The 114,115-nt window shown below is 58.6% G+C and carries 106 protein-coding genes, 3 tRNA genes and 1 other RNA gene (2 of these 110 running past the window's edge); 61 read left to right on the top strand and 49 right to left on the bottom strand.

Features of this window, described 5'->3' with window-relative positions; translation table 11 throughout:
* Positions 1-273 carry the final stretch of a PQQ-dependent sugar dehydrogenase gene (locus tag DT594_RS10175; protein ID WP_149332553.1) on the top strand. 828 nt of this gene lie to the left of the window's left edge, so only the last 273 of its 1,101 coding nucleotides appear in the window; its start codon lies off the left edge, out of view; its stop codon occupies positions 271-273.
* 24 nt (positions 274-297) lie between these two features.
* Here the strand turns inward: DT594_RS10175 and DT594_RS10170 are convergent, their stop codons facing one another.
* From DT594_RS10170 to DT594_RS10160, 3 genes are all read right to left on the bottom strand, one after another.
* A complete protein-coding gene (locus DT594_RS10170) occupies positions 298-2,133 on the bottom strand; it encodes a diguanylate cyclase (protein ID WP_149332552.1) in 1,836 nt (611 codons plus the stop codon).
* Entirely contained in the window at positions 2,123-3,940 is a 1,818-nt protein-coding gene (locus tag DT594_RS10165; protein WP_178091497.1) for a diguanylate cyclase, read from the bottom strand. The genes DT594_RS10170 and DT594_RS10165 overlap by 11 nt, the downstream gene beginning before the upstream one ends.
* Positions 3,941-4,168: 228 nt before the next feature.
* Positions 4,169-5,230, bottom strand: a complete 1,062-nt coding sequence (locus DT594_RS10160) for a helix-turn-helix domain-containing protein (RefSeq protein WP_149332550.1) — start codon at positions 5,228-5,230, stop codon at positions 4,169-4,171.
* Positions 5,231-5,368: 138 nt separating this feature from the next.
* Between DT594_RS10160 and DT594_RS10155 the strand changes: the two genes are divergently transcribed.
* Positions 5,369-6,577 (top strand): alkane 1-monooxygenase, encoded by a 1,209-nt coding sequence (locus DT594_RS10155; protein ID WP_149332549.1) that lies wholly within the window; start codon positions 5,369-5,371, stop codon positions 6,575-6,577.
* Positions 6,574-6,750 carry a rubredoxin gene (locus tag DT594_RS10150; protein ID WP_149332548.1) on the top strand — a complete coding sequence of 59 codons (177 nt, stop codon included), beginning with the start codon at positions 6,574-6,576 and terminating at the stop codon, positions 6,748-6,750. The genes DT594_RS10155 and DT594_RS10150 overlap by 4 nt, the downstream gene beginning before the upstream one ends.
* Here the strand turns inward: DT594_RS10150 and DT594_RS10145 are convergent.
* The 4 genes from DT594_RS10145 to DT594_RS10130 all read right to left on the bottom strand — a co-directional run bounded on the left by DT594_RS10145 (position 6,747) and on the right by DT594_RS10130 (position 12,226).
* Entirely contained in the window at positions 6,747-8,711 is a 1,965-nt protein-coding gene (locus tag DT594_RS10145) for an SLC13 family permease (RefSeq protein ID WP_149332547.1), read from the bottom strand. The genes DT594_RS10150 and DT594_RS10145 overlap by 4 nt on opposite strands.
* Positions 8,712-8,752: 41 nt before the next feature.
* Positions 8,753-10,132 carry an ATP-dependent RNA helicase DbpA gene (dbpA, locus tag DT594_RS10140; protein WP_149332546.1) on the bottom strand — a complete coding sequence of 460 codons (1,380 nt, stop codon included), beginning with the start codon at positions 10,130-10,132 and terminating at the stop codon, positions 8,753-8,755.
* Between the two features lie 93 nt (positions 10,133-10,225).
* On the bottom strand, positions 10,226-11,185 hold the full coding sequence (locus DT594_RS10135; protein WP_149332545.1) for a sensor domain-containing diguanylate cyclase: 960 nt from the start codon (positions 11,183-11,185) through the stop codon (positions 10,226-10,228).
* 36 nt (positions 11,186-11,221) lie between these two features.
* The gene (locus tag DT594_RS10130) at positions 11,222-12,226 is read right to left on the bottom strand and encodes a response regulator (RefSeq protein ID WP_149332544.1); all 1,005 of its coding nucleotides are present in this window, start codon (positions 12,224-12,226) and stop codon (positions 11,222-11,224) included.
* A gap of 268 nt (positions 12,227-12,494) precedes the next feature.
* Here DT594_RS10130 and DT594_RS10125 point away from each other — a divergent pair, with 268 nt between their 5' ends.
* A complete protein-coding gene (locus tag DT594_RS10125) occupies positions 12,495-13,550 on the top strand; it encodes a GGDEF domain-containing protein (RefSeq protein ID WP_149332543.1) in 1,056 nt (351 codons plus the stop codon).
* 123 nt (positions 13,551-13,673) lie between these two features.
* On the top strand, positions 13,674-14,795 hold the full coding sequence (gene ald, locus DT594_RS10120; protein ID WP_149332542.1) for an alanine dehydrogenase: 1,122 nt from the start codon (positions 13,674-13,676) through the stop codon (positions 14,793-14,795).
* On the opposite strand, the gene DT594_RS10115 is transcribed toward ald, so the two are convergent.
* On the bottom strand, positions 14,759-15,685 hold the full coding sequence (locus DT594_RS10115) for an acyltransferase (RefSeq protein WP_149332541.1): 927 nt from the start codon (positions 15,683-15,685) through the stop codon (positions 14,759-14,761). The genes ald and DT594_RS10115 overlap by 37 nt on opposite strands.
* A 194-nt stretch (positions 15,686-15,879) precedes the next feature.
* Here DT594_RS10115 and lnt point away from each other — a divergent pair, with 194 nt between their 5' ends.
* Positions 15,880-17,490: an apolipoprotein N-acyltransferase gene (gene lnt, locus DT594_RS10110; RefSeq protein WP_149332540.1), complete on the top strand. Its 1,611-nt coding sequence runs from the start codon at positions 15,880-15,882 to the stop codon at positions 17,488-17,490.
* A 45-nt stretch (positions 17,491-17,535) separates the two neighbouring features.
* Here lnt and DT594_RS10105 read toward each other — a convergent pair whose 3' ends face one another.
* Both DT594_RS10105 and DT594_RS10100 read right to left on the bottom strand, forming a co-directional pair.
* Positions 17,536-18,756, bottom strand: a complete 1,221-nt coding sequence (locus DT594_RS10105; protein ID WP_149332539.1) for a BaiN/RdsA family NAD(P)/FAD-dependent oxidoreductase — start codon at positions 18,754-18,756, stop codon at positions 17,536-17,538.
* A 30-nt stretch (positions 18,757-18,786) separates the two neighbouring features.
* Positions 18,787-19,308, bottom strand: coding sequence for an RNA methyltransferase (locus DT594_RS10100; RefSeq protein WP_149332538.1), 522 nt, complete (start codon positions 19,306-19,308; stop codon positions 18,787-18,789).
* A 116-nt stretch (positions 19,309-19,424) separates the two neighbouring features.
* Here DT594_RS10100 and DT594_RS10095 point away from each other — a divergent pair, with 116 nt between their 5' ends.
* Together DT594_RS10095 and DT594_RS10090 are read left to right on the top strand one after the other, a co-directional pair.
* On the top strand, positions 19,425-19,694 hold the full coding sequence (locus DT594_RS10095; protein ID WP_149332537.1) for an RNA recognition motif domain-containing protein: 270 nt from the start codon (positions 19,425-19,427) through the stop codon (positions 19,692-19,694).
* Complete coding sequence (locus DT594_RS10090) at positions 19,687-19,914, top strand: VF530 family protein (protein ID WP_246164605.1); 228 nt, start codon at positions 19,687-19,689, stop codon at positions 19,912-19,914. Before DT594_RS10095 ends, DT594_RS10090 begins: the two co-directional genes overlap by 8 nt.
* A 27-nt stretch (positions 19,915-19,941) precedes the next feature.
* Here DT594_RS10090 and DT594_RS10085 read toward each other — a convergent pair whose 3' ends face one another.
* The 5 genes from DT594_RS10085 to DT594_RS10065 all read right to left on the bottom strand — a co-directional run bounded on the left by DT594_RS10085 (position 19,942) and on the right by DT594_RS10065 (position 23,889).
* On the bottom strand, positions 19,942-21,351 hold the full coding sequence (locus DT594_RS10085) for a sensor domain-containing protein (RefSeq protein ID WP_218574503.1): 1,410 nt from the start codon (positions 21,349-21,351) through the stop codon (positions 19,942-19,944).
* Positions 21,352-21,474: 123 nt separating this feature from the next.
* Positions 21,475-21,714 carry a DUF1289 domain-containing protein gene (locus tag DT594_RS10080; RefSeq protein WP_218574502.1) on the bottom strand — a complete coding sequence of 80 codons (240 nt, stop codon included), beginning with the start codon at positions 21,712-21,714 and terminating at the stop codon, positions 21,475-21,477.
* A gap of 34 nt (positions 21,715-21,748) precedes the next feature.
* Entirely contained in the window at positions 21,749-22,564 is an 816-nt protein-coding gene (locus DT594_RS10075; RefSeq protein WP_149332535.1) for a metallophosphoesterase family protein, read from the bottom strand.
* Positions 22,561-23,574 carry a diacylglycerol/lipid kinase family protein gene (locus DT594_RS10070; RefSeq protein ID WP_178091496.1) on the bottom strand — a complete coding sequence of 338 codons (1,014 nt, stop codon included), beginning with the start codon at positions 23,572-23,574 and terminating at the stop codon, positions 22,561-22,563. Before DT594_RS10070 ends, DT594_RS10075 begins: the two co-directional genes overlap by 4 nt.
* A 48-nt stretch (positions 23,575-23,622) precedes the next feature.
* Positions 23,623-23,889, bottom strand: coding sequence for a DksA/TraR family C4-type zinc finger protein (locus DT594_RS10065; RefSeq protein ID WP_149332534.1), 267 nt, complete (start codon positions 23,887-23,889; stop codon positions 23,623-23,625).
* Positions 23,890-24,010: 121 nt separating this feature from the next.
* Between DT594_RS10065 and DT594_RS10060 the strand changes: the two genes are divergently transcribed.
* The 5 genes from DT594_RS10060 to DT594_RS10040 all read left to right on the top strand — a co-directional run bounded on the left by DT594_RS10060 (position 24,011) and on the right by DT594_RS10040 (position 27,827).
* Entirely contained in the window at positions 24,011-24,160 is a 150-nt protein-coding gene (locus tag DT594_RS10060) for a DUF3096 domain-containing protein (RefSeq protein WP_022961673.1), read from the top strand.
* 114 nt (positions 24,161-24,274) lie between these two features.
* Positions 24,275-25,132, top strand: a complete 858-nt coding sequence (locus tag DT594_RS10055) for a DMT family transporter (protein ID WP_149332533.1) — start codon at positions 24,275-24,277, stop codon at positions 25,130-25,132.
* A gap of 156 nt (positions 25,133-25,288) precedes the next feature.
* Positions 25,289-26,614 (top strand): NTP/NDP exchange transporter, encoded by a 1,326-nt coding sequence (locus tag DT594_RS10050; protein ID WP_149332532.1) that lies wholly within the window; start codon positions 25,289-25,291, stop codon positions 26,612-26,614.
* A gap of 15 nt (positions 26,615-26,629) precedes the next feature.
* Positions 26,630-27,577, top strand: a complete 948-nt coding sequence (locus DT594_RS10045; protein ID WP_149332531.1) for an aldo/keto reductase — start codon at positions 26,630-26,632, stop codon at positions 27,575-27,577.
* A gap of 76 nt (positions 27,578-27,653) precedes the next feature.
* Positions 27,654-27,827, top strand: coding sequence for a YqaE/Pmp3 family membrane protein (locus tag DT594_RS10040; protein WP_096347066.1), 174 nt, complete (start codon positions 27,654-27,656; stop codon positions 27,825-27,827).
* Between the two features lie 58 nt (positions 27,828-27,885).
* On the opposite strand, the gene DT594_RS10035 is transcribed toward DT594_RS10040, so the two are convergent.
* Positions 27,886-28,293 (bottom strand): hypothetical protein, encoded by a 408-nt coding sequence (locus DT594_RS10035; RefSeq protein ID WP_149332530.1) that lies wholly within the window; start codon positions 28,291-28,293, stop codon positions 27,886-27,888.
* Between the two features lie 165 nt (positions 28,294-28,458).
* Positions 28,459-30,636 carry a malate synthase G gene (locus DT594_RS10030; RefSeq protein WP_149332529.1) on the bottom strand — a complete coding sequence of 726 codons (2,178 nt, stop codon included), beginning with the start codon at positions 30,634-30,636 and terminating at the stop codon, positions 28,459-28,461.
* Between the two features lie 175 nt (positions 30,637-30,811).
* Here DT594_RS10030 and bipL point away from each other — a divergent pair, with 175 nt between their 5' ends.
* A complete protein-coding gene (gene bipL / locus DT594_RS10025; RefSeq protein ID WP_096347069.1) occupies positions 30,812-31,753 on the top strand; it encodes a phospholipase BipL in 942 nt (313 codons plus the stop codon).
* 20 nt (positions 31,754-31,773) lie between these two features.
* Here the strand turns inward: bipL and DT594_RS10020 are convergent, their stop codons facing one another.
* Positions 31,774-32,520 carry a DUF2059 domain-containing protein gene (locus DT594_RS10020; RefSeq protein ID WP_178091495.1) on the bottom strand — a complete coding sequence of 249 codons (747 nt, stop codon included), beginning with the start codon at positions 32,518-32,520 and terminating at the stop codon, positions 31,774-31,776.
* Positions 32,521-32,660: 140 nt separating this feature from the next.
* On the opposite strand from DT594_RS10020, the gene DT594_RS10015 reads away from it, so the two are divergent.
* The gene (locus tag DT594_RS10015; protein WP_149332527.1) at positions 32,661-33,296 is read left to right on the top strand and encodes a 2OG-Fe(II) oxygenase; all 636 of its coding nucleotides are present in this window, start codon (positions 32,661-32,663) and stop codon (positions 33,294-33,296) included.
* Between the two features lie 28 nt (positions 33,297-33,324).
* On the opposite strand, the gene serA is transcribed toward DT594_RS10015, so the two are convergent.
* Positions 33,325-34,554: a phosphoglycerate dehydrogenase gene (serA, locus tag DT594_RS10010; RefSeq protein ID WP_149332526.1), complete on the bottom strand. Its 1,230-nt coding sequence runs from the start codon at positions 34,552-34,554 to the stop codon at positions 33,325-33,327.
* A gap of 176 nt (positions 34,555-34,730) precedes the next feature.
* On the opposite strand from serA, the gene DT594_RS10005 reads away from it, so the two are divergent.
* Genes DT594_RS10005 through DT594_RS09995 form a run of 3 tightly spaced genes read left to right on the top strand, consistent with a single transcriptional unit; the run spans position 34,731 to position 37,772 of the window.
* Positions 34,731-36,137, top strand: a complete 1,407-nt coding sequence (locus DT594_RS10005; protein WP_149332525.1) for an FAD-binding oxidoreductase — start codon at positions 34,731-34,733, stop codon at positions 36,135-36,137.
* Positions 36,138-36,148: 11 nt separating this feature from the next.
* Entirely contained in the window at positions 36,149-36,817 is a 669-nt protein-coding gene (locus DT594_RS10000; protein ID WP_149332524.1) for a fumarylacetoacetate hydrolase family protein, read from the top strand.
* A gap of 58 nt (positions 36,818-36,875) precedes the next feature.
* A complete protein-coding gene (locus DT594_RS09995) occupies positions 36,876-37,772 on the top strand; it encodes an SdiA-regulated domain-containing protein (RefSeq protein ID WP_149332523.1) in 897 nt (298 codons plus the stop codon).
* 27 nt (positions 37,773-37,799) lie between these two features.
* On the opposite strand, the gene rpiA is transcribed toward DT594_RS09995, so the two are convergent.
* Positions 37,800-38,477: a ribose-5-phosphate isomerase RpiA gene (rpiA, locus tag DT594_RS09990; RefSeq protein ID WP_149332522.1), complete on the bottom strand. Its 678-nt coding sequence runs from the start codon at positions 38,475-38,477 to the stop codon at positions 37,800-37,802.
* A gap of 137 nt (positions 38,478-38,614) precedes the next feature.
* Between rpiA and ilvA the strand changes: the two genes are divergently transcribed.
* Entirely contained in the window at positions 38,615-40,129 is a 1,515-nt protein-coding gene (gene ilvA, locus DT594_RS09985; RefSeq protein ID WP_096347076.1) for a threonine ammonia-lyase, biosynthetic, read from the top strand.
* Here the strand turns inward: ilvA and DT594_RS09980 are convergent, their stop codons facing one another.
* Positions 40,130-41,983, bottom strand: a complete 1,854-nt coding sequence (locus tag DT594_RS09980; protein WP_149332521.1) for a diguanylate cyclase — start codon at positions 41,981-41,983, stop codon at positions 40,130-40,132.
* Positions 41,984-42,267: 284 nt separating this feature from the next.
* Between DT594_RS09980 and DT594_RS19145 the strand changes: the two genes are divergently transcribed.
* Positions 42,268-42,390, top strand: coding sequence for a hypothetical protein (locus tag DT594_RS19145; RefSeq protein WP_281290894.1), 123 nt, complete (start codon positions 42,268-42,270; stop codon positions 42,388-42,390).
* A 16-nt stretch (positions 42,391-42,406) separates the two neighbouring features.
* Here DT594_RS19145 and DT594_RS09975 read toward each other — a convergent pair whose 3' ends face one another.
* The 4 genes from DT594_RS09975 to DT594_RS09960 form a co-directional block, all read right to left on the bottom strand.
* On the bottom strand, positions 42,407-43,003 hold the full coding sequence (locus DT594_RS09975; RefSeq protein ID WP_149332520.1) for a 5-formyltetrahydrofolate cyclo-ligase: 597 nt from the start codon (positions 43,001-43,003) through the stop codon (positions 42,407-42,409).
* Between the two features lie 3 nt (positions 43,004-43,006).
* Positions 43,007-43,186, bottom strand: a non-coding RNA gene (gene ssrS, locus DT594_RS09970) — 6S RNA.
* A gap of 54 nt (positions 43,187-43,240) precedes the next feature.
* Positions 43,241-43,543: a cell division protein ZapA gene (locus tag DT594_RS09965; RefSeq protein ID WP_096347078.1), complete on the bottom strand. Its 303-nt coding sequence runs from the start codon at positions 43,541-43,543 to the stop codon at positions 43,241-43,243.
* Entirely contained in the window at positions 43,540-43,749 is a 210-nt protein-coding gene (locus DT594_RS09960) for a TIGR02449 family protein (RefSeq protein WP_096347148.1), read from the bottom strand. Before DT594_RS09960 ends, DT594_RS09965 begins: the two co-directional genes overlap by 4 nt.
* A gap of 212 nt (positions 43,750-43,961) precedes the next feature.
* On the opposite strand from DT594_RS09960, the gene DT594_RS09955 reads away from it, so the two are divergent.
* The 14 genes from DT594_RS09955 to arsJ all read left to right on the top strand — a co-directional run bounded on the left by DT594_RS09955 (position 43,962) and on the right by arsJ (position 61,622).
* Complete coding sequence (locus DT594_RS09955; protein ID WP_246164604.1) at positions 43,962-44,534, top strand: UPF0149 family protein; 573 nt, start codon at positions 43,962-43,964, stop codon at positions 44,532-44,534.
* A 62-nt stretch (positions 44,535-44,596) separates the two neighbouring features.
* Positions 44,597-45,937 carry a Xaa-Pro aminopeptidase gene (gene pepP, locus DT594_RS09950; RefSeq protein WP_149332519.1) on the top strand — a complete coding sequence of 447 codons (1,341 nt, stop codon included), beginning with the start codon at positions 44,597-44,599 and terminating at the stop codon, positions 45,935-45,937.
* Positions 45,934-47,124 carry a 2-octaprenyl-6-methoxyphenyl hydroxylase gene (gene ubiH / locus DT594_RS09945; RefSeq protein WP_281290893.1) on the top strand — a complete coding sequence of 397 codons (1,191 nt, stop codon included), beginning with the start codon at positions 45,934-45,936 and terminating at the stop codon, positions 47,122-47,124. Before pepP ends, ubiH begins: the two co-directional genes overlap by 4 nt.
* A gap of 23 nt (positions 47,125-47,147) precedes the next feature.
* Positions 47,148-48,401 carry an FAD-dependent monooxygenase gene (locus DT594_RS09940; protein WP_149332518.1) on the top strand — a complete coding sequence of 418 codons (1,254 nt, stop codon included), beginning with the start codon at positions 47,148-47,150 and terminating at the stop codon, positions 48,399-48,401.
* Positions 48,402-48,466: 65 nt separating this feature from the next.
* A complete protein-coding gene (locus tag DT594_RS09935) occupies positions 48,467-49,468 on the top strand; it encodes an extracellular solute-binding protein (RefSeq protein ID WP_149332517.1) in 1,002 nt (333 codons plus the stop codon).
* 160 nt (positions 49,469-49,628) lie between these two features.
* The gene (locus DT594_RS09930) at positions 49,629-51,230 is read left to right on the top strand and encodes an ABC transporter permease (protein ID WP_149332675.1); all 1,602 of its coding nucleotides are present in this window, start codon (positions 49,629-49,631) and stop codon (positions 51,228-51,230) included.
* An 85-nt stretch (positions 51,231-51,315) separates the two neighbouring features.
* Entirely contained in the window at positions 51,316-52,401 is a 1,086-nt protein-coding gene (gene gcvT / locus DT594_RS09925) for a glycine cleavage system aminomethyltransferase GcvT (protein ID WP_149332516.1), read from the top strand.
* Positions 52,402-52,430: 29 nt separating this feature from the next.
* A complete protein-coding gene (gene gcvH, locus DT594_RS09920) occupies positions 52,431-52,811 on the top strand; it encodes a glycine cleavage system protein GcvH (RefSeq protein WP_149332515.1) in 381 nt (126 codons plus the stop codon).
* 382 nt (positions 52,812-53,193) lie between these two features.
* Positions 53,194-56,079, top strand: coding sequence for an aminomethyl-transferring glycine dehydrogenase (gcvP, locus tag DT594_RS09915; RefSeq protein ID WP_149332514.1), 2,886 nt, complete (start codon positions 53,194-53,196; stop codon positions 56,077-56,079).
* A 212-nt stretch (positions 56,080-56,291) separates the two neighbouring features.
* Entirely contained in the window at positions 56,292-57,932 is a 1,641-nt protein-coding gene (gene mgtE / locus DT594_RS09910) for a magnesium transporter (protein WP_218574501.1), read from the top strand.
* A gap of 322 nt (positions 57,933-58,254) precedes the next feature.
* A complete protein-coding gene (locus tag DT594_RS09905; RefSeq protein WP_149332513.1) occupies positions 58,255-58,605 on the top strand; it encodes a metalloregulator ArsR/SmtB family transcription factor in 351 nt (116 codons plus the stop codon).
* A 17-nt stretch (positions 58,606-58,622) separates the two neighbouring features.
* A complete protein-coding gene (gene arsH / locus DT594_RS09900) occupies positions 58,623-59,333 on the top strand; it encodes an arsenical resistance protein ArsH (protein WP_149332512.1) in 711 nt (236 codons plus the stop codon).
* Between the two features lie 67 nt (positions 59,334-59,400).
* Positions 59,401-60,405 carry an ArsJ-associated glyceraldehyde-3-phosphate dehydrogenase gene (locus DT594_RS09895; protein WP_149332511.1) on the top strand — a complete coding sequence of 335 codons (1,005 nt, stop codon included), beginning with the start codon at positions 59,401-59,403 and terminating at the stop codon, positions 60,403-60,405.
* A 2-nt stretch (positions 60,406-60,407) separates the two neighbouring features.
* Positions 60,408-61,622 carry an organoarsenical effux MFS transporter ArsJ gene (gene arsJ, locus DT594_RS09890; protein WP_149332673.1) on the top strand — a complete coding sequence of 405 codons (1,215 nt, stop codon included), beginning with the start codon at positions 60,408-60,410 and terminating at the stop codon, positions 61,620-61,622.
* A 6-nt stretch (positions 61,623-61,628) separates the two neighbouring features.
* On the opposite strand, the gene DT594_RS09885 is transcribed toward arsJ, so the two are convergent.
* From DT594_RS09885 to DT594_RS09875, 3 genes are all read right to left on the bottom strand, one after another.
* Entirely contained in the window at positions 61,629-62,810 is a 1,182-nt protein-coding gene (locus DT594_RS09885) for an MFS transporter (RefSeq protein ID WP_149332510.1), read from the bottom strand.
* On the bottom strand, positions 62,807-63,769 hold the full coding sequence (locus DT594_RS09880) for an alpha/beta fold hydrolase (RefSeq protein WP_149332509.1): 963 nt from the start codon (positions 63,767-63,769) through the stop codon (positions 62,807-62,809). The genes DT594_RS09885 and DT594_RS09880 overlap by 4 nt, the downstream gene beginning before the upstream one ends.
* An 87-nt stretch (positions 63,770-63,856) precedes the next feature.
* Positions 63,857-64,420 carry a TetR/AcrR family transcriptional regulator gene (locus DT594_RS09875; RefSeq protein ID WP_149332508.1) on the bottom strand — a complete coding sequence of 188 codons (564 nt, stop codon included), beginning with the start codon at positions 64,418-64,420 and terminating at the stop codon, positions 63,857-63,859.
* A gap of 254 nt (positions 64,421-64,674) precedes the next feature.
* Between DT594_RS09875 and parM the strand changes: the two genes are divergently transcribed.
* Together parM and DT594_RS09865 are read left to right on the top strand one after the other, a co-directional pair.
* Positions 64,675-65,763: a ParM/StbA family protein gene (gene parM / locus DT594_RS09870; protein WP_149332507.1), complete on the top strand. Its 1,089-nt coding sequence runs from the start codon at positions 64,675-64,677 to the stop codon at positions 65,761-65,763.
* An 83-nt stretch (positions 65,764-65,846) separates the two neighbouring features.
* Entirely contained in the window at positions 65,847-66,683 is an 837-nt protein-coding gene (locus DT594_RS09865) for an SDR family NAD(P)-dependent oxidoreductase (protein WP_178091494.1), read from the top strand.
* A 60-nt stretch (positions 66,684-66,743) separates the two neighbouring features.
* Here the strand turns inward: DT594_RS09865 and DT594_RS09860 are convergent, their stop codons facing one another.
* From DT594_RS09860 to DT594_RS09850, 3 genes are read right to left on the bottom strand one after another with little or no spacing between them, the layout of a single operon-like run.
* Positions 66,744-67,139, bottom strand: a complete 396-nt coding sequence (locus DT594_RS09860) for a CBS domain-containing protein (RefSeq protein WP_096347092.1) — start codon at positions 67,137-67,139, stop codon at positions 66,744-66,746.
* A gap of 20 nt (positions 67,140-67,159) precedes the next feature.
* Complete coding sequence (locus DT594_RS09855; protein WP_096347093.1) at positions 67,160-67,507, bottom strand: P-II family nitrogen regulator; 348 nt, start codon at positions 67,505-67,507, stop codon at positions 67,160-67,162.
* Entirely contained in the window at positions 67,504-69,009 is a 1,506-nt protein-coding gene (locus DT594_RS09850) for a DUF1538 domain-containing protein (RefSeq protein ID WP_218574500.1), read from the bottom strand. Before DT594_RS09850 ends, DT594_RS09855 begins: the two co-directional genes overlap by 4 nt.
* Before the next feature lie 102 nt (positions 69,010-69,111).
* Here DT594_RS09850 and DT594_RS09845 point away from each other — a divergent pair, with 102 nt between their 5' ends.
* Entirely contained in the window at positions 69,112-72,051 is a 2,940-nt protein-coding gene (locus tag DT594_RS09845; protein WP_149332506.1) for a hybrid sensor histidine kinase/response regulator, read from the top strand.
* Between the two features lie 17 nt (positions 72,052-72,068).
* Here the strand turns inward: DT594_RS09845 and DT594_RS09840 are convergent, their stop codons facing one another.
* Positions 72,069-72,581 (bottom strand): glycine cleavage system transcriptional repressor, encoded by a 513-nt coding sequence (locus tag DT594_RS09840; RefSeq protein WP_149332505.1) that lies wholly within the window; start codon positions 72,579-72,581, stop codon positions 72,069-72,071.
* A 22-nt stretch (positions 72,582-72,603) separates the two neighbouring features.
* The gene (locus DT594_RS09835) at positions 72,604-73,488 is read right to left on the bottom strand and encodes an HDOD domain-containing protein (RefSeq protein ID WP_149332504.1); all 885 of its coding nucleotides are present in this window, start codon (positions 73,486-73,488) and stop codon (positions 72,604-72,606) included.
* A gap of 118 nt (positions 73,489-73,606) precedes the next feature.
* Here DT594_RS09835 and DT594_RS09830 point away from each other — a divergent pair, with 118 nt between their 5' ends.
* Positions 73,607-74,800, top strand: a complete 1,194-nt coding sequence (locus DT594_RS09830; RefSeq protein ID WP_149332503.1) for a class I SAM-dependent rRNA methyltransferase — start codon at positions 73,607-73,609, stop codon at positions 74,798-74,800.
* Positions 74,801-75,145: 345 nt separating this feature from the next.
* On the opposite strand, the gene DT594_RS09825 is transcribed toward DT594_RS09830, so the two are convergent.
* Positions 75,146-75,802, bottom strand: coding sequence for a histidinol-phosphatase (locus DT594_RS09825; protein ID WP_149332502.1), 657 nt, complete (start codon positions 75,800-75,802; stop codon positions 75,146-75,148).
* A 210-nt stretch (positions 75,803-76,012) separates the two neighbouring features.
* Between DT594_RS09825 and DT594_RS09820 the strand changes: the two genes are divergently transcribed.
* Positions 76,013-76,534: an RNA pyrophosphohydrolase gene (locus DT594_RS09820; RefSeq protein ID WP_096347099.1), complete on the top strand. Its 522-nt coding sequence runs from the start codon at positions 76,013-76,015 to the stop codon at positions 76,532-76,534.
* Between the two features lie 12 nt (positions 76,535-76,546).
* Positions 76,547-78,814: a phosphoenolpyruvate--protein phosphotransferase gene (gene ptsP, locus DT594_RS09815; RefSeq protein WP_149332501.1), complete on the top strand. Its 2,268-nt coding sequence runs from the start codon at positions 76,547-76,549 to the stop codon at positions 78,812-78,814.
* 4 nt (positions 78,815-78,818) lie between these two features.
* On the opposite strand, the gene DT594_RS09810 is transcribed toward ptsP, so the two are convergent.
* Positions 78,819-79,574, bottom strand: coding sequence for an NRDE family protein (locus DT594_RS09810; protein ID WP_149332500.1), 756 nt, complete (start codon positions 79,572-79,574; stop codon positions 78,819-78,821).
* 223 nt (positions 79,575-79,797) lie between these two features.
* On the opposite strand from DT594_RS09810, the gene DT594_RS09805 reads away from it, so the two are divergent.
* The 4 genes from DT594_RS09805 to DT594_RS09790 are packed head-to-tail and all read left to right on the top strand — an operon-like array spanning position 79,798 to position 82,695.
* The gene (locus DT594_RS09805) at positions 79,798-80,580 is read left to right on the top strand and encodes a sulfite exporter TauE/SafE family protein (protein ID WP_149332499.1); all 783 of its coding nucleotides are present in this window, start codon (positions 79,798-79,800) and stop codon (positions 80,578-80,580) included.
* Between the two features lie 9 nt (positions 80,581-80,589).
* Positions 80,590-81,396, top strand: a complete 807-nt coding sequence (lgt, locus tag DT594_RS09800; protein ID WP_149332498.1) for a prolipoprotein diacylglyceryl transferase — start codon at positions 80,590-80,592, stop codon at positions 81,394-81,396.
* Positions 81,380-82,174 carry a thymidylate synthase gene (locus DT594_RS09795; protein ID WP_149332497.1) on the top strand — a complete coding sequence of 265 codons (795 nt, stop codon included), beginning with the start codon at positions 81,380-81,382 and terminating at the stop codon, positions 82,172-82,174. Before lgt ends, DT594_RS09795 begins: the two co-directional genes overlap by 17 nt.
* Entirely contained in the window at positions 82,171-82,695 is a 525-nt protein-coding gene (locus DT594_RS09790; protein ID WP_149332496.1) for a dihydrofolate reductase, read from the top strand. The genes DT594_RS09795 and DT594_RS09790 overlap by 4 nt, the downstream gene beginning before the upstream one ends.
* Here DT594_RS09790 and DT594_RS09785 read toward each other — a convergent pair.
* The 3 genes from DT594_RS09785 to argA all read right to left on the bottom strand — a co-directional run bounded on the left by DT594_RS09785 (position 82,668) and on the right by argA (position 87,977).
* Positions 82,668-84,338 (bottom strand): EAL domain-containing protein, encoded by a 1,671-nt coding sequence (locus tag DT594_RS09785; RefSeq protein WP_178091493.1) that lies wholly within the window; start codon positions 84,336-84,338, stop codon positions 82,668-82,670. The two genes, DT594_RS09790 and DT594_RS09785, sit on opposite strands and share 28 nt — an antisense overlap.
* A 398-nt stretch (positions 84,339-84,736) precedes the next feature.
* On the bottom strand, positions 84,737-86,575 hold the full coding sequence (ilvD, locus tag DT594_RS09780; RefSeq protein ID WP_149332494.1) for a dihydroxy-acid dehydratase: 1,839 nt from the start codon (positions 86,573-86,575) through the stop codon (positions 84,737-84,739).
* A gap of 106 nt (positions 86,576-86,681) precedes the next feature.
* Entirely contained in the window at positions 86,682-87,977 is a 1,296-nt protein-coding gene (gene argA / locus DT594_RS09775) for an amino-acid N-acetyltransferase (protein WP_149332493.1), read from the bottom strand.
* A 159-nt stretch (positions 87,978-88,136) separates the two neighbouring features.
* Between argA and amn the strand changes: the two genes are divergently transcribed.
* Positions 88,137-89,606: an AMP nucleosidase gene (amn, locus tag DT594_RS09770; protein ID WP_281290898.1), complete on the top strand. Its 1,470-nt coding sequence runs from the start codon at positions 88,137-88,139 to the stop codon at positions 89,604-89,606.
* 12 nt (positions 89,607-89,618) lie between these two features.
* On the opposite strand, the gene argE is transcribed toward amn, so the two are convergent.
* The 3 genes from argE to DT594_RS09755 form a co-directional block, all read right to left on the bottom strand.
* Entirely contained in the window at positions 89,619-90,764 is a 1,146-nt protein-coding gene (gene argE / locus DT594_RS09765) for an acetylornithine deacetylase (RefSeq protein ID WP_149332492.1), read from the bottom strand.
* 67 nt (positions 90,765-90,831) lie between these two features.
* Positions 90,832-92,088, bottom strand: a complete 1,257-nt coding sequence (locus DT594_RS09760) for an inorganic phosphate transporter (protein WP_149332491.1) — start codon at positions 92,086-92,088, stop codon at positions 90,832-90,834.
* Between the two features lie 49 nt (positions 92,089-92,137).
* Positions 92,138-92,815 carry a TIGR00153 family protein gene (locus DT594_RS09755; protein ID WP_149332490.1) on the bottom strand — a complete coding sequence of 226 codons (678 nt, stop codon included), beginning with the start codon at positions 92,813-92,815 and terminating at the stop codon, positions 92,138-92,140.
* A gap of 142 nt (positions 92,816-92,957) precedes the next feature.
* Between DT594_RS09755 and DT594_RS09750 the strand changes: the two genes are divergently transcribed.
* From DT594_RS09750 to DT594_RS09740, 3 genes are read left to right on the top strand one after another with little or no spacing between them, the layout of a single operon-like run.
* Positions 92,958-94,361 carry a CYTH domain-containing protein gene (locus DT594_RS09750; RefSeq protein WP_149332489.1) on the top strand — a complete coding sequence of 468 codons (1,404 nt, stop codon included), beginning with the start codon at positions 92,958-92,960 and terminating at the stop codon, positions 94,359-94,361.
* Between the two features lie 43 nt (positions 94,362-94,404).
* Positions 94,405-96,204, top strand: a complete 1,800-nt coding sequence (tfpB, locus tag DT594_RS09745) for a type IV pilus assembly ATPase TfpB (RefSeq protein WP_149332488.1) — start codon at positions 94,405-94,407, stop codon at positions 96,202-96,204.
* A 52-nt stretch (positions 96,205-96,256) separates the two neighbouring features.
* On the top strand, positions 96,257-97,099 hold the full coding sequence (locus DT594_RS09740; protein WP_149332487.1) for a 23S rRNA (adenine(2030)-N(6))-methyltransferase RlmJ: 843 nt from the start codon (positions 96,257-96,259) through the stop codon (positions 97,097-97,099).
* Between the two features lie 57 nt (positions 97,100-97,156).
* On the opposite strand, the gene DT594_RS09735 is transcribed toward DT594_RS09740, so the two are convergent.
* Positions 97,157-98,335: a saccharopine dehydrogenase family protein gene (locus tag DT594_RS09735; RefSeq protein WP_149332486.1), complete on the bottom strand. Its 1,179-nt coding sequence runs from the start codon at positions 98,333-98,335 to the stop codon at positions 97,157-97,159.
* A 299-nt stretch (positions 98,336-98,634) separates the two neighbouring features.
* Between DT594_RS09735 and DT594_RS09730 the strand changes: the two genes are divergently transcribed.
* The 4 genes from DT594_RS09730 (at position 98,635) to DT594_RS09715 (ending at position 100,891) form a co-directional block, all read left to right on the top strand.
* The gene (locus DT594_RS09730) at positions 98,635-98,928 is read left to right on the top strand and encodes a DUF883 C-terminal domain-containing protein (RefSeq protein WP_149332485.1); all 294 of its coding nucleotides are present in this window, start codon (positions 98,635-98,637) and stop codon (positions 98,926-98,928) included.
* Between the two features lie 92 nt (positions 98,929-99,020).
* On the top strand, positions 99,021-99,419 hold the full coding sequence (locus DT594_RS09725; RefSeq protein ID WP_149332484.1) for a hypothetical protein: 399 nt from the start codon (positions 99,021-99,023) through the stop codon (positions 99,417-99,419).
* The gene (locus tag DT594_RS09720; RefSeq protein ID WP_149332483.1) at positions 99,394-99,684 is read left to right on the top strand and encodes a hypothetical protein; all 291 of its coding nucleotides are present in this window, start codon (positions 99,394-99,396) and stop codon (positions 99,682-99,684) included. Before DT594_RS09725 ends, DT594_RS09720 begins: the two co-directional genes overlap by 26 nt.
* A gap of 10 nt (positions 99,685-99,694) precedes the next feature.
* Positions 99,695-100,891, top strand: coding sequence for an AI-2E family transporter (locus tag DT594_RS09715; protein WP_218574499.1), 1,197 nt, complete (start codon positions 99,695-99,697; stop codon positions 100,889-100,891).
* Positions 100,892-100,927: 36 nt separating this feature from the next.
* On the opposite strand, the gene DT594_RS09710 is transcribed toward DT594_RS09715, so the two are convergent.
* A complete protein-coding gene (locus DT594_RS09710; protein WP_149332668.1) occupies positions 100,928-101,785 on the bottom strand; it encodes a DMT family transporter in 858 nt (285 codons plus the stop codon).
* A gap of 178 nt (positions 101,786-101,963) precedes the next feature.
* Between DT594_RS09710 and DT594_RS09705 the strand changes: the two genes are divergently transcribed.
* Positions 101,964-103,442, top strand: coding sequence for an HDOD domain-containing protein (locus DT594_RS09705; protein WP_149332482.1), 1,479 nt, complete (start codon positions 101,964-101,966; stop codon positions 103,440-103,442).
* A 21-nt stretch (positions 103,443-103,463) separates the two neighbouring features.
* Here DT594_RS09705 and msrA read toward each other — a convergent pair whose 3' ends face one another.
* The 3 genes from msrA to nudE all read right to left on the bottom strand — a co-directional run bounded on the left by msrA (position 103,464) and on the right by nudE (position 105,597).
* Positions 103,464-104,111 carry a peptide-methionine (S)-S-oxide reductase MsrA gene (msrA, locus tag DT594_RS09700; protein ID WP_149332481.1) on the bottom strand — a complete coding sequence of 216 codons (648 nt, stop codon included), beginning with the start codon at positions 104,109-104,111 and terminating at the stop codon, positions 103,464-103,466.
* 110 nt (positions 104,112-104,221) lie between these two features.
* On the bottom strand, positions 104,222-105,034 hold the full coding sequence (gene cysQ, locus DT594_RS09695; RefSeq protein ID WP_149332480.1) for a 3'(2'),5'-bisphosphate nucleotidase CysQ: 813 nt from the start codon (positions 105,032-105,034) through the stop codon (positions 104,222-104,224).
* Positions 105,031-105,597, bottom strand: a complete 567-nt coding sequence (gene nudE / locus DT594_RS09690) for an ADP compounds hydrolase NudE (RefSeq protein ID WP_149332479.1) — start codon at positions 105,595-105,597, stop codon at positions 105,031-105,033. Before nudE ends, cysQ begins: the two co-directional genes overlap by 4 nt.
* A 110-nt stretch (positions 105,598-105,707) precedes the next feature.
* On the opposite strand from nudE, the gene yrfG reads away from it, so the two are divergent.
* Complete coding sequence (gene yrfG / locus DT594_RS09685) at positions 105,708-106,388, top strand: GMP/IMP nucleotidase (RefSeq protein ID WP_149332478.1); 681 nt, start codon at positions 105,708-105,710, stop codon at positions 106,386-106,388.
* Positions 106,389-106,439: 51 nt separating this feature from the next.
* Here the strand turns inward: yrfG and rimK are convergent, their stop codons facing one another.
* Both rimK and rimB read right to left on the bottom strand, forming a co-directional pair.
* Complete coding sequence (rimK, locus tag DT594_RS09680; RefSeq protein WP_022961754.1) at positions 106,440-107,345, bottom strand: 30S ribosomal protein S6--L-glutamate ligase; 906 nt, start codon at positions 107,343-107,345, stop codon at positions 106,440-106,442.
* The gene (gene rimB / locus DT594_RS09675; RefSeq protein ID WP_149332477.1) at positions 107,342-107,827 is read right to left on the bottom strand and encodes a retropepsin-like aspartic endopeptidase RimB; all 486 of its coding nucleotides are present in this window, start codon (positions 107,825-107,827) and stop codon (positions 107,342-107,344) included. Before rimB ends, rimK begins: the two co-directional genes overlap by 4 nt.
* Positions 107,828-107,927: 100 nt before the next feature.
* Between rimB and DT594_RS09670 the strand changes: the two genes are divergently transcribed.
* The 7 genes from DT594_RS09670 (at position 107,928) to DT594_RS09640 (ending at position 112,718) form a co-directional block, all read left to right on the top strand.
* Positions 107,928-108,344 carry an RNA-binding S4 domain-containing protein gene (locus DT594_RS09670; RefSeq protein ID WP_149332476.1) on the top strand — a complete coding sequence of 139 codons (417 nt, stop codon included), beginning with the start codon at positions 107,928-107,930 and terminating at the stop codon, positions 108,342-108,344.
* Between the two features lie 25 nt (positions 108,345-108,369).
* Positions 108,370-109,251, top strand: a complete 882-nt coding sequence (gene hslO / locus DT594_RS09665; protein ID WP_149332475.1) for an Hsp33 family molecular chaperone HslO — start codon at positions 108,370-108,372, stop codon at positions 109,249-109,251.
* 222 nt (positions 109,252-109,473) lie between these two features.
* Positions 109,474-111,018 carry a phosphoenolpyruvate carboxykinase gene (locus DT594_RS09660; protein WP_149332474.1) on the top strand — a complete coding sequence of 515 codons (1,545 nt, stop codon included), beginning with the start codon at positions 109,474-109,476 and terminating at the stop codon, positions 111,016-111,018.
* 256 nt (positions 111,019-111,274) lie between these two features.
* Positions 111,275-111,350: transfer RNA gene (locus tag DT594_RS09655), tRNA-Asn, on the top strand.
* A gap of 13 nt (positions 111,351-111,363) precedes the next feature.
* Positions 111,364-111,440, top strand: a tRNA-Pro gene (locus DT594_RS09650).
* A gap of 25 nt (positions 111,441-111,465) precedes the next feature.
* Positions 111,466-111,541 (top strand) — tRNA-Lys (locus tag DT594_RS09645).
* Positions 111,542-111,710: 169 nt separating this feature from the next.
* Entirely contained in the window at positions 111,711-112,718 is a 1,008-nt protein-coding gene (locus DT594_RS09640; protein ID WP_149332473.1) for a DUF2891 domain-containing protein, read from the top strand.
* A gap of 15 nt (positions 112,719-112,733) precedes the next feature.
* On the opposite strand, the gene DT594_RS09635 is transcribed toward DT594_RS09640, so the two are convergent.
* Positions 112,734-114,115, bottom strand: the 3' portion of a protein-coding gene (locus DT594_RS09635) for an NAD(P)/FAD-dependent oxidoreductase (protein ID WP_149332472.1). The gene runs 4 nt beyond the window's last position; only the last 1,382 of its 1,386 coding nucleotides appear in the window; the start codon falls outside the window, past its right edge; it ends in the stop codon at positions 112,734-112,736.

Genomic DNA, 114,115 nt, shown 5'->3' with positions numbered 1-114,115 from the left:
CTGCAATGGACCCCGTCCATCGCCCCGGCGGGCTTTGCGCTCTACCGGGGTGACCTGTTCCCCGAATGGGATGGGAGTCTGATGGTTGCCACCCTGGCAGGTATGGAAGTGCGCAGGGTGGAGCTCAACGGCAACGAAGTGGTTGCGCAGGAAAGCCTGTTCAAGGAGCTTGAGAGCCGGTTCCGCGATGTCCGCAGCGGTCCCGATGGCGCTCTCTATCTGTTGACCGACGGCGCTGAAGGCAAGCTGCTGAAGGTAGTGCCGGCTAACTGAGCGGACGCTGAGGTATTGACTGGTTCAGGCCAGCTGGTCAATGCCTTGTTCCTGTGAGTAGAAGCTGACACCGCCGCGCCCGCTGCGTTTGCGCTTGTACATGGCCATGTCGGCCTGGCGCAGCATTTGTGCCACATCCAGCTCGGCGGACAGGGTCATACTGACGCCAATGCTGGCGCCCACTGCGACGCTCTGCACGCCCATGTCGATGGTCATGCTCAGTGTATCGAGGAAGCGTTCGGCCAGCGTGTGGGCCTGCTCTGGCGTGCCGACGTCCTCAGCCACCAGCACGAATTCATCCCCTCCCAAACGTGCGATAAAGTCCGTTTCCCTGGCGATACTGCGTAGCCGATCGGCTATGGTGCACAGCACCTGATCGCCGGTTTCATGGCCTAATTGATCGTTGATCTGCTTGAAGCCATCCAGGTCGACAAGCATGACGGCCAGCGGTATGCGCCGCCGCTGTGAGCGGCGTAAGGCCTGACTCATGTGGGTGTCCAAAGCACTGCGGTTGGCTAGCCCGGTTAACGGGTCCTGCATGGCCATGGCCGCGAGCCGGGTATTGGCTATTTGCAGTTCTGCGGTGCGTTGCTGGACCTTGTCTTCCAGTTCCAGCTCGTGAGCCTTAAGCGCGTGGACCAGGCTTTCTTGCGTTGCTTCCTTCTGCTTTTTAAGCGTGTTGAAGCGGTCTGCCAGTGCAAACGACAGCAACAGCATTTCCAGAGCTGAACCGACGTGCATGGCGTAGGTAGTCACCAGATTGGACGGAATGACGCCAAAGTTGCGCAGCGATAGCAGCACCACGCCGACGATCATGCATGCCCAGGCGGTCAGGAATATCCGCGCGCCGGGTACTCGAAAGCGCGCCGCCAGCAGTATGCAGCCAAAGGTTAGCGGCGCGCCTATCATGCCCAATACCGACATGCTGAGAATCACCCAGTGCACGGGCAGTACGAGACTGGCCAGGGTCAGCAGCAGACTGGCCAATATCAGACCTGTCAGCAGCCGGTGCCCGGCGGGCATATGTTGGCGGGTATTCAGAAAGCTGCAGGTAAACAGCGTGCCCACGGTGGCGGCCAGGCACAGCCCGAGCGGTAACAGCCGTCCGCTCCAAGTGCCCAGATCGCTCCAGATATACCGGGCACCTAATCCAGTAAAGGCCAGCACGCCTACGCCAAAGCTGACAACGAAGCACACGTAATACAGGTAGCTGCGTTCACGCAGTACAGTGAAGAGCAACAGGTTATAGCTAGCCAGCGCCAGTAGCATGCCGCAGTACAGCGCCAGTAATGCGCTGCTGTTGACGCTGAAGCTGGCAAAGGCAGGGCTGGACCAGATCTGGCTGGTGAGCGTCAGGCTGCCTTCGGACTCGGCGCGAATATACAGCGTGGTCTGCTCGCCTGGCGCCAGGCGCAGGGAAAAGGCCGGATCGCGGTGAGCCAGGTCGCGCTGGCTCAGCGGCACCACGGCGCCGCTGGTTTTCACGGCAGCCCCCTCCTGATAAATGTCGACTCGGTTCAGTGACGAGTAGGGGAAGTGCAGGTGCCAGAGGGTATCGCGTTGGGCGCTGGAACTGATGCTCAGCTTGAGCCAGACCGCATCCTGGGTGTAGCCGAAATTCATGTCGCTGCGGTTGGAGCCTGCCGTCCATATTTCGTGGCTTTCGAGCAGTTGCTCATAGGTCAGGTCACGCGGCGTTTGCCGGTATTCTACCCATGGCTGCAGCGGGATATGCTGCTCGGTCCCGGTCAAGAAAAGCGTGCCTGGCGCCGCGTACAGTGATGAGCTGATACAGGTCAGCCACAGCAAAATGAATGGCTTTAGTGCGTCACGCAGAAAAGCTCCGAATCTAGCGCTCACGTAGTTTGTCCGGGGAAAAAGGTGAGTCGGCTAGCGGGTTGTAGAGTACGACGCCGTTACGGCCGCTGCGTTTACGCTGGTACATGGCCTGGTCGGCATGGCGCATCAAGGTTTCAATATCGGGCTGCACGCCGTTGGTCAGACTGATGCCAATGCTCGCACCAATGCTGATGCTGCCGTCGCTCAGGCTGATCGGCAGGCTGAGCGCATCCAGCAGCCGTTCGCCGAGCATGAGCGCGTCATTCTGATCAACAATACCCTCACTGATCAGGATGAACTCGTCGCCACCCAGGCGCGCAACCAGATCGGTTTCCCGTGCACATCCGCTTAATCTTGCGGCCACCTGTTCGAGCACCTGGTCACCCGTGTCGTGGCCCAGCTCATCATTGATCGCCTTGAAGCTGTCGAGGTCGATGAGTACCAGGGCCAATAATTCATTACGACGCTCGGTACGCGGCATGGCTTGCTGCAGATGTTGGGTGAGGGCGGTGCGATTGGCCAGCCCGGTCAGCGGATCCTGCATCGCCAGCAGCTCCAGGCGCGCATTGGCCTGGGCCAAGGCCTCGGTGCGTTCGGTCACGCGTTGTTCGAGAATTTTTTCCTGCTGCAGCAACGACACCAGCACCTGCTTCTGCGATTTCAGCGCCTGGCGCTGGGCTGATTCCTTGAGGCGCTTAAGTTCGTTGAAGCGTGCCGCCAGTCCGAGTGACAGCAGCAGCATTTCCATGGCAGAGCCGATCTGCATGGCGTTTACCGTGAAGAAATTCGACGGAATCACGCTGAAGTTACGCAGTGCCAGCAGCATGCCGCCCGTCAGCAGCATCAGCCAAGCGCAGACAAAAATCAGCGAGCCGGGAATCCTGCGCATCGCGCAGAGAATACCGGTGACGAACAGCACCAGCGTGGTGAACAAGCCGATCACCGACATCAATTGCAGAGCGCGCTGTCCGTCTGCAACCAGGGTGATCAGCGTGGCCGTCATGGCGACCCAGGCCCAGATCGATAGAAAGCGATTCAGGCCCTCTGCGCGTCGCGCCGTGTCCAGAAAGGACTGCGCAAAGAGAATGCCTATGGTGGCAGAGAGGCTGAGGAAAAACGGCAGTATTCGATTGCCTATCTGGCCCAGGTTGGGCCAGAGGTATTGCGCGCCCAAGCCGTTGATGGCCAGCACGCCGATGCCAAAGCTGATCACGAAACAGACGTAGAGCACGAAGGAACGCTCGCCGAGCACCGCAAACAACATCAGGTTATAGCTGGCCAGGGCCAACAGCATGCCAAAGTAGATAGCCAGCAATACATAGGTCATCTGGCTCTGCTCATGAAAGGCGGCAGTATTCCAGAGCTGGTTGTCCAGGGTCAGGCTGCCTTCGGAATGAGCGAGCAGGTACAGACTGCGTTTCTCACCGGGCGCCAGTTCGATCTCGAACACCGGGTTGCGGTGGCCGATGCTGCGTTGCTGGTAGGGTAGGGTGTCCCCGGCGTGCTGTTGGGTCATGCCGTCAGCGCCAATATTGAACAGGCTGACCCGGTCCAGCGAGGCGTAACGCATTTCCAATATCCAGGTGCGCGGCTCTTGGGCGGCTGACTGGATGTCGATCCGCAACCAGACATGATCACGGGTATAGCTGAAGTTCAGATCGCGACGTTCACTGGCAGGACGGAAATCGGCAGCGCGTGCGCGGACGTCGTCGATGCCGAGCATGCCTTCGGGATCGCGCAGGTAATAGGCATGCTGTTGCAGACTGATACCGGTTTCAGAGCCATCGAGAGTCAGTACGGTGGGCTGGCCCAGAGCAAGGGTCGACACACATAGCAGGCAAAACGCAGATAACAGCCTGTACAGGCAGAGCATGCGGGCCGAAAGGCGGGTGCGGACGGACGCTGGAGATCCGGGCAGACTATCTGCGCTAGTTGCTGAAAAGACCATTTTCGGTGCCTGACCTGCTTCCCTGGCGTTTTTCGACGGCCTTGAAGTCAAGGTGTTAGTCGATCATCTATGCTGATTCCGTGACACTGTTCTCAGATTAGTGAGCAACTATAGGTGGGGTGAGGGCGTGGCGTCAAACTCTCCCGAGCGCACCCGTGCTTGCTGCCGGAACCCGCGTGGCGTCACGCCCAGCCAGCGGCGGAAGGTGCGACTGAAGTTGGTTGGATCCAGGTAGCCGAGCCGCTCTGCGACTGCTTCGATGCTCATCTCGGTTTGCGCCAGCAGCCAGCAGGCCAGATCGCAGCGTACGTCATCCAGCAAGGTTTGATAGCGCACACCTTCATCGTTCAGGTGGCGTATCAGCGTGCGCGGTGCCATATGCTCCTCACGGGCCATCTGCTCCAGGGTTGGATAACCTTCCTGGCAGGCCAGCAAACGCTGTTTGATCCGCTCACTGAGCGATCCACCGCGCAACAGCCGTTGCAGTTGGTTCTCGCAATCGCGCAGTGCCAGGCGCTCGGCATCCGGGTCGGCGGCCAGGCAGGGCGTTTGGAAATAATCGTCGGGTAATACGATGCGCAACTGCTGGCTGTTGAATACGACCCTGGCTGCAATGTGCGTGTACGCCTCCGACCAGGGGGTTTCCGGCATTGGCCAGTGCAGAGTGATCTGGTCGTACAAGGGCAGCCCGGTGGCGGTTTCCAGCAGGCGCAGCATGGCCGTGGTGAAGTGCCCCAAGAGATATTCACGCAGCGCCGGCAGTATCAACTTCTCGTCGAGTACCAGAGCGCTGGTGGTGCCGGACTCGATCTCGAACACCGCAATATTCTGCCGCAGGCTGGAATACCGGTGCAGCGTGGCGATCGCCAGGCCGACGTTAGGCGCTGCAATGCTCGCATAGCCAGCGGTGCCGTGCGCAGACACATCGGTATGCTGCCCCACTTCAATACCCAGCCAGGGGCACTGGCTCAGCTCCAGCGCATGCAGCGCGAGACGATGCATCTGATCAAAGCTGAGGAAGCGGTTGTTGTGATGAAGGGTGTCCCAGCTCAGGCGGGTATCGGCGATGATCTGCTCGGTAGTGAAACCGCGGCGGCGCAGCTCGGCGCATATCAGTCGGGCGTAAACAGGGTGAACAGAGGGGCTGAGCCATAATTGTTGGGAAAGCATGTTTGGCCGTCTGCGCGGGATGTGTTGTCACATTATGACGATTTATTGCCCGTTGCAACGGTAGGTTTTCGTTTGAGGCGGGAGCAAGATCGAGTGGTTAGTGGATGTCTTATCACAATAATAAAAGAGTGCCCGCCCATGAACAGTGCCGCCCAAGCCGCGCCGCCGGCTAGCGATTATGTTGACCGCAAACGCCATCTTTGGCTGTTCTCTCTGCTGGTGCCTTGCACTGCGTTGATAGGTCCGCTGATGTATATGTTGGTATCGCCCAAACTGCTGTGGTTATGGATGCCGACATTGTTTTCCTACACGGTCATTCCGTTACTGGATGCACTGATTGGCGAGGATCGCAGTAACCCGCCGGAAGAAGCAGTGCCCGCCCTGGAGGCTGATCGCTACTACCGTTACGTCACCTATGCACTGGTGCCGATTCTGTGGCTCAGCTTTCTGGTCAGCGTGATCTTTCTTGGCACCCACGAACTGCCCTGGCATGGCACACTGGCGGTGGTTCTCGCCGCTGGCGGTACCTTGGGTTACGGTCTGAATCTCGGGCATGAGATGGGCCACAAGAAGACCACGCTTGAGCGTTGGCTGGCGAAGATCACGCTGGCCCTGGGGTTCTACGGGCATTTCTTCGTCGAGCATAACCGCGGCCATCATCGGGATGTGGCGACACCTGCAGACCCGGCCTCTGCGCGCATGGGTGAAAGTATCTACCGCTTTGTCTTTCGGGAAATGCCCGGCGCGTTTTTCCGCGCCTGGGATCTGGAAGCGGAGCGTCTGGATCGCTGTGGAAAGTCAGTCTGGAGCCTGGACAATGAAATCATTCAGCCGGCGCTGATCAGCATCGCACTCTACGCAACGCTGATCGCGATCCTGGGGCTGGATATTATTCCGGCTTTGTTGCTGATTGCATTCTGGGGTGCATTTCAACTGACGCAAGCCAACTATATCGAGCACTACGGTCTGCTGCGTCAGCAATTGCCCAATGGACGTTACGAGCGCTGCCAGCCTTGGCATTCCTGGAACAGTAATCACCTGTTCTCCAACTGGGCGCTATTCCATTTGCAACGTCACTCCGACCATCACGCGCATCCGACCCGGCGCTATCAGTCACTACGTGATTTCCCTGATCTGCCGCGCCTGCCCAATGGTTACTTTGGCATGTACCTGGTCGCCTATTTCCCACCGCTCTGGTTCAAGCTCATGGACAAGCGCCTGCTGGCCGCCGTGGGGCGGGACCCGGCCAGAATCAATTTCGAGCCAGCCAAACGTGACCGGCTCATGCGTCAATACGCGCTGGGTGACAGCGGGCATGCCCAGCCGGATACGGAGGTAGTGGCATGAAGGTGTATCTGTGCCCTGAGTGCGGCTACGAGTACAGCGAGGCAGCCGGTGATGCGCACATGGGCTTTGCTCCAAGCACGCGCTGGGAGCAGGTGCCTGAGGAATTTGTCTGTCCGGATTGTGCGATCAGTTACAAGGAGGACTTCAGCTGCCGGGATGATGCGGCCGCTTAAAGCGGCCACACCAGCAACAGGATGGGAATGCTCACGGCGATCACCAGCAGCTCCAGCGGCAACCCCAACCGCCAGTAGTCACCAAAGCGAAATCCGCCGGGGCCGAGGATCAGTGTATTGTTCTGATGGCCGATCGGCGTGAGGAAGGCGCAGGACGCGCCAATGGCAACAGCCATCAGGAAGCTGTCAGGGTTCACTTCCAGTTGGCTGGAAATACTCAGCGCGATCGGACACATGACGGCGGCGGTGGCGGCGTTGTTCATGAAATCGGATAGCGTCATGGTGATGACCAGCACCAGCGCCAAGCCAATGATCGCGTTGCTCTGCGCGACATTTTCCAGCAGCGTCCTGGCCAGCAGGTCGGCCGCTCCGGTGTCGGCCATCGCTGCTGCCAGCGGCATCAGGGCCCCAAGCAGCACAATGATCGGCCAGTCGACCGCTTCATAGATGCGCCGCAGTGGTATCACCTTGGTCAGCATGTAACCAATGACCCCGAGCGTGAACGCGAGGGCGGCGGGCAATAACCCGGTAGCCGCGAGCAGGATGGAGCCGAACATGATGGCAACGGCGGTAATCGCTTTGCTTTTGTCGGGAATCAGAATGGCGCGTTGGGCCAGCGGAACGCAGCGATACTCGAAGGCGAACCCGCTGATCGACTCTGGCGAGCCTTGCATCAGTAGCACGTCGCCGGCGTTCAAGTTGGTCCAGCGTAAGCGTTTGATCGAACGATGGCCCTGGCGGGAAATCGCCAGCAGATTGATGCCGAATCGGGTGCGGATCTGAATATCGGTGGCGCTGCGGCCGGTCAGCAGTGAACCCGGTTGAACGGCGAGCTCCTGAATGACAATTTCTTCATCGGCGCCGTTGCTACTTTTTTCCGCTTCCTTGGGCTTTTCCTGCTGCTCCTGTTCATCGCTATCGGCAGCTACCATCTCGGCTGCCTGCCCTTTGCTGTTGCTTGGAGACTGTGCTTGGGCGTTTTCTGCCTGGGTATCTTCGGCGGGGCGGGCTTCATCTTCAGTCGAAGGTTCAGCTTCGCCCAGATCTTCTTCTTCCTTGGGCGGGGACATCGGCACTGCTTCTTCCAGCTTCAGACCCAGCCGGGTCAGCGTGCCACCCAGTGCTTCGGGGTCGGCTTCGATTACCAGAATATCGCCGGCCTTGAGCACTCTGCCGGGGAAGGGCGCAGTGACGCGGAAATCATTGCGCACCATGCCGACGATCTGGGCATCACTGTCATCCAGCAGTTTCTCGACCTCACGCAAGGTTTTACCTGCGACCTTGGCATTTTCTTCAATGCGTACTTCGGTGAGATAGGTGCCGGTATCAAAGCTGTCCGCATCCTGTTTGTTGCGGTTCGGTACCAGCCAGCGTCCGGCAAGAACACAAAAAACAATGCCGATAGCCGCCACTGCCAAACCTACCGGGGTGAAATCGAACATACTGAATCCTGAGCCAGTTTCGGCGGCGCGGAAGTCGGCAACGATCAGGTTTGGGGGCGTGCCGATCAGCGTGGTCATGCCGCCCAGGATGGTGCCAAAGGCCAGGGGCATCAGCGCCTTGCCGGGTGCTATGCCCTGGCGCACAGCCACCTGCATGGCAATCGGCATCAACAGCGCCATCGCGCCGACGTTGTTCATAAATGCCGAGAGGAAGGCGCCGAGCAAGGTCAGTACACCAATGCTCAGCAAAGCGCCGCCGCGCTTGGGCAGCACCTTCTGGGCCATGGATTCTACCGCGCCCGTGGTCTGAAGACCGAAACTCAGAATCAACACCGCAGCCACAGTAATGACCGCAGGTTGCGCAAAACCGCTGAATGCTTGATCGCTACTGACCACGCCAGCGAAGACACAAGCCATCAGTGCGATCAGCGCGACAACGTCATGCCGTAACCGGCCCCACAAGAACAGGCCGATAGTGGCCCCCAAAATACTGAAGATCAGTGCCTGATCCGTGGTCATGTCGCGATTCCAGAGCTAGGGGCTAGGTTGGTAGTGCAGTTTCAGAGCAGGCGAATCTTGAACCGCCGGCCTTTGATCTTGCCCTGCTCCAGTTTCTGCTGGGCAACAGGGGCAAGATCACGGCGAATAGCGACCAGCGCCTGATAATCGGTAATGCTGATTTTGCCGATGGCATCGGCCGGCAACCCGGCTTCACCGGTCAAGGCGCCAAGCAGATCGCCGGGCCGCACCTTGTCCTTGCGCCCTCCGGCAATGGCCAGAGTGCGCATGGGCGCGACCAGCGGCTTGTCCAATGTCGCCGGCAAGCCAGTCAGATCGCACCAGGTCAGTGGAGTTCCCTGGGCTGCTTCAATACTGCTGGCGCGGCCGCCCTCGGCAGGTGCGACCAGACTCAAGGCCAAGCCCGGCTCACCCGCGCGGCCACTGCGGCCAATGCGGTGCGTATGCAAGGCTGGATCTGGAGACAGTTCAACATTGATCACCGCCGCTACGCCGGCCACGTCAATGCCTCGGGCGGCGACGTCGGTAGCTACCAGCACGCTGCAGCTCTGATTGGAAAATAAGGCCAGCACTTCATCGCGTTCGCGCTGCTCCATGTCGCCGTGCAGGGTCAGCGCACTGATCTTGTTGGCCTGCAGGTGTTGAAGCAGATCCTGGCATTGTTGGCGGGTATGGCAGAAGGCAATACAGGGCTGTGGCCGTTCGGCGGCGAGCAGGCGTACCACCGCCTGCAAGCGCTCACCCGGGGTGATTTCGTAAAAGCGTTGCTCGATCGGATTGAGCGGCTCGGCCTCGACAATGCTGACGCGCTCGGGGTTTTGCAGAAAGCGCCCCGCCAGGCTGTCTATTGAAGGTGGATAAGTCGCGGAAAACAGCAGCGTCTGCCGGCGCCTGGGCGCCAGACTGATAATCTCGGCGATGGCGTCGTAAAAACCCATATCGAGCATACGGTCGGCTTCATCCAGCACCAGGCAGTTGAGCCCGCTCAGTTCAAGGGTGCCGCGATCCAGGTGATCCTTGATCCGCCCCGGGGTGCCGACGATCACGTGCGCGCCCTGTTCCAAGGAAGCCGCCTGGGGCCCAAAGGGCGTGCCGCCGCACAAGGTGATGATCTTGATGTTGGGCAGGCCCCGAGCCAAGGTGCGCAAGGTCGTGGCGGATTGCGCAGCAAGCTCGCGAGTAGGGCTCAGCACCAGCGCCTGACAACCAAAAAAAGCTGGGTTCAGCGGGGTCAGCAAGCCAATGCCAAAGGCCGCAGTTTTACCGCTACCGGTGCGTGACTGGGCGATCAGATCCTTGCCTGCGAGGATCACCGGCAATGCCTGCGCCTGGATCGGCGTCATTTCGGTGAAGCCCAGATGGTCAAGGGTGTCTAGAATTGGCTGGGGCAACGCGAGGCTGGAAAAGGAAGTCGGATTCACGCAAACAATACCTTGGGAAACGGGTGCTCAGTGTAACAGAGCGGCCCCGTTCAGGCTGTGTGGATATCAATACAGGTCGGAGTTGCTGCCGCGCTAGGGCGCTTCGGCCTGAGTGGTGCAATTGCGACCCTTTTCCTTGGACTGGTAGAGCGCCTTGTCGGCCACTTCAATCAGCTCCTGATGGGTGGTCATGCCTTCATGCAGTTCGGTGACACCCAGGCTGACGGTGACCTTGAGAACCTCATCCATATGATCGATGTTCAGTCGTGCCACGGCGTGACGCAGGCGCTCGGCAAACTGCATTGCGCCCTCAATTGCCGTATCCGGAAGCAACACGACAAACTCCTCGCCACCATACCGCCCGGCGAAATCGGTTTCGCGGGCCAGTTGCTTGGTAATCCGCGCTACTTCACGGATCACTTCGTCGCCCAATTGGTGGCCATAGGTGTCGTTGAAGCGCTTGAAGTGGTCGATATCGAACATCACCAGGCTGCCTGGGCTTTGATAGCGCATATGCCGGGCGAACTCGCGCTCCAGGCATTCTTCCCAGTAGCGGCGATTGAGCAGCCCGGTCAGGCCGTCGCGCAGCGCCAGTTCACGCAACTGGGTATTGGCCGATTCCAGTTGACGTTTGTTGATCGCCACGCCGGTTACGTCATAAATGATCAGGCACACATGATCGGTAATGCTGCTGGTGCTGCGCAGCGGCAATATGGTGACGTTCTGGTACATTTCGTCAGCCAGCCCGGTAATGGGCTGGTAGCTCTTGAAATGCACCAGGTTCGGCCGCTGCTCCCAGATGGTGAACGCGCGGGTGCCGAGCATGACGGCAGTTTCGACCTTCTTCTTGAACCAGTTCGGTTCTATTTCCGGGAACAGCTCGAACAGCGATTTGCGCGCCGCTTCGTCCGAGCCAATGCCGGAATGGTTCTCCATGAAGCTGTTCCATACTTCGATCCGGTAGTCTCGATCCATGACCACGACTCCAACATCAATGCTCTGGACGATATCCAGTAACCAGTGGAGTTCATTGATGTCAAATTGAGCGGGCATGGCAGGAGTCCTATGGGGCAATCAATCTAAAGGGCGTCAATCGATCATGAAGTCGAGTTTTTCACGCAGCCGAGGGAGGGAATCTTCGGTAAACAGCAGCAACAGGTCGAAATGGATATCCATATCTTCCAGGCTGTAGCTGATTTCCACTGCCAGGGTACGCTTCCAGCGGCGCTGGTTGATGCGGATCAGATCTTCTATCGGGCAATGCTGGCCGAGCACCAATGGGTGGCCCTGGGATAGATTGATATTGAGCTGTTCAGACAAGCCATTCAGGCAGGCGCCGATGATGATGCTGGCCAGATCCAGCAGCATTTCCAGCTTCGCTGACTCATCTTCCTGAGTGTTCAGCAGCTTGGCGACATCGTTGATCTCGGCATCATGAAAGACCAGCAATGCTTCGCCAGCAATACCGCCGCCGATGTAGCCCTGGCAGATTGCCGACAGGCGTTCGCCGCGCTGGGCATCGGCGAGGGTCATATGCAGCTCGCCGACTTCCAGAATATTGACATTGGGAATAGGCAGTTGGATAAACACGCCGAGCACGCGCCCGAGCAATTCGGCTGCGCGGCCCATGGCGATGTTGGTGACCTCGCGGAAAGCATCGCGGAAGGACACGTTGGGCAAATCGGAAAATGCCTCCGCAGGAGCGGAGGGTGCTCTGGTCAGCGGAATATCAACACCCAGCGCGTTCAATGCTTCGGCGAGTTGCAGCGGGTCTGCCGGCTTTTTGATAAATGCCTTGGCACCCAGCGCTTTGGCCCGGCGTACGGCTTCTTCCTGAACATCACCGGAGACCACGATGACATCGACCTGCAGGCCTTCTTCGCGCAGTTTGGCCAGCACGCCGAAACCGTCCATTTCGGGCATGGTCAGGTCCAGCAGCACAACCTGTCCCAAGCCCTCCCTGATCGCCTCCAGACCTTCGCGGCCATTGGTTGCCTGGGAAATGCGAAATGGCCAATTGGAAGGTAATGCACGGATAAGCTGCTTGCGGGCCATATTGGAATCGTCGCACACCAGCAGGGGTATGGTGCTCACATCCGCTATCCTTGTTACGTCAAAAGTTACGTGAAAAGTTACACGAAGACCAAGTGTCTTGTTTCGAGTCGGTTAAAGAGATAATTGAAAAAGAAGGCATTTGGCCATATTTTGCACAAGCATGCCAATATATTGGCCTATTGAGAAGTCATTATGTGCAGATGTCGAGTTTTTTTACTGTGACGCAGGGCAAAGGCCGAATATCATTCGAGCCACGATTGCCGGGACACTCTGTTGCATAATAGATAATAAGGCGAGGGGGGTTAGGATGCCTGAAGCGCTGGAAACCAGTCAGCAGCACCGCAGGCTGGTGCTCAAGGCTTTGCTGTGGCTCACCGTCGGCGGAGGGTTGGTCTTCGGTGCGGTGAATGTCGGCAGGGAGATGTGGCTGCTGGCCGGCCTGGAAATCATTTACGCCATATTCGCCCTGAGTCTGCTACGCATCGTTGATACCACGCCGCATCTGCGGATGTGGACGCTGATATACCTTTTCCCTTTTTTCGCTCTGATGACCTTTGCGCTGGTACTGCCCCGCACCTCCTTTACCGTTTTTGCCTGGATCCAGACGGTACCGATCATCTGTTATCTGCTCCTCGGGCTGCGCGGTGGCCTGTGGATGTCATTGGGGTTTCTCAGCCTTGGGGTGGTGGCTTTTAACTACCGCTATATGACCGATGACTCCTGGCTGAATATTATGGTGGCAGCTAACGTCGGTTTGAGCAGCGCTGCCATCCTGCTGTTCTCGCACATTTACGAACGCAGCCGGGTGGCCAATGAGGCGCGCCTGCTGGAGCTGGCCAGTACCGATACGCTGACCGGACTGGCCAACCGCATGAAGCTTGCCGAGGTTTTTCAGCGCGAGCGCAGCCATGCTCTGCGTGACAACAACCCGTTGTCACTGATTATTCTGGACCTGGATCATTTCAAGCATGTGAATGATCAGTTCGGCCATGAGGGCGGTGACCGCGCTCTGCGTCATATCGCGCAGCTGTTGCCCCAGCGCCTGCGCGATACTGATCTGTTTTGCCGACTGGGGGGTGAAGAATTTGCCGTTTTGTTGCCCGGCGCCGATCTTGCGCAGGCGGCGGAACGGGCGAACAACCTGCGCGAGTTGTTGGCCGAGCATCCGCCGCAGATTGCCGATGCCAGTCAGGTGATGACCTTCAGTGCCGGGGTGGCGACATTGGGCGAAGATGGGCAGAGTCTGGATAGCCTGATGGTCATCGCCGACCGGCGCATGTATGAGGCCAAAGGCGGAGGGCGTAACCAGGTGGTCGCCGCCGGCCAACAGTACCATCTAGCACCGATGTCATCGGGCCGTTGAGACGCGCTTTTGGGTAGCACCTTCTGTTGATAATAATTTACGACGTGTAAATTTAATTGAATATCTGGCCAAGCCTTCTAGACTGAAACTGAGCTATTTGGCTTAACTCAGGAGGTGATGTTCATGCATGTCGGTGTCCCCAAGGAAATCAAGAATCATGAATATCGTGTCGGCCTGACACCCGCGGCGGTGGCTGAGCTGGTGATGCACGGTCATCAAGTGTCCATTGAGCATGATGCCGGCGCTGCCATCGGCTTTAGCGATGCAGACTACCAGCAGGCCGGTGCCCAGTTGGCCGATGTAGGTACGCTGTTCGCCGAGGCCCAGTTAATCGTCAAGGTCAAGGAACCGCAGGCCGCCGAGCGCGCACGGTTGCGCGAAGGCCAGATCCTGTTTACCTATCTGCATCTGGCACCTGACCCGGAACAAACCAATGACCTGCTTGCGAGCGGCGCCACCTGTATTGCCTATGAGACGGTGACCGATGCGCGCGGACATCTGCCGCTGCTGGCGCCGATGTCCGAGGTCGCCGGCCGCATGGCAATTCAAGCGGGTGCAGGCTGTCTGGAAAAGGCCCGGGGCGGGCGTGGGGTATTGCTCGGCGGCGTACCGGGCGTGCCACGTGGCAAGGTGGTGATCCTCGGTGGCGGCGTAGTGGGCAGCAATGCGCTGGCCATGGCGGTAGGGGTGGGTGCGGAAGTGACGGTGCTGGACAAGAGTCCGGATGTGCTGCGCCGGCTGGATGCCGAATACGGCAACCGGATTCAGACCCTGTACTCCACCGCGACCACGCTTGAGCAGGAAGTCATTGCCGCTGACCTGGTGGTAGGCGCGGTGCTGATTCCAGGTGCAGCAGCGCCCAAGTTGATCAGTGCCGAGCTGATCGCACGAATGCAGCCTGGCGCCGTACTGGTTGATGTTGCAATCGATCAGGGTGGCTGTGCGGAAACGTCGCGGCCGACAACCCACGCCGAGCCGACCTATATAGTCGATCAGGTGGTGCATTACTGCGTTGCCAATATGCCCGGCGCCGTTGCCCGTACCGCCACCCAGGCATTGAACAATGCAACCTTGCCATTCGTGCTGGCGTTAGCAAACAAAGGTGTCAGGCAGGCGCTGGAAGACGATCCGCATTTGCTCAACGGGTTGAATATTGCCCAGGGTAAACTGACCAATGTGGGCGTCGGCGACGCCTTGAATATTGCCGTTCAGCCTCTGGCAGACGCATTGGCGGCGCTGTCTTGAAGGTGGATTTCGGCGCGTAACGCGGTGAGCCGCCGGTCCTTGTCGAGCCATAACTGGTTAACCCAGTCCTGGACATGCGCGCGAAAGTGCGGGTCATTGCTGTAGTCGCCATCGAACAGGGTGGAGGACAGCTCCATACCGCGGATATCGACGATGACCCGCTCTACTCGGCCGCACAGTAAAGCCCAGAAGCCCGGTGGCTCGCCCTCCGGGTAGAGAATGGTGACATCCAGCAGGGATTTCATCTGTTCGCCCAGCGCGGCCATGACGAATGCGATACCACCGGATTTAGGTTTGAGCAGGTTGGCAAAGGGTGAGCGTTGCTGGCGGTGTTTCGTGTCCGTGTAGCGCGTCCCTTCGATAAAGTTGACTACCGTGACTGGCAAGTCCTGAAATTTCTCGCAGGCCTGGCGGGTGATCTCCAGATCCTTGCCCTGGTCCTCGGGAAAGCGCGCCAGATGCGCTTTGCTGTAGCGCTTCATGAAGGGGTAGTCCAGAGCCCAGAATGCCAGGCCGAGGAACGGGATCCAGACCAGTTCCTTCTTCAGGAAAAACTTGAAATAAGGTGTCTTGCGATTGAACGCCTGCAGCAGAGCCGGAATATCCACCCAGGACTGATGGTTACTGACCACCAGGTAAGAATGCTGTGGATTAAGCGGCACGTCGCAGCGAATATCCCAGATGGTCGGAGTCATCCAGTTGAACGCCCATTTGACGCTTTCGGCCCAGCTTTCGGCAATCCACATCACCGCCCTTGAGGAGGCACGGCGCCAGACGGGAAGGGGGATGAGGACTTTGATCAGCGCGAATATCAGCATCGGGCCAATGCCTATCAGGGTGAACAGCAGAATCATCAGGCACGTCAGAGTGCCGGTTAACCATGGCGGCATAGGTTCTCTTCCCATTGATACTATTCAAGAATACCGATTTTTCGGTGGCTTGACAGGCTTGATGCTAAAAACGCGGCCGGTCTTTTCACCCGAACAGGGTATTGCTCCCATCCGCCCCGCTGACTAAGGTTTTGACGTTCTGGCTATTGGCGCTTTCGTCCTTTAGCAGACACTGGCCTGTTTGGAGATAAGAGATGCCCCGGCTTGATCCCGCTTCTTCAGCTCTGGATATTCCGCTGAGTCGATCTGAGCTGGCCACTCTGGGATGGTTGCCGCGCGTATTGCTGGCGCTGGCCGGTGGATTGTTGATGGGCCTTCCCTGGTTTGATCAAGCCATGTACTGGACCGCCTGGTTCGGCAGCGTTCCTCTGCTATTTGCCTTGCAAGGTGTGCGCTGGTCTTCCGCGCTGCTGTTGGGCTCGCTGACGGGTGTGGCCTATTTCTCCATTGCCAGTTACTGGATTATCCAGTTTCTGATCAATCTGCGTGATTTCAGTTGGCCGATCGCCGCGCTTCTCAGCTCGGTTTTCTGGTGTTTTGCCGGCTTCTCCATAGGCCTTTCCTGTGCGCTTTTCCGCTGGTTGTCGACACGCTTGCCGACCTGGGACTTGTTGAGCTTTCCCCTGTGCATGGTAGTGATGATGAGTGTCTACCCACTGCTTTTTGGCGCCTACTATGCCGAGCCGCAGGCGCAGTTTCTAATGGCACTGCAGGGCGTTTCGCTGTTCGGTGTACAGGCGCTGGATATGTTGATACTGATGACGGGTGTGCTGGTCTTTCAATTCATCATTGGCCAGGGGCGAGGCCAGCGCTTTGGGCAGTTGCTGGCTTTGGCAGTGTTGGCAGCATGGTTCATTTATGGATTGATCAGCCTGCATCACTGGGATGATCTTATGGGCGGCTGGGACGTTCGCCGTGTCGGCCTGGTGCAACCTGATGATGCAGTAACCCTGGCGGTACCTGAACCGCCAGCGGGCTTTAGCCGCGAGTACCCGCCGGAAATGGCTGCTGTTGAGCGGCTAGCGCAGGCGGGCGCCGAGTTGGTGATCTGGCCTGAAGCCCGGTACAAGGGCTATTTTGATAACTATAGCGTGCGGTTGAGCTATGCCGAAAAACTGCGGGCGAGCGGCGTTTCACTGATTTTGCATGACGCCGAACGAGCGTGGGAGGGCAGCCAGAAACTGCATTTCAATGCTTTGGCCTACCTGGACGGGGATGGCGAACAGCGTGGGGTCTACCGAAAAATGCGGCTGATGCCCTTCGGCGAATACCTGCCGACCTTTTTCCACCTGCCGGGTATCGGCTGGTTGACCAGGACGTTCTTCGGTGAGTTTTTGACCCCGCTGGAACCCGGGCAGCGTCACGAGATTTTCAATGTCAACGGCATGCGCATCGTACCGAAAATCTGTTACGAGACGGCGTTCCCAGCATTTATCGCCAACTCGATTGGCCAGGACGCTGCGGGAAAGGTGCTGCTGTTCGTCTCCCAGGATAACTGGTTCGGTGAAACCACTCAGCCGTTCCAGCACAGCGCCATGTCTGTCGTGCGAGGGGTGGAAAATCGCGTTCCAATGATTCACCTGATCAACAACGGGCCATCGGTAGTGGCCGCGCCGAACGGACGCATCATTGCTGAGACAGATGCCTTTACGCCCGCTGAATTGCTCGCTGCAATACCCCATTCTGTTTCTGCCGGCGGGAGTTTTTACAGCCGCTACCCCTGGCTCTTGTCTGCGGCGCTGTATGTCGGGTTGGCCTTGCTGGTGCTTATGGCGCTAGGTCGCAGGCAGGTGCCTAGGCGATAAGCTTTTTCTGCTGCGTGATGTCATGGCACCAGGTTGGCGCAAAGATCAGGCGAACTGCCCGGCGCTGTAGCCGGAGGACCAGGCCCACTGGAAGTTGAAACCGCCCAGGTGCCCGGTGACATCCAGCACCTCACCAATAAAATACAGCCCCGGCTGCTGTTTGGCCTCCATGGTCTTGGAGCTGATGCCCGCGGTGTCGACACCACCCAGGGTGACTTCGGCGGTGCGATAGCCTTCGGTGGCTGAAGGCTTGAGTTGCCAGGCGTTGAGCAACTGGCCGATGCGTTGCAGGTCCCGGTCGCTGAATTCGGCCAAAGGGGCTTCTTCTTTGCCGGGCCACCAGAGTGTCTGTAACTCGCTGACCAGGGCTTTAGGCAAGGGCTGTGACAAGAGTGTTCTCAGCCTGCTGCGACCCTGCTCCTGCTTGTGTTGCAGCAACCACTGCGCGGCATCCTGCCCTGGCAACAGATCAATGCTGATGGTGTTGCCCGGGTACCAGTAGTTGGATATCTGCAACATCGCCGGGCCGCTGAGGCCGCGGTGGGTGAACAGCATGGCTTCGTTGAAGGTGGTGCCATTACAACTGACACTGACTTCCAGCGCTGTGCCGCTCAGGCGTTCACACAGGTTCTTGATGTTGTCGGTGAACATGAAGGGCACGAGCCCGGCACGCCTTTCAGTCACTGACAGCCCGAACTGGCGGGCAATCTCGTAGCCTACACCGCTGCCGCCCAGGGTCGGCACTGACAACGCGCCGGTTGCAACAACCAATGACTGGCATTGCAGTGTTTGCGGTCGACCATCATGGTGCAGCTCCAACTGGTAGCGACGGCTGTTGTCGTCCAATGCCCTGATGCTATCCAGTTCACAATGGCTGCGGACCTGGGCGCCGGCCTCGGCGCACTCATCCAGCAGCATGGCGACGATATCCTTGGCTGAGTCCTTGCAGAACAACTGGCTGTGCTTGCGTTCTTCGTAGGCGATCCCGTGCTTTTCCACCAACGCAATAAAGTCCCATTGGGTATAGCCCTTGAGCGCCGACTTGCAGAAATGCGGATTGGCGGAGAGAAAATTGTCCGCTTCGACAAAGTGATTGGTGAAGTTGCAGCGCCCGCCACCGGACATGAGGATTTTCTTGCCGACCTTGTTGGCCCGCTCGAGGATCAGTACGCTGCGCCCGCGCTGGGCTGCGGTAAAGCCGCACAACAGACCGGAGGCGCCGGCGCCGAGAATGATGACGTCATGGTATTCGCAAGCGGGTGGCACGGTGGTGTATTCCTGAAGGCAGAGAGAGGTTTACTGAGGGGCGGGTTGTTTGACCCGCACACTGTTATTGGTATCGCGGCTGCTGCGAATCAACGCATCACTGCCCTGCGCCCGCGCCGATTTTGCCAGCCGATCGTAGAGCACTACATTGACGGTTGCCGCGAGGTTCATGCAGCCCACCGTTGGCACGTAAACCACCGCATCGGCATGGTCGACCAGCGCCTGATCCAGGCTGCCGTCCTCGGGGCCGAACACATAGAGCGCGTTGTCGGGGTGCACGAAAAGCGGCAGGGCGGTAGCGCCTTCGACCAGCTCTACACAGACCACGCTAGTGCCATCCGGCAGATCGCTGAGCAGGTCAGTCACGCCTGTGAGCGGAATGCTCAGGCTGACGTTCTTGGTGTCGGTATGAAAGCGCGCGGCGCGGTCATAGCGACCGCCGGTATAGCGCACCTCATTCACCTGATAACAGCCGGCGGCGCGCATTACCGCGCCGACATTGCTCGGGCTCTTGGGATCGATCAGGCCAATACTGACAAAAGATGCTGGCATGCAGGGCTCGTGTGCTGGGTGCTGGCCGCTGAGATGCTGTGTCAGCAGCGCTTGCCCGTGAAGCCCGGGCCGGATAGGCGTATAGTGTGCGGATCGCATTCTACCACGGACCGCCCATGAAACTGCTGATTCGCAATCTTGCCCGTACCACCACTGAAACCGAGCTGCGCACCTTGTTTGAAGGGCATGGCCTGGTGACCGAATGCACGCTGGTGCTGGACAAGGTCACTGGCGGTTCCAAGGGCTTCGCTTTTGTCGAAATGCCCAAGCACGATGACGCCAAGGCGGCGATCAAGGCATTGAATAATCTGGAAGTGGGCGGCAGTCGCATCCGGGTGAAAAAGGATGAATCCGCCGAGGCTGCGCAGGGTACTCCGCGTGGCTGAGCAGCATCATGCTGACCCGCTGCACGGCGTTACCTTGAAGGTAGTCGTCAGCACCTTGGTTGAACGCTATGGCTGGGAAGAGCTTGGGCAGCGGATTAATATCAAGTGCTTCACCACCGACCCAAGCATCACTTCCAGCCTGAAATTTTTGCGCAAGACGCCTTGGGCGCGGGAAAAGGTCGAATCGCTGTACCTGTACACGCTGCGTCGCGACGCTTGAGGCTTGGGCCGGCGACAATACTCTTTGCTAGCGGCCCATGTTATCCGAGCGATCTTTTTTCACCGCGATTTCAAAGCGGTTGCCGCCACTTTGCTTGGCGTAGTACATCGCTCGGTCGGCGAGATTCAGCAGTTCGTTTTGCTCGTCCGCATGTTCGGGGTACAGCGCAATGCCGATACTCGGAATCATCATCAGGCTGTGCTCGGCCAGATGAAAGGGCATGTTCAACTGCGCACGAACCTTTTCCGCGACCAGTAACGCGTGCTCTGGCTGATTGATGTCTTCAAGCAAAATCACGAACTCATCCCCGCCCACCCGTGAGACTGTGTCGACTTCACGGACACACTGGCGCAGGCGATCCGCCACGGCTCGCAGCAATTGGTCGCCAACGCCATGGCCGTAGGTGTCGTTGACCTGTTTGAATTTGTCCAGATCCAGATATAACAGCGACACCTTGCCGTTTTCCCGTCGCGCTCTGGCCAGCGCCTGCTCCATGCGATCGAAGAGCAGGGTCCGGTTGGGGAGTTCGGTCAGATGATCATAATGCGAGAGAAATTGCAGCCGCGACTGCATTTGCATGCGTTGTACCGCAGAGGCGATCTGCGTAGAGACATAATGCAACAGCTCCAGATCCCTGCTGGTGTAGCGCTGGGTAGTGGAGCTGCTGTGCAGGAGCAAGGCGCCGAAGGTGCCGCGGGTGGCAATCAGGGGTACCCCGAGCCAGTTCAGCGAGCTGGTGTCGCTCAACGCGCGCAGGCCTATGTCATCTGCTGGAGTGTCGGCGGTGAGGAGCAAGGGGGCGCTTGAGGTAATGATTTCTGCACCAAGCGTTCTAGCGTCGACCGATTCTCTGGCGTCCGGTGAGCTATGCTGATCGGCGTAATAAGGGAAGTTCAGCGAGCCAGTGTCTTCTTCGCGCAGGGCGACACAGAACAGATTCAACGGCAGAAGCCGGGCGACAATCTGGTGAATCAACAGGAACAGAGCGGCCAGGTCCTCAGCGCTATTGGCCGCCTCGGAAATTGCGTAAACCGCAGCCTGTAGCGCTTCGGTTTTTTTCTGTTCAGTCACATCATGAGCGACGGCGACGCGTAACTGCTCCTCTTCAGACCAGCTGGCCGACCACATGATGTGCACAATCTGCCCATCCTTGCGGACATAGCGATTCTCGAAATGATTTTTCTGCTGGCCGAGCATGACCTCCCTGGCGGTGGCCAAGGTCTTTTCACGATCATCGGGATACACCAGATCCATCATTGATGTGCCGACCAATTCTTCGCAGGTATAGCCGAAAATGCGCTCGCATGCACCACTGATGTAGACGAAGCGTCCCTGAGGATCTACCACGCAGATAGCGTCGAGTAACAGGTCCATTACTTTGGAAGAGGGGGAATACAAGTCAGGACCCTTTGCAGCAACTGAATCACGTATTGGCATCGCGTTTGCCCTGTTGACGGTAAGGCAACTCGCCATGGTCCAAGGATAGTCGATGTGCGCTGGCGTGGCTATCCGCCTTTCGGCGCTGCCAGCCAGCTGGGGGGGCAGTCGCCGGATGCCCGATCAGTGCCGCCCGGCGCGCTCCTGGGCTTTGCGGTAGAGCGCTCTCAAGGCCTTCGCTGGCTTGGTGGGGCCGCTACCGTGGGAGGCGAGCACACGGGTCCAGATCGCGTGTTTGTCCTTGTCCGAGAGTCGTTTCCAGGCCTTCTTTTCCTCATGTGTGCGCCCGCATGCTTTGCAAATATCGTGCTTGTTGAATTCGCAAATATCGATGCAGGGCTTTTTGGTGATGAACTCGGACATGGGTGCTCTGGCTGATGCCTCTCTGTCTATGTTGTCAGGCTGGATTGCGGCTGAGGGCTACGGCAGTGCTGCGTGCCGATTCAAAGCGTTGTGAGGTCTGCGAGTAATCCCAGCGTTCCACTACGCACTGGGGCTGGCCGTGAACGTGTTGGTAACTGATCAGATTCACCGAGTTGGAGATATTGCCGCGTACCCGCTCGGACACCGCAGTACCGGCCTGAACCGTCCAGGCTTGGCGTCCCTCTTTGCCCTCTTTGCCGTATAAAGGCAGCACATAAGGCAAGTGAATGTGCCCGCCGAGAACCAGATCCATGCCAGCGTCGACCCAGGCTGGTACAGCTTTTTCACGGTTTATCATCAGGTTGGCGGTATCGGTGGCTTCCACCGCGCGAACTGGGTGATGTTGAACCACCACCCGCAGCTGGTCTGGACCGGCTTGCCGCAGCCGACCGGCGACGCGCTCGATCTGCTCATCAGTCAGCTCGCCATTCTTGTGTCGACCAAGACGAGTGCTGTTTACTCCGATCACCAGCATGCGATCGGTCTCGAATTCAGGTTCAAGTTCATCACCAAAGTACCGGCGATAGTTGCGGTAAGGGCTGAACAGGCGCGCCAGTAGATTGAATAGCGGTAAATCGTGGTTGCCTGGCACGCTGAGTAGCGGTGCATTGAGCTGATCAGTGAAATCCTTGGCCGCCGCGAACTGCACGCGCCGCGCACGCTGGGTGATATCGCCGCTGAGGATCACCAGCTCGGGCGCATGCTCTCGGCACAGTTGCCTGATTGCTGCCATAACCTCTGGTCGTTCGGTGCCAAAATGCGTATCGGATATTTGCAGCAGCTGAATCATGCAATCTCCCGCAGTTCAGGATCGCGGGCGACCAGCAGAGGCAGTTGATGTTCTGCCACCTTGAATATCAGGGGGGAGCGCATATAGGAAATTTCGCCGTCCATGGCCACCTTGGTGCGTTTACGGCCTGCCCCCAGGCGCACAGTCATGGTGTTGAAACCGAAGCTGATCACGTGCTCATCCTCTCCCAGGCGACTCAACAAACCGCGTAGCAGGATGCCATACAGGTTCAGCGTGCTGAGTGGTTTGGAAGTGATTGCGACCAAATGACTGTTGCTATGTTTCACCTCGGGTTTGCGATCCAGCCCCATGTGCTTGAGCTGGAGCGCGTTGTTGTCGACGACGATGGTTGGCGTGCGTAAGACCTCGCGCTTGCCTTCATGATCTATCTGTACCTTGAGTTGGCGATGCGCTCTGAAGAGAGTCGCCAAAGCTGACCAGAGTGCAACCAGCCTGCTGCGACCAAAGCGCTGCTTATAAGCCTCGCGGTCTTCCAGCAGCTGCGGATACAACCCCAGGCTGGCGTTAACCAGAAACACCTTATCGTTCAACAACCCGACATTGACCGGCTGGATCCGGGCATCAACGAGACAGCGAGCGGCGATCTCGGTTTCTTGAGAAATGCCATAGGCGCGGCCAAAATAATTGAATGTGCCCTGGGGCAGAATTCCGAAGGGCACACCTGAGCCCAGTACCACCTGACTGACAGCGTTAAGGGTGCCGTCGCCGCCTACGGCGACCACAATCCCGCCCTGCTCCCTGGCCAATGCCACTGCTTTTTTAGCGGTGGGTATGAGCTCTGCTCCATCATCAACTGCCATCAGCTCATATCGACGGTTGGATTCCTGCATGACGCGGGCAATGGTGTCCTGGATGTCCTGCGCCTTCTGACTGCCGGATCCAGTATTCATGACCATGAAAAAAGGTTCGTTACCGGTCAATTCCGGCATGGGTTCACGCGCTTGTTCTTCTTCAATGTTGTCTTCGCTGACATTGCTAGGTTGTGTCATGCAGTTCTGATATCCCTTGAAAAGTGAATGGCGTATCGCTGAACCGAATCAGCGCAGCTGGCTATCCTTGCTGCCGCGACGGTTATAGCCGCCGTGCTGGGCCTGGGCATGATCCTCTGCGGCCTGGCAATTGACGCACAACCGCACGCCGGGCAGGGCCTTACGCCTTGCCTCCGGTATGGCCGCGCCGCATTCTTCGCAGTGGTGCAGACTTTCGCCTTTGGGCAACTGGCTGCGCGCGCGCTGTACCGCCTCATCGACGGTATCATCAATTTGATCCTGTACGGCGCCATCTTGCGCCCAGCCTGTAGCCATGAAATCCTCCGATTGACCGTTATGAACTTGCTGCCGTGGCGGTCGGTCCAAGATGAATCCTCACAGAGGATAGACAGCAAAACGCCACAACAATTCGCAATCACTTCGCAAGGAATATGCAATGAACATCGCTTTGACGCCTCTGATATCTCTGATTGCCGGTATCCTGATCTTGATCATGCCGCGGTTGCTGAATTACATCGTCGCTATTTATCTGATCATTATTGGTTTGGTTGGTCTGTTTGGCGGAGGTCTGAACTTCCGCCTGTGAGCTGGGGGCTACCAGCCATTGCGGTGGCTGGTAGCCTGGATGCGTCTAAAGACTAATTGAAAGCCTGTTGTCCAGAGTCTAGGGTTGTCGATTGTTGACGACCGGACCGTCGCCATGACTCACGCCGTACCTCTACGCTTCGTTTTGCTCACCTGCCTGGCCATGCTGGCGTTCGCCGGCAATTCGCTGTTGTGCCGACTGGCCCTGCGCGATACGGACATAGACCCTGCCAGTTTTACCGCCATTCGCATCGTCTCCGGAGCACTCACGCTGCTGGTGCTGCTGTATGCCCGAACCAGAAGCGAACCCATGGCGGGGAATTGGCGTTCCGCGCTCGCGCTCTTTGTTTACGCGGCGGCATTTTCATTGGCCTATGTTCATCTGCAGGCAGGGGTCGGTGCCTTGCTGCTGTTTGGTGCCGTGCAGCTAACGATGACCGGATGGGGGCTGGTGCGTGGTGAGCGGCTTAGAACCGTGCAAACGCTCGGATTGATACTGGCAGTGGCCGGCCTGCTGATCTTGTTGCTGCCCGGCGCCGATGCGCCACCTCTGCTAGGTGGCAGTCTGATGCTGGTATCTGGCCTGGCCTGGGGGATTTATTCATTGATCGGGCGCGGCGCAGGCGACCCGTTAGCGGCCACTGCGGGAAATTTTCTACGCGCGATGCCCTTTGCGTTGCTGTTATTGGTGCCCTTTTTCGGCAGCCTCAGCGTGGATCCGCCTGGTCTGATTTACGCGCTGCTGTCGGGCGCGCTGACCTCTGGTGTCGGATACGCCCTCTGGTACAGCGCACTGAAGGGATTAACCGCAATTCAGGGCGCCAGTGTGCAGTTGAGTGTGCCGATCATCGCGGCGCTGGCAGGAGCCTTGCTGCTGAATGAGAGCATTACGGTCCGCCTGGTCCTGGTCGCTGTCATGACTCTGGGCGGCATCGCGCTGGTGGTCTGGGGCCGGCAGCGCGTGCCGAGCTAAGGCCCCATGCTCGCCGAGCAGCTTGGCCGCGGGCTTCTATAGCCTTACCCCTGATCAGCCCACTGGTCTGAAAATGCGCTTTCAAGGATATTGCCCGCGTGCAGCAAGTTGGTTCCGCGTTTACGCTGGAAGGGCATACGAGGAGAGCGCTGGCGTATGGGTTCACCACTTCAACATTTGTTCAACGTACGCCGGGAAGAAATCTGGCCGGTGCTTCTTGCTGCCAGCTTCTTTTTTTGTGTGCTGACCGCTCTGATGGTGCTTCGCCCCGCCCGTGAGTCCCTTGGCATGCAAGGTGGCATAGAGGCGGTGCGCTGGCTGTTTATCGGCACGGCGCTGATTACATTGTCGCTGAATCCGTTATTCGGCCTGTTGGTCAGCCGTTTGCGGCGCATGCAGTTTATCAGTGTGACTTACCTGTTTTTCGTCTGCAGTCTACTGACGTTCTACCTGATCATGCTGCTCTCACCGCAAGTGATTGGCGTCGTCACCGGTCAGATCTTCTATGTATGGTTCAGCGTGTTCAATCTGTTTGCAACCATGCTGTTCTGGGCGTTAATGGCGGATCGTTTTTCGCTGGATCAGGGCAAACGGTTTTTCGGTCTGATTGCGGTGGGCGGCACCTGCGGAGCGATTTTCGGCCCCTGGCTGGCGTCCATGTTGGCCAGCCCGTTGGGTACGCCAGCGCTGCTGCTGATTGCCAGTGGCTTTTTGCTGTTGGCGCTGGCTGCTGCCTGGGGGATCTCGCGCATTCAGCCGGAGCAAAGCGCCGCAACCGTCACCGCAACCGTCGCAGCAGATGAGCGCATCGGCGGCAGTGCGTGGGAGGGGTTCAACGCTGTATTCAGGTCATCCTATCTATTGGGTATCACCGGTTACGTACTGATCCTGGCGGTCATGGCGACCTTTATTTATTTCACCAAATTACAGATGGTGGCCGATCAGAACGCTGGGCTTGATAGCCGTACTACACTGTTTGCACAGATCGACCTGATAACCCAGATTGCGACCTTGGTGATGCAGGTTGTGGTCGCTGGCCACCTGATGAAGCGGGTGGGGGTGCCGGTTACGCTGGCACTGTTGCCACTCACCGCGCTCCTGGGTTTTGTCGGATTGGCGCTGGTTGGCTCGCTGGCTGCGCTTATCGTATTCGAGGCCAGTTTTCGCGGGGTTCAGCGAGCAATCATGCGTCCCGCGCGGGAAACCCTGTTCACCGTGGTGCGGCGTGAAGATAAGTACAAGGCCAAGGCCTTTATCGATACCTTCATCTATCGTGGTGGTGATGTAGCGGGTGCTCAGGTCGAGGGGCTGCTCGGGCGCCTGGGCATGGGGTTGGCTGCAGTGGCCAGTGTAGCGGTGCCGCTGGCTCTGGTATGGGCAGTGCTGGCGCTGTGGTTAGGCCGTACTCAGCGTCGAATTGCCGCGCAAACCCGGGCCGACAGTATCGGCAATGAGGAAGCTGGCCATATTCGTACGCTCTGAATAAGAGGACTCATCATGATTTCGCGTCGCGACTATCTGAAACTGGCTTTGGCGACTGGAGCCGCGATGGCTTTGAAGCCGGCCTTGCTCTGGGCTACAGATGCCCCCCTGGAGTTGATTACCCGAGCGATACCGTCCTCTGGCGAACGCCTGCCCGTAGTCGGGCTGGGCAGTTCTGCGACCTTCTCCAGTGCCGCCAGTAGTGAGGATCAGCAAGCGTTGCGGGAAGTCTTTCAAGCGCTGGTCAGCCAGGGCGGCAAGGTCTTCGACACGGCACCAAGCTACGGGGCGTCGGAAGCGGTTGCGGCTTCTATCGTGCAGGAGCAGGGCATCACCGACCAAATATTCTGGGCGACCAAACTGAATGTGGCCGGGCGCGGTGGCGGCACGGCAGATGAAGCACAGGCGCGCGCCCAGATAGAGACCTCGTTCGAGCGCATCGGCACGCCAAGTATCGATTTGATTCAGGTCCACAACCTGGGTGATGTGCCTATGCAACTGGGCATGCTCAAGGCGTTGCGTGACGAAAAACGCGTGCGCTATATCGGTGTGACTACCACTTTTCCCCGGCAGTATCAGGAACTCGAGCAGGTGATGGAGCGCGAGCCGCTGGATTTTATTGGTATTGATTATGCGATTGATAATGTGACCATGGAGCAGCGGATCCTGCCGTTGGCCCGGGACAAGGGCATCGCTGTACTGGTGTATGCGCCTTTTGGGCGTACCCGCCTGTGGGACAAGGTGCGCAATCATGAGGTACCTGAGTGGGCTGCCGAGTTCGATGCGCACTCATGGGCGCAGTTTTTTCTCAAGTTTGTAGTGGCTCATCCGGTGGTTACCGCGGCCACGCCTGCCACCAGTCGGGCCCGGCATATGGTCGACAATATGGGGGCGGCGATGGGCACATTGCCGGATGAATCGATGCGCAAACGCATGATTCAGCACATGGAGCAATTGGCTTAATAACAGACGCTCAGAACTTCTAGGGCAATGCGGGTGTCTGAGGTAGTGTTCGTCCTACATATTATAAGGAGCCATCATGGCAGTTACAGCGACTGATCCAATCAAGATTATCTTCGCGATCCTATTACCTCCGCTCGGCGTATTTATGGAGGTGGGCTTCAAGGGTCACTTCTGGCTGAATATTTTGTTGACGTTGTTCGGCTTTATTCCGGGCATCATTCACGCGTTGTATGTGATCCTGAAGCACTAAAAAGGCCGAGCCGGACAGGTATCGAGCGTAGTGGAACCGATCCGTTCCCGCTTCTGCATCAGATATCTATGGCCAGATGCCAGCGGACTTGATGCTGATTTAGCGTTTCAAGTATCTGCTGGTATTCGCTCAGGTCCTCCATGACGTCCTGCTGCTTCTCCAGCACATCTGGATGTGAACCCAGATAATCAGCCAGCGCGCGCACGGTTATCAGGCCATCGGCCGCCGCAAACCATTCTTCTTCCGGTGTGCTGAGCGGTTCTTCGTCACCGCCCAGATAAGCTTCCAGAAGCGCTTCTGTCTCCTGCGCATCGACACTGAAAAAATCCATTAATGGACTGACGCCCAGCTTTAGACAAAGCTGTTCGAGGCGTTCCTCATCAGTGTGCGCAATGGATTTGCCGTTAACGAATATTTCCAGACCGGCTATTTCTTGTTCTGCGGCTATATACCAGGCCAGACCCATAGGTGCTTCCTCAAAACTATATGATTGCCCGCATGATGCGCTTTTGTCGTTAGCCTGTTCAAGCGCGGGAAGTGTGCGCCAAGTCGTGGTTTTTGATTAATAGCGCGCAAATAAAAACCCCCGGACGGGCCGGGGGTTTTATCGAGGGTCTCAGCCGCTCAGGTCTTAGAGACCGAAACGCGCCTTGAACTCCCGACGGCGGCGGTGCAGAACCGGCTCGGTATAACCGTTCGGCTGCACGGTGCCTTCAACGCACAGCTCAACCGCTGCCTGGAAGGCGATGCTGTCGTCGAAGTCCGGCGCCATCGGCTTGTAAGCCGGATCGTTGGCGTTCTGACGATCCACCACCGCGGCCATGCGCTGCAGGGTTTCCATCACCTGCTCCTTGCTGCACACGCCATGACGCAACCAGTTGGCGATATGCTGGCTGGAAATACGCAGGGTGGCGCGGTCTTCCATCAGGCCGACATCATTGATATCCGGTACTTTCGAGCAACCCACACCCTGGTCGATCCAGCGTACTACGTAACCGAGGATGCCTTGGGCATTGTTGTCCAGCTCCTGCTGAATCTCGGCGGCGGACCAGTCGGTGTTGGGCGCCAGCGGGATGGTCAGGATGTCATCGACTGATGCCGGGGTGCGCTTGGCCAGTTCGGCCTGGCGCTCGGCGACATTGACCTTGTGGTAGTGCAGTGCATGCAAGGTCGCGGCAGTGGGCGAGGGCACCCAAGCAGTATTGGCGCCAGCCATCGGGTGGCCGATTTTCTGCTCGAGCATCGCCGCCATCAGGTCGGGCATGGCCCACATGCCTTTACCGATTTGTGCACGGCCCTTGAGGCCGGTTGCCAGGCCGATATCGACGTTGTTGTTCTCGTAAGCACTAATCCACACGGCGCCCTTGATATCACCCTTGCGGATGAAGGGACCGGCTTCCATGGAGGTATGAATCTCGTCACCAGTACGGTCGAGGAAGCCGGTGTTGATGAAGGCCACGCGCTCGCTGGCTGCTTTGATGCAGGCTTTGAGGTTGATGGTGGTGCGACGCTCTTCATCCATGATGCCGACTTTCAGCGTGTTGCGCTGCATGCCGAGGATGTCTTCGATACGGCCGAACAGCTCGGTGGTAAAAGCCACTTCTTCCGGGCCGTGCATCTTCGGCTTGACGATATAGACCGAACCGGTGCGGGTGTTCTTGCGGCTGGTGTTGCCATTCAGGTTGTGCAGCGCGATCAGGCTGGTGAACGCACCGTCCATAATGCCTTCCGGCACTTCGTTGCCATCCTTGTCGAGGATCGCATTGTTGGTCATCAGGTGACCAACGTTACGGATGAACAGCAGCGAGCGGCCATGCAGTGTCAGCGTGGAGCCGTCTGCCTGGGTGTACTCGCGATCCGGGTTCATGGTCCGCGTAAAGCTGCTGCCGCCTTTGGCGACGCTTTCCGCCAGGTCGCCCTTCATCAGGCCCAGCCAGTTGCTGTAGACCACGGTCTTGTCGTCGGCATCGACTGCAGCGATGGAGTCTTCGCAATCCATGATGGTGGTCAGGGCGGACTCCATGAGCACGTCCTTGACGCCGGCAGCATCGGTCTGCCCGACATTGCTGGTGGGGTCGATCTGGATTTCGAAATGCAGGCCATTGTGCTTGAGCAGCACGCCCTGAGGCTGCTCAGCCTGGCCGATAAAGCCGATAAACTGCGCGCTGTCCTTCAGGCCGGTTTCGCTACCGTCCTGCAGGGTCACGGCCAGTTGGCCGTTCTTGATCACATAGGCGCTGGAGTCGACGTGGGAACCTTTGGCCAGCGGTGCTGCCTCATCGAGGAAGGCGCGGGCAAAGGCAATCACCTTGTTGCCGCGAATTTCATTATAGCCAGGGCCTTTGCTGGCGCCATCGGCTTCGGAAATCGCGTCGGTGCCATACAGGGCGTCATACAGCGAACCCCAGCGAGCGTTGGCAGCATTCAGCGCAAAGCGTGCATTCATGACCGGTACCACCAACTGCGGGCCGGCCATGCGTGCGATCTCTTCGTCGACGTTGGCGGTAGTCGCTTGGAAGTCATCGGGTTCGGGCAGCAGGTAACCGATTTCAAGCAGAAAGGCCTTGTACTCAGCGGCATTGTGCGGCTGACCGTTGCGGCCCTGATGCCAGGCATCGATTTTTGCTTGCAACGCGTCGCGCTTGGCGAGAAGGGCCTTGTTTTTAGGTGCCAGGTCATTAATCAGCGTTTCAAAGCCGGCCCAGAAGGCGGCGGCATCGACGCCAGAGCCGGGGATGGCTTGTTGGTTGATAAAATCGTGGAGAACCTTGGCAACTTGCAGGCTGCCGACTTGGACGCGTTCAGTCATGGAATACCCTCACTCTGCAGACAACCTGCGCGATCGCGCAGGACGTGGAATTTGGAGAGGCAGCATGTTACACGATGATGGGTTGCAAATCATGTTCGAGGCGTGGAATTCTGTCGCGCTGCGTAGTCGGCTCGGCAAATCCGGGTCACCGCTCTTTCGCCCAATGGGTATGTGAATGGATCAGGCTTTTTTGGATTTGCTCGTCGAGCGGCTGCCGTTACTGGAGCCGGGCCGTCCGCTGGATGATCCGGCGCGGCGCTACGCCGGGTACTACGGCATTGACTTCAGCGACCACTCACCTCAGCACCTGGGGCGTATTCAGGTGGATGAATTTGCCGTGGCCGTGCAGGTATGGCGCCCGGCCCAAGCCCATGGCACCTTGATCATCCTGCATGGTTATTACGACCATATGGGTTTGTACAAGCACTTGATCAGCTGGGCGTTGCAGCGCGGGCTTGCGGTGCTCGCCTTCGATCTGCCCGGTCACGGGTTGTCCAGTGGTGAGCGTGCCAGCATTGATTGCTTTCTGCGTTATCAGAAGGTGCTGGATGCGGTGCTGGATCATGCCGCGCAGTGGGAACTGCCTGCGCCCTGGCACCTGCTCGGGCAAAGCACCGGCGGCGCCATTCTGATTGACAAGCTATTGCATGGGCCGCTGCCTAGCGAGCTGGGCCGTACTGTGCTGATGGCTCCCTTGGTACGTCCGCGGCAATGGGGCATGTCGCAGATGAGCCTGCGTCTGCTCGGTGGCTTCGTGCAGCAGCTGGGGCGCAAGTTTACCGACAACTCCAACGATCAGGCCTTTCTGGATTTCATTCGCGAGCGTGATCCCTTGCAGCCACAGGTGCTGCCCGTGGCCTGGGTTCAAGCCTTGGAAAAGTGGATCCCGCGGATCGAGTCGGCGCAGAGCAGTACGCACTCACCGCTGATCATTCAGGGGCGAATGGACAAGACCGTGGATTGGCAACACAACCTGCGGGTGCTGGAAGACAAGTTCAGCAGCCCGGAAGTCTTCTTTCTGCCCAAGGCCCGGCATCACCTGGCCAACGAGGGCGAATCCATTCGCCGTGAATATCTCGCCTGGCTGGGCGAGCAGCTGGATGAAGTGGAGGCCTGAGCCTCCGAATCACCCAACCCTCAGGGATTCAACGCGTCCTTCGCTGCCAGCTCCATCGCCCGGCTGGTATTTTTCCCGGCGTCGGACTGAACCCACTCCAGGTATTGTTGCAGCTGCGCATCCGTCAGGTCGCGATACACGTAAGCCAGGGTGTTGGGCAGATCAGGCTGCATCTGTCCGCGCAAGGTGTCGCGACGATTGTCGACCATATTGCCTGGCACCTCAAACAGCCCGCCAAGCAAATCATTGGCGCTCTGGGTAGCGAGGTTGGCCAGTGACATCGATACTTCTACCCCGAGCTCCAGAGCCGGCAGGCTGACGCTGAGTTGACGGAGGGTGTTCAGGCGTTCGGTGCTGACGTCCATTTGCGGTATGCCGCGTTGCATGGTGGCTACCGAGGCGGCAGACGTCGCCTGGGTTTCAATAGCGACGATCCGCCGACCCAGTTCACTTTGGTAGAAATTCACTGCCTGGCGGTGACTGGCTTCATCCAGTGACAACGCCAGACGCGCCTGTGCGCGGTCGGTCATTGACTGGGGGGCGAAGCGCTGATTGCTCTGACGTACCAGGCTTTCGTAAACATTGCGTGGCAGTTGCTGGGCATAACGCTGCTGGGCTGCGGTCAACGCATGCTGAAAGTGGGTCTGATGGGTGGCCATACCAGACAGCTGGTACAGCTGGTCGGTGTTGGCGCGTACGCTCATGGTGGTCAGCGCCAGCGCGGCGAGTAATGCCATGATTAACAGGTGCAGGGGTTTCAGGCGCATAGAGTCTCGCATTAAGAGCTAAAAGGGGGCTTGCCGGGTTGCGTGCAGTGGATACAATGCGCGCAGGTTCGTGACTGTTTCAACGGGCTGTGTCAGTGGTGTCCGGGTTGATCTCCAGCCCTCCTTTTGAGTCATTTGCCATGTCCGAGTTCCCTGAGCCGCAAAACGCCTGCTTTGTGCGCGTGTCTGATGATCTGGCGGCGCAAGGCTGGTCGGTGCAGGAACAGGCTTTGCCGGTTGAGCTGGTCAGTGATCTCGCTGCCCAATGCCGCATGCTCTGGCACAACGATGTGCTGACGCCCGCGGCGGTAGGCCCCCTCGGCGAGGAGCTGTTGCTGCCCTCGGTGCGCGGTGATTATACCCGTTGGCTTGATCAGTGCCCGTCCAGCGCAGCAAATAGTCTGTTTCTGGAAACGATGGAAGCCTTGCGCGTGTGGTTAAACCGCAGTCTGTTTCTCGGGCTGGACAGCTTTGAAACCCATTACGCTCTGTATCCGCCGGGCGCGGGTTATCGCAAGCATCTGGATCGCTTCAAAGGCAATCCATTGCGCACTGTGTCAGTGGTGGCTTATCTGAATCAGCAATGGGAGCCAGGCGATGGTGGGGAGCTGCGGCTGCATTTGCCGGAAGGAGCGCATGACGTGGCACCCTTGGGTGGCAGTCTTGCGGTGTTCATGAGTGACCGTATCCTGCATGAGGTGCTGGCCGCGAACAAGGAGCGCGCCAGCCTGGTCGGCTGGTTTCGCCGTCGGCCGGACAACCCGCTACTGCGCTAGGTTGGCCGGCCTGTGGCTGGTGTGCGACTTAGAACAGTACGCGGCAACGAATAGTGCCCTTCACGTGCTGCAGCTTCTCCAGCGCCATGTCGGAATCCTCGGCATCCACATCCATGACCACATAACCGACCTTGTCATTGGTTTGCAGAAACTGGCTGCAGATATTCATCTCGTTCTCGGCGAACAGATGGTTGATCTCGCTGAGCACGCCGGGAATGTTCTGGTGGATGTGCAGCAGGCGGTGCTTGCCTGGGTGCGACGGCAGAGCCACTTCCGGGAAGTTGACTGAGGTGATCGATGTGCCGTTATCGCTGTAGCGCACCAGCTTCTCTGCCACTTCCAGACCGATGTTGGCTTGCGCTTCCAGGGTCGAGCCACCTACGTGCGGAGTCAGGATGCAGTTGTCGAACTCGCGCAGCGGGCTGACGAACTCTTCCTTGTTGGAGCGTGGCTCGACCGGGAATACGTCAATCGCGGCGCCATTCAGGTGTTTGTCACGCAGCGCGCCCGCCAGCGCATCGATATCCACCACGGTGCCGCGGGCGGCGTTGATCAGGATGCCGCCGGGCTTCATGGCGCGGATTTCCTTCTCGCCCATCATCCATTTGGTCGCGGCGGTCTCGGGTACGTGCAGGGTGACAATGTCGGCCATGCCGAGCAGTTCGGTCAGCGAGCCGACCTGTACCGCGTTACCCAGCGGCAACTTGGTGACTACGTCATAAAACAGTACCTGCATGCCCAGGCCTTCGGCCAGCACGGACAATTGCGTACCGATCGAGCCGTAACCTACGATGCCGAGCTTCTTGCCGCGGATTTCGTAGGAGTTATCCGCGCTCTTGATCCAGCCGCCACGGTGGCAGGAGGCGTTTTTCTCGGGAATGCCGCGCAACAGCAGAATCGATTCTGCCAGTACCAGCTCCGCTACCGAGCGGGTGTTGGAATAGGGTGCGTTGAATACCGCGATACCCATCTGCATGGCAGCGTCCAGATCGACCTGGTTGGTACCGATGCAGAAGCAACCTACTGCGACCAGCTTCTGCGCGTGGCTGAAAATCTCGGCAGTCAGCTGGGTGCGCGAGCGAATGCCGATGAAATGCGCGTCGGCAATGGCTTCTTTCAGCTGTTCTTCCGGCAGCGAGCCAGTGTGATACTCGATATTGGTGTAACCGGCTGCCTTCAGGGTATCGACGGCGGTCTGGTGTACGCCCTCGAGGAGCAGAAACTTGATCTTGCTTTTGTCCAGCGAGGTTTTAATCATGGTGTCTGGTATCCGCAATGCTGATTAGGATGAGCCGGCAGGAATCTGTGACTTTATTTGTCGCAGCAAGAGTCCTGTTTCGGAAGCCGCGTATGCTAGCATAATCTCCCTTTTTGATGCCTGTCCCTGCATGAAAAGTCTTCAGGTACAGCATGAATCCTGTTTGAGAGCCGCCCATGACCCCAGATGCCGTGATTGAAACCCTCAAGACCCTGGTCGAGCCGGATAAGGTACGTACCGACCCGGAGTCACTGAATACCTGGGGCAAGGACTGGACCAAGCATTTCGAGCCAGCGCCGCTGGCTATCGTGTTTCCGAAAAATGTCGAGCAGGTGCAGGCGATAGTCCGCTTTGCCAACGAGCAGAAGCTGGCGCTGGTGCCGTCCGGTGGTCGCACCGGGCTGTCCGCCGCCGCGGTGGCGGCCAATGGCGAGATCGTCGTGTCCTTCGACTATATGAACAAGATTGTCGAGTTCAACGAGTTCGACCGTACCGTGGTTTGCCAGCCGGGCGTGATTACCGCGCAACTGCAGCAGTTTGCTGAGGAACAGGGGCTGTATTACCCGGTGGACTTTGCCTCGGCTGGCTCAAGCAATATCGGCGGCAATATTGGCACCAACGCGGGCGGCATCAAGGTCATCCGTTACGGCATGACGCGCAACTGGGTTGCCGGTATGAAGGTGGTCACCGGCACCGGTGAACTGCTGGAACTGAACAAGGACCTGATCAAGAACGCCACAGGTTATGACTTGCGGCAGTTGTTCATTGGCGCCGAGGGCACGCTGGGCTTTGTCGTCGAAGCGACCATGCGCCTGGAGCGGGCGCCGAAGAATCTGACGGCCATGGTTCTCGGCACCCCGGATTTTGATTCGATCATGCCGGTGTTGCACGCCTTCCAGGGCAAGCTGGATCTGACTGCCTTCGAATTCTTCTCGGACAAGGCCATGGCCAAAGTCATGGATCGGGGCGACGTACCGGCGCCGTTCGAGACCAGTTGCCCGTTCTATGCGCTGCTGGAGTTTGAGGCGTTGAACGAGGATATTGCCAACGAGGCGCTGGCAACCTTCGAGCATTGTGTCGAACAGGGCTGGGTGGTCGACGGCGTCATGAGTCAGAGCGATCAGCAGCTGCAGAACCTGTGGAAACTGCGCGAGTTCATCTCCGAAACCATCTCGCACTGGACGCCCTACAAGAACGATATCTCTGTCACCGTCGGCAAGGTCCCGGCCTTCCTGCACGATATTGATGCGATTGTCGGCGAGCATTACCCGGATTTTGAAATCGTCTGGTTCGGGCATATCGGCGACGGCAACCTGCACCTGAATATCCTCAAGCCCGAGACCATGGCCAAGGACGAGTTCTTTGCCAAATGCGCCACGGTGAACAAGTGGGTGTTTGAAATCGTACAGAAATACAACGGCTCGATTTCCGCCGAGCACGGTGTAGGTATGACCAAGCGCGATTACCTGACCTACAGCCGCAGTGCGGCGGAGATTGCCGTGATGAAATCGATCAAGGCGGTTTTCGACCCTAACGGCGTGATGAACCCCGGCAAGATATTCGCGTTGGAGAGTACTCACTAATGGAGCAGAGAATGTCTTACCAGCACCAGTTCTCAGACGGTTCGCTTGCAGATTTGCCAATGGGTAAGGTCGTTTGCGTAGGCCGCAATTACGCGGAACACGCCCGTGAACTGAATAACCCGGTGCCTGCTGAGCCGCTGCTGTTCCTCAAACCCTCCACTTCAGTGGTGCCCTTGAGTGAGCCGCTGGTGCTGTCGGCCACACGCGGACCGGTGCATTACGAAACGGAAATCGCGCTGCTGATCGGCCAGCCGTTAACTGGCAAGGTGGATGCCGAGCAGGCGCAGGCGGCGATAGCCGGCATCGGACTGGCGCTGGACCTGACGCTGCGCGAGCTCCAGGATCAACTCAAAGCCAAGGCGCATCCATGGGAGCGCGCCAAGGCCTTCGACGGCGCTTGCCCGCTGTCGGCATTTATCACGCCGGACAAGACCCCCGCACTGGATGCCTTGACGCTGGAATTGAAGATCAATGGTGAAATACGCCAGCAGGGCTCCAGCGCCGACATGATTACGCCGATCATTTCCTTGCTGCAGCAGATTGCAACGGTATTCACCTTGCTGCCCGGAGATGTGGTGATCACCGGTACACCTGCGGGTGTGGGCGTACTTAACGCAGGTGATCGGTTGGAGCTGGATCTCGCTGGGCAGTTACAGGTTGCGACCAGCGTAACGCATTAAACCCTTCCAGGTTTGGCATTACCCCGCTGTTTAATTGGCCTGTTTTGGAGTCTGCGCCATGAAAACCAAGCTTCTGTTCGTTTGTCTCGCTGCGCTGCTGGCCGGGGTGATGACGCTGCATGCGCTCCACTTGGATGTGCTGTTCTGGCAGAACTGGAAACTCAACCGTCAGGTCATGCCTGAGCAAGCGTTCAATCTTGGTCGCTACCGCGCGGATATTGACGGGCTGGCGGTCGACGGCATCGATGATGATCTCTCTGCGCTGACCTATAACCCGGAAAGCAATACGCTGTTCGCTGTGCTCAATGGCCGCCCGCTGCTGATAGAGCTGTCCCTGGAGGGTGAGCTGATCCGGCAGATCCTGGTCGAAGGGGTCAGCGACATGGAGGGTTTTACCCATGTCGCCGGGGATCTGTATGTGGTCGCTGAGGAGCGCACTCAGCGACTCATCCTGACGCGGCTTGCGGACGATCAGCAGACACTCGACTTGAGCGACGCTCCGAGCTTGACCATTGGCCTGGACTCGGGCGGCAACAAGGGTTTTGAGGGCTTGTCATGGGATGACGAAGGTCGCCGCCTGCTGGTGGTCAAGGAGCGCGATCCGCTGCGCTTGCTGACGGTGGAAGGTTTTGTCGACGCCCTGGCGGGGCAGCGGATGAATATTGCCATTCGCGAAACCGGCATGGCCGACTCGCCCGCGCTGTTTATGAATGATCTGTCGTCACTGACGATGCACAGCCCGACCGGGCATATGTTGTTGCTCAGTGATGAGTCGCACATGGTGGTTGAATACGATGCCAGTGGCGAGCCTGTGAGCCTGCTCGGGCTCTGGCGTGGCATGAGCGGTCTGAAGCAAACTGTGCCACAAGCTGAAGGCCTGGCGGTGGATGATGCCGGGCGGGTTTATGTGGTGAGTGAGCCTAATCTGTTCTATCGCTTTGTGCCTGCCGAGTGATGCCTGACCCGGCAGGTTGGAGCTAGCTTAGCGCTCGCGTTTCAACGTCTGCACGCCACTGGCGGTACCCAATAGCAGTATGTCCGCAGGCCGGGCGGCGAACAGGCCATTGCAGACCACACCGACGATGGCGTTGAGCTGCTCTTCGAGTTTGCGCGGGTCGTGGATCTGCATATTGTGCACATCGAGAATCACGTTACCGTTATCCGTCACACAGCCCTCGCGATACACCGGATCACCGCCTAACTTGACGATCTCGCGCGCCACGTGGCTGCGGGCCATGGGGATCACCTCGACCGGCAGCGGAAACTCCCCGAGAGTGCTCACCAGCTTGCTTTCATCGGCGATGCAGATAAAAGTATTGGCCACGGCGGCGACGATCTTTTCCCGCGTCAAGGCTGCGCCACCACCTTTGATCAGCTCCAGATGTTTGTTCGCTTCATCGGCGCCATCGACGTAGTAATCGAGCTGGTGCACGCTGTTCAGGTCGTAAACCGGTATGCCATGGCCCTTCAGCCGATCGGCGGTGGCCTGCGAGCTGGCCACGGCGCCATCGAAAAAGCCCTTGTGGCGTGCCAGTGCGTCGATAAAACAGTTGGCGGTCGAGCCAGTGCCGACACCGATGATGCTCTTGTCTTCCAGTGTGGGCAGCAATATGTCTACCGCAGCCTGGCCGACGGCCTGTTTGAGTTCATCTTGAGTCATGGACCGGTACCTTTAATGCCATTGTGTTAGTGCCACGTGAAGTCACAGATTATACGCGCCGCAGCCGCTGCACGTGTAGTCGGCAGACGGCTGATTCGCTAGACTGGCGGTTTTATCCCAAACAAATAGAAGCCCTCATGCTGGAAACCTACGTCAAGAAGATCCTCAGTTCCCGCGTTTATGACGTCGCCGTGGAAACGCCTATTCATGCCGCACCCTTTTTGTCTGAACGTCTGGACAATACCGTGTTGCTCAAACGTGAAGATCTGCAGCCGGTTTTTTCCTTCAAGATTCGCGGGGCCTATAACAAGTTGGCGCTGCTCAGTGACGAGCAGAGGGCCTGTGGTGTGGTCACCGCCTCAGCCGGGAATCATGCCCAGGGCTTGGCTTACGCGGCGCGGCACATGGGCGTGAAGGCGACCATCGTGATGCCGCGCACCACGCCGGAAATCAAGGTGCGCGCGGTGCGCGCCCGGGGCGCCAAGGTCGTCCTGCATGGGGATGCTTTTGATGAGGCACTGGCTTACTCGCAGAAACTGATCAAGGAAAAGGGGCTGGTCTATATCCATCCCTATGATGACCCGGACACCATTGCTGGCCAGGGCACCATTGCGATGGAAATCCTGCGTCAGCACCAGGGCCGGCTGGACGCGATCTTCGTACCGGTCGGTGGCGGCGGCTTGATTGCGGGGATCGCAGCCTACGTAAAATATCTGCGCCCAGACATCAAAGTGATTGGGGTCGAGCCGACCGAGTCGGCCTGCTTGAAAGCAGCCATGGATGCCGGTAGCCGGGTGGTGCTTAGCCAGGTCGGGCTGTTTGCCGATGGCGTGGCCGTGGCGCAGATTGGTGAGCATACTTTCGAGGTATGCCGGCATTACGTGGATGAGGTCATCACCGTCTCGACTGATGAAATGTGCGCGGCGATCAAGGACATCTACGACGATACGCGCTCGATCTGCGAACCAGCAGGTTGCCTGGGCGTGGCGGGCATCAAGAAGTATGTGGAGCGCGAAGGCTGCAGCGGCAAGGTGTTTATCGCAATTGACTCCGGCGCCAATGTGAACTTTGATCGTTTGCGCCACGTGGCCGAGCGTGCGGAAATCGGCGAACAGCGTGAAGCTTTGCTGGCGGTGACCATTCCGGAGCGCCCCGGCAGTTTCAAAGCCTTCTGCCAGGCTATCGGCAAGAGGGCGATTACCGAATTCAACTACCGATATCATGACGCCAGTGAGGCGCACATTTTTGTCGGTGTGCAAACGCATCCCGAGCAGGATCCGCGTAGCGAGCTGGTGGCAATGCTGGGTGAGCAGGGCTTCCCGGTGATGGACCTGACCGATAACGAGCTGGCCAAGCTGCACATTCGGCATATGGTTGGCGGGCATTGCGATCAGATCAGCGACGAGATGGTTTATCGCTTCGAGTTCCCGGAGCGGCCTGGCGCCTTGTTCAACTTCCTTAACAAGCTGGGTGGGCGCTGGAATATTTCCATGTTCCATTACCGCAACCATGGCGCGGCTTACGGCCGAGTAGTAGTGGGTCTGCAGGTGCCGCTGGCGGAGCGCGACAAGGTGCCGCTGGCGCTGGATGAAATAGGCTATCAATACTGGGACGAGACCCATAATCCGGCTTATCAGCTGTATCTTGGCTGATCAGCCCGGATCGTCCGCCCCGTACAGGAAGGTCTGATTACGGCCAGCCGCCTTGGCTTGATACAGCGCCTTGTCAGCCAGGCTTATCAGGCTTTCCGGGTGTTCCCCTTCAACCGCTGGCAGGCTGGCGGCGCCGATGCTCACGGTCAGCCAGCTCTGCCGACTGGAAGGATGGGCGATCTGCAGTTCCTTGACCGCTGCATGCAGGTGGCGTGCGACCTCAGCGCATTGGCTGATATCGGCGCCCGGCAGAATCACAGCAAATTCCTCCCCACCGTAACGGCAAACCGCTTCGCCTTCACGTAGCAGGTTTTCGCTCATGGCCTTCGCCAGTTGCTTGAGTGCATCATCGCCCGCTTGATGACCCAGGCTGTCGTTGAACGCCTTGAAGTGGTCAACATCCAGCATCAGTAGCCCTAGGGGGCCGGATTGCCTGCGGGCTCTGCGCCACTCCCTATCGAGTGCTTCGTCAAAGTAGCGGCGGTTGTACAGTCCGGTCAGCCCATCCTGCTGCGACAGCTGCTGCAGGCGCGCAGCAACTTCCAGCTGCTCACTATTATTGCGGCCCACACAGATCAGATAGGCGCGTCCATAGCGATTCAGGTGCTGAACACTGATTTCCAGAGGGATGGTTTTGCCTTGCCGGGTGGTCACGTGTTGCTGATAAATCGAGTTTCCGCCGCGCTCTGCCAGCTCGCGCAGTTCCAGAGACCAGCGCAGGGCGTCCGGCATGATATCCGCGGGGGCAATGGCGATGATCTGGCGCAGCTCTTCTTCGGTGTAGCCCAGACTTATCCAGCAGGTACGGTTGAGATAGACCAGTTCCTGCGGATTCATGCCAATGATGAACAGCGCATCATGACTGTAGTTGGTCATGTCCAGCAGCAGCTTATATTGGGCCTGGTTCTGGTGCAGGCTCTCCTCGACACTTTGCCTGCGCACGATTTCCTGTTGCAGTTGGTGATTGCTGGCACTCAGGGCCTGGAGTCGCTGCGCGCTCAGCAGCGCCAGCCATAGCGCATAGCACAGCGAGACGCAGGCCAGCAGCCCGCTGATCAGAATCAGCAGCGGCAAGTGGGTGGTGCTACTGGCCATCAGGCTGGCAGTGGGCATCGCGGTGATGTGAAAGCCGGAGTTGCGGCCCAGTAATACCGGGCTACTGACACTCCAGCTTTTTTGCAGAGTATCTTCTGTTCGGTGACTGAACAGCAGTTGCTCCTCGTCGCGAAAATCTATACTCAACTGGTAGTTGCGCTCTTCGCGCAGCAGGTCGGCAAGCAGGACTTCGACGCGGAAAACGCCAATGAGAAAGCCATCGAAGCTGGCTGGCTCATTGGTTGTGCGATATAGCGGTACGAAATAGGCTAGCCCGTGGCCACCCTGAAGCAACGTGAAGCTATTGCTCAGCAGCGGAGTTTGGGTGTTTTGTGCCTGCTTGAGTACCGAGTAGTTTGAATGAGCGGGGGTATACACGAAGTCCACCGCTTCTTCATTGCCGGCCAGCGGTTCAATCCACTGTAGCCGATATTGACTGTCCAGCCATTCGATTGCCTGGAAGTTATTGAATCCTGTCAGCAGGGCACGGACATCTTGCTCCCAGAAATGCCGATTGTCGTGATGCAGTGGCCAGCGGTCGCCAAGCCTTTGCAGTGCCTGTGCCTGCATTTCGAAGCGGATTTGCAGCTGTTCGGCTATCGCGTCGGTTTCAAGCTGCAGACGAGCCTTGGATTGCTCCTGCTCCGCATTCAGCATGGCCTGCCATCCGCTCAGAATGCCGGCGATCAAGGTTACGAACAGCAGCGAGATGATCGCATGCGTAACTTGGGGATGGCGGGAAGCGCGCTGGGCGAGCATGGTTTAATCCTGAAAATCAAGCATCACTGATAGCATATCGCCTGCTCTTAAGCCAGCAAGATAGGGCGCTCCAGAGGATTTAGGTCAGTTTGCGCGGGTTCTGGCTCGATTTGACAGATGCGAACCGCTGGTCTAGAAAACATGTCCATGCAGTGACCTGCATTGCTGAGTCAAAATCGCTGGTTGATAGATGCCGGTGCATAGAATCTGGCAGACATCAGGGGCAAAGGTTCAACAACCAGACCAATTAATTCGTTCGCAGTATGCCTGCCAAGGAGGTTGAGGTGCGTCGCAAACCTGATCTGTTGTGGGTATTGATAATGGTGTTTTGCGTCGGTGTGGTCGCTACCGGCTACACCCATGGTTATCTTGAGCAATCAGAGCCGGCGCAGCTGCGCTTACCCTGAACCAGGGATGCCTGACTCAGCGCAACGAGATGAACTCCTGGTCGGTCATAATGGCGTCCAGCGGGATGTCCCAGGAAGCCACCGGCAGAACCGCAACTTTCTGGCAATCGTGGGCCAGGCCCAGCAGGCGTGGGCCGACCCAGGTGCGGCGGCGCTGGCGGTAAGCCAGTGCGCGGTCATAGAAGCCACCGCCCATGCCCAAGCGGTTACCCTGAGGGTCGAATCCTACCAACGGCATCATCACCAAATCCAGCCGCCATGCGGGGGCTTGCAGCCGCGCATTGGCCACCGGCTCCCTGATACCAAAGCGATTCTTGTGCCAGCGTTGGTCAGGAGTGAGGCGTTGAAAAGCCATTTTCGTGGACGGCCAGCGTCGCAGCACCGGCACATAGCAGATCTTGCCCAGCTGGCGGGCGTGCTTGAACAATGGCGTGGGATCGATTTCGCCGTCATTGGCCAGGTAAAAAGCAATGTGTTGGCTACGTCGGAACAGCGGATGCTGGGCCAGGCGACGAAACAGCTGGCGGCTGGCGTGACGTTGTTGGCTGGGGGGGAGCGCCCGACGGGCGGCGCGCAACTGGCTACGCAGCGCGCTTCTTGATGCTGTATTCAAGGTAGAGTCCCCGGAAATGCCGCTGTCGGGTTAGCCCTTGAACCCGAAAGTTCAAGGTGGGGGACACGGCACTGCCTCAGGCTTTCCGTCATGCGGACATGCACACTGGCAGCAACGCGTGGCCTCCTTCTACAGGAGTATCGGCTCAGGGACATCACCGACTGGCAAACACCCCAGGGACAGAAGCCACTATACAGGTTTCTCCCCGCACTTTCATGGCCGATTGGGTCTGACTGCTCAGGGCTGATGGCGTGCCAGGGCCTGATCAAGGCGGCTAACCAGGTCATTGATGTGCTTTTGCTGGCTGTCCAGCGTGCTGTCCTGCTGGCGCGTACCGGTAAGCATGTCGTGGCTGATATTCAGTGCGGCCATGACTGCGATGCGCTCGATACCAATCACTTTCCCGCTGTTGCGGATGTCGCGCATGGTGGTATCCAGATGGCGCGCAGCCTGTTCCAGATTGCTGCGCTCTTCCGGCGGGCAGCTGACGCGATATTCCTTGTCAAGGATGTGCAAAGTGACAGTCAGGGCGGTGCTCATGAATCATGCTCCAGGGATTTGAGACGCGATATCATGGCTTCGACCTTCTGACGGGCCAAATCGTTCTTTTCAATTAACTGCAATCGTTCTTCACGCCAAGCTTTTTCCTGGACATGCAGATGCTGGTTCTGTGCCTGGAGTCTATCGCACAGCTCGATCAACTGGCCCACTTTGAGGGTCAGCGTATTGATATCGGGTTCTTCCATTTGCGCCATTCTGTCATCCCGGTTTTGGCCAACTATAGTGGGGCTGTTCAAGGCGGTCAAACAACGGTTCCTGCTTGGCGTGTGTGCCAGCCTGGTGCTGGCTGGTAGACTGGACCCTGATGCTGTTGCGCAGTAGATTACACAACAATGGAAACATTTCCTGCAAAGTTATCTGCTTACCCTGCTTATGCCCCCCGAGAGGCCCCGATATTATGGCTTTGATGCCTGCCGTTTTTGACTTCGACCGCTACACGCAACTGTTCAACGATCTGGGTGCGGCGGGTTTCCCTGCCGAGATGCACGGGCACCTGGTTGGGCGGTTGTCCGCTGGTGCACGTTACGACCATGGGACCTGGTTGAATGTCGCCAGTGAGTTGCTGGACGCCCGCGGCACTGTGCCCGAAGCTGGCAAGGTGCAACTGATTCAGCTGTATGACGCCAGCCTGGCAGAGTTGTCCGGCGGCGGCTTCGATGTAACCTTGCTGTTGCCGGACGACAGCGCCACGGTAGATCACCGCACTCAGGCGTTGGGCCAATGGTGCGAAGGCTTTCTTGGCGGTTTCGGATTGGTCGAGCGTGAGGGCGAGCTGAGCGAGGAGGCCGATAGCGCGCTGCATGATTTTGCCGCGATCGCTCAGGTGCAAACGGATCTGGAAGAGTCAGAGGCCAATGAGGTCGATTTCATGGAGGTCATGGAATACGTGCGCATGGCAGTGCTGATGATCTTCAGTGAATGCCAGCCCGAGGCGGACAAGCAGGCCAAGCCGCCAGCGGCGCTGCATTGATTTATCGCTGAACGTTAAGTACCGAACACTCCGGCTAATAAAAAGCCCGTCACGAGGTAAGCATGCATATATCCAGGCAAGAGTACGCGCGCCGTCGCAAGGCGCTGATGGCGCAAATGGAGCCCAACAGCATTGCCGTGTTGCCGGCTGCGCAAGTCTATGTGCGCAATCGTGATGTGGAGCACCAGTATCGCCAGGATAGCGATTTTCAGTACCTGACCGGCTTTCCCGAACCCGAAGCGGTGGCGGTGCTGATTCCCGGCCGTGAACATGGCGAATATGTACTGTTCTGTCGCGAAAAAGACAAGGAGCGCGAGCTCTGGGATGGCTACCGGGCGGGACAGGAGGGCGCGGTCAGTGAGTACGGCGCAGACGATGCGTTCCCGATCAGCGATGTCGACGATATTCTGCCGGGCCTGATCGAGGGCCGCGAGCGGGTCTACTACGCGATGGGTGCCAACCAGGATTTTGATCGGCGGCTGACCAACTGGATCAATGTGATCCGCAGCAAGGCTCGCCTCGGCGCGACACCGCCCAACGAATTTGTCGCACTGGATCACCTGCTGCATGACATGCGGCTGTACAAGAGTGCGGCGGAAATCAAGGTAATGCAGGCTGCCGCAGAGATCTCGGCGCAGGCGCATATCCGCGCGATGCAAGTGTGCCGGCCCGGCGCCTACGAGTATCAGCTGGAAGCCGAATTGCAGCACACTTTTATGCGCCATGGCAGCCGCTCGCCGGCCTATTCCTCGATTGTGGCTGCCGGGCGTAATGGCTGCATCCTGCATTACACCGAGAATACCAGCCAGATCCGCGACGGTGACCTGATCCTGATCGACGCCGGCTGTGAACTGGATTGCTACGCCAGCGACATTACCCGCACCTTTCCCGCCAACGGTCGATTTAGCACTGAGCAGCGGGCGATCTACGACATAGTACTGGCTGCCCAGCACGCAGCATTCGAAGTGATCGCTCCCGGTCGCCACTGGAATGAATCGCATGAAGCTACTGTGCGGGTCATTACTGCAGGCTTGCTGGAGTTGGGCCTGCTCAAGGGCGATCTGGAAGAGCTGATTGCCAACGAAACCTACAAGCGTTTCTACATGCACCGCGCTGGTCACTGGTTGGGCATGGATGTACATGATGTCGGTGATTACCGGGTCGGCGGCGAATGGCGCGAGTTGGAGGCGGGTATGGTCATGACTGTGGAACCGGGTATCTATATTGCTCCGGACGACGACAGCGTGCCGCGAAAATGGCGCGGCATTGGTGTGCGTATCGAAGACGATGTGGTTGTGACCAAGTCCGGCTGCGAGATTCTCAGCGGCAGCGTTCCCAAGGATCCGGATGAAATTGAAGCGCTGATGGCTGAAGCCCGTCAGGATGCCGGAGTGCCTGCGTGAGCAGCCAGCTGAGTATTGTCGGCGGCGGCATGGTCGGCGCTTGCCTGGCGCTCGCCTTGCAAGCTTTCGCCAAACAGGCGGGCTGGCGAATCAGATTGGTGGAAGCGCATCCGCCTGGCGAGGGTCAGCAGACCAGCTACGATGCGCGCGCCACGGCACTATCCCATGGCAGTCGTCTGCTGCTGGAGCGCCTTGGCGTGTGGGCCGAGCTGGCCAAGGGGGCCGAGCCGATTCGGCGGATTCACGTGTCCGATCGTGGTCACCCTGGCGTCACCCGGCTGGAGGCACAACAGGAAGGCGTGCCCGCGCTGGGTTATGTGGTGGAAAACGCGTTGCTGGGCAAGGTGTTGCTCGGTGCGCTGGATCATGACGTAGTGGAGTGGCTGGCGCCGGCGCGGGTCTCCCGGGTGCAGCCGCAGGTGGGTGGTTACACGCTCGATGTCGAGCATAACGGCGTTACGCAGCAGCTGGGTACCGACTTGCTGGTCCTGGCTGACGGCGGGCGTTCCGGCTTGCTCGAACAGCTTGGCGTGCATCGCGAGGTTAAACCCTACGGTCAGATGGCCATTATTGCCAATGTCAGTTCTTCCGAGGGGCACGATTCGGTCGCTTATGAACGCTTCACCCAGTCGGGCCCGCTAGCCCTGCTGCCGCTGTCGGGCAAACGCTGTGCATTGGTTTGGACTTTGCCGCAGGAAGAGGCTGCAGGCGTCGCGTCTCTTCCTGATCAAGCCTTTTTGGCGCGCCTGCAGGAAGCCTTTGGCTACCGTATGGGGGCGCTGACCCAGGTCGGTAGTCGCGCATGCTACCCATTGCAACTGATAGAAGCGCAGGAGCAGGTACGTCCGCATCTGGTGGTGCTGGGTAACGCGGCGCACAGCCTGCACCCGATTGCCGGACAGGGTTTTAACCTGTCGTTGCGCGATACCCTGGCACTGGCTGATACCTTGATCGCCGCAGGCCGCCAGCAGCGTTTGCCTGGTGAGTTGGCGACGTTGCAGCAGTATCTGCAGCGCCAGCAGCAAGACCAGCGTCAGACGGTCGCTTTCAGTGATTATCTGACCCGGCTGTTCAGTAATTCGCAGCCATTACTGACCATGGGGCGCAATCTCGGCTTGTTGGGTCTGGATATGCTCCCACCGGCGCGGCGCCTTTTTGCCCGGCGGGCTATGGGCTTGAAAGCCTGATTAGGCATCTTGAGGAGAAGGTCTTGGCCCAGCAATATGATCTGATAATCGTCGGCGCGGGTATGGTCGGCGCGACACTGGCCGCAGCCCTCGCCGAGACGTCGTTGCGTATTGCGGTGCTGGACGCGGTGGCGCTCGACCAGCCATTGAGCGGCCAGCCAACAGCCTCTGGCTACGATCCGCGAGTCAGCGCGCTCAGCGCCGCCTCCGAGCGTATTTTTACTCAGTTAGGCGTGTGGCCCCTCATCCCTGCCGAGGCGCGCTGTGCGTATCGCCATATGCACGTGTGGGATGCGGAGGGTACTGGGGAAATTCACTTTGACGCCCACAGTCTGGACGAGCCACGCCTGGGGCATATCGTCGAGAATCATCGCATTCAACAGGCCTTGCTGGATACATTGCGCGCTTCCCGGGTCACCCTGTTGGGCGGCCGGCAAGTCGAGGCTCTGGTCCGCGAAGAGGATGGCTGGAGACTGGGTCTGGTGGGCGGCGAACGTTTGTATGCGCCACTGATCGTTGCCGCAGATGGGGGCAAATCGAAGCTGCGTGAACTGGCGGGTTTCGCCATGCGGGAGTGGGATTATCTGCATAGCGCGGTCGTGACCACGGTGCAGGTCAGCCAGCCGCATCAGGACACTGCCTGGCAGCGTTTTCTGCCCAGTGGGCCGCTGGCTTTTCTGCCACTCCCGGACGTGGAGGGTCGGCATTACTGTTCAATTGTCTGGTCGCTGGTGCCGGATCAGGCTCAGCGGGTGATGGCGCTGACCGATGACGCCTTTGCCGCTGAAATTGCCGAAGCCATTGAGCAGAGGATGGGCCAGGTGTTGGCGGTGGATCCCAGGCACTGCATTGCGCTGCGCCAGCGCCACGCAAAAGACTACGTGATGGACGGTCTGGTGTTGGTCGGCGATGCGGCACACAGCATCCACCCGCTGGCAGGGCAGGGTGTCAATCTGGGGTTGCTCGATGCGGCTGAATTGACCGATGTATTGAAGGCAGCGCTGGGGCGCGGCGAAAGGCTTTCCGATCTGGCGGTATTGCAGCGCTACGAGCGCCGGCGCATGGGCGCCAACCTGGGCGTGATGGCAGCAATGGAAGGCTTTGAGCGGCTGTTTGATGCCAATGCGCTGTCTTTGCGCTGGCTTCGCAACGCGGGTATGCAATGGCTGAATCAGCAGGGCACGCTGAAATCCATGATTATTCGGCGCGCGATGGGATTGACCGGCCGCTTGCCCCCGTTGGCTCGGCACGCGGAGGAAGATGCCCACACAGAGTAACGGTTGATAAACTAAATCTGAATCATTACCATCTTGTCTCGATTTTCATAATCTGAGGCGTGTCCATGTCCTTTATCCGTTCTGTTGCTGCCGTAAGTCTGGCGCTGACTGCTTTCACTGGCGTCGCCCAGGCCAAGGAACTGGTGGTGTACTCATCCCGCCAGGAACATCTGATCAAGCCGGTATTCGAGCTCTACACCGAGCAGACTGGCGTCAAGATCAACTACATAACTGACAGCGAAGCGCCTTTGATGGCCCGTCTGCGCGCTGAAGGAGTCAATACTCCCGCTGATATGTTCATCACCGTGGATGCGGGTAACTTGTGGCAAGCCGAGCAAATGGGGCTGTTCCGCGCGGTCAAGTCGGATGTCATCGAGGGCAATATCCCTAGCCAGTACCGGGCAGAAAGTGGTCAGTGGACCGGTCTGTCATTGCGCGCCCGCACCATCGTCTACTCTACCGAACGGGTTGATCCTGCCGACTTGAGCACCTATGAAGCCCTGGCGGATGACGATTGGAAAGGCCGCTTGTGCCTGCGTACCTCGAAGAAAGTCTATAACCAGTCACTGGTCGCCACCATGATCGAAACTCTGGGCGAAGAGCGCACGACAGAGGTGGTCAAGGGTTGGGTAGGCAACCTCGAGACCCCGGTATTCTCCAACGACACGTCCTTGATGGAAGCGATCGATGCCGGTCAGTGTGATGTGGGTATTGTTAATACTTACTATTTCGGCCGTCTGCACAAAGACAATCCGGACGTGAAAGTGGCGTTGTTCTGGCCGAACCAGGATGACCGCGGCGTACACGTGAATATCTCGGGTGCCGGCGTGACCAAGCACACCAAGCAGCCGGAAGAGGCGATCAAGTTCCTGGAGTGGATGACCACCCCGGAAGCGCAGCGCATCTTCGCCGACGTGAACCAGGAGTTCCCGGCTAATGAGTCGGTCAAACCCTCTGATGAAGTGGCGGCCTGGGGCGACTTCAAGAAGGACACCATCAACGTTGAAGTGGCCGGCCGCCGTCAGCCCGAAGCGGTTATGCTGATGGATCGCGAGCGCTGGGACTGATTCGCTCGGAACTCATGGCCGGCCGACTTTCGCCGGCCATGAGTCACAACTGGTTTTTCTCGATATACTGCGCGCCCGGTCCTGAACCGGGCGTGTCCGTTTCCGATTATCGACTTTCAAACCAACAGGAGCGGTTGTGCCCAGACGCCTGATATCCACTATGCCCCGCTGGCGCTGGGTTGCTTATCTTTCTGCTGCGTTGGTCATCATGCCTTTGCTGGTGCTGCTGTTCAGTTGGCAGGCAGTGGATGGTGAAATATGGTCTCACCTGCTGCAAACCCAGTTATTTCGTCTGATCGGTAATACGCTGACCCTGGTCGTCGGCGTGATCATCGGTGTGTTGATCCTGGGTGTCAGCCTGGCCTGGCTAATCAGCCTGTGCGAATTCCCCGGGCGGCGCTGGCTGGATTGGGCGCTGATGCTGCCCTTTGCCATCCCTGCCTACGTGCTGGCCTTTGTGATGATCGGTGTGCTGGACTTTGCTGGCCCTGTGCAGACCTTTCTGCGGGGATGGTTAGGCAGCGATTTCCGCATGTTTTCAATACGTTCCACCGGTGGCGTGATTACCGTTCTGGTACTGGTGTTTTACCCTTACGTCTATCTGCTGGCGCGCAGCGCCTTTATGGCGCAGGGCAAGGGTTTGATGGAAGCCTCACGCATCCTCGGCCAAACACCCTGGCAGGGCTTCTGGCGAGTTGCGCTGCCTATGGCTCGACCGGCGATTGGCGCTGGTACCGCTCTTGCGGTGATGGAAACGCTGGCGGACTTCGGCGCGGTATCAGCCTTTAACTACGACACCTTCACCACGGCTATCTACAAGACCTGGTACGGATTCTTCAGCCTGCAAACAGCCACTCAACTGGCCAGCGTCCTGCTGCTGTTCGTGTTCATGGCGTTGTTCGCTGAACGCCGCGCACAAGGCAGCAAGCGCTTTCCCGGCATTGATCGGCCGCGCCAGGGCGCCATCTACCGTCTGCGCGGCATCAAGGCGGCGCTAGCAACGGGCTTTTGTCTGCTGATACTGTCGATCGCTTTTATTATCCCTGTTATTCAACTGACCTATTGGCTGCTGCGCAGCGGTTTGAACGATCTGGATGAGCGCTACTGGTCCTTGATCCAGAACACTCTGCTGTTGGGCGCCATGGCCGCGTTGATGACGGTAACGCTGGGCATTCTGCTGGTCCTGGCTCGACGCTTTCAACCCGTACGCAGGGTGCGCAGCGCCGTGGCCGTTGCCAACCTGGGTTATGCGTTGCCGGGGTCGGTGTTGGCGGTGGCGATCATGTTTGCGTTCAGCATCGCCGACAATCACTTGCTGATTCCCCTTCGCGGCTGGTTGGGTGAAGAGCAACCGGCGCCGCTGTTGCTGGGCAGCCTGTTTGCCCTGCTCTTGGCCTACCTTATCCGTTTTATGGCGGTGGCCTTCGGTCCGTTGGACACCTCACTGGCGCGCATCCGCCCGTCGCTGCCGGAAGCGGCGCAAAGCCTTGGGCAGTCGGGCTGGCGTGTGTTCATCCGGATATATCTGCCGTTGCTGCTGCCAGGTATTCTTAGTGCATCGCTGCTGGTGTTCGTCGATGTTCTCAAGGAAATGCCGGCTACACTGCTGATGCGCCCCTTTGGTTGGGACACCCTGGCAGTTCGTATCCATGGTCTGACGGCTGAAGGCGACTGGGCCAGAGCCTCCTTGCCGGCGCTGACATTGGTGCTGGTAGGCTTGATTCCGGTGATTGTGTTGATCCGTCGATCAGCGCGGCGTTGAATCTGGGTCAAAAGCTGCAAAAGCGCTGCGTTTATGGCTACAATTCACATCCTAATACACTCCCTCAGCATTGAAGGACGGCCGCATGGGTTCGCGCACTCCGCTATATGATCAACATCTTGCATCCGGCGCCAAAATGGTCGATTTCGGCGGCTGGGATATGCCCCTGCACTACGGCTCGCAAATGGAAGAGCATCATCAGGTACGCCGTGATGTAGGTATGTTCGACGTCTCGCACATGACCGTAGTAGATGTGACCGGCAGCGAAGCCAAGGACTTTCTACAGTACCTGCTGGCTAATGACGTGGCCCGGCTGACCACGGCTGGCAAGGCGCTATACAGCGGCATGCTCAACGAGCAGGGCGGCGTTATTGACGATCTGATTGTGTACCTGGCCGACAATGGCTATCGCGTGGTGGTCAACGCGGCCACTCGCGAGAAAGACCTGGCCTGGATGAACAGTCAGGCTGATGGCTTTGCGGTCAAGCTTACCGAGCGTTCCGATCTGGCTATGCTGGCCATTCAGGGCCCGCGTGCGCGTGCAGTCACCGCCAGCGTGGTCAGTGATCGTCGCGCCTCGCTGATCAACGATCTGAAACCCTTCCAGGGGCTGATCGAGGATGAGTGGTTTATTGGCCGTACCGGTTATACCGGTGAGGACGGTCTGGAAATCATCCTGCCAGCCGATCAGGCCCCCGAATTCTGGAACGCACTACTGGCTGCTGGCTGCAAGCCCTGTGGCCTGGGTGCGCGTGACACTTTGCGCCTGGAAGCCGGCATGAACCTCTACGGCTCCGATATGGATGAGACCATTTCGCCATTGGCAGCCAATATGGCCTGGACCATTGCCTGGGAGCCGGCGGAGCGCGACTTTATCGGCCGCAAGGCGCTGGAGGCTCAGCGTGAAACGGGTGATCAGCCCAAGCTGGTAGGTCTGGTGATGCGTGAGCGCGCGGTGCTGCGCGGCCATCAGAAGGTCATCGTCGAGGGCGTGGGTGAGGGCGAAATTACCAGCGGCAGTTTCTCTCCTACACTGGGTTGCTCCATCGCCCTGGCCAGAGTGCCCCGCGCCACCGGTAACAAGGCGCAAGTCGAGATTCGCGGCAAACTGATGGACGTGCGGGTGATCAAGCCCGGTTTTGTGCGCCACGGTCAGGCCGTATTCGAATAAGTTTTCCCTTTTCTGTTGAGGATCATCCCATGAGCAATATCCCTGCTGATCTGCGTTACGCCGCCAGCCACGAATGGACCCGTCAGGAAACTGATGGCACCGTTACCATCGGTATTACCGACCACGCTCAGGACTTGCTGGGTGATGTGGTCTTCGTTGAGCTGCCCGATGTCGGCCGTACCGTTAGCGCCGGTGAAGAGTGCGCTGTGGTCGAGTCGGTGAAAGCCGCCTCGGACATCTATGCCCCAGTCAGCGGTGAAGTGGTTGCGGTCAACGAAGCCCTGGCCGACGGCCCGGAGCTGGTTAACAGCGAGCCCTATGAGGGCGCCTGGTTCTTCAAGATCAAGCCGTCTGACACCAGCGAGCTGGACAAGCTGATGGATGCTGATGCCTATGGTGCGTCCATCTGATTGCCGTGATTGACGAGCGATAGGTGTGCAAACACTGATTGATTAGGGTGTGGCGCTGGCGCCGTTGAGTTCGGCCTGTTCCGGACACGCTACAAGCACATCCATGTGGGCTCGGCGGTGCCCGTCCAGGGCACCGACGGTCCGAAACAGGCCGAACTCAACGTCGCTTGTGGGTCTAGGTGTGTAATCAGTGTTTGAGCGACTCCTCTGCAAGCTGCGACGAGCTGGTCGCGTGGTGCTGCGATGGCAGACCGTCGATGGCATGGATGCCATCGATGAGCCTACAGGGATGTATTCACGGCGAGTCTGACATCGCAGTACCACGCAGACACGCAACCTCGGCAGACACGATAAACAAAGTCTTTATTCAACAGGTGCCCCCATGAGCCGTACCCCAAGCCTTACCGATCTGGAACAGACCGATGCCTTCCTGCGCCGCCACATCGGCCCGGATGCCGCTGAGCAGCAGGCCATGCTTGATACCCTCGGTGTCGAATCGCTGGATGCGTTGATCAACCAGACCGTGCCGCAAAGTATCCTGCGCAAGGACCTGTTGAACATGCAGGCACCTCGCAGCGAAGCGGAAGTGCTGGGGTACCTCAAGGGCGTGGCGAGCAAGAACGAAATTTATACCTCCTGCATCGGCATGGGTTACCACGGCACTCTGACGCCGACGGTCATCCTGCGTAACGTGCTGGAAAACCCCGGTTGGTATACCGCCTATACGCCATATCAGCCGGAGATTGCCCAGGGCCGTCTGGAGTCGCTGCTGAATTTTCAGCAGGTGACCATTGATTTGACGGGCATGGAGCTGGCCAGCGCCTCCCTGCTGGACGAAGCCACCGCCGCCGCCGAAGCCATGGCACTGGCCAAGCGTGTAGCCAAGAGCAAGAGCAACCTGTTCTTTATCGATCAGGATTGCCATCCGCAGACCATTTCCGTGGTCAAGACCCGGGCCGAAGCCTTCGGCTTTGATGTCGTTGTCGATGATGTCGCCGACCTGGGTCAGCACGAAGTATTCGGCGCGCTGTTTCAGTATCCGAATACCTGGGGCGAGATTCGTGACCTTAAACCGCTGATTGATACCGTACATGCGCAAAACGGCCTGGCTTGTGTCGCGGCTGACCTGCTTAGCCTGGTGCTGCTGACGCCGCCCGGCGAGTTGGGCGCGGATGTGGTCTTTGGTTCGGCGCAGCGCTTTGGTGTACCCATGGGCTACGGCGGGCCGCATGCGGCTTTCTTTGCCACTCGTGATGCCTACAAGCGCGCAATGCCGGGTCGCATTATCGGTGTGTCGATCGATACCCGCGGTAATCGTGCGTTGCGCATGGCGTTGCAGACGCGCGAGCAGCATATTCGCCGCGAGAAGGCTAACTCCAACATCTGTACCGCACAGGTGCTGCTGGCGAATATCGCCAGTTTCTATGCGGTGTACCACGGGCCGGAAGGCTTGAAGACCATTGCCCAGCGCATTCAGCGTCTGACCGGAATACTGGCTACCGCACTCGAAAATCGCGGTATCACCCGGCAGAATCAGTATTTCTTCGACACCCTGACCTTCAAGGTCCCGGGCAATGCATCAGAGATTGTTGAACGCGCTCGCGATGCGCGCATCAACCTGCGCCTGATCGACGCCGATCATCTGGGCGTCAGCCTTGACGAGACCAGCACCCGTAGCACCGTAGAAGCGCTGTTGGCGTGTTTTACCGGTGATCAGCAAAGCCAGGATCTGGCCGCGCTGGATGATCAGGTCGGCGCTTCCGGCCTGGGCATTCCCGACGCGCTGCGTCGTCAGTCGGCGTTCATGACGCACCCGGTGTTCAACAGCTATCACTCCGAAACCGAGATGCTGCGTTATATCAAGTCACTGGAAAACAAGGATCTGGCGCTTAACCACGCGATGATTCCGCTGGGTTCCTGCACAATGAAACTCAACGCCACTACCGAGATGATTCCGATCACCTGGCCCGAATTCGGTCAGTTGCATCCCTTTGCGCCGCTGGCGCAGGCCCAGGGTTACAAGATCATGATCGACGAGCTGGAAACCATGCTGCGCGAGATCACCGGCTTTGATGCCATCTGCATGCAGCCCAACTCGGGTGCGCAGGGCGAGTACGCCGGCCTGCTGGCGATCCGCAAATTCCACGAGGCCAATGGCGACGATCACCGTAATGTGTGTCTGATCCCGACCTCGGCTCACGGCACCAACCCGGCATCGGCCATGATGGCGAGCATGCGCGTGGTTCTGGTCAGCTGTGATGAACAGGGTAACGTGGATATCGCCGATCTACGGCAGAAAGCGGAAGACAACGCGGGTAACCTGTCGTGCCTGATGATTACCTACCCGTCCACTCACGGCGTATATGAAGAAGGCATTCGTGAGATCTGCGACATCATTCACCAGCACGGCGGCCAGGTGTATATGGATGGCGCCAACCTGAATGCCCAGGTAGCGTTGACCCGTCCGGCGGATATCGGCGCTGACGTGTCGCACATGAACCTGCACAAGACCTTCTGTATTCCGCACGGCGGTGGTGGCCCAGGCATGGGCCCGATTGGCGTCAAAGCGCACCTGGCGCCTTTTGTCGCCAATCACCCGGTAGTGCCATTGGACGGCCCGAATGAAGAAAACGGTGCGGTCAGCGCGGCGCCCTGGGGCAGTGCGAGCATTCTGCCGATCAGCTGGACCTATATCGCGCTGATGGGCGCGCAGGGGCTGCGCCAGGCGACCGAGGTCGCGATCCTCAATGCCAACTACCTGGCCAAGCGGCTGGGCGAGGCCTATCCGGTGCTGTATAGCGGCCGTAATGGCCGGGTGGCGCACGAATGCATCATCGATATCCGTCCGCTGAAAGCGGCTTCCGGGATCAGTGAGGAAGACGTGGCCAAGCGCTTGATGGACTTCGGCTTCCATGCGCCGACCATGTCCTTCCCGGTGTCCGGTACGCTGATGATCGAGCCAACCGAGAGCGAATCAAAGGCTGAGCTGGATCGTTTCGTCGATGCGATGCTCACCATTCGCAGTGAAATCAGCCGCGTGGAGAAAGGCGAGTGGAGTGCCGAGGATAATCCGCTGCGCAACGCCCCGCATACCTTGGCTGACATTACTGGGGAATGGGAGCGCAGCTATTCGCGTCAGGAAGCGGTATTCCCGCAGCCCTGGGTCGCGGCCAACAAGTTCTGGCCGAGTGTGAACCGCATCGACAACGTCTACGGCGACCGCAATCTGTTTTGCGCCTGTCCGCCGATTGAAGCCTACGAAGAGTGACGCTCCCCGTCAGGCCGCCATTCGGCGGCCTGACTCATTTCAAACCCTGCTGTTACGCGGCCGGTGATCTTGGCACTGGCATAGCGCTGCGGTTACATTAAAACCACCTGCACAATGTGTACCCGCTTGTAACATAGGGTGATTTATTACTCTTCTTCGGCGTCTGAACACTGTCCCGCCAGTTTGCCTTCAGCATTACAGGAGTATCGTTTTTGAGCAGTGAAGACCGGGTAGGCGGCTCTCATACCGCCATTCATACCGCACAGGATGCGGTAATTGATGCGCTTAGCAAAGGCAAGCACAAGCGCTTGCGCAAACTGCTGCGCGCGATGCACCCGGGAAAACTTGCCAGCCTGCTCGAAGCGCTGGACAGCGAGCAGCGTCAGGCGGTCTGGCAGCAGGTCGGCGACGATCAGGAAGCGGCTGTGCTGCGCCACCTCACTCCCCAGCTGGCCGCCACACTGCACCGCGATCACGACGAACCCGGCCTGGAAGAGGCGCTGGATGCGGGTGAAGAGCACCTATACACACAGATCAGTAGCGTGCGTGAGGCGTTGGAAGCGGGCAAGTTCAAGCGTATTGGGAAGGTCTTCCGGCATATGCATCCGGCCAAGGCCGCGGGCTTGCTTGAGGCCTTGCCGCCGGATGAGCGCAGCGCGGTGTGGGAAACGCTGGATAACGAACGCGCCGGCAAAGTGCTGGTGCACCTGCACGACGAGGTGCGGGCCAATCTTGCTTTGGAGATGGATGAAGACGAGCTGGTTGCCGCCGCGCGCAAGCTCGATCTGGATGACCTGGTTGACCTGATTCAGGCACTGCCCAAGGGCTCGGGCCGGCAACTGTTGCTGTCGATGGACGAAATCAAGCGCCAGCAACTGGTGGCGATGCTTTCCTACCCGGAGGACAGTGCCGGCGGTCTGATGAACACCGACCATATATCGGTGCGGGCAGAGGTCAAGGTCGGCTCGATTCTGCGTTATTTGCGTCTGCTGGAAGATCTGCCGGACCACACCGACAAGGTCATGGTGGTGGATCGCAAGAATCGCTACCAGGGCGTGTTGCGTTTGAGCCGGTTGGTGACCAGCTCGCCGGATGCCAAGGTCAGCGAGGTCATGGACGCGGATTTCAAACCGCTGGACGTGGAACTCAGCAGCCAGGAAGTGGCTCGGCGCTTCGAGGATCTGGACATGTTGTCCGCCGCGGTGACCAACGAGCAGGGCGAGTTGCTCGGGCGTATTACCGTGGATGACGTGATGGACATTATCCGTGAGGATTCCGACCGGGCGATCATGAATATGGCCGGTCTGGATGACGAGGCCGACATGTTTGCGCCGATTCTCACCAGTACCCGGCGCCGTTCGGTGTGGCTTGGCATCAACCTGATCACTGCCTTTCTCGCCGCCTGGGTTATCGGCCAGTTTCAGGGCACCCTGGAGCAGATCGTGGCGCTGGCGGTACTGATGCCCATCGTGGCCAGCATGGGCGGCATCGCCGGTAGCCAGACCCTGACCCTGGTGATTCGCGGTCTGGCGCTGGGCCAGGTCGAAGGCGGTAACGCCAAGGCGCTGCTGGTCAAGGAAATGGGTATCGGCCTGCTCAACGGCCTACTCTGGTCTGTGGTGGTCGCGGCTCTGGCGGTGATCTGGTTCGGCAGTTGGAAGATCGGCGGTATCATTGCTGCGGCGATCCTGCTTAATCTCTTGTGCGCCGCATTGGCTGGCTTGACCATACCGCTGATCCTGCGCAGGTTTGGCATCGACCCGGCACTGGCTGGCGGGGTGATCCTGACGACCGTGACCGACGTTGTTGGCTTCTTTGCCTTCCTTGGCCTGGCGACGCTGCTGCTGATCTAACGTTATAACCCTGGGCCTGCCGCCTCTACCCGCGCGGCGGCTCAACGTTCTTCCTTGGTTTTCGTCTGCACCTGACTGGCATCAGCACCCCTTGCTCGCCTTCCCACCCCCGCTCGTCGTGCCCACTCCCGCTCGTCGTTCCCATCCCCAATCGTCATTCCCGCCCCCTCGTCATTCCCGCGAAGGCGGGAATCCAAGCGAACTCAAATTAACCCACGCTTCAATTAAAACCACGCCTCCCATACCCACCGCTTATATTCACTATTCCATATATACGAAATTTCATATATGGTTTGTGCAAATGAACACGGAGTGCCGGTGGATGCAGTTGTTACCCCTCAAAGTCTTCAAGTGCCTGGCTGACGAAACGCGCCTGCGCTCGATGCTGCTGATCGCCCGCGAAGGCGAGCTCTGTGTGTGCGAGCTGACCTGTGCCCTGGACGTCAGCCAACCGAAAATCTCCCGCCATCTGGCCGAACTGCGCCAATGCGGTCTGTTGCAGGATCGTCGGCAGGGCCAATGGGTGTATTACAGTCTGGCGGCGGATTTACCCGAGTGGGTTACGCAGGTACTGCAAAGCACCTTGCAGGCCAACGCCGATTGGTTAGACACCAACCTTAATCAACTCGGGGCCATGGGCGATCGCCCGCTACGTCAGTCAGCCTGTTGCTGATCACCCAGGAGCCAAACATGAACGATGACCTTCCTGCCCTTGAAGCTGATCAATTGCCAGCGCCTGATACTGATCAGCTCGGGCGAACGCTTAAACTGCAACATCCGCCGCGTATTTTGCTGCTGTACGGTTCCAATCGACCTACTTCCTTCAGTCGTCTGCTGACGGAGGAGGCCGCGCGGCTGCTGCAACACCTGGGCGCGGAAACGCGTATTTTCGATCCGTCGGGTTTGCCGATGCCCGATGACGCGCCGGACACTCATCCCAAGGTGCAGCAACTGCGCGAGTGGATGCAGTGGTCCGAGGGCCAGGTCTGGTGCTCGCCAGAGCGCCACGGGGCGATGACCGGTGTATTCAAGTCCCAGATCGACTGGGTGCCGTTGGCGCTGGGCGCTGTGCGCCCTACCCAGGGCAAGACGCTGGCGGTGATGCAGGTATGCGGTGGTTCGCAATCGTTCAATGTGGTCAATCAACTGCGCGTACTGGGGCGCTGGATGCGCATGGTCTGCATCCCCAACCAGTCTTCCGTACCCAAAGCGTTTCTGGAGTTTGAGGGTGGCCGCATGAAGCCCTCAGCTTATTACGACCGGGTGGTGGATGTGATGGAAGAGCTGATGAAGTTCACGCTGTTATTGCGTGAGCAGTCCGATTACCTGGTCGACCGCTACTCGGAGCGCCGCGAGTCGGCTCAAGCGTTATCTGCGCGGGTTAACCAGCGCAGTATCTGAGCGCGGCCATACTCATTTCAGCGAACCCGCATTGCGGGTCAGCTATTCACTTGTTCGGGAGATTGATATGACTATCAAGGTAGGAATCAACGGTTTTGGCCGCATCGGCAAGTTGTTGGTGCGCGCTGCCTGGGACTGGCCGGAGCTGGAGTTCGTGCAGATCAATGACCCGGCGGGTGATGCTGCGACCCACGCGCATCTGCTGAATTTTGATTCGGTACACGGGCGCTGGCAGCAGAAAGCCGCGCATGAAGCCGATGCACTGGTCATTGCCGGCAAGCGCATCCGGCTGACGCAGAACAAGGCCATTGCCGACACTGACTGGTCGGGCTGCGATCTGGTGATCGAGGCCAGCGGCGTGAACAAGACCGTCAAGGCGTTGCAGGCTTATCTGGATCAGGGCGTTAAGCGCGTAGTGGTCAGCGCTCCCGTCAAGGAGCCGGAAGCCCTTAATGTGGTGATGGGTGTCAACCAGCACCTTTTCGATCCGGCGCGGCACCAGATCGTTACTGCTGCGTCCTGCACCACCAACTGCCTGGCCCCAGTGGTCAAGATCGTGCACGAAAAGCTCGGCATCAAGCACGGCTCTATTACCACCATCCACGACCTGACCAATACCCAAAGTATTCTCGACCAGCCGCACAAGGATCTGCGCCGGGCGCGTGCCTGTGGCATGAGCCTGATCCCTACCACCACGGGATCGGCAACCGCAATTGCCGAGATCTTTCCCGAGCTGCGCGGCAAGCTGAATGGCCATGCGGTGCGTGTGCCGCTGGCCAATGCGTCGCTGACCGACTGCGTATTCGAGGTCGAGAAGGCTACCAGTGTCGAGGAGCTGAATGCCTGGTTCAAGGCTGCCGCCGAGGGCGAGCTGAAGGATATTCTGGGCTATGAGGAACGGCCGCTGGTGTCGATTGATTACCGTACCGATCCCCGTTCTTCGATCATTGATGCCCTGTCGACCATGGTGGTCAACGGGACTCAGGTGAAGATCTATGCCTGGTACGACAATGAGTGGGGTTACGCCAACCGTACCGTCGAGCTGGCTCGGCTGGTCGGTCAGGCGAACTGATGATGGGCATGCTCGCGCGTCTCTCGCCGGATGTCCGTCAGTATCTGGTGGTCACCGGCAACTACTGGGCTTTCACCCTGACCGACGGCGCGCTGCGCATGCTGGTAGTGCTGCATTTCTACAGTCTGGGTTATACACCGCTGCAGATTGCCGCGCTTTTTCTGTTCTACGAAATATTTGGCGTGATTACCAATCTGGTCGGCGGCTATCTGGGCGCGCGCATAGGCCTGAACCGGACCATGAATATCGGTCTGGCCTTGCAGGTGATTGCGCTGTTGATGCTCACCGTGCCCGCCGAATGGCTGACAGTGTTGTGGGTAATGGCGGCGCAGGCGATGTCCGGGGTGGCCAAGGACCTGAACAAGATGAGCGCCAAAAGCTCGATCAAGCTGTTGGTGCCGGACAGCCAGCAGGGCGCTTTGTATCGCTGGGTGGCGCTGCTGACCGGGTCGAAAAACGCGCTCAAGGGCGTGGGCTTCTTTCTTGGCGGAGGTCTGCTGGCGCTCCTTGGATTTGCCGGCGCGGTGCTGGTGATGGCACTGGTGCTGGCCGCAGTATGGCTGGCGAGCTTGTTTCTGCTGAAAAAGGATCTGGGCAAAGCGACCGCCAAGCCCAAATTCCGCGAGTTGCTGTCGAAAAGCCGGCGGATCAATATCCTGTCTGGCGCGCGCATGTTTCTCTTCGGCGCTCGAGATGTCTGGTTCGTTATTGCGCTGCCGGTCTACCTGAGTAGTGTATTCGGCTGGGACTTCTGGATGGTTGGCGGCTTTATGGCGTGCTGGATCATCGGTTACGGCATCGTACAATCGGTTGCGCCATCGATTACCGGAAAAGGGGCAGGAAGAGTGCCGGGGGGGAGGGCTGCCTTTGGCTGGGCTGCCGCCTTGGCGCTACTGCCCGCTGCGATTGCGCTGGGTCTGTACTCCGAGCTGAATGCGCAATGGGTGCTGCTGGGCGGGTTGATGCTGTTTGGCGTGCTGTTCGCGGTCAACTCCTCGCTGCACAGCTATCTGATCGTGTCCTACGCCCAGGCTGATGGCGTTTCTCTGGATGTGGGCTTTTACTACATGTCCAATGCGCTGGGCCGTTTGATCGGCACCCTGCTGTCAGGTTGGGTGTACCAAGCCTACGGGCTGGAGGCCTGCCTCTGGGTGTCCAGTGCTTTTGTTGCGCTGGCAGCGCTGATCTCGCTCGGGCTGCCGAAGGCAGCCCGGTAACAGGATTCAGGCAGCGCTCTGGCTGGCCATGCCGACCGGACTGGCCTGCAGCAGGCGCGCACAGTACCAGCCGATCATCGCCACGCTGGCCCCCGCCAGGCCAATCATCGGCATGGAAAAGGCCTGGGTGACCTGGGCGCCGATGGCTGCACCCGCGCCCTGACCGAGAAACATCATCGAGCCATTCAGCGCCAATGTGACCTGCCTGGCATGGGGCGCTGCTTCAAGCAGTTGCGCCTGCATCAGCGGGCTCATGAAGAACAGCGCCGAGGCACCGAAGACCACGGCAAAACTCAATCCCAGCCAACTGATCACGCCCAGCCCGGGTAGCCAGATCATCGAGGATGAATACAGTATTTGCGTAGCTGCCACGACGACGAAAGCCCGCTTGAGTACCCGGCCGGGATTGCTCGGTGTGCCAAGCCGCCCCGCAATCACCACACCACAGAGTGCGCCAACACCGACCAGCATCTGCGAGAAGGCCACCCATTCAGTGCTGCCGATGATGATATTCATTACAGGCGCGATAAAGGGCACTACGCAGAAGGTCGCGCAGAACGAGGTCAAGGTCATGATCAGCAGGCGGCGCACCGGCGGATGCCAGCCCAGTTTCAGCAAACGCCAGCCGCTCTGATCCTGGCTGGTCACCTGCGGTAGTACCAGCCGAATCGCCAACGCCGCGCCTATGCACAGCACCGCAGCAAGAACAAAGGTGGAGCGCCAGCCAAACTGCGCGCCGATCAGACTGCCCAACGGCATGCCGAACATAAAGGCCAGTACCATGCCGCCCATGACCATGGCTAGCGCCGGGCCGCGGCGCTCCGGTGGTAACAGGCTGGCGACCACGGCGGGCACCACGGGTGTAACCAGGGTGGCACCCAGCCCGGCGAGGATGCGCAAGCTGATCAGTTCGGTAAAGGTGCTGGCCATTGCGGCGCAGAGGTTGATCAAACCCAGCACCAGCAATGAAACCCACAACAGCCGCCGGCGTTCCAGTTGCCCGGTGCGCAGGGCGATAAAGGGCGCGGTGAAAGCGTAAGTCAACGCGTAGGCCGCCGCGAGATAGCCGGCGACAGCGACCGTGATGCCCATATCCGCAGCCAGCTCAATCAGCAGGCCGGCGAAAACGAAGGTTTGTGTGCCCACTGCGCAGGTGGCCGCGGTAAGTACCACTACATTTCTGTTCATGACGGTTCTGCCTGGCTTAGACCCGCATAGCTCTGCTCAGCGCTATGCGGGACGCTGTTCTGAACAGCTGACTGTGCGAATCGAGGATGATAGCGCAGTCCGGATGGGTGACGGTTCTTGCGTCTGGATATTTTCAGGAAATCGATGACAGAGCCGATGACCAGCGGATCGCCGAGCGGCCGGTTATGGCCGCCCTGGTCCAGCCAGAGTGTTTGCGATGCCCTGGCGGCGGCGTTCTTTTGCGCAGCCCGTATCGGCACCACCCGGTCGTCGTGCGCATGCACCAACAATACTTGGCAATCAATGCGCCCCAGCCCACGGTCGACCTGAAAATGCTCCAGGGGCGCCGCCAGGCGATGTTGCAACTGGCGCTCCATGCGCTTTATCGCCCTGCTGGACAGCCCGCTAGCGAGCGCTTGACCTATCGCCTGCTTACTGGCCGCTTGGGGTGCACCAATCAGCACCAACCTGCTGGCATTCAGAGCATACTCTTCCATGGCCAGTACGCTGGTGGCGCCCCCCACTGAATGGGCGATTACCGCGTGCAGCGCCGGTAAGGCCTGCCCGACTGCAGCAATGGCCTGGGCCATAAGTGGCAGCGGCGCGGTTTTACCATCGGCCTCGCCATGCGCTGGCAGGTCCAGTGCGGCTACCGAGTACCCCTGGTCCAGCAGCGGCTGAACAAAGCCGCCCAATGCAAAGTGGTCATTTTCCCAGCCATGTACGAGCAGTATCTGCGGTCCGCTGCCCTTGTGCCAGAAGGGGATGCGTAGCCCCTGTACCTCAATCACGGACTTATCAAAGTCCGCAAAAGCATCCTGCCAGCGGGTAACGGGTGCGGCACGTTGGGGCTGAAGAAACAGACGGGTACCAATAGCCCCGAAGTACTCTGGAAATACCCATGAGAGCCCTTGAATCAGCTTGAAGCGCATTACCTGAGTGACCGAGTGGCTATTCATCAATCTTCTCCTTATCTACCTACCAGTAGGTAGTCTGTCGACGGGTAAAAAAAGCCCTTGATGGGCTATGGTGACTACTAGTGGATATCAGCTAGCGCTGGTGGCTCGTGCCCACTCAGTGCGCATTAGCGCGATGGTGCGTTCTAACGGCAGGGGACTGCTCTGCACTCTGGAAAGCAGCATGGCGCCCTGAATTCTAACCATAATCTGTTCTGCCCAGGCCTCCGCCTCGGCTGCGTTATGGGCAAAGCCGGCCAATTCGGCAATTCTCTTCAGCCAGGCAGTTTGCTCGTTGAGCAGCTCCAGGGCCCAGTGCCGAGGCTCTTCTCCCAAATGGTCCCAATCCCCGGTCACGCCGCTGACGGAGCACAGGCGGCTGCCGGCACCAATACGGCGTTGGTAAATATCCAGGAAAGCATCCAACTGGCGCTGGGCGGGCTGGTTGTGCATGCTTTCCACACGCGTGCGAAAGCCATTCAGGCTATTCTCCAGCACATCGGCGACCAACGCCTCCTTGTTCCGATAATGGTGGAACAAGCTGGCCTTGCGAATGCCCACCCGATCAGCCACATCCTGCAGGCTGAAACCGTTTACGGTTTGCCGCTGGAGTAGATCGGAAGCGATGCTGAGTATCTGCGTTTTAGTGTCCATGCGCCTACCATATGGTAGGTAATGTCGCGCCGTCAACTATTTTTTCTAGCGCCGTCTGTATGTCCGCCGGGCGGCTAAGCCGGTTAAATATTTCACCTTTAACACGAGGCTGGCATACTGCCGGGGATTTCGTCGGAACATGACGGCTTTGCTAGTGCTGTACCCTGATAGCCTTAGGCGAGGCTGCGGGGGAGGGTGGCGGCAACCGGGAGTGATGTAACGACCACCTTATATTGCATGGACAGGAGAGCGAGATGGCAGAAGTAACACTGGTTGTCGACGACAATGGTTATGCGGACCACAAGCTGGCCTGGCTGGATGCCGAAGGCAAGATTCAGACGCTGAAGATCCCGACCATTATTGGTACCGACAGGTTGAGTTCCAACAGCGGTGAAACTGTAGACCGTTACCGTGCAGATGGCGTTGATTACACCTGCAAGCCGTCTGTGCGTTCACCAATTAACCTGCGCAATGCCAACTACCCTGCCTCCGTCGAGAATCGCGTGCTGGTAACCCATGCGCTGCGCAAGGCAAAGTTGCTGAACAAGCCCCTGCACCTTGGCGTTACCCTGTCGTTTCGTGACTACTTTTCCGAGCAAGGCTCGCAAATTACCGAAAACAAGCAGGCGACCATCGCCAACTTCAATGGCAGCAAGGGTACTGTTGAGGTGATCGGTAGCGAAGACAAGCTGAACATCACTCAGGTCGATTGCTATTCCGAGGCACTGTCGGCGTTTTTTGACTTTGTTCTGGATGATCAGGGCGAATTCACCGACGCGGCCAAGTACACCAAGGGTGATGTGGCGATTATCGATATCGGCGGCTCGACCACCGATGTGGTCAATCTGATCGTGGATGACAGCATTACCATCAACAACAGCTACTCGGGCACCGACAAGGTCGGCGTACTGGACCTGAAATTTGCGCTGGAAAAGGCTATCAAACAGGAATTGATCGATCTCGGCCTGATCGAAAATTCGCATGATGCCGAGATTCCGCCGAACCTGGTCAGCGAAGTACTGGAAACCGGTTCGACCTTTTTTGCCGGTGAGATGCGTAATTTCGAAGTACTGCGAGACGATGTAGCCTCTTCCGTGGCGACCAAGATCATCAACAACGTCAAATCCCGACTCGGCTCTATCGGCATCTATCGCGCGATCATTATCACCGGCGGCGGATCTGTGGTGTTCCACCACTGGCTGACCAAGGCTTTCCCCAACCCGGTGATGCTGGATGAATTCTCCAACGCCCGTGGTGCGCTGAAGTTCATGCGCAATGTCGCCGCTGGCCGGGTCAAATCCAAGGGTGGCAAGGCCACGCCGAAACAGCTGGAAGATGTCTGACGCGCTGGGGTTGGTGTCCTGATGATACCAACCCTGTGCAGGCACCCCGTTAGCTCACGCCCACTGTTGTTCCAGGAGATTTCATGACTGCTGTAAGTTCACCTTCCCTTGCTGGTCATCCGCGGATTCAGTCCGCCTGGCTGGCCGCCATCCTGCTTTTCTGTGCTGTGATGGCGCTGCCTGCGCAAGCACAGGACTCCCCGTTCGACGATAAAGTCGCGGTCATCACCGGCAGCAGCTACGGTCTGGGTCGCGAGCTGGCGTTGCTCGGCGCTGCCGAGGGCATGAAGCTGGTGCTGGTTGATCGGCGCCCTGCGCCTTCCCAGGAGTTGGCCGAACAGATTCGCAGCCAGGGCGGTGAGGCTATTGTTGTCGAGGTTGATCTGGCTGACGCCGACCAGCGCCCCAGAGTAATCGACCAGGCCATGGAAGCCTTTGGCCGCATCGATTATTTGTTCAACAATGCGGGTTACTCCTACCTGGCAACGCTTGAGCAGATGGATATCGAGCAGGCCAAGGACATGTTCGAGGTCAATTACTGGGCCTACGCCGATCTGGCGCAACGGGTCATACCGATCATGCGCAAGCAGGGCGGCGGCACCATTCTTAACGTCTCATCGATTCTTGGTATGAGCGCTGCGCCCCCCGGGTTGGGGCACTACGCGGGTAACAAGCATGCCCTGCACGGGCTGTTTCAGAGCGCCGCGCAAGAGCTGAAAGCAGACAACATCAAAGTCTTTATCGCCGCACCGGCCGGTATGCGTACCATGATCAGCCAGCATTCAGTCGGCCCGCTGGCCAATCCGGAAAACGACCGTGCCGCTGATTGGGAAGATCCAGCCATTGCCGCCCGGGATATTTTCGACAATATTCAGCGCGACAAGGTCATCTTCAATCCAGGCTATATCGGCCGCCAGTAGGTTTCAGTGCGCTGAGGTCCCGGCTTGCCGCGGGGCTTCAGTCGTCCTCCGCTACTCCCTTCAATCCATGCCGTCGGCCATTTCCAGAATCGCGCCGACGATATCGTTCATGGTAATGATGCCCACCAGCTCATTGGCGTTGGTTACCAGAATGCGCTGGATGTTCATGTTGACCATCAGCCGCGCGACGTATTTTACGTCCAGCTCACGGGAGACAATCAGCGCCGGCTTGGTGCAGATGTCATACACGTTGATAAGGTCAATATCGCCTTCCTCGGCGACGATGGTCTTGAGGATATCGTTATAGGTGACCAAGCCATAGGCGTCGTGTTCGTTACCCTTGTCGACCACCAATGATTTGATGCCGTGCAAGCGCATGATGTGCATGCCCTCGCGTACGGTGGCGAAGGCCGACACCGTGACGACGTTGGATTTCATGATGTCTTTGACCAGCATGGCAGTTGCTCCTGGTGAGGTCAGATTTCGTTCTTGATCAATTGTTCGAACTGGGCAATCTGGCGGTGATCGATCCCGGCGATATGTTCCAGCGGCAAGGTGAACACCACCCCGCGGCTGTGATTATTCAGATCCAGGTCCTTGACCAGTGATTTCATTACGCGCAGCGACAGCTTCTTCTCCAGCACCAGAATCAGCACTGACTGGCTGCCCTCGTAGGTCAGGCCAAAAAACGTTTTCTTTGGCTCGGCACCCAGCCCGCGACCATTGAGGATGGTCATGCCACCAGCGCCCGCCGCCTTGGCTGATTCGATTGCCTGCTCTTCGAGGTCCTCAGCCAGCATCGCGACCAATACCGAGAATTTCATGTTGTTTCTCCTGTGTCTGGCCTGATCCACTCCATGACGATAGCGTAGAGCATGACCGTAATAATGGGGAAGATCGAGGCGAAGGCGATCAGACCGAAACCGTCAATCAGGACGCTACGGCCTTCTATGTGGGTGGCCAGCCCGATACCCAGCGCGGTAACTAATGGCACGGTCACCTCGGAGGTCGTGACGCCGCCGAGATCGTAAGCCAGTGGCACGATGAAGCGTGGAGCGATAAACGTCAGGGCAATCACCAGGGCATAGCCACCCATGATGTAAAAATGGATGGAGTCGCCGACGATGATGCGGTGCACGCCAATGCTGATGCCGATGGCCACGCCGAGCGCTACCAGCAGGCGAATATGCCTCGCGTCCAGCTTGCCGTGCGCTGCTTCTTCCGCCTGGGCGCCAATGGCGATCAAGGCCGGTTCGGCCATGGTGGTGGCGAAGCCGATAGCGAACGCGAACAGATACACCCACAGCAGCGTATCCAGGCCAATCAGCTGTTCGGCCATGCTGCGGCCTACCGGGAACAGCCCCAGCTTGAGGCCGACCACAAAGGCATACAGACCCAGTATCACCATGGCGAAGCCGAGCACCACCCGGCGCACGTAGGGTATGGGTTTGCGGATCACGGCATATTGAAAAAATACAATGACCAGAATGATCGGCAGCACATCCCGCAGCATGCTCAGCAGGTCCACGAACATGATCAAGGCTTGGCGTCCGGCTGTTCTGCTGGACGGGGCCTGTGCCAGGGTACGAGCGGCTTCAGCCGTCTCCAGCGGCGCTGGAAGCAGTGTATAAACGACAATGCCATACAGTTGCACGGCAATCATCGGCACCATGACCGCCAGCGCCACCAGCCCAAAACCGTGGGCCAGCGGGTTACGACCCTTGATCGACGCCGCCAGGCCCACACCCAGGGCGGCAATCAGGGGCACGGTGACAATGTTGGTGGTCACGCCGCCGGAGTCGTAAGCCAGGCCGACAATTTCTTCCGGGGCAAAAAAGGTCACGCTGACGACCAGCAGGTAGCCAATGATCATGTACCAATGCAGAGGGTGGCCGAGCAGGGTGCGTAACACGCCCAGGGCCACCACGGCTCCAACCGAAAAGGCCACCAGCAAACGCAGGGTCAGGGCGTCAATGCGCCCGGCGCTGATCAGCTGTGCCTGTTCCGCCACTGCTATGAGCGCGGGCTCGGCAACCACCGCGGCAAATCCCAGACTGAAACCGAAGGTCATCAGCAGAGGCAGGGAGCCGCGTCGGGCAAAGGCATTGGACAAGCCCTTGCCGACTGGAAATATCCCCAGATCCAGACCCTGAAGAAAAACCGCTACACCGAAAACCACGATCCCCAGACCCACCAGCATGGTGCCCAGGTTGTCTGGCACCTCACGGATGATCAGCAACTGAAAAATGCCGACCACCAGCACAATCGGCAGCAAGTTGCCAAAAGAATGCTTGAGAGTGTGCCAGAAGGTCAGAAGATGATTCACAATAGTGGCGGATCCTTTCGCTGGCTTGCTTGGTATATCAGTTCCGATAGTAGCAGGGGCCTGGTGTGAAGAAGCTGACCTCTATCAATGGACAGGTATAACATGGCCAGAACTGATTCAACCAACCTGCGCAGCTGGATGTGGCGGGCTTTTGTCCAGAGTGCCCTGATTCCGCTGCTGCTGGTGGAAACGGTTCTGGTGGCGGCGTACCTGTTGTCCAACACGGCCATCCGTGATGCTCAGGTTGAGCACCTGCGCAGCACCGCGCAGAGTGATATGCAAACGGCCGCAGCGCAGGAAGCGCATCTGGTTAATCAACGTCTGAAGAGTGTGGGGGAACTGGCCAGCCTGTTTGCCGGGCAGGTCGGCTCTGCCTTGAGGCGAACGGACGTACCACAAGATGCACAGGAAGCTGATTTGCTCGTGCGGTCGGCGTCTGGCGTACTGTATAGCCAGCGCGACGAAGGCCGTGCGGCTTCCTTCTACTCGAACGTCACTCCTCCCAGCCAGCAGGATCGGAGCAAGGTCATGCGCCTGGCGCAGCTTGACGAGCTGATGAAGGGCATCGAGCAGAACAACACATTGGTCAGCGCGGTGTATTTCAACACGCATGACAGCTACAACCGCATCTGGCCCTGGTTTTTTACCCCCGAGCAGTATCCCCATGATATGGATATCCCCAGCTACAACTTCTACTACCTGGCCGATGCGGTAAACAATCCGTCGCGTGGCGTGACCTGGACCGACGTCTACGTGGATCCAGCGGGGCAAGGTTGGATGATGTCGGCATTAGCGCCGGTTTATACCGACAATTTTCTCGAAGGCGTGGCAGGCCTGGATATCACCATTGGCAGTATTCTGGAGGAAATATCATCACTGGCGGTGCCCTGGGGCGGGTATGCCGTACTGGTGAGCGAGGATCTGAATATCATGGCGCTGCCGGAAACAGGCGAGCGTGATCTGGGGCTGAACGAGCTGACCCATTTCAGCTATGCCGAAGCGGTGCGCAAAGAGATATTCAAGCCCGGCGATTTCAACCTGGCCAACCGCAATGACACCCGTGAGCTGGCCGCGCTGGTCGACAGCGAAAGCCAAGGTGTCATGCCGCTCGAACTGGGCGGACGTTCGCAACTGGCGGCCTGGGCGAGCATACCGGAAACCGGCTGGAAGCTGATTACGTTGGTGGAGGAAGCCAGTGTGTTCAGCCGTACCAATGCACTGGCCACCCAGTTTCGGCAGATTGGCTATCTATTGATTGCCGGTCTGGTGCTGTTCTATCTGTTGTTCTTCGCTGTTATGTCGCTGCGTGCGCGGCGGCTAAGCCAGGCCCTGGAGGCACCGATCAGCGGCATTAGCCGGATGATGGAAGAAATTGGTGAAGGCAACTGGCATCCTCAGCCCCACCGCTCGCCGATCACAGAGCTCGACTTCATGGCCAGCAATACCTCGGCGATGGGCGACAAGCTGGCGGACAGCGAGCATTCCAGGCAAGAAGCCATGCAGCATCTGGAAAGGGTGTTGGACTCGACGACCGAAAGTATCTGGGAGGTCGAGGTGGCGCAGAAGCGGATTCGCTTCCAAGGTCGGCTCAATAAGCGTTTTGGTTTGCCTGCCGGTGTTATCAGCCTCGACACCTTCTTGCAGCGCGTGCATCCCGATGACCTGGCTGCAGCGCGTAACAGCCTGCTGCCGCGCAGCGCGCAGCAGAAGCTCGAGGCTGAATATCGCTTACGCGATGCCGCTGGTGACTATCACTGGCTACTCGGCCGTGGACGGATCGTGGAGATGGACGGACGTTTCCAGCGCCCGCAACGCGTCGCCGGCACCCATGTGGATATCGATGCAATCAAGGCAACTCAGGAAGCTCTGCGGGCCGCCAGCCTGCAGGCCCAGTCAGCCAATTTGGCCAAGAGCCGCTTCCTGTCGAGCATGAGCCACGAGTTGCGCACGCCGTTGAATGCGATCCAGGGCTTTGCGCAACTGCTGTCACTGGACCTGGAAAAAGACGCTGGCAACACCACGTCTCAAGCTGGCTCGCATCAGGCAAGCGTTCAGCAACAAACCATGCAGCAGCAGGTCTACGAAATATTGCAGGCCAGTCAGCACTTGTGTTTGCTGGTTGATGATGTGCTTGATCTGGCGCGGATTGAAGCCGAGCGCCCGGTTGTGCAACTGGAGCCTGTGGATGCCTGGCAGACACTGTTGGCCTGCGCGGAGCAGGTCCGGCCGGAGCGCGAAATGGCCGGGCTGGCTCTGCATCTGCACAGGCCTGAGCGGCAAGCCATGGTGCTTGCTGAGCCACGGCGTTTGCGGCAGATTTTACTCAATCTGCTGAGCAACGCGGTCAAATATAACCGGCCGAGCGGCAGTATCACGCTGGACTGCGTTTCCGTCGGCGCAGGCTGGCAATTGCGCGTGGCCGACACAGGGCGTGGCATTAGTCAGCAGGACCAGACCAAGCTGTTCAAACCATTCCAGCGGCTGGGGCATGAGAACAGCGCGATCAAGGGCGCCGGCATTGGTCTGGCGTTGAGCCGGGAACTGGCAAGTTTGATGAATGGTGAGCTGGGTTTCAGCAGTGAGCCAGGGGTGGGCAGCTGCTTCTGGCTGCAGCTGCCGGGCGCAAGCGCCGCGGGCGCTACGGAATCCGGTAGCCAGGCGCGGAACGACACCGATCTTCTGGATGTGATCTACGTGGAAGATGATCGCGCCAGTCAGATACTGGTGCAGCACGCATTGTCTGCGGTGGCCCAGGTAACGCTCATCGATAATGGGCTGGAAGCCTTGCACCGCATTACCGAGCGGCCACCGCAGGTACTGCTGCTGGATATTGATCTACCCGATATGCAGGGCGACCGTTTGCTGCGCTCGTTACGCGGTAGCGTGCGCACCCGGGATCTGCCGGTAATTGTGATCAGCGCCGGTGCGCTGCCGGCTGACCGACAACGCGTCAGCGATCTTGACGTCGCCTATTACCTGACCAAGCCCCTGCAGATACAGGATCTGCTGGATGCGCTAAGTCGAATTATGCGTGCGCCCTGATCCGGCGCAAGGGTGATTCAGCGTTCGCTAAGCTCGACCATCAGGTCATCGGCCAGGTTTTCCAGATCGCTGCGCAGAGCGTCTAGGTCCGTTTGCGGATAGATGCCCAGATCCGCCTGCGCCTTGAACAGCAGGTCAGAACTCATCGGCGCCGCAGTACATTCGGTATCCAGTTTTTCCACGTTTACACCGTGCCGGGCGAGGATCTGTGACACCTCATGCACAATCCCCGGCCGGTCGTTGCCCAACAGGCTCAGATGCAGGTGCGTCAGCTGCGGATCGTCAGCCTGGCCGCTCACTGCCACCTGCACATTGATTCCCAGATGCGTCAGCCCGTCTAGGTCAATGCGCAGCGCTTCGACATTATCCGGATGGATGTCCACGCGCAGAATCCCGGCAAACTGCCCGGCCATTCTGGCCATGCGACTTTCCAGCCAGTTGCCGCCGTGGCGATTAATGACCTGGGCAATACTTTCGACCAGGCCAGGTTTGTCGGCGGACATTACGGTCAGTACAAGCGGGGTAGACATGCTCACTCCTCAATCTGCTGCCTCAGTCCTGATAATAGCGGCCTTCGCCACTGGTCATCATTTCTCGGCAATTGAATTCAATGTTTTCGAAATCGTACTCGGTAAGGCCGACATATTCGAGTATACGGCCGCCGACCGCGTTCCATTCGTGGTCTACCGGCTGATTGGCCAGCACCTTGTGTGCCCGGCAGATATGCTCGGCCATCTTCAAGATAGCCAGCAGGTTCTTTAGCCCGGCATCGTGGTGATCTTCTTCGCCAAAGATCTGCTCGGCGTTGTGATGGCTGGCGATGGCATCACAGAGATGCTTTGGCAATAGCCAGGACTTGGCGGTGAAATAGCCGATGACGGCATGGTTGGTGTTCAATCGCTGGTTTTCTACATCGACGATGCGCTGGCCAGGCTGCGCGTAGGACTCTTCCAGCACTTCAATATAGTACGGAAAGCGTTTGAGCATCAGCGGAATGCCGCAGTTGTGGAACAGCCCCAATGCATAGGCCTCGTCCGGTTCAACACAACCAATCTTTTTCGCCAGCGTCATGCACGTCATGGCGATATCCTGGGCGCTATCCCAGAAGCGGTTGAGGTTGACGATGTTCTCGTCGGTCATTTCGCCACGGATCGATTGTGCATTGACGATGTTGATCACCCGGCGCACGCCGAGCAGATTCACCGCTTGCTGAATGGACGAAATGCGATTGGCCAAAGCAAAAAACGGCGAATTGACTATTTTCAGCAGGCTGCCAGCCAAACCGGGGTCCTGGCTGATAAGCCGGGCGATGACTCTTAGGTCCGGGTCCGGCATCACCTGTTCCATCTGCAGATCGACCATGATCTGGGGTTGCGGCGGCACACTGATGCCTTGCAAGGCGTGCTTGATCTGCTCTTCCGTAAGATCCTGAGTCATGCGCTGTGGGTCCAATCTCGTGCGGGATATTGGAGTTTAGCCGCAGACTGGCGGGCTGGACACCCTGTATAATGCTCGCCCGGCGGAATCACCTGCCGCCCGAGAGTAAGGAGCTCCCATGACGCTGCCAAGTCTGCGCCTCAAATCCAACAGTGACAGGCGCATCAAAGCCGGCCATCTCTGGGTATTCAGCAACGAAGTGGATACCGCCCAGACCCCGCTGACCGGGTTCGAACCCGGCCAGGAAGCACAGCTTGAGAGCGCCTCAGGCAAGCCTCTGGGTCTGGTCTGCATGAGTCCGACCAATCTGATCTGTGCACGCATGCACAGCCGCGATGTGGGCCACGGCCTGGACAAGTCCTTGCTGGTTCACCGCATTCAGGTAGCGTTGAGTCTGCGCGAGAAACTTTTTGACAAACCTTTCTACCGCCTGGTTTACGGCGACGCGGATTTGTTGCCCGGTCTGGTCGTAGATCGCTTTGGCGATTACCTGGTAGTACAGATTGCTACGCCGGGCATGGAGCGTGTGCGCGAGGCGATTGTCGAGGCACTGGTTCAGGTGCTCAAGCCTGCAGGCGTGCTGTTCAAGAATGACAGTGGCGCGCGCAAGGCTGAGGATCTGCCGTCCTACGTCGAGGCTGCCTTTGGTGAAGTGCCGGAGCGTATTGCGCTGGAAGAAAATGGTGTGCGCTTTGAAGCGCCGGTCTGGACTGGACAGAAGACCGGCTGGTTCTATGATCACCGCATGAATCGCGCGCGTCTGGCGCCCTATGTAAACGGTAAGCGCGTATTGGATCTGTATTCCTATATTGGCGGCTGGGGTGTGCAGGCGGCGGTGATGGGCGCGACTGAGGTCATGTGTGTCGACAGCTCGGCGCCGGCGCTGGATATGGTCGAGCACAATGCCGGTCTTAACGGTGTAGCCGAGAAGATGGCGGTGGTTGAAGGTGATGTGATGGATGCCTTGCGCGAGCTGAAGTCGGCCGGCGAGAAATTCGATGTGGTGATTGCTGATCCGCCGGCCTTTATCAAGAAGCGCAAGGATGTACGCAATGGCGAAGCGGCCTACCGCCGTTTGAATGAACAGGCGATGCGGCTGCTGAACAAGGATGGCATTCTGGTTTCGGCTTCCTGCTCCATGCATCTGGCGGAAGAAAATCTGCGCGAGATTTTGCTGGCCTCCAGCCGGCATCTGGATCGTCACCTGGTGATTACCGAGCGCGGTTTTCAGGGTCCGGATCACCCGCTGCATCCCGCGATCCCGGAAACCGGTTATATCAAATCGCTGTTCTGTAGAGTGCTGCCGGTTTAGGTTTCAAGAAGGGGTTGGGGTTGGGAAAGCAAACTCCGCCTCACTCGGAAGTGATTTAGCTCTCGGTCTGATAGGGCGGAGAAAGTGTCGATAACAGGGATGTTATCGTCAAGCCTCCAGGGATGGATTCACGGCGTCTTTCGGAGTCCTCTCAGACCGAGTGCGGCCCCCACTCGGGGTTGTAGTGGCGCTCGTGCCAGGCCGCCGCAGCCCGACTGGTCACGCCGACACGCAGCAAGTACGTCCCTGTAGCTCGGCGATGGCATCCCTGCCATCGACGGTCGGCTTAGCCCAGTCGCGCTGCGACGGCCACCGGCTCCAAAGTGTTCCGATGGGAAACCCGAACTAATCTCTCAGGCTTAATATCGGCCAATCATGCTCCTGCGCATGCGCACGCAACACCTCATCAGGATCAACCGCTACCGGGTTATCCACCATATTCAACAGCGGCAGATCATTCTGCGAATCGCTGTAAAAGTAACTTCCATCGAGTTTCTTCCCGTTCTCCATCAGCCAGCGCTCAAGGCGCGTCACTTTGCCTTCGCGGAAGCACGGGATGTCGGTAGTGCGGCCGGTGTAACGGCCATTGACGCGCTCGCACTCGGTCGCCAACAGAATGTCGATCCCCAGGCGTTCGGCAATCGGTGCTGTGATAAAGCGGTTGGTGGCAGTAATGATCATCAGTGTATCGCCGGCATTGCGGTGTTTCTCGATCAACGCCAGTGCCTTTGGCAGCACGATGGGGTCGATGCGCTCGGCCATGAACTGCTTGTGCCAGGCGGCCAGTTGCTCGGGTTCATGTTCGGCCAGCAGCTGCAGGCAGAAATTCAGGTAAACCTGAATATCCAGGCGCCCGGCCAGGTAGTCATTGAAGAACTCATCGTTGCGCGCCTTGTAGGATGCGCCGTCGACGATGGCGTGATCGACAATGAACTCGCCCCAGGCATGGTCGCTGTCGCCGCCAAGCAGAGTGTTGTCCAGATCAAAGATGGCCAGAGGCAAGGGGTATCTCCTGTGTTGAGGTGCCGGAGGCGCAAGGATAATCCAGCCTGCGGGCAAATGCTTGCGCTGTATCGGCGGGCTGGTCAGGCAATCAAGGTACGAATGCTGAAGGTGTGCTTATAAGGCACTGAAATGCCTGTTACTCTGCAATTGCTGCTTCGCGCGTCTTTGTGGAACAATGCAAAGGACAATTAATCAAGGATACCGGCTGTGATCGACCCTGATGGCTTCCGTCCCAATGTAGGCATCATCCTGACCAATGGGTCCGGGCAGGTGCTGTGGGCGCGGCGTATCGGCCAGGATGCATGGCAGTTTCCGCAGGGCGGTATTCAACGAAATGAAACGCCTGAACAGGCGTTGTACCGCGAATTGCATGAAGAAGTCGGCTTGATGCCCGACGATGTTGAAATTCTTGCCTGCACCCGTGGCTGGCTGCGCTACCGTTTACCCCAGCGATTGATTCGTAGCCACTCGCAACCTGTATGTGTGGGTCAGAAGCAGAAATGGTTTTTGCTGCGGCTGACCGCCGATGAGCAACAAGTCTGTATGACCAAGACCCCTAAGCCCGAATTTGACGGTTGGCGTTGGGTCAGTTACTGGTATCCGCTGGGCCAGGTGGTGGCTTTCAAACGCGACGTTTATCGTCGTGCCATGAAGGAATTGGCGCCGAGACTGCCGCTGGGTTTGGACGCGAGCGATTGGATGGAAACGACTGGATGGAAACGTGAGTAAACAGACGTGAGCATGCTCAATACCCTGCGGCGCATTGTTCAGGAAGTGAACTCCGCCAAGGACCTGATCACCGCACTGGACATCATTGTCCAGCGCGTGCGTGAGGCCATGGGTACGGAAGTGTGTTCCGTTTATCTGCTCGATCCAGGCAGTAGCCGTTATGTGCTGATGGCCACCCAGGGCCTGAATAAAGATGCGGTAGGCATCGTCAGCATGGCCAACAACGAAGGTCTGATCGGTTACGTGGGCGCCCGTGAAGAGCCGGTAAACCTCGAAGATGCCGCCGCTCACCCGAAATTCCGCTACTTCGCCGAGACCGGCGAGGAGCGCTTTGCCTCCTTTCTAGGTGTGCCGATCATCCACCATCGCCGGGTCATGGGCGTGTTGGTGGTCCAGCAGAAAGAGCGCAGGCAGTTCGACGAATCTGAAGAATCCTTCCTGGTCACCATGAGCGCTCAGTTGGCCGGGGTTATTGCGCACGCTGAGGCCACTGGCTCGATTCATGGTCTGGGTTGGGCTGGCGAGGCGATTCAGGACACCCGGTTTGATGCGGTACCCGGTGCGCCTGGCGTGGCGATCGGCCAGGCGGTGGTGATTCTGCCGCCGGCCGATCTCAAGGCCGTGCCGGATAAGCATGTCAAAGATATTGACGTGGAAGTGTTGCGCTTTCGTAGCGCGATCGAAGCTGTTCGCCAGGACATGCATGACATGTCCGCCAAACTGTCTACTCAACTGCGGCCCGAAGAGCTGGCGCTGTTTGATGTGTATCTGATGATGCTGGATGACGCCGCCCTTGGTAACGAGGTATTGGCGGTCATTCGCGGCGGGCAATGGGCACAGGGCGCTTTGCGTGAAGTGGTCAATGCCCATATCAACCGTTTCGAGATGATGGACGATCCCTATCTGCGTGAGCGCGCCTCGGACGTCAAGGATCTGGGCCGGCGCATCCTCGCGTATCTGCAGGAAGCCAACAAGGAAGAGCGGGTCTTCCCTGATCAAACCATTCTGGTCAGTGAAGAGCTATCGCCGGTGATGCTGGGTGAGGTGCCGAAGGAAAAGCTCGTGGGCCTGGTCTCGGTGCTTGGATCGGGGAGCTCGCATGTGGCCATTCTGGCGCGCGCCATGGGCATCCCGACTGTTATGGGGGCAGTGGACCTGCCGTATACGCGCATGGACGGTCTGGAGCTGATTGTTGATGGTAACCATGGGGAGGTTTATTCCAACCCGTCACCGGAGTTACGTCGGCATTACCTGGAAATAGTCCGCGAAGAGCTGGAACTGGTGCAGGGGTTGGAGAAGCTGCGCGATGTGCGCTGCGTGACCACTGACGGCCACCGCATGCCGCTGTTTGTGAACACCGGCTTGCTGGCCGATGTTGCCCGCTCGCTCGATCGTGGTGCCGAAGGCGTAGGACTGTACCGTACTGAAGTGCCGTTCATGATCCAGGATCGCTTCCCCAGTGAAAAGGAGCAGCAGGCGACCTATCGTGAGCAGCTGGAAGCCTTCCACCCGCTGCCGGTGACCATGCGCAGCCTGGATATTGGTGGCGACAAGGCCCTGACCTATTTCCCTATCCGCGAAGACAACCCCTTCCTCGGTTGGCGCGGTATTCGTGTAACGCTGGATCATCCGGAAATCTTTCTGGTGCAGACCCGCGCCATGCTCAAGGCGAGCAAGGGGCTGAATAATCTGCGCATCATGTTGCCGATGATCAGTAGCGTTTATGAAGTGGAGGAGGCGCTGCATCTGATTCACCGCGCGCACAGTGAAGTCTGTGATGAGGGTATGGAAGTACCGATGCCGCCGGTGGGGGTGATGATTGAAGTGCCGGCGGCTGTCTACCAGGCGCGTGAGTTGGTGCAGATGGTCGACTTCCTCTCCGTGGGTACCAATGATCTGACGCAGTACCTGCTGGCGGTCGATCGCAACAATCCTCGCGTGGCAGATCTATATCATTCGCTGCATCCGGCGGTGCTGCAGGCGTTGATCAAGGTCGCCACCGCCTGCCGCGAAGCCGGTAAGCCAATGAGTGTGTGTGGCGAAATGGCCGGTGATCCGGCGTCTGCGGTGCTGCTGATGGCAATGGGTTGTGATGTGCTATCGATGAACGCGACTAACCTGCCGAAGGTTAAGTGGTTGTTGCGGCAGATTTCCCTGAGTGATGCCAAAGCGCTGCTCGATGAAGTCATCGGGCTGGATAACCCGCATCTGGTGCAAAGTACACTGCACTTGGCGCTGCGCAATATGGGGCTGGAAAAGGTTCTGCGCCAAGGCCGCTGAACAGCTAATCGCCAGCCAGGTGCCAGCAGGATTCACCCAGCGCCGCGCCGGCGGCGGCAAACCTGCGTTCAACGAAAACGATGCCTCCCTGCTTATCCAGTTTCAACAGGCTGCTGGCGCGTGTTCCATAGTCTTCGCCGAGAATAAAAGTGGCTGAGAGCAGCCGTTCCCACTCCAGGCTCACGCCGGTTTTTGGCAGTTGCTGATCGGGGTAGGTCTGCGTGTCGCTCAGCAGGTCCAGTAATACGTCGGCACTGGCATTCAGATTGTCCCCCAGGCGGGCCCGCAATTGTTGCAGCTTTGGCCAGTCGCTGTTCAGCGCGCCGTTGGATAAGCCGTATACACCCGGGGGGAGCTGCTGCGGCTGGTTGGCCTGGCTATTGAGATGCCACAGCTCCTGCAGATCGCCGACCAGTAAATTGAAGTCGGCATAATCGTCGCGTCTGGATTGCAGCTCTTGCAGGTATTCCCCTGGAGCCTGTTTGCCGGCCAGATAGTCCAGGGCCAGGGCGCCGCGTGACTGCGGGCCCTTGCGGGCTCCCGGCGCACGAATATTGGTCAGTGCCGCGAATCGGCCGCGACGGGTGACGCCGAGCCATGTTCCCCCGGCTTCCAGATCCTTGCCCGCGAGCAAGTCCGGCAGGCCTTCCTCAGTCCAGAAGCCAGCGGCGCGAGTGGGCCTGGCATGGAACTCGTCTCGATTTCCCAGCAGGATGAGCGGGTTGCCGCCGGTTTGCCAGGCAAAAGCCATCAGACACATAGTTGTTCCCCCTGTAATGCGCCTAGTGTACGGGTTTTTGCATGCGAGGCAGTGGCCCGCGCGGCCCATTGACGGCGATAGGCGGCACGTTCGACCACGCCTGGAATATGCCGCGCAGATGACTTTTCGGACACTCATCGGCGCTGGTTTCGGCTACACTAGCGGCCTGTCTGGCCAAGCTGATGCAATTCAGCGAGTAGCCATCGAATAGGTGGGGGTACGCGTGGAGTTTCTGATTTATCTGGTACTGGGCGGATTCGCAGGCACGCTGGCGGGTTTGTTCGGTGTGGGCGGTGGCATGATCATCGTGCCGGTGCTGGTTTACAGCTTCACTCTGCAGGGATTTGCGCCCGAAGTGCTTACGCACATGGCGGTAGGCACTTCGCTGGCGACCATCGCTTTTACCTCGATTAACGCTATTCGTGCACATCATCTCAAGGGCGCGGTTCGCTGGACCCTGTTCGTATGGATGGCGCTGGGGATCATTTTTGGTACGGTGCTGGGCGCGCTGACCGCCGCTCTGATTCAAGGCCCGATATTGCAGAAGATCATCGGCGTGTTTGCCATTGCCGTGGCCATCCAGATGGCTTTTGATTTACGTCCCAAGGCCTCATCCGCTGTGCCCGGCAAGCCGGTGTTGACCCTCGCGGGCGGGGTCATTGGCTGGGCCTCAGCCATTTTTGGTATCGGTGGCGGCTCGCTTACCGTCCCTTTTCTGGTTTGGCGCAGTGTGCCCATGCAGCAGGCGGTAGCAACTTCTTCAGCTTGCGGCTTGCCTATTGCCCTTGCCGGTGCAGCGAGCTTTATCTGGACTGGCTGGGCGGTCACGCCGCTACCTGACTGGAGCTTCGGCTATGTTTATCTGCCGGCGATGATCGGCATCGCCGCTACCAGTATGCTGTTTGCCGGATTCGGCGCGCGCCTGGCACATCGGCTGTCACAACAATTGCTCAAGCGGCTTTTTGCCCTGTTGCTAGTGGGCGTGGGCATCAACTTCTTACTCTAGGGAGCATTCATGCTGGCTTATCCGCAGATTGATCCGGTGGCGTTGTCGCTCGGGCCTATTCAGATTCACTGGTATGGTTTGATGTACCTGATTGGTATTGGCGGCGCCTGGTGGCTGGCCAGCCGCAGGGTGAATGCCTTCGATCCAAGCTGGAACAGTGAAAAGCTCTCGGATCTGGTGTTCTGGGTGGCGCTGGGTGTGATCGCCGGCGGCCGAGTGGGCTACATCCTGTTTTATGATCTGGCGTCCTATCTCAACGACCCAACACTGATCTTCCAGGTATGGAAGGGCGGCATGTCGTTTCATGGCGGCCTGCTGGGCGTGCTGCTGGCGGTCTGGTGGTTCGCCCGGCGTAATGGCAAACGCTTCTTCGAGGTGATGGATTTTGCCGCACCCATGGTGCCCATTGGGTTGGGCGCGGGCCGCATTGGCAACTTCATCAATGCGGAGCTGTGGGGCAAGGCAACCGATCTGCCCTGGGCGATGGTATTCCCCACCGATCCTCTGCAATTGGCGCGACATCCGTCGCAGCTATACCAGTTTGCAATGGAAGGCGTGGCCTTGTTTATCATCCTCTGGCTGTACTCGGCCAAGCCGCGCCCGACCATGGCGGTCAGTGGACTCTTTGGTGTCTGTTACGGCATTTTCCGTTTCCTCGCCGAATTCGTCCGCGAGCCGGATGCGCATCTGGGTTACCTGGCGTTCGGTTGGGTCACCATGGGGCAGGTACTCTCCCTGCCGATGATTCTGATAGGCGCCGCGATGATGGCGTGGGCTTACCGTAACGGAGGCGTAAAGCGTGAAACAGTATCTTGATTTGATGCGCCATGTGCGCGACCACGGCACGTTCAAGAGCGATCGGACCGGCACGGGCACCTACAGCGTGTTTGCCCATCAGATGCGCTTTGACCTGGCCGACGGCTTTCCGTTGGTGACGACCAAGAAATGCCATCTCAAATCCATTATCCATGAGCTGCTGTGGTTTCTTCAGGGCGACACCAACATCGCTTATCTGAAAGACAATGGTGTCTCTATCTGGGATGACTGGGCGGATGAAGAAGGTAATCTGGGGCCGGTCTATGGCTACCAGTGGCGTTCCTGGCCAGCGCCGGATGGCGAGTCCATTGACCAGATCAGCAAGGTGCTGCAGATGATCCGCAGCAACCCCGACTCGCGGCGGCTGATTGTGTCGGCGTGGAACCCGGCGCTGGTCGATGAGATGGCCTTGCCGCCCTGTCACGCGTTATTCCAGTTCTATGTTGCCGATGGCAAGTTGAGCTGCCAGTTATACCAGCGCTCGGCGGATATCTTCCTGGGCGTGCCCTTTAATATCGCCAGTTATGCGTTGTTGACACTGATGGTGGCGCAGGTTTGCGGACTGCAGCCGGGCGAGTTTATCTGGACCGGAGGTGACTGCCACCTGTATGCCAATCATATGGAACAGGCTGAGCTGCAGCTTTCTCGCGAACCTTACCCGATGCCGCGTATGCGCTTGAATCCTGAGGTCACGGATCTGTTTGCCTTCACCTTTGACGACTTTACCCTGGAGGGCTACCAGGCTCATCCGCATATCAAGGCACCGGTGGCGGTATGACGCAGACGAACACGCCGCGTATCGCGTTAATCGCCGCGATGGGTCGCAATCATGTGATTGGTCGCGACAACCAGTTGCCCTGGCATTTGCCGGAAGATCTCAAGTATTTTCGTAGCATGACCTGGGGCAAGCCGATCGTCATGGGTCGCAAGACCTTTGATTCATTGGGCAGACCATTGCCGGGCAGAACCAACATCGTCATAACCCGCCAGAGCGGCTTGCAGTTGCCTGGTGCCTCGGTTCAGGGTTCGGTGGACGCCGCCTTGGAACAGGCCGGTCGCCAGGCGCTGCTGGATGGCGTGGATGAGATCATGGTGATTGGCGGCGAGAACCTGTATCGGCAGATGCTTGATCGAGCGGACCGACTTTATCTGACGCTGGTTGACGCTGAGCCGGAGGGCGATGCCTGGTTTCCGGCAGTCGATGGCGCGCAGTGGGCCTTGGTGGATGAGCGCGTAGTAGCAGGCGGCGCAGATTATCCTGCGCATCGCTATCAGGTGCTGGACAGGGTCAGAGGCTGACCCATCACATCTTCCAAAGGCCGAGGCTTGCCGATCCAGTAACCCTGGAGGAAGTCTCCGCCCCAGCTGGACAATTGCTCTGCGCAATGGGCATCTTCAACGTAATTGGCCGTGACCTGCTTATCCATATCGCGCGACAGGCCGATCAGGTTGCGCAGGTAGCTGGCGTAATCCCCATCATCGGCCATTTTACGCGCGTCCAACTTGATGCCCTTGATCGGTAGCCGGGCCAGGTAGCTCATGGCGCCGTACTCTTCGCCGAAGTGATCAAGCCAGATATCCACCCCGAGCGCCGCGAGCGACTTACATAACTTCTCTGCCTGGCTGGCGTGTTTCAGCAGCGCGTCTTCACGCAACTCCAGTTGAATGACATTCGCTGGCACGCCGCTCTTGATCAGCAGTTGGCGGAGTTGGTCGGCGAAGCGCGGTTGCTTCAGTTCGCGATCACTCAGGTTGATCGAAAGCCGGCAGTCCACCCCAGCGCTGCGCCATTTCTTGATTCCTTCCAGCGCTTTGCCAATGACCCAGTGCCCCATGGGCAATATCAGGCCGCTGTGTTCAGCCAGTTTCAAAAAAGCATCTGGCGTCAGCAATCCCAATGTCGGATGTTGCCAGCGTAACAAGGCTTCCCAGGCATGGGTGTGGCCATTGCGGGTGTCTACGATGGGCTGGAAATGCAGGCGAAACTGGCCCTCGAGCAAGCCGTGGCGCAGGCCCTGTTCGATATCCAGATTGTGTTGGGTTTGCGCATCCTCTTCCGGGCTGTAGAAGCTGTAGCCGTTACGGCCGCCGGCTTTGGCCCGATACAATGCCTGATCGGCGTTGTTCAACAGCTCGGACGCGCTGCTGCCATGCTGGGGATGCGTAGCAATGCCGACGCTGGCGGAAATCAGCAGGTGATGCCCGTTCAGTGTGATGGGTTCGCTGAGGGTGTGGATGATCTTGCTGGCAATCAGCGCGGCATCATTCGCATCATGCAGGTCGGTCAGCAGGGCGACGAATTCATCACCGCCAATGCGGGTGATCATATCCAGATCGCGCATGCTGCGACGCAGCCGGTTGGCGATAACCGCGAGCAGCAAATCACCCAGACCGTGGCCAAAGCTGTCATTGATCTGTTTGAAGTAATCCAGGTCGATATACAACAGCGCGAAGGCCGTCTGGCTGCGCTTGCTGCGCAGCAGCAGCCGATCAAGCTCCTCTTCGAGCATCGCGCGGTTACCCAACCCGGTGAGCGGATCCTGCTTGGCTTGCTGGGCCAGTTTGCCGCCACTCTGGCGGCGGAAGCCGGCGTGTTCCAGGGCGCGGCGCAGGCCCTCGGCGGTCAGCTCGGAGCGCAGCAGGATATCGTCGGCACCATCGTGAATCGCCGTGCTGTCGTGTTCGGGCTCGCTGGCGTCGCTGATCAACAGGCACAGGGTATCGTTGGCAACGCGGCGCACGTCACGCAACAGGGTCAAATCATTGGGGATAAGGCAGGCACTGAATCCGCCACTGGCCAGCCGGTTGACCGCTTCCTTGGGTCGCGTGCAAACCTCGACGTCCAGCGGGGCATCGTCTTTGGACCGGCAAAATGCGAGCAGTTGTTCGCGTTTGACCGGATCCATCTCAACCAGCAGCAGTTTGCGCGCAGTTGTGTCCATCGGAATCCATGCCCGGCAGAGAGGAACGCCGTGTATTACGCTCCATGTTGCGATTATGTTAACGCCATCACAGTTTATGCACAGCATTATGGAGTGGCGAACGGCCAGTTTGTCCGACCAATGGTATGACTGTTTTACCAATCAGACGTTCAATTGACTCTTTTTTTGCTGTCCGGATAACGTGCCATTATTACGGCGCGATATTTGATCGCGAACCGGCATTAGGCGCAGGCGAATAGCCATCTTCAGGGGCGGCGTACTGGGTCAATCAGGGTTAGGGAGGCGACTGAAAGGGTACATAAGAGCCACCCCGCTTGCGCGGGTGACTCTCATGTTGGGTACAGACATGATGGCAGTTGTCACTTTTTCGGGCTAGGTTCAGCCAGGGCAGCAGCGGCTCAGCCGTCGAGCATGGCCTTGTCGCGCACCGCACCTTTGTCCGCGCTGGTCGCCAGTAGTGCGTAGGCCTTCAGTGCGGTGGTTACTTTGCGTGGACGGTACTCGACCGGCTTCCAGCCCTTCTTGTCCTGATCGGCGCGACGGTGTGACAGCTCTTCATCGCTGACCAGCAAGTTGATGCTGCGGTTAGGGATATCGATCAGCACCTTGTCGCCATCGCGTACCAGGCCAATGGCACCGCCCGCTGCAGCTTCCGGGGAAGCATGACCGATGGATAGTCCCGAGGTGCCACCGGAGAAGCGACCGTCGGTCAGCAGCGCGCAGTCCTTACCCAGCCCCTTGGACTTCAGGTAGCTGGTCGGGTAGAGCATTTCCTGCATGCCAGGGCCACCCTTCGGTCCTTCGTAGCGAATGATGACGATATCGCCAGCCTTCACTTCGTCGGCAAGGATGCCTTTCACTGCGGTGTCCTGACTTTCGTAAATCTTGGCATTGCCTTCGAATACATGGATCGACTCATCCACGCCGGCCGTTTTCACCACACAGCCGTCCTGGGCGATGTTGCCATACAGCACGGCCAGACCGCCCTCGGCGGAATAGGCGTGCTCAACGCTGCGGATGCAGCCCTGTTCACGGTCCAGGTCCAGCGTGTCCCAGCGTGTTGACTGGCTGAACGCGGTCTGGGTCGGTATGCCTGCGGGGCCTGCCTTGAAATAGGTATGCACGGCTTCATCGTCGGTCTGGGTGATATCCCACTCGGCAATCGCCTCCTCCATGCTTGCGCTATGAACGGTCGGCAGGTCGGTGTGCAGCAGGCCGCCGCGGGCCAGCGAGCCGAGGATGCTGAAAATGCCGCCAGCACGGTGTACGTCTTCCATATGGTACTTCTGAATATTCGGTGCCACTTTGCACAGTTGCGGCACCTTGCGTGACAGCCGGTCGATATCGCGCAGGTCGAATTCGATTTCACCTTCCTGAGCCGCAGCGAGCAGGTGCAGGATGGTATTGGTCGAACCGCCCATGGCGATGTCCAGGGTCATGGCATTCTCGAACGCCTTGAAGTTGGCGATACTGCGCGGCAGCACGCTTTCGTCGCCGTCGGTGTAATAGCTTTTGCACAGCTCAACGATGGTGCGTCCGGCGCGCAGGAACAACTGCTCACGGTCGCTGTGGGTGGCCAGCAACGAGCCGTTGCCCGGCAGCGCCAGGCCCAGGGCTTCAGTCAGGCAGTTCATCGAGTTGGCGGTGAACATGCCCGAGCAGGAGCCGCAGGTCGGACAGGCGGAGCGCTCGTATTCGGCGACTTTTTCATCGGAGTTGCTTTCATCTGCGGCTACCACCATGGCATCGACCAGGTCCAGACCGTGGCTGGCGAGCTTGGTCTTGCCGGCTTCCATCGGCCCGCCGGAAACAAACACCACCGGTACGTTCAGGCGCAGAGCCGCCATGAGCATGCCGGGTGTGATCTTGTCGCAGTTGGAGATGCAGACGATGGCATCGGCGCAGTGGGCATTGACCATGTATTCCACCGAGTCGGCGATGATCTCGCGCGAGGGCAGGGAATAGAGCATGCCGTCGTGGCCCATGGCAATGCCATCGTCCACGGCGATGGTGTTGAATTCCTTGGCTACGCCACCGGCGCGCTCAATTTCACGCGCGACCAGTTGGCCCATGTCTTTCAGGTGCACGTGGCCGGGGACGAATTGCGTGAAGGAGTTGGCCACCGCAATGATGGGCTTCTTGAAATCCTCGTCCTTCATGCCGGTGGCGCGCCACAAGGCGCGGGCGCCAGCCATGTTGCGGCCAAAGGTGGATGTTTTTGAGCGATAATCGGGCATGGAGATGATCTCGTTGTGCGTTGCAATCGAGCAAGCATATCAAGTTGGCGACAGGCATGCAGCCCGCGCCACCAGATGGTTGGCTGGCGCGGACGGAATAGAGGGCTTACAAGGTCTTTTCGAAGACCTTGGAGTTACGCTGATAATTGTATAGCGAGGCGCGTTTCGCGGGTAGACGCTCCACCGAACTGGGTACGAAGCCGCGCTCGCGAAACCAGTGCGCGGTGCGCGTGGTCAGCACGAACAGGGTATCGATTTTCATCACCCGGGCCTGGGATTCAATATGCGCAAGCAATTGGTCACCGCGGCCGCCGTGCCGATAGTTCGGGTCGATCGCGACGCAGGCCAGTTCGGCCGAGCTGGAGTCGTCCAGCGGGTAAAGGGCCGCGCAGCCGATGATCATATTGTCGCGCTCGATCAGGGTGAACTGGCCGATTTCGGTTTCCAGCACTTCGCGCGAGCGGCGCACCAATATGCCCGCTTCTTCCAGCGGACGTAGCAGTTCGATCAGGCCGCCGACATCCTCAATGGTGGCGGTACGGATCTGCTCGAAGGCTTCCTGAGTGACCAGCGTGCCGCCGCCGTCGCGAGTAAAGAGCTCGGTCAGCAGCGCGCCATCGTCGCAGAAGCTGACGATATGACTGCGTCTCACGCCCTTGTCACAGGCCTTGCAGGCGGCGCTGAGCAGCGAGCCGGGCAAACTGTTGCCCAGGGCGTTGAGCAGCGGCTGCGCGCGGGTCGGCTTGAGTTCGCGCAGCAACTGGCCTTCAGCATTGAAAATACCGGCATCGGGACCGAACAGGATGAGCTTATCCGCTTCCAGTGCGGCGGCGGTGCTGGTGGCAACGTCTTCACAGGCCAGATTGAATACTTCCCCGGTCGGCGAGTAACCCATAGAAGAGAGCAATACGATGGACTGCTCATCCAGATGCTGGCTGATCGCCTTGCGATCGATCCGCCGTACTTCCCCGGTGTGGTGAAAGTCCACACCATCGACCACGCCAATGGGTTTGGCCGTGACGAAGTTGCCACTGACCACGCGCAGCCGCGAGCCTTGGCCTGATGCGGTAGGTGCCGTACACAGCTGAGCCTCAATGGCGATGCGCAGGCTGCCCACCGCATCCATCACGCACGCCAGGGTGTCGCTGTCGGTGATGCGCAGATCGTTATGGTAGTGCGAGCTGATCCCACGGGCGCTCTGGCGCTCCTCAATCTGCGGACGCGAGCCATGCACCAGCACCAGTCTCACCCCCAGGCTGTTGAGCAGCATGATGTCGTGGACGATATTGCTGAAATTCGGGTGCGCTAGTGCCTCGCCGGGCAGCAGCACAACAAAGGTGCAATCTCGGTGGGTATTGATGTAAGGCGTCGAGTGGCGGAACCAGTTGACGTAGTCGGTCATGGGTGGCAGTCCGGGCAAAACAGCAGTTTAGGGACTTTGCTGGATACGCTTCAAGCGCTGATTGCACTCGCTGCTCGTGGGGCTATGCCCTTAGCGGCGATTGCAGGCAAGATAAGGCATGTTTTATCGATAGGAGAGCATCCTGTGAGCCTTGATTCAATCGCGTGCCCCGTTCCCTTTGTCACCGTCAGCAGCCCGGAAGAGGCGGTCGAAAGACTGGACGCTTTATACCGGCAGGCGACCGGAGCGCTGGGTCTGTCGTTACAGGCATACCTGAAGGACCGTACCCGGCCGGATGCCGATCAATTGGCCATGTTCCGTTACCCGGAGCTGCGCCTAACCTACCGCTGCAAGGAAGATGTGCCGCGCACCGTGCGCGCCTATGCCAAGGTGCAGGTGCCGGGCACTTATAGTGTCACCGTGACCCATCCGGAAGCGTTCCGCAGCTACTTGCTTGAACAACTGCGCCCACTGATGAACGATTTCACCCTGCATATTGAAGTGGGTTTGAGCGAGCAGGCGATCCCCTATCCGTATGTAGTGGAGCAGGGCGATGAGCTGGCGGGCTCCGGGGTGACCGCCGGTGAGCTGGCGCGGGTGTTTCCGAGCACCGATCTGTCAGCGGTCACCGATGGCACCGTCGACGGCTTGCTCGATTGGGAGCAGCTGGACCCCATGCCGCTGGCCCTGTTTGATGCGGCGCGTACGGACTTCTCGTTGCGCCGTCTGGTGCATTACACCGGCAGCGATTGGCGGCATGTGCAGCCGTGGATCCTGTTGACCAATTACCATCGCTACGTGGATCAGTTTGTCCGCCACGGTCTGGATATGCTGCAGGGCGAATCGCGTTTTCAGCGCATGATCATGCCCGGCAACATCATTATCGAGCGGAGCATGAGCGCCGAGCAAATGCAGGCGCTGGTCGATACGGTGGTCTGGCATCGTTACCAGATGCCGGCCTATCACCTGCAAGCCAATGACCGTGACGGCGTCACCCTGGTCAATATCGGCGTCGGCCCGTCCAATGCCAAGAACATTACCGATCACCTGGCCGTACTGCGCCCGCATTGCTGGTTGATGATTGGCCACTGTGGCGGGCTGCGGCAGTCGCAGAGCATTGGCGACTATGTGCTGGCCCACGCCTATATGCGCCGCGACGGGATTCTCGATCGCGTACTGCCACCGAATATTCCGCTACCCGCGCTGGCTGAAGTGCAGATGGCCCTGCAGGAGGCCGCAGCGACGGTCACTGGCGAGCGCGGCGACGATCTGAAACGACGTCTGCGCACCGGCACTGTACTGACCTATGATGATCGCAACTGGGAATTGCGCTGGGCGCAGGAGCGGCCGCTGATCAACCAGGCCAGGGCGATTGCGGTGGATATGGAAAGCGGTACCGTCGCCGCCCAGGGTTATCGCCTGCGCGTGCCCTATGGCACCTTGTTATGCGTGTCGGATAAACCATTGCACAGTGAGATCAAGCTGCCGGGCGCCGCGGGCGCCTTCTATGAGCGCGCTGTGACTCAGCACCTGCATATCGGCATCGCCGCGTTGGATCTGTTGCGCAGCCAGCTTAATTCGCTGCATTCGCGCAAACTGCGCAGTTTTGACGAGCCGCCGTTTCGCTGAGCAAGCGGTAGCCTATAGGCAGAACTTTTCGATCAGCCCGCGAAGTATCTTCACCGTCGGGTCTATACGGTCCATCGCCAGAAATTCATCGGGCTGATGGGCCTGGTCGATATCGCCGGGGCCGAGAATCAATGTCTGCATGCCGATCTGGTTCAGGTACGGACCTTCGGTGGCAAAAGCCACGCTGCCGGCGCTGTAGCCGGTCAGTTGCTCACAGGCGGCGACGATCGCTGCGTCGGCTGGTGTGTCCAGCGGCGGTACGCCAGGGAACAGCGGTTTGAAGCTGATATCGACCTGATGCTCGGCGGCGATAAGCTGCAGGCGTTCATTGATATCGGCGCGCAGCGCGTCGGGATCCATGCCGGGTAACGGGCGAATGTCGAACTCCAGTGCGCATTTGGCGCAGATGCGATTCGGGTTGTCGCCGCCATGAATACAGCCCAGGTTCAGGGTTGGGGTCGGTACGCCAAACAGCGGATTGTTCCAGCGCTTCTGCCAGCCAGCACGCAGCTCCAGCAGGTCACTGATGACCAGATGCATGGCTTCCATGGCGTTGCGACCCAGCGACGGGTCCGAGGAATGCCCGGCCTGGCCGGTGATATCGACCCGCTCCATCATGATGCCTTTGTGCACGCGGATCGGCTTGAGGCCGGTCGGCTCGCCGATGACGGCGTGCCGAGCGTGGAACAGGTCGCTGGCCACCAATGCCTGGGCACCGCTCATCGAGCTTTCCTCGTCGGCGGTGGCGAGGATGATCAGCGGTTGTTTAAACGGTTTGTCTGCGTAGTCCTTCAGAGCTTCGATAATCAGCGGAAAGAAGCCTTTCATGTCGCAACTACCCAGCCCGTACCAGCGGCCGTCGGCTTCGGTCAGTTTGAACGGATCGTGCTGCCAGCGCTCTGGATTGCATGGCACGGTATCGGTGTGCCCAGCCAGCACCAGGCCGCCCGGGCCAGAACCGAGAATCGCAATCAGATTGGCCTTGCCCGGCTCATTCGGAATGTCCTGGATGGTGCAGCTGAAACCGAGCGCGTTCAGCCATTCGGCCAACAGATTGACCACGCCCAGATTGGACTGATCCATATCGGCCTGAGTACAGCTGATGGAGGGGACGTTGAGCAGGGCGTCGAACTGGGCCCTGAGGGAGGGGATGGCCATTGAAAACTCCTGGCGGCGTAAGCGGTCGATCAGTGTCGGACCAGCTTACGCTGCCAGGTAGTGAGCGTCAGCCGAAAATCCCGCTGAGGATAAAGAAAAATACAATTGAAAGACCGGCGCCGGCCGGCAGGGTAATCAGCCAGGAGCTGAAGATGGTGCCGATCACCCGCAGGTTCAGGGCGCCAATGCCGCGGGCGATGCCCACCCCAAGTACCGCACCCACCAGCGTATGGGTGGTTGATACCGGCAGGCCTGCGCCCGAAGCGCCGACCACGGTGATAGCGGTCGCTAGCTCAGCGGCAAAGCCGCGGCTCGGTGTCAGCTCGGTAATATGCTTGCCTATGGTGGCAATCACCCGGTAGCCGTAAGTGGCCAGACCAATCACGATACCGATACCACCGAGCAACAGCACCCAGCCAGGCACCAGAGACTGGTCGGAAATAGTCCCGGTCTGCAATACGCCGACAATTGCTGCAAGCGGGCCCACAGCGTTGGCAACGTCGTTGGAGCCGTGGGCAAAGGCCATGGCGCAGGCGGTAAAGATCATCAATATCGCAAAGACTTTCTCCACGCTGGCGAAATGGAAGTCCTTGTCGGCCTCGGGATCGGCTTTGACCCGGGTCAGCAACACCACGCCCAGCGCGGTAACCGCCAAGCCCGTGCCCACCGCCAGGCCAAAGCTCTGCAACGGGCTCAGGTCCAGGCCCACGTGCTTCAGGCCCTTGGTCACGGTCATCAGGGCGACGAAAAAGCCCACGGCGAACATATAGAAGGGGACGTACTTTTTCGCGTTTTCGAAAGGCTTTTCGGTATCCAGAATCAGCTTATGCACGCTCATGAATACCAGGAAGGCAACGAAGCCCGAGAGCGTCGGTGATATCACCCAACTGGCAACAATGGGTGCAACCCCGCCCCAGTTCACCGCATCCATCGACACGCCAACCGCACCAAAGCCGATCACCGCACCAATGATGGAATGGGTTGTAGAAACGGGCCAGCCCTTCATGGATGCAATAAACAGCCAGGTGCCGGCAGCCAGAAGGGAAGCGAGCATGCCGAAGATCATTTGCTCGGGACTGATCATCTCCGATTCAAGGATGCCGCTGCGGATGGTCTGGGTGACCGAACCCCCGGCCAGGTAGGCGCCGAGAAATTCGAAAACCATGGCGATCAGGATCGCCTGTTTGATCGTCAGTGCTTTGGAGCCGACCGACGTGCCCATGGCGTTGGCGACGTCGTTGGCACCGACGCCCCAGGCCATGAAGAAACCGAAAGCGCAAGCTAGTACCAGCAGGATCGTGCCATATTCTGCAATCAGGGTCATGGTGACAATACTCTGTTTGGGTGCATGTTAAAGCGGTTAGAGCTGACCACTAGCGGGCCATAAGTTGTTCCAGGCGATTGCCTACACGTTGGGCACGGTCCGCTACATCGCCGATCCATTCGATGATCTGATAAAGGAACATGACGTTAACCGGGGGTAGATCTTTTTCCAGTTTGAACAGGTCCGCGCGCAGTTTGATCTGCAGGGTATCGGTGTCATGCTCGATCCGGTCCAGCTCCTCGATCAGCGTTTCCACCAGGGTGACTTCGCGGCCGGAAAAGCCGGTTTCCAGCAGTTCATCCAGCTCGTTCATGGCCTTCAGGGCCTGGGCCGCAGCATCCACAGAGCGCTGTACGAAGAACTTGAAAGAGTCCTGGATCTGCTCGGGAATGGCCATCTGACGGCCAAGCATCAGCCCGGCTATATCCTTGGCGCGGTTGGCTACTTTGTCCTGTACACTCAGCAGCTCCAGCAGGTCCGAGCGCGGAACCGGCAGGAACAGGCTCTTGGGCAAGTGAATGCGCACATCCTTTTTCAGTTTGTCGGCATCACGTTCCAGCTGCGATATATGCAACTGCAGGCGTTCCGCCTCAACCCAGTCGTTGGCGATCACGGCGTCAATAAAGGGCACCAGTTGCGCCGCACATTCGTGGGCCTTGCCAATATGCTGCTGCATGGGCCCTATGGGCGAGCGACCAAACAGATTGAGAAACGGATTACTGGGCATGGGGCCTCCGATGCGGGTTCGAGCCGCGAATTATAGGTGCTGAAGTCCCGGTCGTCATTAAAACGACATAAGACGGTCACAAATTAGTCATTTTTCCTCAGGGGCGGCCAGCGAGCCGACCTGTTTATTGCGAGAGTCAGTCATGGTCAAAGAAACCGAAATCAAGTTGCGCGCCACACCCGAGACATTGGCGGCTGTGCAGCAGCATCCCTTGATCAAGGCACGCCAGCAGGGCGAGTGGACCCAGGGCACTCTGTACAACCAATATTACGATACGCCCGCCCGCGATCTCGCTGCGGCCAAGGTGGCATTGCGCTTGCGGCGCGACGGCGAGCAATTTATCCAGACATTGAAAAGCCGTGGCCAAAGTGTAGCCGGGCTTTCCGAGCGCAACGAATGGGACTGGCACTTGCAGCAGGATGAGCTGGACATGGCGCTGCTGGACGACACGTGCTGGCCTGAGGCCCTGGCCAGCCTGGACAAGAGCCAGCTGCAGCCGGTGTTCACCACCGATTTCCAGCGCACCAAGGTGCTGCTGCAGTGGGAGCGAGAGGGCGAAGCGGTCGAAGTGGAAGCGGCGCTGGACCAAGGGCGAGTCGTTGCTGGCGCGAACGAAGAAGACATTTGTGAGCTGGAACTGGAAATTCGCCAAGGTCCTGCGGCGGCGCTGCTGGAATTGGCGCTGGAATTGAGCGCCGAGCTGCCGTTGATGCCCTGCGACATCAGCAAGGCCGAGCGCGGTTACCGGCTGTTCGAGGCACGCAGTTACGACCTGCGGCTCAACGCCGTGGAGTGGCACGCGGAAACGAAAGTCGATGAAGTGATAGCCGGTGCCGGTACCCAACTGCTGGGGCATAGTCAGCGGCTGGCGGAACAGTATCGGCATGCCGGGCAATGGCGGCTGTTCCGCGAGATGACGCTAACCCTGACCGCGCTTCGCGCCTCTTTCGGGGTGTTCGACCTGGCATTGCCGCGCTCCTCGGTGCAGGATTTTGTCCAGCCATTGGACCAGTTGCTGGCTCAGTTCAAACCGCTGGTACTGGCTGGTTGGGCAGATGATGAAACGGGTCAGAAGGCGAGAGCGCATGCCGCCGAGGTCTTTGCCGACGCCGTTAACGATCCTGCATGGGGGATGCTGTTTATTGGCCTAGCCCTATGGCTGCAGCGTCGGGGCTGGACACTGAATCGTCCACCCAAGGGCCAGCGCATCGGCGACCTGACTCTGCCGCGCTGGTTGCTGGCTGCAGTGGCGAAGGAAATCCAGGAGCTCAAGGTGCCGCACACCAATGACCCGGATTCGGCGGTCAGTATCTGGATGGATCAACAGCCGCGGCTGGCACGTTTGTACTATCTGCTCTCGGGCTTTCGCGGCTTTCTGCAGGTGCCCGAGCCGGATCGTCTGTTTGGCGAGTTGAACAAGCTGCAGGCACTGCTCGAACAATACCCAATGGTGGAAGAGGAACAACGCCCCTTGCTGATGGATGCCCTGCGCAAGCAGGGGCAGCGGCTGCGTAAACTCAATGCCTGGCGTGAATTGAACGGCTGATCACGCTAATCTGAGCGCAGTCATGGATTGAACGGGGGATAGAATGAGAAAGCTGGCTGACCTGGCGATACCGGGGAGTGACCGACTACTGGATTTGGCCGACCTGCTGAATGTGCTGGTAGAGCAGGGCCGGTTGACCCAGGAGACAGCCGAGCAATTGAGCATGCTGCGCCGTTCGGCCACGGGCGAGACGGCCAAATTGCATCCGCTGGAATTTATCGCTGGGCAGGCGCCCGATGATCTCAGCCGTCCGGGCAAAAAGCTCGATCTGGATATTCTCAGCCGCTGGTTGGCAGTTGAAGCCGATCAGCCGTTTTATCGTATTGATCCGTTGAAGATCAATGTCGCGGCAGTGACGCCGCTGATGTCCTTCGCCTTCGCCCAGCGCCATCGGATTCTGGCGGTTGAACTGAGCGAGCGCGAGGTCATCATCGCCAGCGCCCAGCCGTTTGTCAGCAGCTGGGAAGCCAACCTGGTGCACGTACTCAAGCGCGAGATCAAACGTGTTGTTGCCAACCCAGCCGACATTCAACGCTATTCGGTGGAGTTTTATCGCCTGGCCCGGTCAGTCACCGGCGCCAATTCCAGTGACCAGAAAAACAGCGCCATTGGCAACTTCGAGCAATTACTGAATCTGGGCAGCATGGGTCAGGAGCCGGATGCCAACGACGCGCACGTGGTCAACATCGTTGACTGGCTATTTCAGTACGCGTTCGAGCAGCGCGCCAGTGATATTCATATCGAACCGCGCCGCGAGTCCGGTAGCGTACGCTTTCGTATCGATGGCGTGCTGCATACGGTGTATCAATTTCCGCTGCAGGTGGCCATTGCCGTGGTCAGCCGGCTGAAGACCCTCGGCCGCATGAACGTGGCGGAAAAGCGCAAGCCGCAGGACGGGCGGATCAAGACCAAATCGCCGCAGGGCAACGAGATCGAGCTGCGGCTGTCGACCTTGCCAACCGCTTTTGGCGAAAAGATGGTCATGCGAATTTTCGATCCGGATGTGCTGCTGCGCACTTTTGATCAGTTGGGTTTTTCCGCCGAAGATCAACGCCGCTGGCAGTCCATGGTCCACCAACCCAACGGCATTGTGCTGGTGACCGGGCCGACCGGCTCGGGCAAAACCACCACGCTGTACACCACGCTCAAGCAGCTGGCGACGCCCGAGGTCAACGTCTGCACCATTGAAGACCCGATCGAGATGGTCGAGGACAGCTTCAACCAGATGCAGGTGCAGCACAATATTGACCTGGATTTTGCCGGTGGTGTGCGCGCCCTGATGCGTCAGGATCCAGACATCATCATGGTCGGCGAGATCCGCGATCTGGAAACCGCCGAGATGGCGATTCAGGCTGCGCTCACCGGTCACCTGGTGCTCTCGACGCTGCACACCAACGATGCACCCAGTTCGGTCAGCCGCCTGATTGAGCTGGGCGTGCCAGCTTATCTGATCAAGGCTACTGTGCTCGGCGTGATGGCGCAGCGCCTGGTGCGGACGCTGTGTTCGCATTGCAAGGAGCCTGCGCCGGTGGATGAAGACGCCTGGCGCGAGCTGACCAAGCCCTGGAATGCGCCTTTGCCAACCCAGGCGCATCGCCCGGTTGGCTGCCCGGAGTGCCGGGACACGGGTTATCGCGGCCGCGCCGGGGTGTATGAGTTGATGCTGCTCAGCGACACGGTCAAACCGCTGGTGCAGGCTGATATCGACCTGAATGCGCTGCGCCGTCAGGCGTACAAGGAAGGCATGCACAGTCTGCGCTTGTCCGGCGCGCAGAAGGTCGCCGCTGGGCTGACCACCATTGAAGAAGTGCTGCGGGTCACGCCCACCAGTCAGCAAGCTTGAGCTGGTGCTGGCCCGCCCATAGAATGCCGCCGACTTTTTAACGGAATCTGACATGAATTATCGCCACAGCTATCACGCCGGCAATCACGCTGATGTGTTCAAGCATGCCATCCTGCTGCGCATGGCCCACCTGCTGCAACGCAAGGAGGCGCCTTTCTGCTACCTGGACAGCCACGCCGGCACCGCCATGTATGACCTGCAGGGCGATGCGGCGGGCAAGACTGGCGAATATCTCGACGGCATTGCCCGTTTGTGGAAGCGCGATGACCTGCCCGAGATGCTGCGTGATTATTGCCAGATCGTGGCTAGGCACAATCCGGATGGCGACCTGCGTCATTACCCGGGTTCGCCGCAGTTGATCGCCGACGCGCTGCGTCTGCAGGACCGAATGATCCTGAGCGAGCTACATCCCGAGGACGCCGCTACCTTGAGCGCGCACTTTGCTGGCGCGCCGGAAGTGGCGGTGCACATGCGCGATGGCTATGAGTTGGCCAAAGCTTTTTTGCCGGTCGCAGAAAAACGAGCGCTCTGGCTGCTGGATCCGCCGTTCGAAAAAACCGATGACCTGGCACGCTGCCTGAAGGCCATGCAGATCGGCATTCAGCGAATGCGCCAGACGATTATTGCGCTCTGGTATCCGATCAAGGACGAACGCCTGTTACGCGATTTTTACCGACAGGTCAGCAACTCGGGTCTGCCGAAGGTGCTGCGCGTTGAACTGAATGTTCGGCCAGCCGATAACACCATGGGGCTGAACGGTTCCGGTCTGATGCTGGTCAATCCACCTTGGCCCTTGTGGGAGGAGCTGGAAATGGTGTTGCCCTGGTTGGCGGCCGTATTGGCGCAGTCCGGGTCGGGCGGGTACCGGATGGACTGGTTGGTAGGGGAGCCCTGAGGCGCTGCTGGCTAAAGCCCCTCGCGGCCACCTGGCCGCGAGGGGCATACTGCAAAATCAACTCTCCAGCTTGAACGTCAGCCCGGCATGCTCAACCAGTCGCTTGATCAACTTGTCGCCCATGGCTGGCGCTGTGGTCCAGATGCCGCCCGCGGTATCGGTGGCATCGCGCACCAGGCAGATTGCGCTTTCAGCAATCATCCGCGAGGTGGATCCATAGCCTGGGTCCTTCTTGCCGGACACGCTGGCCATCAGCGTCTTGCCGTCTTTTTCGCCGATAAAGAGCACATCGTAAAAGCCGTTTTCGCGCTCTTCCTTGCTTGGACCTTCGCCCGGCTTGGGCGCACTGTCGCTGGATAGTGAGCGGTCGGCGGCTACGCCTTCGGCGATGGCTTTGCCCTTGTCGCCAGGACCGGTCAGCAGCATTTCGTCATAGACGAAGTCTTCACCGTAAGCGTGGCCCAGCAGCGCATTGGAGCGGTGCACATTGCGGGTGTTGATCGCCGCCATGATAAAGGGCGCGGCCCAGGTACCCAGCGCTTCGTCGTATTCTGGTTTGCTCGCCGGCGGCTGGGGCGCGCCAGTGAAGCCGGGCGTCAGGGCGAAATGGTTGTTGAGCAACTGCAGAATTTCCGGATTCTTTTTGGCGGCAACCATGGTCGCCTTGAGGCTGGCAGCCGTGCCGCCAGAGAAGGTGCCCTTCATCTTGCGTACGCGGGCCTTGATTCGCGGCAACGGGCCGCCCAGTTGTTTCTGCGCTTCCTGCTGCAAAAAATACACGCCAAGATCAAAGGGAATAGAGTCAAAGCCGCAGGAAAAGACAATGCGCGCACCGCTCTTTTCCGCGGTGGCAGCGTGCGCGTCGATCATCTGCCGCATCCATGCCGGCTCGCCGCACAGATCGACATAGTCGGTACCATTGGCGGCACAGGCGGCAACCAGTTCTGCGCCATACAGTTGGTAAGGCCCCACGGTGGTCAGCACCACGCGGGTGCGTTTGACCATGGCGGCAATGCTCGCTAGGTCCTGCGTATCGGCGACTACCAGCGGAATATCTGCAGGGGCGCCAATTTCGTCGCGCACTGCGGCGAGCTTTTCTGCGCTACGACCGGCCATGGCCCAGCGCAGGTTTTTATCTCCAGCATATTCCTGGCTCAGGTACTCGGCGACTAGCCGGCCGGTAAAGCCTGAGGCACCGTAAACGATGATGTCGAACTCGGTTTGTTGCTTATCCATTTGCTTTGTCTCCCAGGGGGTATTTGGATGGATTCTGCCAGAAGTCGAACTTATGTCGCTCCGCCGCTGTCTGCTAACTATGTACCGCCTTGTATATCAGGATGAGTTGTTTAGGCCCAGGGTGCAAAGTGTCGGGGGCAGTTTCGGGTATGCGAATGCCCGGTCATATCCCGCCATGAGGTCATCGCCGCGACTGTGAATTCAGTGTAGTCGGCTTTTGTGTGGACCTTTGGGCACGAATCGCTCACTCTGGTTAGTCAGGGATCACGGACATTTACAATCACAGGAAGGAGAAACACATGACCACAGCTAACGATAATCAGGTACAGCAGCAGGAAATTGACACTGGTAAAGAAGCCGTACTGTCCGCGTACAGCAAGCTGATTGAAGCCAAGAATCATTTCAAGCATGCCGCTGAAACTGCCGGTGTTGATCTGAAAAATGACGCCGTGGAACAGCTGCTCAAAGGTAAAGGCAAAGCTGAAGAATTGGGCAATGACGCTTCCCGCTTCATGCATGAGAAGCCGCTTGCTACTGTCGGTATCGCGTTCGCTGCAGGCTTTCTGTTCTCCCAGTTGATGTCTCGGAAGTAATCGGCATGGTTGAACAAACCGACTCCGGCCGGCCTCAGGGCCAGCCGGAGCAGGCTGCCGGCGCTGCTGGCCAAGACGCTTTGCACGAGTGGATGGAACTGGGTAAACAGGCGGGTTCAACTGCCGGTACCTTTGGGAAATTGCTCAGTGCGGAGCTTAAGCTGGCGAGTGGCGACCTGGGTCGTCTGATTGCCGTGGGCTTAGCGTTATTGTCGCTCGGATCCATCGCTTGGCTGGGTTTGTCTGTCTTGCTGTCTTGGTTGGCATTCCAGCAATTGGAGTCGGTGACATTGGCTTTGCTGGTGTTTCTTGGCATTCAAGCGTTGGTGATTTTGCTATTGGTAAAAGCAGCTAACACGTTCAAGCGCAGCTTGAGTCTGCCTGCTACCAAGCGAAATTTCCGGGCGTTAGTGAACAGTGCAAGCTCAAGCAAAACGGACGCTGGTCAGTTAAAGGAGAGGACAGATGGCACGCAAACTACAAGTGCTTGAAATCCAGAAGCTTGACGCGGAGCTTGGCATTCATCGTCTAGCGATGGAAAGCGTTGGGCATCGCCGTATGGAGCAGTTGCGTGGAGTCCCATCCTATTGGCTGGTTGCTGGCGGCGCTTTTGCGGGCGCGCTGGTGCAACGAGCTGGCTCCATGGATAATGTGGTTTCAAAGCTGGGTTCGATGGCTCTGGCCGGCTTACGGCTTTGGCCGTTGATTTCCGGCGGTACAGGCGCGGGGAGCGCGGTGAGCGACTCAGTTGAGTGACAGATAAAAAATGACAACGGATATTACTGCGCCCGAGAATACTGAACTGCCGGGCGTAGCATCCCCGGTGCATAAGACGCCGAGATTTCTGCGGGTTATGCAGTGGCTGCTGGCACTAGCTTTGCTGTATACACTTTATTTTGCCAAATCCCTTCTTATGCCCATTGTGGTCGGGCTTCTTTTTGCCTTGCTGCTCAGTCCCCTGGTCAGCGTTCTAAAGCGGCTCTACATACCGCGAACCATGTCTGCGATATTGATCCTGTGCCTGATAGGCGGCCCTTTCGGGGTTGTGGTCTCGCAGTTGGCTGAGCCTGCCCAGCGCTGGGCAAAAGCGATTCCCGAGCTGTCGGAGAAGCTCACTCAGCAGGTTAGCAGCCTGACGGGTGATCTGGAATCCGAACAAATCACAGTGCCTCAACCACAGCCTAAAGCAGAACCCCGAAAGTTTCGATTCTTCGGCTGGTTCAGGGATGACGAAGAGGAAGATCAGCAAGCCCCTAGTCGCCCCGTGCAGGCCGCCAAGGACGACGATAATGCGGTCAGCGACCGGATCAAGCAGGGTAGTCTCGAGGCTATGGTCTCCGCGCTGAGTGCGGCGCCGGTGATGATTGCGCAGCTGATGACCTCGATTATTCTAATCCTCTTTCTGCTGGTGTTCGGCCCGCGTCTGTTTGCCGCCTTCGTGAATATCTTCCCGCAGGTGCATGATAAAAGACGCAGTATCCTTCTGGTCAGGACCATTCAGGTCGAGCTGTCGCGCTATATCCTGACCGTCAGTATCATCAATACTTGCCTGGGTCTGACCACGGCTGCGGCATTGTGGTTGCTGGGGGTGGAAGATGCCTTGCTGTGGGGGGTGCTGGTCGGCATGCTCAATTTTGCTCCTTACGTAGGGCCGTTGATTGGCACTGTGATCCTGTGTCTGGCCGGCGTGGTGCAATACGGTACCGTCGCCTTTGCGATGGTGCCTGCCCTGGTCTATTTCGGCATCAATATGCTGGAGGCGCAGTTTGTGACACCGCTGGTGTTGGGCCGCAACATGCGGCTTAACCCGCTGGTGATCATGTTGTGGCTGATCATTTGGGGCTGGATGTGGGGCGTCGTGGGCGTGCTGCTCGCGGTCCCTATATTGGTGTGCTTGAAGTTGGCAGCCGCCCAGCTAGGTGTGATGACCAACTGGGTGCGTTTGATAGAAACCCGCGCCTGATCAGGCCGAAACAGTAGCCGGGGTCTGGCGGCCGTCTTATGCGGGTTTGGGGCTGCGCTGGACCAACGCCAGCGCCGAGACGATCAGTGCTCCACCGAGCAGCATGCGCAGGGTAGGCTGCTCGGCAAACAGATACCAGGCAAATAGAATTCCGTAGACCGGTTCCAGCGCAAAAAACAGGGACGCAACACGGGCTTTCAATACGCTCAGGCTGGCGACGAACAGGCCGTGGGCGAGACCGGTGCAGAATAACCCGAGCAGCGCGATCCACAGCCAGTCCAGTGGGGCCATGTCGGCCACGGCTCCGACGCTGAAAGGCAACAGACACACCAGAATCACAATATTCTGCCAGCACGCGATTTGCACCGCGTGCAGATCGCCGCTGGTATAGCGGTTGCCTACCGACACGGCGGCAAAGCAGAAGCCGGACAATACAGCCCATAACAAACCAGTAGTGGCGCTATTATTCAGGTCGAAGGTAGGTGCAACCAGTACCAGGCCAGCGCACACCAGGCTCATCTTGAGCATATCCATACGACTGGGGCGTTCTTTCCAGAGCAGCATTTCCAGCAGTACTACGAATGCCGGAAAACTGGCAAATCCCAGGGTGGCGATCCCTACGCCGGCAATTTTCACCGCATGGAAAAACGTCAGCCAGTGGATGCCCAACAGCAAGCCGCAGCCGGCCAGTTGCAGCAAGCGAACCCGGGTCACACCCAATAAGATGGGCCGTGAAAATATCCGCGCAAATACCAGCAGAGCCAGTACCGCGAAAAACGCTCGACCCAGCACTATGGCCAGCGGCCCCGCTTGCGCCAGTTTGCCGAAAATCCCCGTCAGCCCGAACATGAGTGCCGCCACATGCATGCTGGCGAGGGCGCGGGAATGAGTCATAGTCAGCATATAAGCAAGGGATCCGTCAGCGACATGGCATATTAGATGGAGGACGCAGTCTACCCGTTGCGCGCAATGGGGTAACGGTACAGTTGCTTATCGACCTTGGCCCATCGCAGCGGGTTGGGGTAGATGTTATATTGATATCATTTGTTACATTTAGCTTACGGATGCCGGCATGAAAGAACAGACGCATGGGTTGCGGCAATGGGTTGCTCAACTGAATAAAGCTGAGCTGCCGGCGATGGCCGTGGTAGTGCATGACCTGCTACGTCTGTCGCAATCGCAAACCGCCTCGGTCAGACAGCTGGCAGAGGTGCTGCTGCGCGACGCGGCCTTGACCTCCAAGGTGCTGCGTGTCAGCAATAGTGTCTACTGCAATCCCGGCCGCGAAGTGATCAAGACCATTTCCCGCGCGGTGGTGGTCATCGGTTTTGATCAGGTCCGGATGATCGGCCTGTCGGTCAGCCTGCTGGATGGTCTGCTCAAGGATTCTCCCCGCCATCAGCTGCAGTCATTGTTGGCGCGGTCCTTTCACGCAGCGATGCAGGCGCGCAATCTGGCGGACTACAACGCCTTGCCGGAAAAGGAAGAGGTTTTCATTGCGGCGCTACTGCGCGACCTGGGCGAAATGGCATTCTGGAGCCAGGGTGGTGAACAGGCAGATGAGTTGGCTGACGCGCTGGCCGTGCCTGGAGTGGATCAGGACAAGGCGGCGCGGCGTATTCTGGGGACCGGTTTCGATCAGTTGACCCTGGGTCTGTTGAAAACCTGGAATCTGGGTGAAATCGGCCAGTTGGTGCAGGCCAGTCATGGCTCCTCCGGCCCGGCCGCGCGGGCGGTCAGCCTGGGCGCAGCGATTGCCGATGCAGCTCAACATGGTTGGGCCGGACGCGAAATGCAGGCGTTGATCGCGCCCGTTGCAGAGCTGACCGGCATGACGCCGGAAGAATCCATGCAGCAAATTCTCGCCAGTGCGGACGAGGCGGTGCGGGTAGCGGGTACCTGCTCGAATGCCGATCTGCAGGCCTGGATACCGAGTACCGATGATTTGCCGCTGGATCTGTCCGAACTGCTGCTGATGGATGCCGTGCCTGCGCAAGCTGCTCGATCAATGGTTCAGGAACCGCTGCTGCAACCCAATCTGGAAATGCTCAAGCTGTCCTTACAGAATATGAAGCTGATGGTCAGCAGCCCCATCAATATCGACAATACGCTGACGGCGGTGATCAACGGATTGCATTTGGGTGCCGGGTTGGAGCGCGTGATGCTTTGCGTGCTAGCGGATAATCAGACACGCTTTCGCGCGCGCAAGGTAGCTGGCAAAGGGACCCAGAGTTGGTTACAGGATTTCAGCCTGGCCTGCGGCGAGCAGCAGCATATTTTCAGCTACGCGCTGCACCAGCACCAGCCGCTCTGGATGGGCACGCCTGCGGCGGCCAATCTCCAGGATATGGTGACGCCAGATATGACCAGTTGGCTAGGCGCTGGACCGTTCTTTATTGCTCCGGTAGTCGCCGGGCAGCGCCAGATAGGGGTGCTTTATGCGGATATGCGCCTGTCCGGCCGAGCTCTGTCGGACAGTCAGTTCACCGCGTTCAAGCGTCTCGCGGATATGACCGGTCAATGCCTGCAAGCACTCAGTCGGCGCCGCTAGCTGTGGTGGATTACTGCCACCTCAGCTCGGCGGCAGGCAGATACCGGTGCCTGCCAGATTGCAGTAGCCACCGGGATTCTTGTGCAGGTATTGCTGATGGTAGTCCTCGGCGTAGTAAAAGGTCGGCGCCTGTCTGATTTCAGTTGTCACTGGCTCCTTCCCGGCCTGTAACAGCAAATCGGCGAAGCGTGCCTTGCTGACTTCGGCCGCCATCTGCTGGGCGGGATCGGATACATAAATGCCGGAGCGATATTGCGTACCCAAGTCGTTGCCCTGACGCATGCCTTGAGTCGGATCATGGGACTCCCAGAAGGCTTTCAACAAGGTATCCAGGCTAACCTGTTCAGGATCGAATACCACCAGAACCACTTCGTTGTGTCCGGTCATGCCCGAGCAGACTTCTTCATAGGTCGGGTTAGGTGTCAGCCCGCCGGTGTAGCCTACCGCCGTGGTATACACGCCGGGAATTTTCCAGAACAGCCGCTCGACACCCCAGAAACAGCCCATGCCGAGTACGATCTGCTGCATACCTTCAGGGTAGGGCGGTTGAAGCGGGGTGCCCAGCACGCAATGAGTGTGGCTGGTGGGGATAGCGCTGCTGCGCCCAGGCAAGGCTTCGTCGGCGTTGGGCAGGCGCAGTTTGTGTTCGGGGATGCGGCGTTGAAACATCGCGTGCTCCTGATGGGAATAGTGAAGCCCATGATGCGCCGCTCCGTAGAGCGCTGTCCAGCTAGTGAATTGCCGCACTATTGCCGCGTGTGTCTCGCGCCGTTGGCTTTTCAGGCGCCCAATTGCAGGCTTGCGAGCAGCGTGGAGTCTATCTGGCCAAGGGCAATAAAGTGCGGGTTCAACCAGGTGCTACGCTGCGGGTAATCAAACCGCCGGCCATCCAGGCCCAGCACTTGTCCACCGGCACCTTCGAGCACGGCCTGCGCTGCGCCGGTATCCCACTGGCTGGTCGGTGCGTAGCGCGGATACAGATCCGCATTACCTTCGGCAATCAGACAGAATTTAAGCGAGCTGCCGATATTGACCCTTTGAATATCGCCGTGGCTGGCCAGGCGGGCAAGTAGCGCCTCTTGCTCAGGGCTGGTATGCCTGCGGCTGGCGACAACGACCATTGGGCTACCCTGAGGGCGACACTGGATTGGCTGGGCTGCTTGATGGCCCAGGCGGCGCCAGGCACCCAGGCCCTTGCCGCCCCAGAACAGGCTGTCGCGGGCGGGTACGCCGACCACACCAAAACGCACCTGGCCCTGCTCAATCAGAGCAATGTTGACGGTAAACTCATCGGTGCCGGTGATAAATTCCTTGGTGCCATCAAGTGGATCTACCAGCCAGTACCGCTGCCAATGCTGGCGGATGGCGAAGGGCGTCTCGGCATCCTCTTCCGATAGCACGGGAATATCCGGCGTCAACTGCTGTAGCCCCCGGGCGATCAACTGGTGGGCGGCAATATCCGCCGCGGTGACGGGCGAGGCATCAGCCTTGTCGGTCACGTCCAGATCGCTGCGCCACCATTTGAGCGTTTCAGCTCCGGCGCGGCTGGTCAGCTCAAGCAGGCTATCAAGATCGAACGGCAGCTCGTTCATCGGTGCAGCTCGCCTCGCTGTTCGAGCAGATCGCGCACCAGATACAATGCGGCCAGGGCTCGGCCTTCGGTAAAGTTGTCGCGGGCAATCAGATCGCTGAGCGCGTACAGATCGACGCTGTCGACGCGGATCGGCTCGGGCTCGTCGCCGGGCAAGCGTTTCTCGTACAGATCGCGCGCCAGTACCACGGCGATGGATTGGCTCATATAGCCGGGCGACAGCGACAGATGAGTGATGTACTCCAGGCGTTCGGCGCCGAAGCCGGCTTCTTCCATCAGCTCGCGGTTGGCGGCATCCAGTACGTCTTCGCCCGGCTCGACCAGACCTTTGGGAATCGATAGCTGATAGTTGTCCATGCCGCCGCAGTATTCTTCGATCAGGAGTACCGTGCGCTCGTCCTTCATCGCGACAATCATCACTGCCCCGTAGCCCTGGCCCTTGTTGACCAGGCGTTCATAGGTGCGCTCGACACCGTTGCTGAAGCGCAACTGCACCTGCTCTACCGTAAATAATCGGCTTTTCGCAACGATGCGTGCTTCCAGGGTTTCGGGCTTCTGTGGCATGGGGGCTCCGTGGTTAACAGCAAATAGCTTGGGTATCATAGCGGCACACGCGATCAAAGCCCACACGGCGCGCTTTGCTCACCCTGATTTACAACAAGGCTTCTTTTCGCATGCTGAACTGGAACACCATCGATACCGTGCTGCTGGATATGGACGGTACCCTGCTTGACCTGCACTTCGACAATCATTTCTGGGTGCACTACCTGCCACAGCGCTATGCGGACCATCATGGCCAATCCCTGGAATGGGCCAAGGCAGAGATCTATCCCCTGATGCAGGCCAAGCAGGGGCAGCTGGATTGGTACTGCCTGGATTTCTGGACCCGCGAACTGGGTTTGCCCATCGTCGAACTCAAGCGCGAGATCGCGCATCTGATCAGTCTGCGTCCGGATGCGGAAGGCTTTCTCCAAGCTCTGCAGAATAGCGGTCGGCAGGTGATTCTGATTACCAATGCGCACCGAGGCTCGCTGTCGTTGAAAATGGAGCGCATCGAGCTGAAAACCTATTTTCAGCGATTAATCAGCTCGCATGATTTTGGCTTTCCCAAGGAGGCGCAGGCGTTCTGGCAGGCACTGCAAGCGGAAGTGCCGTTTGACCCGGCACGCACGCTGTTTATTGATGACAGTCTGAATATTTTGCGTGCGGCGGGGGATTATGGCGTGGCGCAACTGCTGGCTGTCAGGCAGCCTGACAGCCAGGGTGAGCTACGCGATACCGAAGAATTTGACGCGGTAGAGGATTACCGCGTGCTCAGCGCACAGCTGCAAGCCTCAAGCACCCAGTCGAATTGATCCTGCGCCGGCCTGGATGGCCGGCAGCGACTATTGCTTGCAGCTTTGCTGCTAGCCCTTGCCCTTGGTGCGCGTCTGATTCGGCCTGACGTTCTTTTCCATATGCTCGATGATCAGTCCGGCAATATTGCGCCCAGTGGTGGACTCAATACCTTCCAGCCCAGGGGAGGAGTTGACCTCCATGACCACCGGGCCATGGTTGGAACGCAGGAGATCCACACCGGCGAGATTCAGGCCCATGACCTTGGCTGCACGCACGGCGGTCATGCGTTCTTCCGGGGTGATCTTGATCAGGCTGGCGCTGCCGCCACGGTGCAAGTTGGAGCGAAACTCGCCAGGCTTGGCCTGGCGTTTCATCGCCGCGATGACCTTGTCACCCACCACCAGGCAGCGGATGTCGGCGCCGCCGGCTTCCTTGATATATTCCTGCACCATGATGTTGGCCTTCAGCCCCATAAAGGCTTCCAATACCGACTCGGCCGCCTGTTCGGTTTCGCACATGACTACGCCGATGCCCTGAGTGCCTTCCAGTAACTTGATTACCAGCGGCGCGCCGTTGACCATATTGATCAAATCAGGGATGTCGTCCGGGGAATGCGCAAAGCCAGTCACCGGCAAGCCTACGCCTTTGCGCGACAGCAGTTGCAGCGAGCGCAGCTTGTCCCGCGAGCGGGTGATGGCCACCGATTCGTTAAGCGGGTACACGCCCATCATCTCGAACTGACGCAATACCGCGGCGCCATAGAAAGTCACTGAAGCGCCGATCCGCGGAATGATGGCGTCAAAGCCTTCCAGCACTTCGCCCTTGTAATGGATCGAAGGCTTGTGACTGGCGATGTTCATATAGGCGCGCAGGGTGTCGATCACCCGCACCTCGTGGCCGCGTTCACGTCCCGCTTCCACCAGACGGCGGGTGGAGTACAGATTGGGATTGCGCGACAGTATCGCGATCTTCATGGGGTTGATCCTTCAGGCTTTGGCGTAAATAAATTGGTTTGCGGCTTGTCCTGCACAAAGCGCGTCCCCGGATCGATTACCAGCTGACCTTCCAGCATGGCAGTGCAACCCATCAGTACTCGGTAACGCATGGATTTGCGACAGGTTAATGTGAAATCCACCCACCAGCAGCGGTCGCCGAGGACCAGTGGTGTGCGGATGACATGTCGCTCCTGTATGTGACCGTTGGAACTTTTAATCGTTTTATATTCAATCAACGGCGCTTCACATAATTGCTTGCGTTGCTTTTTCAGGCTACCGACGTGGGCGTGGAAGCGCACCCAGGTCTGGTCGTTGCGCTCAAACGTTTCGATATCACTGGCATGCAGAGCCGATGTTTTTGCGCCACTGTCGATCTTGGCCATGATCTGGTCAATGCCCAGGCCGGGCAAGCCGATCCACTCGCGCAGGCCAATCACGTTGAGATGGTCAAACGTCTTCATGCAGAAACTCCTGATGCGGCACGAATGGCGCGCATCATGGGGCAAGTCATGCGCTTCGACAAGCCTGATACACTCCGTTCAGCACAGGAGTACAGACCCTATGACAGAAGAGTGCAAGGTAAGACTGGATAAATGGCTTTGGGCGGCGCGTTTTTACAAAACGCGGGCACAGGCCAAGGCGGCAATAGAAGGGGGCAAGGTTCAGCATCGGGGTGAGCGTTGCAAGCCCGGCAAGGAGCCCAAGGTAGGTGATGCGTTTCAGATTCGCCAGGGCTTTGATCAGCGCACCGTGGTGGTCAAAGCGTTGTCTGGTCAGCGGCGCAGCGCTCCCGAAGCGCAGTTGCTGTACGAAGAAACGCCAGAGAGCCAGCGCCTGCGTGAAGAAGCTGCCCTCAAGCGCAAGGCCATGGGGCCAGGCATGTTGATCAGTGAGCATCGGCCGAGCAAAAAGCAGCGTAGGCAGATTCACCGCTTCCGCAACCTGCACGATACCCCCAGCGGCGGCTCGGAGGTATAATCGACTTTTTGTCGGGGCTTATCGCATGTCGTTTCAGGATACCACCCAGCGTTTCATGTTTGAGCACGCCGATGTGCGTGGCGAACTGGTCTCATTGGATCAGAGTTACCGCGAGCTGTTGGCCAAGCATGACTACCCGGAATCGGTAAAGGCATTGCTGGGCGAGATGCTGGCAGCGACAGTGCTGCTGTCGACCACCATCAAGTTTGAAGGTCTGCTGATATTGCAGGCGCGCTCGTCTGGCCCACTATCGACGCTGATGGTCGAGTGCTCGAGTGACCAGGCAGTGCGCGGTATCGCCCGCTACAGTGAAGACTTGCAGGGCGACACGCTGCCCGAGCTGATGCCCGACGGCATACTGACCATCACCATCGATCCCCAGGAAGGCCAGCGTTATCAGGGCATAGTTCCGCTGGAGGGCAATTCACTGGCGGATGCTCTCAGCGCGTATTTTGATAATTCCGAGCAGCTGCCTACGCGCTTCAGGTTGCAGGCGGACGGCCGCACCGCCCGTGGTTTCCTGCTGCAGGCTCTGCCCGCCGATCGGCAGATTGACCCTGAGGACCGTGATGCTACCTGGGAACATCTGAGCATTCTGGCCAATACTCTGACCGCGGAAGAGCTGTTGTCATTGGATAATCAGACGCTGCTGCATCGGCTATTCCATCAGGAAGACCTGCGTCTGTTCGATCCGGCAAAGGTGCGATTTGAGTGCAGCTGTTCTGCAGAGCGCTCAGGTAATGCCCTGGTCAGCCTCGGCCGTGAGGATGCGCTGGCGCTGCTGGCTGAGCAGGGCGGCGAAATAGAGGTGGATTGCCAGTTTTGCAATGCGCGCTACCGGTTTGCCGAGGCCGAGCTGATTGGCCTGTTTACCGCTGCACAAAGGCACGCACGCAGCCTTCACTAAAGGTTCTGAAGCGCCCGTTTTATGGGCGCTGCATTCAAATAGCCTATAACTATTGCAGCCATGCAAACCGCTCGGCTAACAGACTTAGCGCGCTGAGTCTTTTTTTGGCATAATGGCGCGCCTGAGCGCTGAGCCAGCGTACTTTCAAGCGTAATTACAGAGCTGAGACCGAATGACCGGTCTTATTAAGATTTCGGTCACAGCCGAAGAGGATGAGTTTCGATGACGCAAAGTATCCACACCGTTCACACCGATCTGAGCATCGCTCATCTCATCGAGTTGGCGATTCAACGCAATGAAGGCCAGCTGGCTGACAACGGTTCGCTGGTTGTCAAAACCGGTGAGCGTACCGGTCGCTCGCCAATGGACCGCTTCATTGTGGAAGAGCCCTCCACCCAGGCCTCCATCGCCTGGGGGCCGATCAATCGACCCTTCCCGGCAGACAAGTTCGATGCGCTGTGGAAGCGCGTTGCTACCTACCTGGCCGAGCGCACCAGTTTCGTCTCCCATGTGCACGTAGGTGCGGACCCCGAGCATTATCTGCCGGTGGTCATGGCGACTGAAACCGCTTGGCACAACCTGTTCGGGCGTACTCTGTTCATCAATCCCGAGCAGTTCAATCCGGCTGCCAAGGACCGTTGGCATATCATCAATGCGCCGCACTTCGTCTGTGAGCCAGAGCGTGATGGTACCAACAGCGATGGCTGCGTGATCATCAATTTCGCCGAGCGCAAAGTGCTGCTCGCCGGTATGCAGTACGCCGGTGAGATGAAGAAAGCCATGTTCTCGGTACAGAACTTCCTGCTCCCGGCCAAAGACGTACTGCCGATGCATTGCGCCGCCAACGTCGGCGACGAAGGCGATACCACTCTGTTCTTCGGCCTTTCCGGCACCGGCAAGACCACACTGTCTGCCGACCCGGCGCGTAACCTGATCGGTGATGACGAGCACGGCTGGGCTACAGGTTCAGTGTTCAATATTGAAGGCGGCTGCTACGCCAAGTGCATTGATCTGTCGCAGAAGAACGAACCGGTAATCTGGAATGCGATCAAGTTCGGCTCCATCGTAGAGAACGTAGTAATCGATCCACAGACCCGTGTGGCCGATTACGCCGACGTCAGCCTGACGCAGAACACCCGCGTCGCCTACCCATTGGAGCACGTTGAAAAGCGCGTGGAAGCCAACCGTGCGGGTGAGCCGAATGCGATCATTTTCCTGACCTGCGACCTGACTGGCGTATTGCCGCCGGTATCGATCCTGAACAACGAGCAGGCCGCGTATCACTTCCTGTCCGGCTACACTGCATTGGTCGGCTCCACCGAGATGGGTTCTGGCGGTGGCATCAAGTCGACTTTCTCCACCTGTTTCGGCGCACCTTTCTTTCCGCGTCCGGCCGGTGAGTATGCCGAGCTGCTGATCAAGCGCATCAATGCCTTTGGTAGCAAGGTCTACCTAGTCAACACCGGTTGGACTGGTGGCCCGTACGGCAAGGGTAACCGTTTCAGTATTCCGACCACGCGCGGCATTATTGCTGCCATTCAGTCCGGCGCGCTGATCGGTACCGAAACCGAGCATTTGCCGGTGATCAATCTGGACGTCCCCACCTCTGTGCCGGGCGTTGAGACTGTGCTCTTGAACCCGCGTAACACCTGGACCGACAGTGCGGAGTACGATGCGGCCGCTACTGCTCTGGCAACGCTGTTCGTTGAGAACTTCAAGAAATTTGAAGTGGCTGACGAGATTGTTGCGGCGGGTCCGAAGCTCTAAAGGGTTTCAGTAGCGACAGAAAAACCCGCTTAACAGCGGGTTTTTTGCGTTCCAGGAGATGGGTTTGCAGTGGTCCGACTCGATTGTGCTCTCGCATAACATAGCTCAAGGGCGCATTTTTCGGGGTGTATTCAGATGTTGTTGGTTAATGCATCATTTTGGGGTTGACAGTCTGACGCTGGCCGGTAAAATGGCGCGCCTTGACAGGGGATATGTAACGCAACTTACCTACTGCTGTCAGGGTGTTAGAAGTAATTCCGCGATAGCTCAGTTGGTAGAGCAAATGACTGTTAATCATTGGGTCCCAGGTTCGAGTCCTGGTCGCGGAGCCACTTAGAACATGATCGGGGTATAGCGCAGCCTGGTAGCGCGCCTGCTTTGGGAGCAGGATGTCGAGAGTTCGAATCCCTCTACCCCGACCACTTTTTTTACCGGTTTTTTGAGCATGGGTCGTTAGCTCAGTTGGTAGAGCAGTTGGCTTTTAACCAATTGGTCGTAGGTTCGAATCCTACACGACCCACCACTCAAAACCGTTCTCTGCTTCCCGCGCCATCCCCCTCAATTTTATTTCTCTGGCTATCCGCGATTGCGCGTGTCTGGCTTGTGCCCTTGTTGCTCAGCCTCTATGGTATCCCCACTGATTTGTGGAGAGTGCCCGCCTTGTATTCAGCTTTGTATTTCGAATTGCCCTCATGCATATTCTGACTGCCGACAGCGCCAGCCACTTTGCGCAAATTGCTCTGGGCCATGTGCGCCGCGAGTATCCCCATTCGGGAAATCTGCGGTTGAATTCGCCCGGCGACCTGGCCCTACCGCATCAGCAGCATCCGATTTTCTATGGCAGCTATGACTGGCACTCCTGCGTACACAGCTATTGGCTGCTGACGCATCTGCTGCGCATTCATCCTGAGTTGCCTGAGGCTGAGGCGATTACCGAACTGTTTAACGAGCAATTGACGGCCGATAAGGTGGTTGGCGAGCTGGAGTACTTTATGCTGCCGGGCCGCCAGGGCTTTGAACGGCCTTATGGCTGGGCCTGGTTACTGAAGCTGGCCCACGAGCTGGCGTTGTTGCCAGCGGGCGCTGGTGAGCGCTGGAGACGCAATTTACAGCCGTTGGCAGAGGAGCTTGCCGGGCGCTTTACCCGCTACCTGCCGAAGCTGGCTTTTCCGATACGCAGCGGCAGCCATTCCAACACCGCCTTTGCCCTGACGCTGGCGCTGGACTACGCGCATCAGGCAGGCGATCAGGCGTTACAGCAGGTCATTTGCGCCAGAGCCCGGCGCTACTTTGTTGACGATCAGGATTGTCGACCCTGGGAGCCCGGCGGTGAGGATTTTCTGTCGCCCAGTTGGCAGCAGGCATTATTGATGCAGCGCGTCCTGCCGGGGGCGGATTTCGGGGTCTGGTTCTCGCGGTTTCTACCGGATCTGGCGGCGGGACAGCCGAGCTGCTTGTTGAGCCCGGTGGGCGTTACCGATCGCAGTGATGGCCGGCTGGCGCATCTGGACGGATTGAATTTGAGCCGGGCCTGGTGCATGCGCCGGTTGTCGGCTGAATTGCCTGCAGCCGACGCTCGTAAAAAGCTGCTCGAAAGTGTCGCCAGCGCCCACTTGCAGGCGGGGCTGGCACATCTTCAGGATGACTATATGGGCGAGCATTGGCTGACCACTTTCGCGCTGCTGGCACTGGCGGACTAAGTCCGCCAGCGGCCCTCAGTGCAGCTTCAAACGCGGTTCGGTACTACGGCCTATGCGATCGCTGAGCATCAGCAACAGAGTGCGTGGCACGCCGTACAGCGCCATCTGATGCATGCGGTACAGGGAGATATAGAACAGCCGCGCCAATTTACCCTCGAGCATGACGCTGCCGGTCAGGTTGCCCATCAAGTTGCCGACGGCGCTGAAGCTGGCCAGCGAGATCAGCGAGCCGTAGTCGCGGTACTTGTAGGTGAGCAGGTCATCGCCTTCGATCAACCGGGTCAGGTTCTTGGCCAGCAAGGTCGCTTGCTGATGAGCGGCCTGGGCACGCGGCGGTACAAATTTGCCTTCTTCACCGGAGGGGCAGGCGGCGCAGTCACCGAAGGCGAAAATACGAGTGTCGAGGGTCGTTTGCAGGGTGTTGTACACCGCCAGTTGATTGATGCGATTGGTCTCCAGGCCCAGCTCGGTAAGAAAACGCGGGGCCCGGATGCCTGCGGCCCAGACCTTGAGAGAAGCGGGGATGCGCTCGCCATTGTCCAGCAGCAGGCTGTCGGCAGTGACTTCTTTGACCGGTGAGCCGGTATGCAGCTTCACCCCGAGCCTTTCCAGTGTGGCGGTGACTGGATCGCTGATGCGTTCGGGCAGGGCGGGCAAGACGCGGCCGCTGGCTTCGATCAGGTTGATGTTCAAATCTTCAGGGCGAATGCGGTCCAGGCCGTAGGCCTGCAATAAACGGGCGGCATGATGCAGTTCCGCTGCCAGCTCTACGCCGGTCGCGCCGGCACCGATAATGGCAACGTTGATCTTCTCGCTGCCAGACACTCCTTGCGCGCCAGTCAGTTGAGTGCTGAGCGGCTGAGCGCTGTCTTGCTCGCCACTGGCCTGGGCTTTCATGTATTGGTTGAGCAGCAGCCGGTGAAAGCGTTCGGCCTGAGCGCGGGTGTCAAGGAACAGGCAGTGTTCCGCTGCGCCCGGGGTATTGAAATCGTTGGTCGTGCTGCCGACTGCCAGCACCAGATAGTCGTAACCTATTTCCCGCTCGGGGATCAGTTCCTGGCCCTTTTCATCGGCTATCGCGTGCAGACGTATGATGCGTCGCTCGCGATCAAGGTGGGTCATGGCGCCGAGCTGAAAGTGGAAATGATTCCATTTGGCCTGGGCGACATAGTTGAGCTCATCGTCCGTGGAGTTCAGCGAGCCGGCGGCCACCTCATGCAATAGTGGCTTCCAGATATGCGTCATGTTGGCATCGACCAAGGTGATGCGGGCGCGTTTCTTTTTGCCTAAACGGCGACCCAGGCGGGTTGCCAGCTCCAGACCTCCGGCGCCACCACCTACAATCAGTATGCGGGGTAATGCAACCTGCGATTCAGCGTACGACGATTCTGCGTGCG

Source organism: Halopseudomonas laoshanensis (genome assembly GCF_008365385.1).
Lineage (GTDB): Bacteria > Pseudomonadota > Gammaproteobacteria > Pseudomonadales > Pseudomonadaceae > Halopseudomonas > Halopseudomonas laoshanensis.
This window is presented reverse-complemented; position numbering and strand designations above follow the sequence as displayed.

Excerpts from the sequence above, each read along its gene's own strand:
- DT594_RS10160 (WP_149332550.1), bottom strand. The coding sequence starts at position 5,230 with ATGCTTTCCCAACAATTATGGCTCAGCCCCTCTGTTCACCCTGTTTAC.
- DT594_RS10155 (WP_149332549.1), top strand. The coding sequence starts at position 5,369 with ATGAACAGTGCCGCCCAAGCCGCGCCGCCGGCTAGCGATTATGTTGAC.
- DT594_RS10150 (WP_149332548.1), top strand. The coding sequence starts at position 6,574 with ATGAAGGTGTATCTGTGCCCTGAGTGCGGCTACGAGTACAGCGAGGCA.
- DT594_RS10145 (WP_149332547.1), bottom strand. The coding sequence starts at position 8,711 with ATGACCACGGATCAGGCACTGATCTTCAGTATTTTGGGGGCCACTATC.
- DT594_RS10135 (WP_149332545.1), bottom strand. The coding sequence starts at position 11,185 with ATGCCCGCTCAATTTGACATCAATGAACTCCACTGGTTACTGGATATC.
- DT594_RS10125 (WP_149332543.1), top strand. The coding sequence starts at position 12,495 with ATGCCTGAAGCGCTGGAAACCAGTCAGCAGCACCGCAGGCTGGTGCTC.
- ald (WP_149332542.1), top strand. The coding sequence starts at position 13,674 with ATGCATGTCGGTGTCCCCAAGGAAATCAAGAATCATGAATATCGTGTC.
- DT594_RS10115 (WP_149332541.1), bottom strand. The coding sequence starts at position 15,685 with ATGCCGCCATGGTTAACCGGCACTCTGACGTGCCTGATGATTCTGCTG.
- lnt (WP_149332540.1), top strand. The coding sequence starts at position 15,880 with ATGCCCCGGCTTGATCCCGCTTCTTCAGCTCTGGATATTCCGCTGAGT.
- DT594_RS10100 (WP_149332538.1), bottom strand. The coding sequence starts at position 19,308 with ATGCCAGCATCTTTTGTCAGTATTGGCCTGATCGATCCCAAGAGCCCG.
- DT594_RS10095 (WP_149332537.1), top strand. The coding sequence starts at position 19,425 with ATGAAACTGCTGATTCGCAATCTTGCCCGTACCACCACTGAAACCGAG.
- DT594_RS10085 (WP_218574503.1), bottom strand. The coding sequence starts at position 21,351 with ATGCCAATACGTGATTCAGTTGCTGCAAAGGGTCCTGACTTGTATTCC.
- DT594_RS10080 (WP_218574502.1), bottom strand. The coding sequence starts at position 21,714 with ATGTCCGAGTTCATCACCAAAAAGCCCTGCATCGATATTTGCGAATTC.
- DT594_RS10075 (WP_149332535.1), bottom strand. The coding sequence starts at position 22,564 with ATGATTCAGCTGCTGCAAATATCCGATACGCATTTTGGCACCGAACGA.
- DT594_RS10070 (WP_178091496.1), bottom strand. The coding sequence starts at position 23,574 with ATGACACAACCTAGCAATGTCAGCGAAGACAACATTGAAGAAGAACAA.
- DT594_RS10065 (WP_149332534.1), bottom strand. The coding sequence starts at position 23,889 with ATGGCTACAGGCTGGGCGCAAGATGGCGCCGTACAGGATCAAATTGAT.
- DT594_RS10060 (WP_022961673.1), top strand. The coding sequence starts at position 24,011 with ATGAACATCGCTTTGACGCCTCTGATATCTCTGATTGCCGGTATCCTG.
- DT594_RS10055 (WP_149332533.1), top strand. The coding sequence starts at position 24,275 with ATGACTCACGCCGTACCTCTACGCTTCGTTTTGCTCACCTGCCTGGCC.
- DT594_RS10050 (WP_149332532.1), top strand. The coding sequence starts at position 25,289 with ATGGGTTCACCACTTCAACATTTGTTCAACGTACGCCGGGAAGAAATC.
- DT594_RS10045 (WP_149332531.1), top strand. The coding sequence starts at position 26,630 with ATGATTTCGCGTCGCGACTATCTGAAACTGGCTTTGGCGACTGGAGCC.
- DT594_RS10040 (WP_096347066.1), top strand. The coding sequence starts at position 27,654 with ATGGCAGTTACAGCGACTGATCCAATCAAGATTATCTTCGCGATCCTA.
- DT594_RS10035 (WP_149332530.1), bottom strand. The coding sequence starts at position 28,293 with ATGGGTCTGGCCTGGTATATAGCCGCAGAACAAGAAATAGCCGGTCTG.
- DT594_RS10030 (WP_149332529.1), bottom strand. The coding sequence starts at position 30,636 with ATGACTGAACGCGTCCAAGTCGGCAGCCTGCAAGTTGCCAAGGTTCTC.
- bipL (WP_096347069.1), top strand. The coding sequence starts at position 30,812 with ATGGATCAGGCTTTTTTGGATTTGCTCGTCGAGCGGCTGCCGTTACTG.
- DT594_RS10020 (WP_178091495.1), bottom strand. The coding sequence starts at position 32,520 with ATGCGCCTGAAACCCCTGCACCTGTTAATCATGGCATTACTCGCCGCG.
- DT594_RS10015 (WP_149332527.1), top strand. The coding sequence starts at position 32,661 with ATGTCCGAGTTCCCTGAGCCGCAAAACGCCTGCTTTGTGCGCGTGTCT.
- serA (WP_149332526.1), bottom strand. The coding sequence starts at position 34,554 with ATGATTAAAACCTCGCTGGACAAAAGCAAGATCAAGTTTCTGCTCCTC.
- DT594_RS10005 (WP_149332525.1), top strand. The coding sequence starts at position 34,731 with ATGACCCCAGATGCCGTGATTGAAACCCTCAAGACCCTGGTCGAGCCG.
- DT594_RS10000 (WP_149332524.1), top strand. The coding sequence starts at position 36,149 with ATGTCTTACCAGCACCAGTTCTCAGACGGTTCGCTTGCAGATTTGCCA.
- DT594_RS09995 (WP_149332523.1), top strand. The coding sequence starts at position 36,876 with ATGAAAACCAAGCTTCTGTTCGTTTGTCTCGCTGCGCTGCTGGCCGGG.
- rpiA (WP_149332522.1), bottom strand. The coding sequence starts at position 38,477 with ATGACTCAAGATGAACTCAAACAGGCCGTCGGCCAGGCTGCGGTAGAC.
- ilvA (WP_096347076.1), top strand. The coding sequence starts at position 38,615 with ATGCTGGAAACCTACGTCAAGAAGATCCTCAGTTCCCGCGTTTATGAC.
- DT594_RS09980 (WP_149332521.1), bottom strand. The coding sequence starts at position 41,983 with ATGCTCGCCCAGCGCGCTTCCCGCCATCCCCAAGTTACGCATGCGATC.
- DT594_RS09965 (WP_096347078.1), bottom strand. The coding sequence starts at position 43,543 with ATGAGCACCGCCCTGACTGTCACTTTGCACATCCTTGACAAGGAATAT.
- DT594_RS09960 (WP_096347148.1), bottom strand. The coding sequence starts at position 43,749 with ATGGAAGAACCCGATATCAATACGCTGACCCTCAAAGTGGGCCAGTTG.
- DT594_RS09955 (WP_246164604.1), top strand. The coding sequence starts at position 43,962 with ATGGCTTTGATGCCTGCCGTTTTTGACTTCGACCGCTACACGCAACTG.
- pepP (WP_149332519.1), top strand. The coding sequence starts at position 44,597 with ATGCATATATCCAGGCAAGAGTACGCGCGCCGTCGCAAGGCGCTGATG.
- DT594_RS09935 (WP_149332517.1), top strand. The coding sequence starts at position 48,467 with ATGTCCTTTATCCGTTCTGTTGCTGCCGTAAGTCTGGCGCTGACTGCT.
- DT594_RS09930 (WP_149332675.1), top strand. The coding sequence starts at position 49,629 with ATGCCCCGCTGGCGCTGGGTTGCTTATCTTTCTGCTGCGTTGGTCATC.
- gcvT (WP_149332516.1), top strand. The coding sequence starts at position 51,316 with ATGGGTTCGCGCACTCCGCTATATGATCAACATCTTGCATCCGGCGCC.
- gcvH (WP_149332515.1), top strand. The coding sequence starts at position 52,431 with ATGAGCAATATCCCTGCTGATCTGCGTTACGCCGCCAGCCACGAATGG.
- gcvP (WP_149332514.1), top strand. The coding sequence starts at position 53,194 with ATGAGCCGTACCCCAAGCCTTACCGATCTGGAACAGACCGATGCCTTC.
- DT594_RS09905 (WP_149332513.1), top strand. The coding sequence starts at position 58,255 with ATGCAGTTGTTACCCCTCAAAGTCTTCAAGTGCCTGGCTGACGAAACG.
- arsH (WP_149332512.1), top strand. The coding sequence starts at position 58,623 with ATGAACGATGACCTTCCTGCCCTTGAAGCTGATCAATTGCCAGCGCCT.
- DT594_RS09895 (WP_149332511.1), top strand. The coding sequence starts at position 59,401 with ATGACTATCAAGGTAGGAATCAACGGTTTTGGCCGCATCGGCAAGTTG.
- arsJ (WP_149332673.1), top strand. The coding sequence starts at position 60,408 with ATGGGCATGCTCGCGCGTCTCTCGCCGGATGTCCGTCAGTATCTGGTG.
- DT594_RS09885 (WP_149332510.1), bottom strand. The coding sequence starts at position 62,810 with ATGAACAGAAATGTAGTGGTACTTACCGCGGCCACCTGCGCAGTGGGC.
- DT594_RS09880 (WP_149332509.1), bottom strand. The coding sequence starts at position 63,769 with ATGAATAGCCACTCGGTCACTCAGGTAATGCGCTTCAAGCTGATTCAA.
- DT594_RS09875 (WP_149332508.1), bottom strand. The coding sequence starts at position 64,420 with ATGGACACTAAAACGCAGATACTCAGCATCGCTTCCGATCTACTCCAG.
- parM (WP_149332507.1), top strand. The coding sequence starts at position 64,675 with ATGGCAGAAGTAACACTGGTTGTCGACGACAATGGTTATGCGGACCAC.
- DT594_RS09865 (WP_178091494.1), top strand. The coding sequence starts at position 65,847 with ATGACTGCTGTAAGTTCACCTTCCCTTGCTGGTCATCCGCGGATTCAG.
- DT594_RS09860 (WP_096347092.1), bottom strand. The coding sequence starts at position 67,139 with ATGCTGGTCAAAGACATCATGAAATCCAACGTCGTCACGGTGTCGGCC.
- DT594_RS09855 (WP_096347093.1), bottom strand. The coding sequence starts at position 67,507 with ATGAAATTCTCGGTATTGGTCGCGATGCTGGCTGAGGACCTCGAAGAG.
- DT594_RS09845 (WP_149332506.1), top strand. The coding sequence starts at position 69,112 with ATGGCCAGAACTGATTCAACCAACCTGCGCAGCTGGATGTGGCGGGCT.
- DT594_RS09840 (WP_149332505.1), bottom strand. The coding sequence starts at position 72,581 with ATGTCTACCCCGCTTGTACTGACCGTAATGTCCGCCGACAAACCTGGC.
- DT594_RS09835 (WP_149332504.1), bottom strand. The coding sequence starts at position 73,488 with ATGACTCAGGATCTTACGGAAGAGCAGATCAAGCACGCCTTGCAAGGC.
- DT594_RS09830 (WP_149332503.1), top strand. The coding sequence starts at position 73,607 with ATGACGCTGCCAAGTCTGCGCCTCAAATCCAACAGTGACAGGCGCATC.
- ptsP (WP_149332501.1), top strand. The coding sequence starts at position 76,547 with ATGCTCAATACCCTGCGGCGCATTGTTCAGGAAGTGAACTCCGCCAAG.
- DT594_RS09810 (WP_149332500.1), bottom strand. The coding sequence starts at position 79,574 with ATGTGTCTGATGGCTTTTGCCTGGCAAACCGGCGGCAACCCGCTCATC.
- lgt (WP_149332498.1), top strand. The coding sequence starts at position 80,590 with ATGCTGGCTTATCCGCAGATTGATCCGGTGGCGTTGTCGCTCGGGCCT.
- DT594_RS09790 (WP_149332496.1), top strand. The coding sequence starts at position 82,171 with ATGACGCAGACGAACACGCCGCGTATCGCGTTAATCGCCGCGATGGGT.
- DT594_RS09785 (WP_178091493.1), bottom strand. The coding sequence starts at position 84,338 with ATGGACACAACTGCGCGCAAACTGCTGCTGGTTGAGATGGATCCGGTC.
- ilvD (WP_149332494.1), bottom strand. The coding sequence starts at position 86,575 with ATGCCCGATTATCGCTCAAAAACATCCACCTTTGGCCGCAACATGGCT.
- argA (WP_149332493.1), bottom strand. The coding sequence starts at position 87,977 with ATGACCGACTACGTCAACTGGTTCCGCCACTCGACGCCTTACATCAAT.
- argE (WP_149332492.1), bottom strand. The coding sequence starts at position 90,764 with ATGGCCATCCCCTCCCTCAGGGCCCAGTTCGACGCCCTGCTCAACGTC.
- DT594_RS09760 (WP_149332491.1), bottom strand. The coding sequence starts at position 92,088 with ATGACCCTGATTGCAGAATATGGCACGATCCTGCTGGTACTAGCTTGC.
- DT594_RS09755 (WP_149332490.1), bottom strand. The coding sequence starts at position 92,815 with ATGCCCAGTAATCCGTTTCTCAATCTGTTTGGTCGCTCGCCCATAGGG.
- DT594_RS09750 (WP_149332489.1), top strand. The coding sequence starts at position 92,958 with ATGGTCAAAGAAACCGAAATCAAGTTGCGCGCCACACCCGAGACATTG.
- tfpB (WP_149332488.1), top strand. The coding sequence starts at position 94,405 with ATGAGAAAGCTGGCTGACCTGGCGATACCGGGGAGTGACCGACTACTG.
- DT594_RS09740 (WP_149332487.1), top strand. The coding sequence starts at position 96,257 with ATGAATTATCGCCACAGCTATCACGCCGGCAATCACGCTGATGTGTTC.
- DT594_RS09735 (WP_149332486.1), bottom strand. The coding sequence starts at position 98,335 with ATGGATAAGCAACAAACCGAGTTCGACATCATCGTTTACGGTGCCTCA.
- DT594_RS09730 (WP_149332485.1), top strand. The coding sequence starts at position 98,635 with ATGACCACAGCTAACGATAATCAGGTACAGCAGCAGGAAATTGACACT.
- DT594_RS09725 (WP_149332484.1), top strand. The coding sequence starts at position 99,021 with ATGGAACTGGGTAAACAGGCGGGTTCAACTGCCGGTACCTTTGGGAAA.
- DT594_RS09720 (WP_149332483.1), top strand. The coding sequence starts at position 99,394 with ATGGCACGCAAACTACAAGTGCTTGAAATCCAGAAGCTTGACGCGGAG.
- DT594_RS09715 (WP_218574499.1), top strand. The coding sequence starts at position 99,695 with ATGACAACGGATATTACTGCGCCCGAGAATACTGAACTGCCGGGCGTA.
- DT594_RS09710 (WP_149332668.1), bottom strand. The coding sequence starts at position 101,785 with ATGACTCATTCCCGCGCCCTCGCCAGCATGCATGTGGCGGCACTCATG.
- DT594_RS09705 (WP_149332482.1), top strand. The coding sequence starts at position 101,964 with ATGAAAGAACAGACGCATGGGTTGCGGCAATGGGTTGCTCAACTGAAT.
- msrA (WP_149332481.1), bottom strand. The coding sequence starts at position 104,111 with ATGTTTCAACGCCGCATCCCCGAACACAAACTGCGCCTGCCCAACGCC.
- cysQ (WP_149332480.1), bottom strand. The coding sequence starts at position 105,034 with ATGAACGAGCTGCCGTTCGATCTTGATAGCCTGCTTGAGCTGACCAGC.
- nudE (WP_149332479.1), bottom strand. The coding sequence starts at position 105,597 with ATGCCACAGAAGCCCGAAACCCTGGAAGCACGCATCGTTGCGAAAAGC.
- yrfG (WP_149332478.1), top strand. The coding sequence starts at position 105,708 with ATGCTGAACTGGAACACCATCGATACCGTGCTGCTGGATATGGACGGT.
- rimK (WP_022961754.1), bottom strand. The coding sequence starts at position 107,345 with ATGAAGATCGCGATACTGTCGCGCAATCCCAATCTGTACTCCACCCGC.
- rimB (WP_149332477.1), bottom strand. The coding sequence starts at position 107,827 with ATGAAGACGTTTGACCATCTCAACGTGATTGGCCTGCGCGAGTGGATC.
- DT594_RS09670 (WP_149332476.1), top strand. The coding sequence starts at position 107,928 with ATGACAGAAGAGTGCAAGGTAAGACTGGATAAATGGCTTTGGGCGGCG.
- hslO (WP_149332475.1), top strand. The coding sequence starts at position 108,370 with ATGTCGTTTCAGGATACCACCCAGCGTTTCATGTTTGAGCACGCCGAT.
- DT594_RS09660 (WP_149332474.1), top strand. The coding sequence starts at position 109,474 with ATGACGCAAAGTATCCACACCGTTCACACCGATCTGAGCATCGCTCAT.
- DT594_RS09640 (WP_149332473.1), top strand. The coding sequence starts at position 111,711 with ATGCATATTCTGACTGCCGACAGCGCCAGCCACTTTGCGCAAATTGCT.